The organism is Treponema berlinense, assembly GCF_900167025.1.
Lineage (GTDB): Bacteria > Spirochaetota > Spirochaetia > Treponematales > Treponemataceae > Treponema_D > Treponema_D berlinense.
The window spans coordinates 230,686-346,028 of record NZ_FUXC01000001.1 but is presented as its reverse complement, the minus strand read 5'-3'; the positions used below and the strand labels follow the sequence as shown (position 1 = coordinate 346,028).

Genomic DNA, 115,343 nt, shown 5'->3' with positions numbered 1-115,343 from the left:
AGAAACTTCAATTCAAAATACTCAAAACAAAGAAGAAAACTGCGAAAAATCAGAAATTGACGAGCTTTTAAAAAATGCTACCGAAATATTGAATTCTCAAGAATCTGAAAATGTTCAGCAAAAGTCTGAAAATATTCAGCCAGATGAAAACTCTTCCGGCAATGAAACATCTCAGCCAGAAAACGAAGAAAATAACAAGCCTTCTGATTTTTCCGATATTGTAAAATCTGGCGAAGAAATAAAATCCATAACCTGCACTTTTATGTTTGAAAATCCAGTTTCTGGAAAACTTATAACCGGTTATGCCTGCAATTTTGACGGAAAAACCTTTGAATTCAATGCCGATATTCCGGATTTTGTAAAAAATCTTTACAGCGGAATTGAAATTGAAAACTGTTCGTTAAAAACAAAAGAAAACACAAAAAATGTTCATACAATCGTAAAGCAGAATGAAGAAAATATGATTCTGGAGTTGTGCTGAATAAGATGACGCAAAAATCAAAAACTGCAAAATTTTTTTGTGAAAACTGCGGTGCCGAAGTTTCAAGAAACGCAAAAGTTTGCCGGCACTGCGGAAGATTTTTTTCAAGCGTACGCTGCCCTCAATGCGGAAAAACCGGAACTCCCGAAGAATTTTCAAAGGGCTGTCCGGCCTGCGGCTATACTGTTGAAAGTTCAGCAAAAAACGAAAAGCGCCTTCTAAAAAAAGAAAAAAAAGCTCCTTTTTTAAAAAGAAAAGCCTTAAAAAATCAGATAAACAGGTTCAACAATCAGACAAAAAACGAAAAAAATCCTCAAAATGACGAAAATCTTCCTGTCTGGATTTTTATTTTTATTTTTTTTATATTTTTGCTGATAATTTATTTTTTCTTAAAATTCTTTTAAGTTTTACATTTTTGGAGGCCAGCTATGAAAACTTTTAAAATTGTTCCTCAAATCGTCGAGTACGAATCTTCAAGTGATTTTTGCAATGAATTTAAAATCGGAAGCGGCGATCTTGTTTTTTTGAGCAAATCTTCGGAAAAATACTTTGCAGGAAAACTCGGAAAAGCACATGTTATTTACAGAGGCGATTATGGCAGCGGTGAACCGACCGATGTCATGGTTGAAAAAATTTACGAAGACATAAAAAATATTGACTATAAACGCGTTATTGCAATTGGCGGCGGAACTATTCTTGATGTGGCAAAACTGCTGTCATTAAAAACTTTCCATCCGGTGATTGACCTTTATGACAAAAAAATTCCGGCGGTCCGAGAAAAAGAACTTGTAATCGTTCCGACAACTTGCGGAACAGGAAGCGAAGTTACAAACATTTCAATACTTGAACTTACCGTCAGAAACACAAAATTCGGACTTGCAGTTGACGAGCTCTATCCAGACTATGCCGTTTTGATTCCTGAACTTTTAACAGATCTTCCGTATAAATTCTTTGCAACAAGTTCAATCGATGCGCTTGTCCACGCAATGGAAAGCTATCTTTCACCAAAATCCACTTCTCTTTCAAGAAAATTCAGTTTGATGGCAATCGATCTGATTTTGGGCGGTTATGTAAAAATGGCTGAAAAAGGCCAAGATGAATATAAAAATCTACTCCCAGACTTTTTGACAGGCTCAAATTACGCAGGAATCGCATTTGGAAACGCCGGAACAGGATATGTCCATGCAATGAGCTATTCATTCGGAGCAACTTACCACGTTCCTCACGGAGAAGCAAATTACGTTCTTTTTATGGCAGTTTTTAAAACTTACCAGAAAAAAAATCCGAAAGGCTTTATCTCTTCGCTAAACAAAAAACTGTCAGAAATTCTAAAATGCGGCGAAAATGAGGTTTATGAAGAACTCGATAAACTTTTAAATAAAGTTCTTCCGCTCAAAAAAATGAGCGAATACGGTGTAAAAAACAACGAGCTCGACATCTTTACAAAAAATACAGTGGAATCTCAAACCCGGCTGACACAAAACGGTTATATTCAGTTTTCTGCCGAACAGGTAAAAGAAATTTACGAAAGTGTATTTTAAACAAAACTGCAAGAAGAAATTTTCAAGTTTTTACAGTTCATAAAAAATGTTTTTTAAACTTTTTGGATCTGTAAATTCAAACCTGAAAGCTTCAAACTGCATTTTTTCGTCAGGTTTTGCATTCGGATTGTAAAGCTTATCCCCGCAAATAGGATAGCCGGAATATGCAAGATGAGCGCGAACCTGATGTCTATAGCCTTCCGTTATCCGGCAGACAGCGATATTTTTTTTGATTTTTATATCCGTTGAATAAATTTTATTTCCGCATTTTTTTCTATCCGCAGCCGAAGAATTTTCAAAAACAGGTTTTACCATCCACCCTTTCGGACCAAACGGACGAAAAGCCGATACTACGGTAAATTCCTTTTCAAAATTGCAGCTTTGGCTTTCGTTTTTATTCAATTCAACCTGCGCACGATAATATTTTATAAACCTGCCATTTTTTTGCTCTTTGCACAAAAAATCATAACTTTCCTGAGTTGAGGCAATCAGAAGAAGTCCTGAAGTTTCGGTGTCAATTCTGTGCAAAAGACCATATTCAATTGATTTTTTTCCAGCAACATGTTTTATTTCTGGAAAAAATTCCATGGCCTTTGAAAGAGCGCTTTCATCGCCTTCAAAAAGAGGGGCGCTCGCAAGTCCTGACGGTTTATAAATCACCGCAAAAGGATGCTCTATGTCCGGAGCTTGAATTATCTTTATTTCTGCCATTGTCCGTAGCCTTTTTTTGCCTCAAAAACCAAAAGCTTTTGGTTTTTAACAGTCGTTTCAGTTTTCAGCCTGGCGTTTATTTGTTCAGGTGGCATAGATTTTTTGAATGACTCATGAAGTTTTTTTAAGACTTTTTTAAATCTTACAGGAACTTTCGCCGTAAAAACAGATTTTTCATTTTTTCCAGGAAGCATAATTTTTAGCTTGTAAGCATGCAGCATGAGAGTTGCGTTCTCAAAAACCGTGCTTTTTGTTTTAGAATAAATCCTGTCTCCAAGAATCGGACATCCTATAAATTTTAAGTGAACACGAATCTGGTGAGTTCTTCCTGTGTAAATTTTTACTTTCATAAGGCTGTAAGGACCGTAACAGGCAATACATTTGAATTTTGTAACTGCGATTTTTCCGTTTCCTTCCAAATCACAAGCCTTAAAGCGTTTTCTGTCGTGAGGATCGCGTGTAAGCTTTGTTCTTATAAGTCCTTCTTTTACCGGAGGATGCCCCTGACATATACATATATAGATTTTTGAAAGTGATTTGTGATTTTTAAACTGATTTCCTAAAAATTCTTCTGTATCGCGGTTTTTTGCCGTTATAATGATGCCAGAAGTGTCTTTATCGAGGCGATGCACAATTCCCGGCCTGCGCCCTTCAAATATTGCGGAATTTTGATTCTTCTGCTGAGGAACCGCTTCCCGCCCCCAATGATATAAAAGCGCATTTACAAGAGTTCCGTCCCAGTTTCCGGCAGCAGGATGAGTTACAATTCCTTGAGCCTTATTTACGACAGTCACATTCTCATCTTCATAAATTATGTCCAATGGAATATTTTGCGGCTCTATGTCGTCAGGAATCGAGTCTTCCCACTGAAAATAAATTTTATCTCCAGCCTTTATTTTTGAATTGAGTTTTGCTTTTTTTTCATTTACGAGAAGTTCGATTATGCCGCTTTTTAGTTTTGAGCGGTTCATTGCATTTGGAAGAGAAGAAAGATATTTATCAAGGCGTTCTGTTCCCGTAAATTCAGCAGGAACTGTCTCGTTAAAAAATGGCATTTTCAAGTCCTCCGATTAAATATTCTTTTTTAGGTTCTCTTTCCCGTTCAAAATTAAACTCTTCTTCAAAATTTTCAGGTTCAGAATTTTGAATTTCCAACATCTGCTCACTAAAAGGAATTACGCGGATTGTTTTTTCAATTTTGTTCTGCCTTGATTTTTTTACGTTCCTCATAATCAGATTTATTGCAAGGTCTGTAAGTCCAAGGCCAACGCTTGCCGCCGCCGAAATCGCAAAAATCTGTTTTTGTTCAGTTTGAGTGTATCTTGTTGTCGATTTATTGAGAGGATTATGAAAAGTTCCATGGACTGCAAGACCGTATCCAACCGTTGTCCAAAGCGTTACAAAAGGAAGCGAACCGAATGTAATTATTTCAGTGCGTCTTAAATCTTTAGCCCACTGCGGAAGAGTCTGCTCCGAAGTTTTTTCGGCAAAAGCAAAATTTGAAGAAAAAATCAATACTGCAAGCAAACATAAAAACCTTGATTTCATTTTGAATAATTCCGTTCGCCAAAAATTGCAGTTCCAATGCGAACCATTGTAGAGCCTTCTTCAATTGCAATTTTATAATCTCCGCTCATTCCCATCGAAAGTTCTGAAAAATCAAATTCGCTGAATTTTCCGGCAAATTCCTGCTGTAGTTTTTTTAAGGTTGAAAAAGATTTTCTGACAAGTTCTGTGTCCTGCGAAAAAGGCGCCATCGTCATAAAACCCTTTATTTCGATATGAGGATACATTCCTGCCCTGAAATTTTGCACAGCTTCTTCGAGGTCTGTTTTTGCAGTAAAACCTGATTTTGATTCTTCACCTGTATGAATTTCAAACAAAATTTGAATTTTTTTATTGATTTTTGAACACTGTTTTTCTATTTCGTTCAAAAGTTCAATCCGGTCAACAGATTCAATCATTGAAGAAATTCTTACCGCTTCTTTTACTTTGTTGCGCTGCAAGGAGCCGATTATGTGAAGTTCAGGAGAAAAACCTGCGTTTCTGATTTCATCGAATTTTTGAGCTGCTTCTTGAACCCGGTTTTCTCCAAAAAGATTTTGGCCGGCTTTTATCGCTTCTATAACTTCTTCAGCGGGATGAAATTTGCTTACTGCCACGAGTTTTACGTTTTTTGGAATCGTTTCTAAAATCTTTTTTAAGTTTTCCTGAATTTTTGACATTTTTTTACTTTATTCCATTTTAGTTTTTTCGATTACGGAATTAAGCGCGTCTGACAGTTTTAGCAAATCTTCTACGCTTAAATTTTCAGCACGGATTGAAGGCTCAATTCCTGCAATTTTTAATGCTTCGTCGCAAATTTCTGCTTTTACAAACCTGGAAAGGTTATTCCGCAAAGTTTTTCTTCTGAGCGCAAAAATCTGACGGACCATTTTTCTAAAAAGCTCCGGATTTTCGCACTTAGGAAAATCCTCTTTTTTTGTCATCAAAACGGCGCGGCTTGCGACATTCGGTACAGGCCAGAAATTTCCGCCAGCCAAATCCATAACCGGTTTTACGTCGTAAGCCCACTGGCACAAAACGCTAAAAGAAGAATAGTCTTCCGTTCCGGGCTTTGCATTCATTCTCTGGCCTACTTCCTTTTGAATCGTAAAAACAGCCTTATCAAACCTAAAGCCTTTGGTTATTGTGTCGGCAATAATTGTCGCCGCAACATTGTAAGGAAGGTTTCCAAAAAACCGTTTCGGAATATCATTTTCTTTTGCAAATTTAGGCCAGGTTTTTAAAACATCGCCTTCCACAAGAGAAAAATTGCCTGAATTTGCATATTCTTCAAAAAACTGTGTCAGTAACCTTGCAAAACCGTGATCAATTTCAAAAACAGTAAGATTAACACCGCGTTCCAAAAGTCCGCTTGTCATGCTTCCAAGACCAGGACCTACTTCCCAGACTTTCATTCCAGGCTTTACGTCAAGAACATCGATAAGTTTTTTTCTGGCGTCTGCGTTTACCAAAAAATTCTGTCCGAATTTTTTCTGCATCGCCATATTGTTTTCATCCATAAAATTTTTCAAGGCAATTGGTGAATTATAATCAGGATGCTGCATTTTTTTCTCCGCAGTTATGTTAAATTGTGATTATTGGAGCTTTTGCAAAAAACAAGACCAATTTTTTTAAGATTAAATAAATCACATTCATAATAACACTAAAACCGCCACCTAGAAAAGGGATTGCAAGGCTTAGCAGAGTTCCAAAAAGTCCTGCATACAAAAAAATTATTACGAAAGGACTTACAATCACAGAAGAAATTATTCCAACCGGCATGATTTTTCCAAAAAGACTGAGAGTTACAGGAGCGGTAAAAATCTGAGCGCCTGCGCTTTCGCTCAAAGCTGAAGCAAGTTTTGGAAAAAAACGCTTTCCCATAAAAAATTTTATAACCTGCCCTATGCTCATAATTCCTGCCAGAGCGCCGTAAGACAGCATAAAGGCCGGTAATTTTAAATGGACAGGAAAAATCATAAGCTGCAGCAAAAAGCTTGCAGAAAGCACCGTAATTCCCTTAAAACGGCGCATTCTAAGCGCAGAATTAAAAAAAACAATCAAGGAACTGAGCATTGCCCGAAAAAGCGACGGCGAAAGTCCTGCAAACCAGACAAAAAATATAATGGCCGCAAGTTGAAAAAAATCAGCCGTGCTGCGTTTTGTAAGCCGTTTTCCAAAAAAGAACGCAATTCCCCCGAAAAGATTCAAATGCATGCCAGAAAGCGCAAGAATATGCGAAAGTCCAGCATTCTTAAAAGCCTCGCCTGTCAAACTTTCGGTATACTCCCTCGAACCAGACAAAAGAGCAAGCAAAAGGCCTCCAGCTTCGTTCCAGCCGTACATAAGCCGTTTGAACTGCAACCTGCACAAACTCCGTATTTTTTGAAGAAAACCGGAAAAAGACTGCGAAAATCCAAAAGAAACTGCCGATTTTACAACAAAAAATGAGAAATTTCCTTCAGAAAAATCTACATTTAAGAGAAAATTGTTTCCTGTCTCAAATAAAAGCGGATATTTTTTTTCGTTTTTTGAGACATTAAAAGAAGTATAGATTTTACCAGGATAATACTTTTCAACAAGTTCCGAAGGAATTAGTATTTTTACGGTTCCAGAACAAGCAGTCTTGGAAGAATTATCTAAAACAGCCTCCGAAACCTTAAAATCCGCGGCATAGTATTTTTTTTCAGAAGATGATTTTACAGGGCTTGACGCAAGGCTGCCTTTTAGCAGGACAATTTTTTCCGAAGGAAAAAGGCAGTTAAAACATTCCCTGTCTTTTATCGAAACAATATCAAAATAAAACAAAAACGCACAAACAAGAGCCGCCAAAAAAACAGGATTGGCAAGAAAAAAATACAAAAGGGACTTTAGAATTTTTTCGTTTTTTACCACTTAAGTTTTGCCAGAGAGTTTCTGGCTGCTGTTTTTACATCTTCCGGATAATTCAAATAGGTTACATAGAGAAGATTGTCAAAAGCAGTCTTATCTCCGAGCGCTCCTAAAGAATTGATTACGGCCAAAACAACATTTTGGGCAGAAAAATTATTTTTTTCAGTTTCAGAATTTATTTCTGCAAGATAAGCCGAAATTGTCTGAGCCGCGTCTGGCGAAGACAGTTTTGCAATACATTCGATAACCTGAATAAACTGTTCATCGTTTAGGCAGGAGGTTTTATATTCATCTTTTGCAATGGCAAAAAAACGAACCGAAAGTCCGGCTCCACGAGTCCAGTTTGCGTCAGAAATCGCCTTTAATAGCTTCAGCTGAAGTCCGGCAGTAGCCGCAGTCTTTTCCGACTTATCTTCCATATAATGAATTGTCGCTAAAAGTGCATTTTCAGCAATTTCCGCCTTAAAATTTAACGAAATTTCCGAAGAATTATTGATTAAACCAAAAAATTCTCCAATTTCTTCAATGCTGCTAGAAGAAATCAATTTTATTGATTCAGTTATATTTGCGTACGAGAGTCTCAAAAGCGACTTTTGAATTTCAGGCGAAAATTCCGGATATTTTTTTTCTTTCCAAAGCCTGTAGACGATTAAAAAAGACTCTTCATTTCCTGTTTTTCCGACCAGTTCAATGACTTTTTTTGTTACGGCAGAATTTTGAGAATTTGAATCAAGTTCTTCTAAATATCCGTTCATCAGATTTTGAACCTTAAAAAACGATTTTGAATTTGAAACGTTCTCAAATTTATCAAGAACCGCAATTCTTACAGTTTCATCTTCAAAAACTTCAAAAAGCTGTATTAAATTCTCTGTAGCCGACGGGAAATTTTTTCCGAGAATTTTTTCATCTTTTGGCAGCTTAAAAAGCGACGCTACGGCAAGCGCGCTAAAATCCCTGTCTGACCTTGCAATTTCTTTGTTTTCGAGAATAAAATCAATTCCTTTTTTTGCAAGCCTGTCGCCCTCTTCGTCTGAGGCTTCTTTTACTGCCCGGGTCTTATCCTGAATATTTCCCTTGATAAAACTTTTTTCAAAATCGGAAGTTTCCGCGTAAAGATTAAAAATAAATGCCAAAGCTAATATGAATATTGATTTTTTCATTTTAAATTCTTCCTAAGCTTAGTTTACATCAATTTCTGCAAGTTTGTCTAAACTTTCCATACTTTTATCAAAACGAATGTCTGAAATCTGAGATTCAGAATCTTCTGTTTCGTTTTCAGTTTCAGATTTAGTTTCACTTTCAACAGGTTCAAGTTCCGCAACTTCCTGTTCACTTTCGTCTGAGAGGCTCTCATCCTTTGACTGCTCATCTTCGGTTGCTGAAAGAGCATCGAAAATATCTTTTTTGTCCTGTGGCAAAACATTGTAAACGAAACTCAAAACCGCATTCCTCATTCCTGTATCAAGATGAATACATTCAAAATGCAGCCTTGACTGATTTATTTCGCCGTTATATTCGACCGCACGAACAATTCCGTACATCAAGATTAAAACGTCATTTATCATAAACTGAAGCTTAATCTGCGCATTCGCAATTCCTTTTCCACCGACACGGATCATAGCTCCGTCTTCAGAAATATCTTCAAGCACAACCCTGTAACCAGGTTCAGTTTCGACAAGGTTAAAATCCACAACAGGCTGCTTTATAAAATACATTGAAGCATTAAGGTTACATTCGCAGCGAACCGACCTTCTTTTCTGGGCGCGCAAAAGTTCGTTTGTCTGGGAAAGAAAAAGAGCTGTCTGACCGTTAAAAACTCCGGCATTCACAACTTTTGTGTCAAAAACGTAGGAAGCATCGCCTTTCCGCCAAAGATAAACGCTTATTTCGTGATTTATCCATTCTTCGCTAAAAACCGTGGCAATTCCATTCTGAACAGGAAGTTTTACGATTATTTCGTGACTGTTATTTAAAATTTCTGACGAAAAAACACCCTTATGTCCTGGAAAAACAACCCTCAGACGCTGGCCTTTATCAAGATATTTTGTAGATTCAAGTCCGCACTTATTTTCGTGGTCGATGTCGATTTTTGTACGGAATTTGTAAAGTTTTGTAAGAAGATTTTGAATTTTTGGAGAATTTTCGTATCCTTTTCGCCTGGCTTCTGTCAAAAGAGAACTTATCGCGCGGTTTAAAGTCGGAACAGAAACAAAAAGAGCGGCAGGTTCTTCAAGTCCGGTCATCTTTGCAAGTTTCCAAAGAACAATACATTCTGCAAATTTAAAACCACAGTCGTTTCCAGTTGTAAAAAATTTTATTTTGTCCGAAAAAACAACCAAAAGCCTGCAAAAAACAAGGATCAAAATTACTGTAATAATTGATGTAAAAACCACTTCTTTCACACTCTCTTTTTCGATTATAATCTATTTTAAATGAAAAAAATGCTTTTCGCCATAGAATTTATCTTTGTTTTTTTGATTTTTCTTCTTCCGCCATTAAAAGCCAGGCCTCAGCCTCAAGCCGAAATTTCCATGCAAGAAATAAAACTGACCATTTTTTCTCTGACAATGACTTTTACCTGCGCCATGCTTTTTTTCTTTCATCGCGACATTTACCAAAAAAAATACATTCAGAGTTCAAAAATAAACATTTTCGTAAAACATTCAGTAATTTTAATCGGTTTCGGAACATTGGTTCTAAGTTCCTGCATTTTTCAGACAATTTCATTTTTTATGAACAAGGGGCTTTCAGTCCAAAAAAGCCTTGCTGTGCCGAATTCATTTTTTTTATGGCTAAGCTTGTTTTTCGCAACAGTTTTTGCCGCTTTTTGTGAAGAGTTTTTATACAGATTTTATATTCCAGACATCGGAACAGAACTTTCAGACGGAAAATTTCCGCTTTTATGGGAAATTTTTGCAGTTTTAATTTTTGCTTTTTCGCATTTTTATCAGGGCGCGGTCGGAATTTTCAACGCATTTTTTTGCGGCATAATCTTAAGGCTCATCTTTCTAAAAACCAAAAGCCTTTGGTGCCCGTTCGGCGTTCACGTTTTTTACAATTTTTTGGTAATTTTTGTAGAATTTTTAATTCAAAAATAGAAAAAACGTGCTATTTTTGAGCAAAATTGAATTATTTTAATATTTTTTGCAGGCGCTCGTAAGTCCAGCTGCTGACTTCAAAAACAGCATTGTCTTTTACAACCTGCGGCTCAACTGTCTGGCTGTAAAAATATTCAAAACCTTCCTGAGCCTTGCGCTTATAAAAATCAACTCTCTGCAAAGAATCATACTGTCCAAACAAGGTTATAGATTTTTCAAAAACCGCATTTTCCGGAAAAGCATTCGCTCCGTAAATTTTTCCATGGCGCAGGCTTAAAAGTGTATGCAAATCCGCTGAAGAAAGTTTCAGGTTTGACGGATTTTTTATTGCAAAAAAGATTTCAGGAATCGACCAAAAATTTACATCGGTTTTCAAGTAGGCTGAAAAATCATCTTCCGTTTCGTAGCAAATTTTTCCTTTTTCCGCCGCAACTGTTATTCTCGATGAAAGCGAATCCGAAGCTCCAAAGTACAGTTTTGAAAGAATTTTCCCATTCGAGCCGACAACCGTAACAATTTGTGCACTACCTTCGGTTAAACCGAGTCCTATTCTTCCATCTAAGCTGTCTGAAATTTTATACATATTACGAATTTTTGAAAGATTTTTTATAAAATTTGAAACAGTTTTTTTATCGGCAAAAGTTTTTATTCCTCTGTTTTCGCAGCTCCACCACTTTCCTTCACTTTTTAAAACAAGAATTTCCTGAGGCGATTGAACTATGATTTTTTCTATATTTTCGCTGTAAGATGGATTTACAAGAGCGGATTTTATTGAATTTACTGAATTCTTTTTTCCGGCAGAAAATGAAAAGCAAAAAAGAAAAAACGAAAAAACGGTCGTAAAACTTAAAAAAAGATTTATTTTTCTATTTTTCATTTTTTTCTCCATAGATGGAATTTATTTTTTTGCGGAAAATAAAAAAGCAAAGGGCAAAAATGAGGATTGCTGACGGAAGGACAGCAAAACAAACAATAAGGACAAGATTTTGCTGTTTTATAAAAGCATTTTCGTCAGAAATTTTATAAAGAGAATTATTTGAAACGTTTTTTTGTATCAAAAGTCCAAGTTTCTCTTCTCCACGGAGTTTTAACAGAATACTTGCAGCGTAATCGTAATTTCTAAAATCTCCCTGCTCAGAATTGCTTATAAAACCGGTCATTAAAGAATTTAAAAAGAACTGGTCAGAAATCAGGGCAACGTTAAGATTTTTCCCCTTATCCTGCAAAATTGCCGCAAGAGTCAAACTTTCGCTTTTTTCGCCTTGAGCCGCCGCGGACTTTGGCACGACAAAAGGATCCAAAATAAAAAGAGAAGATGAATTTTCTGACGGTTTTTGCTTCCAGGCAAGCGGGCTTGAAACAAGAAGAGGCTCCGTTTTTCCATAACAGATGATTGGACTTGCCCAGGTTATTGTCGCGCCCTCAAAAGCTTCTTTTTGCGGCAAAACACTTATCCACAGAGGATAATTCATAGTCTTGTAAACAGTGTCGGAACCTTCTGTAGAAGTCATTGTAAGAGGAAAGTTTGAAATATCCTCTGCCAAAGAAAAATCAAAAGCAAATCCCCAGCCGTTCAAAACTTTTAAGAGAGGGTTTTGCTTTTTAGAAACCTTCCATTCATCTTTTATATCTACGCTGTAAGGCGAAGTCATTATCAAAGCAGGAACTCCGTTTTCCACAGCGGTTTTTATGGACTGCGACTGTTCCTCATTCAATTTATCCGAACCCAAAACAAGAATTTGAGTATTTTTAATGTCTTGAACCTGAATTTTTTGAAGGGTTTCTGAAATTTCGTCTGTTTTTATAGTCTGCGTCAAAAATCCTCTTGCATTCAGCCAAGGCTGAACATAAGAATAATCTTCTTCGGAGAAGCCGTTTCCAGTAATAATAAAAACCTTGCGCTCTTTTCCACTTACGAGCAACTGAACTCTTTGAGCCAAATCGTATTCAAGGGTTTTAGTAGAAATTGAAAAAGGAATTATTGAAGAACTGTCCAGATACTGCAAAACTATTGCCGAATAAACAGTCGTGTATTCAACTTTTGTAGAATTTTCGCTTTTCATCTGCCGTCCCTGAATTCCAAGCCTCTCAAGCTTTTCAGGTTCTGCCTTTTTTATTGAAAAAAATACATTTTTTGAAGACGAAGCAAAAGCGTTCAAATATTCGGCCACTTCCTGCGATTGAGGATAAAAATTTTTTAATTCTTTCGACTGATAATATGTAATTCTCAAAGGATTTTGCAATTGGCTGCAAAGTTTTCTGCTTGTCTGCGAAACTGAAAACTGCCTGCTTTTTGTAAAATCAAGGCGGAAATATATTCTTTCAAATGAAATTCCAAAAAAAATCAAAGAACAAAAAAACAGGCTTGCCGTAACCCGGCTGATTTTTCTTTCGGTGCGTTTATTCTCGCAAAAAACCGCAAGAAACAAAAACAAGACAGAAGCAAAAAAGTAAAATGCAAGGTCGCGCGAATCTAAAATTCCTTTTGAAGCCGAATCAAAATGCCAGGCAAAACTCATTTTCTGCAAAAAAACAGAAAGTCCGTCGCCAGTCTTCAAGTATAAAGGAATCAAATGAACAAAATTAAAACAAAACAGAACTGTTATGCTCAATAAAAGGCTTAAAATATTCTGTGAAATCTTTATTGCGGAAAATAAAAAAAGGACAAAACAAATTGCCATAAAAGTGTAAAACACAAGCGCAAGATAACCGGTAAAAATCTGGCCGGCATCAATTCGTCCAAAAAAATTAACACTTACAGGAATAAAAACCAAAAGCAAAAGAGGAATCAGGCAAACAGAAAAAACGGAAACCGCAAGCGTAAAAAAACGGCAAAAACCACCGACAGGAAGTGAATCATCCTCGATAAATCTTTTTATTCTAAAGCACAAAAGCGGAACAATTAAAATAAAGACAGATGAAATTGAATTAAAAAACGCGGAAATCGAAATATTTGAATTTGAGACCAAAAAAAAACGGTTTACAAAATAAAACATAAAAGACGTGTACAAAACCGTCAAAACAGAACTTACATAAAAAAGCGGATTTATAAAAAAAGAGTACAATGAATGTTTGTAAAGTGATTTATTTATCATTTTTATTTAAAAAGAATAATTTTCTTCTCCGTCAGATTTTTTTACAAGATAGAAAAAAGCTTCCTCGAGATTTTTTGTTTTTGTTTCGCCCGTAATAGAATCAATTGTTCCGGCAATCAAAACTTTTCCGTGGTTTAGGATTATAATTTTGTCGCAAAGGCTTTCTGCTTCCTGCATAAGATGAGTCGAAAGAATTATAGTATGATTTTCCGCCAATTTTTTTACGGTCTTTCGCATATTCACTATTTGGGCGGGATCCAAACCGGAAGCAGGCTCATCCAAAATCAAAATCTCAGGATTATAGACAAAGGCCTGCGCAAAGTTTACCCTTTCGCGAAAACCTTTTGAAAGTTCCTTGATTTTTTTTAGAAAAACCTCTTCAAGAGAAAAAAGTTTTTCGGCTTCTAAAACATTTTTTTTATCGGCTGAATGAAGGTCGCAGACTTCACAAAGATATTCCTTTACAGTGTAATCCTCAGGCAACTGAGGAAGTTCTTCCACAAAACCTGTAATATTTCTGACCTTTGCAGGCTCCTCGCAGGATTCGATTTTTCCATATTTTTGCGAATCTATAAAAATATGTCCATTTGTCGGAAAATGCCTTCCAGAAATCGCCTTTAAAATCGTTGTTTTACCAGCGCCGTTCGGACCTAAAATTCCTGTAATAAGATTTTTTTCAAAACTGCACGAAATATTATCCGCGGCAAGAAAACCATTATATTTTTTTGTAAAATTTTTTAATTCAACCATAATAAATAATAACACTCAAAAAATAAACAAAAAAAATTTACAGTCAGTTACATTTTTTTTACAAAATTTTATTCTTCATAAGGAAGATCAAAATGCATTCTGTCGCGAGTAAGTTCTGCATTCGGATAGACTTCCTGCGCCTGTTCAAGCAAAACCGGAAGCTCCTTGTCGCTATAACGCGGACTGTAATGAATCATTGCCATTCTTTTTGACGAAGAATCGCGTGCAATAGTTGCGGCCTGCCGTGATGTCATGTGCTTTTTTTCTTTTGCCTGATCGGCACAATCATCGGCAAACATTCCTTCGCAGATTAAAAGGTCGCTTCCCTGGACTTCTTTTGCAATCGACGGAAGATAAAGCGTATCTGTCACAAAGCTGAATTTTCTTCCATGACGTTTGCTTCCCATCACATCTTCTGGCCTTACAATTTTTCCGTCAGAAAGCGTAATTTCTTCTCCGCGCTGCAAACGCCCAAAAAGAGGACCTACAGGAACTCCGAGTTCACAGGCTTTTTCAACATTAAATTCGCCTGGACGGTCAAGTTCTTCCAGAGTATAGCCCACGCATGTTTTTGTGTGCTGCAAAGGAAAACAACGGATATAAAAATCTTTTCCTTCGTGCACAACGCATGGAGCTGTAATTTCTTTTACGATAATCGGATAATTTATGTACATATCCAAAACTTTGCGGCTTGTTTCGACATATTCTGCAATTTTCGGCGGTCCATAAATATAAAGAGGTTCTGTCCTGTCAACCTGAGAATTCAGCATTAAAATTCCTGGGAGACCGGTAACGTGATCGGCATGGGTGTGCGAAATAAAAATCGCATCGATTTTTTTCCATTTTAAGTTCAGTCTTTTTAAAGAAACTTGAGTTCCTTCTCCGCAGTCGAACAAAAATAAATCACCGTCGCGGCGCAAAAGAACAGAAGTTAAATGGCGGTAAGGAAGAGGCATCATTCCGCCACAACCTAAGACAAAAGCTTCAAGATTCATTATCTTCCCCTGATTTTTTTCATAATTTTTTTGTGATAAAATGCACGCAAATTTTCCGCCAGACAGTAAAGCCCATAAATTTTTGACAGCGGAATGTCTACGCTTCCAGGCCTGTGGACTTCTCGTCCGCCAAACCCCGTCTTAAATAGATAAAGTCCGTGCATAGGATGATTTTCGCTTCCCGTCGGAGGAATTCCGTAAAAATCATATATTTTTGAGCCGTAATTTTTTGCATCACAAATTGCAGTCCACTGTACAAGGTAATTCGGCATTAAATTGCGTTTATTGTTTGACGAGCATCCATAAAGATAAACCGCCTCGTTATCTTGAAAAAGAGTTATTATTGCGGCCAAATCTTCACCTTCATGGCTTGCTATATAAAGGGTGATTTTCGTTCTATTTTCTGAGCCGGATTTTGAAGATTTTGCACCACGTTCAAGCAAATCCCGATAGTAAGAAAGAGGATGGAGTCCAATTCCGTCACGAGAAGCAGTCTCTTTGTAAAGCGAATAGAATGAATTTAAATCCTTCTCAAAATACGCAGAATCCGCATCAACCGCGCGAACTTCAACTTCGTGTTTTGAAGCGTAGCGTATGTTGTAACGCCATTTGCTTTTCATATTTTTTAAAAGTTCATCTTCAGAAAGAGACAAATCCAAAAAAGTGCTGTCAGGAGGCTGAATATCAGTCTTGCTTTTTTTTAAGTTTACGCCGGCAATTTTTGAAAGTTCATCAAGCCTTAAAAGATACTCATCCCTAATTTCAACCGAAGGCATATCAAGAGGAACATCAAACCTTATAAAAAGAGGTTTTTCGGAAAGATTATCTCTTATTTTTTCAGAAAGAACTCCAAGCGACTTTACATAGCCAACTTCACTTTCTGCCTGAACTTCAAATCCAGGAACACAGTTTTTCATCTTAAATTCTGGAGCCATAGGAACATAGCATATAGAAAATTTAAGCGGACCTTTTTTAAAAATTCTAAAAAGAACGTTGATTTTATCAATTTTTACAGATTTCCAGCCATGCGCACTTTTAAAATCGCACCAGAAATCGGACTGTTGAAAACGAATAGACATAATAACCTGTTCATTTTAGCAAAAAAATGAAAATTTGGAAACAGGAAGACGAAAAAAGATGTTTTACAAATTTTTCTGGATTAGCGCGAATTTTTTCTTCTGCTTACTCCGATTCCATCGCCAAGTTTAAAAAATTCTGTTTCAAATTCCTCGTTATTTTTTAAGAAATCAATGTATTTCCGGATTTTTTTTACGAGTTTTATAGTGCTGTAGTTATGCGTCAGGCTCAAGTCTTCAACCATTCCGTGGAAAGAAAGATTGTCGCTTATAATTACGCCATTTTCTGACAAAAGCGGTGAATATCTGTTAAAAAAATTTATGTACTGCGCTTTTGCGGCATCAATAAAAATCAAGTCGAATTTTCCCTGAATCTGGGCAGTAAGGGCATCTCCAAAAATCAAAGTGATTCTTTGTTTTAAGCCTTCGGCCTCGACATTTTTTACGGCCTGAGCGTATCTTTTTTCGTCGATTTCTATCGTCGTAACGTGAATATTATCCCGAATTTTTGCAAAACGAATTGAAGAAGTTCCGATTGCCGTTCCAATTTCGAGAATATTTTTTATTTCGTGATTTTTAATGTAGTCCGCAATAAAATCGCTTCCAGCATTCTGAAGAACCGGCACCTCGTTTTTCATTGCATATTTTTCCATTTCGGAAACGCCGTCGTCTTTTGACAGCACATCAATAAATTTTTCAACTTCGCTTGCAACCGAAAAGCAAAAGTCTGGATTTTCTGCAAGCAAAAGCTCTTTATTTCCAAGTCCGCCACGGCAGGCAATAGTTTTACAGCCAAAAGCCTTTCCAGCCAGAATGTCCTGCGCACTGTCGCCGAACATGACCGCATTTTTTTCTGTAAAGCAAGTTCCAAACCTTGAATTGATTTTGCGAAGAGTATACAAAAGCCCGTCAGGCTCTGGCTTTTTAGGAATTTGCCTTCCGTTTTCGTCCAGAGTATCAGGTCCTGTTATAAGGTCAAAATATTCAAAAACTTCAAGTTTTTTTAAGATAACTTCCGCGATTTTTTCAGGCTTATTTGTAAGCAAACAGACTTTTTTGCCCTTTTCCTTTAGAATCCTAAGAAGTTCTTTTATTCCGGCATAAAGACATGTTTTTTCAACCGCATGGCTGTAATAATATTCAAGATAAAAAGCAAGAATTTTTGAAAAACTTTCTTTTCCATAGGAAGACTCCGCGTTGAATTTTCCTTTTGTCGAAAAATCAAGCGCCCGGAGCAAAAGTTTTTCCGTTCCGTCGCCAACAAATTCAACGACCTTATAAAGAGGAATCTGCCAATAACCAAACTTTTTTAAGGAAACATTCACCGCAGAAGCAATATCTTCCGCAGAATTTATAATTACGCCATCGCAGTCAAAAATATATAATTCTATCGCCATATTCTTTCAAATACTTTTTCAAAAAAAATAAAGAGCCGTTACTTCCTCAAGCAGCGCACTTTATTTTACGCAACTAAGTTTTCCCGGCTCTTAAATATTTTTTTTAATTTTAGCCAATTTCTGAATTAACAGCGTTTACGGTCTTGATTTCTTTTCCGAGCGCAAGAAGTTTTTTTCCAGCGATTTCTACAGAACCGTTTACAGCATTGATTGCAACACTGAAAAACTCGTCGCCTGTAATTTCGGCTTTTTTTGCCGCATTCTCGTCAGCACCCTCAAGAACGACCTTTGTTCCAGGCTCAGCCCAGGAAACGTCCAAAACTTCCACGCAGTCTTTTCCGTCTTTGTCCTTGTAGTCTCCTGCCAAAAGCATTCCATAGCTTTCAACACCGCGCATTTTTCTCGGAGCAAGGTTTGCCGCAATTACGACATTTTTTCCAAGCAAATCGCTCTCTTTAAGGTACATTCTAAGTCCAGACTGGATTGTGCGCGGAGTTCCGCTGCCGTCGTCCAATGTTTCAATGTAAAGTTTTTCACCTTCAGGATTCGGCTTTACATCGATGATTTTTGCCACGCGAAGCTCAATATTTTTGTTGAAAAATTCAATCTGCTCTTCAGCAGAGAGAGCCGGTTTAGGCTCTTCTTTCTTTGCCTTTTTCTTGTTCTCTTTTTTTGCGGCAGGTTTTTCGTCCTGTTTTCCTGCAAATTTCGCGCGGAAAGCATCAACGCTCTTGTTGTCGAGAGGCGTAAAGTAAACAGAAGTTTCAGAAATCGAATCAAGTCCTTCAAGTTTACCCAAATCTTCCCATTTTAATGCAGTTTCGTCACCAGGCTCTGCAAATGTCGAAGAATAAATTTTTTTTCCGAGATAGCCTGCAACAATCTGAGTATAAGTTGGAAGATACGGCTCAAGAAGAATCATAAGGTCTTTGATTACGTATGCAAGGTTATAAAGAATGTTGTCCGAAACAGCCTTGTCTGTCTTGATTGTCTTCCAAGGTTCAGCAGCCTGAAAAGCCTTGTTTGCAATATCAGAAATCTCCATAATCGTGTGGAGAGCATCCTTTATTTCTGCCCATTCAAGGAGTTCTGTCGCTTTCTTTTCCTTTTCTTCAATCTGAGCCCACAAAGCCTCGTCTTTTTTTCCTTCCGGAATTTTTCCACCGTAGTTTTTATTGATGAACAAAAGCGTTCTGTTTACAAGATTTCCAAGGTTTCCAATCAGTTCCTTGTTGTATTTTTCCTGAAAGTCTTTCCATGTAAACTGATAGTCCTGATTTTCCGGGCGGTTGTAGTAAATATAGAATCTCCATCCGTCGCTCGGAATTCCAGATTCTTTTGCATCTGAACCAAAAACACCAGTTCCCTTAGATTTTGAGAACTTTCCGCTTTCATAATTCAAAAATTCGGTTGAGGACATGTGATAAAGCTTTGTGTAATCTTTTCCAGTTCCAATCTCCGAACAAGGGAAAACAACAGTATGGAACGGAATATTGTCCTTTCCAATAAACTGGAAAAGTTCGATATTCGCATCCTTTTCGCTAAATTTTTCTTCAGCCTCTGACGGCAGCCACCATTTTTTCCAGTCAAAAGATTTTTTCCCGGACGACTTCAACTCATCCTCAAGCTGTTTTGTAATCGACATATAGCCGATAGGAGCGTTAAACCAAACATAAAAAACCTTGTTTTCGTAGCCGGCCTTTGGAACAGGAATTCCCCATTTTAAGTCGCGTGTAATCGCCCTTTCGTTCAAACCGTCGCGAATCCAGGCTTTTGTCATCTGAATGGCATTTGCAGCCCATTTTCCTTTTTCGCTGGTCTCTTTCATCCATTCTTCAAGTTTCGGCGCAATCGAAGGAAGGTCAATGTAAAGATGTTTTGTTTCGCGCACTTCTGGAGTTGAACCGCAAGTGTGGCAGCGTGGAGCAATTAGCTGTGTCGGATCAAGCAGAGTTCCGCAAGTGTCGCACTGATCTCCGCGTGCATCGTCAGCACCGCATTTTGGACAAGTTCCGTCAACATAGCGGTCAGCAAGGAACATATTGCATTTTGGACAAAAAAGCTGCTGGCTTGTATGCTCTTTTATAAAGCCGTTTTTATCCAAATCATTAAAAATCGACTGGGTTATTTCGGTACATTCCTCGTTAGAAGTGCGGCCGAATTTGTCAAAGGCAATGTTGAACCAGTTGTAAATATCCTTGTGGATCTCGTAATAATAGTCGCAAAGCTCGCGTGGAGTTTTTTTGTCCTGCAGGGCTTTTGTTTCAGTTGCAGTTCCGTATTCGTCAGTTCCGCAAACATACATCGTTTCGTAACCGCGTGAACGGCAAAAACGTGCAAAAACGTCAGCAGAAAGCATCTGGATAAGGTTTCCGAGATGAGGAATATTGTTTACATAAGGCAAAGCCGAAGTGATAAGTCTTTTTGTTGTTTTAATATTTTTCATAGATAAAAAGTATAGTAAATTTTTACAGATTATACAAATGGGAATTTTTTAAGATTCGGGTGGCTTTTTGCACAGCAAAAACCGGGTGTTCCGAGGTTCCGCGTCCTCGCGCTCCATTGCCTGCTGCAAGAAGCAGCAGGCAACGCCAAAGGCGCCTCTACACCCCCTGCCACATTTTCTGGCTAGTAAATTTTTCTTATTAAATCCAAAAACGCCGGAGTTTTTACAAGACCAAGTTCTTCCGCAGTAAGTTTTTCCGTCCTTGAATATGGATTTCCGCTTTCATCCGCAGAAGGATTTACACCCGAAGTTACAGACTGGGAATTTCCTTTTTTTTCAGGAAATTTTTTTACCAAAACTTCATCGCCAATATTCACCCGGTCATAAAAACTTTTTTGAGTTAAAACTCCCTGAGAAATTTCTTCATCGCTTTTTTCTATTTCAATCTGCCCAAGAGCAAATTTATCATCAAAACTTACTCCCGGTTTTGAATCGCAGGTACGGATATTTCCTTTTTTTACTACGTCCAAAACAGTTCCTTTCTCAATTCCTTCGTTTTTTCCCATGTCAATGAGAATTTCATTTCCGCTTCTTGCAAGAATTTTTCCACGCGACGGAAGCAAATTCAAGACATTTCTTCTAAAAGAGCGGATAATCGACGAAAACCTGTCATTTCCGGTCCTAAATAAATTAAATTCGCTTATTTTTATTCCGTTCCTGCCATTGTAAACGGCCGCATCAAGACTTACCTCTCGTTCAGTTTCTTCAAAATTCATCAAAATAAAATAATCCTGAGAATTTTTTCTTGCCTTCAAAAAAGCCTCTCCAAAGTTCGCGACAGGATTTTTTTCAACATTGACCGAAGTTACTGCGATTCCGTTAAAACTTTCACTTGCCATTTCTGCGGCAATTTCCTGGGAATCTGGATGCAAAAGAGCCGCATTTTGTTTTGTATAATAAAGCCCGATATTCCATCTGGTTTTATCAAGATAGAACGGCTCAACATTCCATTTGGCGCTCAGAGAATATTTCATAAGCGAAGAAAGAGCTTCTATGGTGTCGTTTGTTTTTGTGTAAGTATATTTTTCTTCGTCCGAAAGAGTTTTTTCGTCAACTTTTTCATTGTTTTTTATAAACGAAAGCTGCTCCAGATAAAGCTCATTTTGACCGAGCTTGTAAATTTCTGCGGCAAATTCGCTTCTGGCAATTATGTTGTTCGGATCAATTTTTAATGCGCGCTGATATTCGTACCTTGCCTGCTCGCCTTTGAAGAATTTTGCATATTCCCTCGCCTTTAAAATATGAAACTGCGCCCATGCTGAACGCCTTGAATCCTCAAGCGGTAAATTTTTATCAACAAGAAGCTCAAGCGCACTTCGCAGAATTTCATCTTCAGGCTCAATCGCAAGTGCCGTCGACAAAATCTCAAGCGCGGAATCAAAATTTTGCTGGCGGGAAAGCGAAAGTCCTTTCAAATACCAGGCAGTAATTGTATTCCGGTCTTTGTCGATAAGATAATCGCAAATGTCTATAACTTCATCATATTTTTTTTGTTCATAAAGAATCGAAGAAAGAAGTATGTAAGCCTGATAAAAATCAGTCTTCAGCTGAAGAGCGGAACGCGCTTTTTTTTCGGCTTCAGCAAAGTCGCCTTTCCTTGCCTTTAAGTACGCTGCAAAATAATAGACTTCACTTTCCGATGGATGGCTTTTTAGAGCCTGTTGAATATAATTTTCAGAAAGTTCATCTTTTCCAGTTTCCGCGGCAAGCAGCGCAAGCGAAAGAAGGGCTTTTCTGTTCGTTTTTTGACGCTTTAGCGCATCAAGATAAAAATTTCTGGCAGAATCAAAACTTCCGTTGTAAAGCTCAATTTCTGCAAGCCCAAAACGCGATTCAACATTGTTCGGATACTTATTCAAAATTTCCTTAAAAATTTTTTGCGCCTCGTCCAGACGGTGCAACGAGATAAGGCACATTCCCCGCAAATTCAAGACGTCGGTGCGGTCTTTTATAAATTTCTGCGCGCTGTCCAGATAATTAAGACAAAGCTCAAAATCGTTAAGTTCGTAAGTCGCCTTTGCAAGCAAAAACCACGCTTCTCCAAAAGAAGGATTTTTCTGAAGCACAAGCTGAAACTCTTCACTGGCCGAATACCAGTTTTCTTCCGCCTCAAATTCTTGACCGCGCTCATAATGTTTTAAGGCAGAAAGATTTTCAGCCTGCACGAAAAATGCGCAGTGAATAAAAAAAACTAAAATCGGCAAAGTAATTTTTTTCATTTTCTCCCACCCAAAACAAAATTGAACAGTTTTTGACGTTAGTCTTTTTTCGGTTCTTCTGATTCTGCTTTTTTTATAACTTTTATAAGATTTACGCGGTGACCTTCCATATCCTGAACGATGAATTCAAATCCGCCCCAGTTGATTTTTTCGTATTTAACAGGAATTCTTCCAAAAAGATCGAGGACAAAACCGCCGAGAGTATCAAAATCTTCCGTCGGAAAATTTGATTTTATATTTTCGTTCAAATCCTCGAGATTGACCCTTGCATCGCAAAGCCAGATTTGATTTCCGATTGCAAGAATATCTTCCCTTTCGTTGTCAAATTCGTCCTGAATGTCGCCGACGATTTCCTCGATAATGTCTTCCATGCAGACAACACCGCTCACACCGCCGTATTCGTCAACGGCAATTGCAATATGAATATGGCGTCTCTTAAACTCGCGCAAAAGTCCGTCGATTTTTTTTGATTCTGGAACAAAATATGCTTTTCTAAGCAGTTTTTCAAGGTCAATTTCCTGATTTTTAGAAATTACGGCAAGCAAATCCTTTACATAGAGAATTCCTAGCACATTGTCGATTGATTCCGAATAAACAGGAAAACGCGAATGTCCGCTTTCTGCAATTTTTGCAAGAAGCTCTTCCTGAGGAGTATCAATCGAAAGAAAGTCGACATCAATCCGGGGAATCATAACTTCCTTTACAGACGTTTCTGACAAATCCTCGATTCCTTTGATCATATCTTTTTTTTCTTCGATTAAACTTAAATTGTCCTGACTTTCGGACGGTTCATTGCCGTTTTTTCCGGAAAAATTTGAATTTGAACCGTCGTCTTTTTTCTTTCCTAAACCAAAAATACTCATAAAATCCCTTTTTATTTTTTAGCGCGTCCTGAAATTTTTAACTTTTAAGACGCGCTGTAAATGCTTAAATAAGCTCGACATCAGAAAAAGCTTTTAACACTTCTTCCTGTTTTTTCAGCATCGGACTTTTTATTTCAAGGCCCTCGCCTACATGCTCTTCTCCGTGATCCATTCCATTTAAATGCAAGGTTCCGTGAATCAAAAGCCTTTTTAATTCTTCATTCTGTGTAACCTTAAAATATTCTGCATTTTTTGGCAATGTATCAAGCGAAATTATAATGTCGCCCGCACTAAACCACTTGCTTCCGTCTTCGTCAGTATATTCTTCACCATTTTCAAAGGAAAGAATGTCGGTTGGAGCATCGATTTCGCGGTAATTTTTATTCAATTCCTGAATAAATTCATCGTTGCAAAATAAAATTGAAAGTTCCTGACCGTCAAAGCCAAGTCTTTTTAAAACTTCCTGTTCATATTCTCCAATTTTTCCAAACCAGGCAGGCTCGCTAAGTCCGTCCTGCATAGAGACAAGAACCCTATTCATTTTTTTCACCCTCAGAATTATTTTTTTCAGAAACCGTTTTTTCGGAAGCAGAAGAATCAGTTGAATCCTGATTTTGATACTTTATGCGACCGTGATAATATGCCGCAAGAATCGAAACGAAAGTGTTTTTTATTTTTGTCATTTCGCCATAAGTAAGAGCGCAGTCGTCCAGCTGTTTTGCAGCTATTTTTGCTTCAATTAACTGCTGAATGAATTTTTCAAGACGCTGGGCTGTCGGTTTTTCCAAAGACTTGCAGGCCGCTTCAACAACATCGGCAAGCATGACTACAGCGCTTTCTTTTGTGGAAGGAAGTCTTCCGTCATAACGGAAATCCGCCTCGTTTGCGTTCGGATTCTTTTCTTTTGCCTTGTTGAAAAAATACGAAATTACAGAATTTCCATGGTGTTCTGCAATAATATTTACAATCTGGGCAGGAAGATGCATTTGATGAGCCTTTTCAACGCTCTGGCGCAAATGGCTTTTTATAATCGAAACCGAAAGCGACGGGTTTAAGTCCGTATGTTTGTTTTCTGAATCAATGTTATTTTCCGTAAAATATTCGGGATGTTCCATTTTTCCAATGTCGTGGTAAAGGGCCGCAACTCTCGCCAAAAGCGAATTTGCTCCGATTTCCTTGCAGGCGCTTTCCGCAAGCTGGCTTACCATTATGCTATGCTGATAAGTTCCGCTGGCTGTAAGCAAAAGTTTTCTCAAAACCGGAGAATTCTGATCGCTCAAATCCATGAGCCTGAAAACCGAAGCCGTATTCATCACAACTTCAAGCGGTGTAAGAAGACCAAGCGCAAGTATACCAGAAATAAAACCGTTAAATGCAACTCCTGCAAGCGGGAATACGCAGTCAGAAAAATTATCATTAAAGATAACTTTTAAAACGCATATATAAATTACGTTCAGAAGCGCCACACCAATCGAAGAAAAAATCATGTCAATTCTGTTTTCGATCGTACGGAGAATTTTTACGATTGTAAAAGAAGAGGCAAGTGTATACAAAAATGGAATCAATTCAAAATTGCAGGCACAGAGCACTCCAAAAGAAATCAATATCGAAAAATAAAGTCCAAAAATCTGTCCAAAAAGAATCGTAATCAAAGCAACGCACAATCCAGAAGGAATAATTACAGGAAGATTGTAAATTCCCTGAAAAAGCGGAGCCTTGTCGCCAAAACAGGCAACTCCAAAAACAACTACAAAAAGCAAGGATGCAAGAATAATTTCTTTAAGCTCAACCTTGCGTCCAAGGCAGACAGGAGAAAAAAGCAAAAATGCCATTGCAGAAACCAGCATAAGGAACAGAATATTGTCCGCAAAAACCCTGTAATCGATGTAGGACGGAGATGCCGCCATCTTTCGCAGTTTTAAATAATCCTCTTCCGCAATTGGAAAACCTTTTCTTATTACTTTTTCGCCTTCTTCGACCGCAATCGGAAACTGCTCATCGGCCGCAAGATTAGTTGTAGCAATGATTGTCTTGTCGGCAACCATTCCCGGTTCATACTCATCAATCGAAAAAGAAGCAATAGTCTGCCGCGTGCTTGCGTCAAAATAAACAATTACGGCAGAAGCCAAAAATGTAATTGAAAAAACAAGCAGAATCGCCCAATTTTTCTTTACATATTCGAGTGCAGAATGAAATAAATCATAAAAAAAAGAATTTTTTCCGTTATTCGCTTTTGTCATTTTCATAAGCCTGTACAATTTTTTTAACAAGCGGTGAACGAACGACATCTTCGCCGTCAAGTTCAACCATGCTTATCTCTTCTATATTTTTTAGAATTTCAAGAGCCTGGACCAGACCAGATGAAATTCTTTTCGGAAGATCTATTTGGGTAACATCTCCCGTTATAAACACTTTTGAATTCTCTCCGGTTCGGGTAAGGAACATTTTCATCTGTTCACACGTCGTATTCTGCGCTTCGTCAAGAATTACGGCCGCATTGTTCAAGGTACGTCCGCGCATATAAGCCAAAGGCGCAACTTCAATTATACCATTCTCCTGAAATTTTTTCACCATTTCTGAAGGAATACAGGCGCTCATAGAATCATAAAGAGGCCTTAAATAAGGATTTATCTTGTCCTGCATATCGCCCGGCAAAAAACCAAGACTTTCTCCAGCCTCGACAATCGGACGCACAAGGATAATTGAACTTATTTTATGGCTTAAAAGAAGACGCAGGCTTTCTGCAACGGCAAGAAAAGTTTTTCCGCTTCCTGCAGGACCTGTTGCAAAAACCATGTCATTTTTTCGGAACGACTGGATGAGTTTTGCCTGATTTTTTGTTTTTGGATAAATTTTTCTCGTGCTTCCGGGAATTGAAATTGAAAATTTCTGGGCATCAAAATTTTCAACTCCAGTATTCAGCACCGATTCAATCAGTTCGGAACCAGAAATACTGTTTTCAAGTCCATTTTCAGAAATTTCATCGCTAAGACGGTCGATTATGAACTTGAACTTCTGCTGAATTTCGGCGGAAGACTCAGCAATTGAAAGTTCGTTTCCTTTTGTAAAAATGCTGACTCCAAGATGCTGTTCGATGAGCTTTAAATTGCTGTCATTCGTTCCACAAACCTGAGAAAGAACCTCCGGGTCTGAAAGAACTATAGTAAATTCGTTTTCCAATTTGTTTATTCTATCACCTTTCTTTTAAAAAATCATTAAAAACTTGAATTTATTTTAAACTCCATTCTCCATATTCATCAAGAATTTCGGTTTTCATTCCTGACATTGGCCGCCAGCTTACGCTCAAAGAAAAATACGGACTAAAGTCGTAATGCGCCTGCTGACTAGAAGTTGCAGAAATATAGCGCGGTGAAATTTTAAACGAACAGTTCAAATCCCAATCGTCAAGGTCGTGAGTTATCGACATAACCAGAGATTTTAGCTTAAAGGCGGAATTCTTCCGTTTTTCGTCGCTATCAAGCCTGAACGAATCCATTAAATCATTCAAAACGTTTCTTTCGCCGTTATTTCCGTAATAATAGGCATAATCTGAATCTGAACAGAAATATCTGTAAATTACGTTGTTGCGGCTTTCAGAGCTGAATGAAAAATCAAGAAACTCATTTATCTTGAAAGTAATCTTCGGTATAAAAACAAAATAACTGCTTGTCGGACGCACAAAATCATAGACAAAACTTGTAGAAAGTGACGGTGTCCACGAAATTTTGTCGGTCCAGTGCTTGAAAGTTTTTGAAGGACTTGTATACGCAAAACTCAACGAATAAGGCTGGAATTTTTTGTCTGAAGTTGACTTCCATCCTTTTCGGCTTGTTATGTCTCCGTTTGAATCATATTCAACATCAAACTCATAGACATTTGAATAGCTCATTGTATATGCAAGCTGCGCGCCATAACCGCTCAACGAAAATTTAAATGAATCGTGCTCCTCTTCTTCCAAATCGTAAACATAAGACTGAGAAAGACTTAGTTTGCTGTTAAAAAATTTAAATGAAAGCGACTGCGAAATGTCGTTTTTTACCCAGGTGTCGTCAGTCGAACTTTTTTGCTTGATTCCTGTTCCGACAGAAAAAGTCGTATACGGAAAATTAAGCGAAAAAACGCCTGTGTAAGAATCAACCTGAGGCGGAAGAGTTGTCGTGAGCGAAAGCTGCTGTCCAAAATCCCCTTCTTTTGCAGCAAGGACAAGATTCAGATTATGCGTCGTTACACATTCTTCGTCGGTCAAATCCATCGTAAGATATTCCCATTCAGGATTGTTTACGTCGTCGCTTATGTATTTTGTCTGAATCATTTTTACGGTTGTGTTCCATGTCAGGGCCGTATTTGAAAAATAATCCGTGTAATAGAAAGGCTTAAAAGTAAGCGCGTTCGTATCCGTCAAATCGAGTTTTCTTGCATTGTAGTCGGCTTTTTTAATCGAAGCGATTGAAGATTCAGAATATCCTCCGTCCGAAGTGTCGTCGTTCAGATAAGGGTGCTTTTGAAAAACCGGATTGAACGTAAAAGTGTCCGCAAGCGAAAGAAAGCTGTCTTTATAACCGAGATTGCTCGTCAAAGTAGCCGGAGCTTTTGCCTGAATATAAGTTGCCTGAACAGTCTGCCAATCAAAATCCTCAGGAGTCTTTAAATTTGAAGATGAATATGAAATTTGCGAAGTAAAATCCGGCGAAATACTGTAGGCGAGTTTATAGGTAATTCCATTTAAGCTGCGCACAGAGGCGTTCGATGTGGCAATCGACGGAAGCACGGATTCATCAAAAAGAATATTTTCTTCAGGAACCTCATTTTCTTCAGAATCGGAACCTTCTTCTTTTTTGTCTTTATCAGAACTTTCATCATCTTTTTTGTCATCAAATTCAAGAGGCGGCAATAAAGAAAGCGAAACCGACTGTTTTTTTGAAGACGCCGAAGCCTTCGGATACTGAAAAATCGTTCCAGAAATTCTTGCACCGATTTTAAAAGGCGTAATCTGGCTCGGATAGTAGAAATAGCGTTCCGGAGTATAACTTGCCCATGCCGAATCATCATTGTATTCATCCCGGTCAGTCAAGGCAGCCGATTGGGAAGAAAAAACTATCGAAGAAGAAAAACTCGAAATTGAAAGAGTAGAAACAAAAGGCTTTATGAATTCCGGCAACTTAAAAGTATAGGAGCCGTTTAAATTCCAGGTAAAAGAAGAAACAGTAGTAACGCTGTCTTCTTCCGAATCGTCAGTTGCAACACCAGACATAAGAAAGTCAATCCAGTCCATTGTTTCCGCACGATTGTTAAAGTCGTAGTCAAAATACGGATCCGAATAAAGCGGCATTGCAAGAGTAAGGTTGAACGGAGAAGAAACCGAAAGCTTTAGGTTAAACTGATAACGGAACGGCAAGGTATAGCCCATAAAATTTGAAGAATCCAGGACCTTGTCTCCAAGCTTGTTGTACGGAAGATAAACCGAATTGTTTTTAAAAATGGTATTGCTAAAACCAAGTTCTGTATTGAATTGAAGATCCGAAAGTATCTTTGAAGGTTTTAATACAACGTCAGCGCCGACCATTGCGCCCAAATTTGCATAATAGTCCGCCATAATTTTTACGTGATTTGTGGTATCGCCTTTAAAATCCGCATCAAGATTATGAAGCACAATTCCTTCGCGCACCTGCTCTTTCATTGAGTCGGTTTTCATAAAACTGAAAGGATTTATTTTTTCATCATCGTCAGAATCCGAACTGTCATTTGTAGATTTTGCGTCCGCAGGTTTTCGGCCATAAAGATAAGTCGTCGTATTTATAAAATAACCTTCGCGGAATTTATAGCCCATCGCAGGATTAAAAATCAACTCGTCTTTCGGATAGTAAAACGCAGGAAGATAAATCAAAGGCACACGGCCAACATAAAGAAGCGCGCTAAAAAAGGCGAATTCTCCGCCAGGCAAAAGCCAAATTCTCCGCGCGCGGATTTTCCAGTGAGGATTTTCGTCGTCGCAAAAAGTGAGCTCACCGCCTTTAAAAGCGATTGTTCCTCCAGAATCCCTGCCGAAAATTTCACTTGCAACAATCAAAGTAGAGCCGGAAGGAAGATTTATGGCATCTGACGAAGTTTGAACCGCACGGCCGTTGTCAAAAATTCCTTCAAAAGTCGAAGTATTAAAAAGAAGGCTGTTTGCAGTGATTTTTTCTCCGCCGGCAGAAGACGAGCCGCTCTGTTCAAGACCGACGTTTCCTTCTGCATAAAGCATTTCCGAAGAACGGTTGTAATTTATTCTGTCAGCGGAAATTGTCGTCTTGTCATTTCCGCGGGAAACAGAAATTACGACATTTCCAGAAAGAATAATGCAGTCTCCCCCGGAAAGCTGATCTTTTTTGTACTCAGATTTTTCGGCAGATTCAATATTTATGACAGAAACCTGCTCTTCAGCCGAAGATTCTTTACAAAAAGCAAAGGACACAAGAGAAAAAATTAAAAATATTAAAAGCGTTTTTTTTCTCATTGCAAAACCGTCAGTTTTTGTGGGCCGCATTTAACGTTTCTTCGAGATATTTTCCTGTCCAGCTGCCAGTTTTTTTCCAGTTTGCAACAATGTGTTCAGGAGTTCCATAGTCAACAATCTGACCGCCGCCAATTCCCCCCTCAGGACCAAGATCAATAATCCAGTCCGCCTGGGCAATTACATCGAGGTTGTGTTCAATCATAACGACAGAATTTCCCTTGTCCACAAGTTTTTGAATAACTTCCATCAAAACCTTTACATCTGCAAAATGAAGTCCTGTTGTAGGCTCGTCAAGAATGTAGAGCGTTTTTCCTGTCGAAGGACGGGCAAGTTCCGTTGCAAGCTTTACACGCTGAGCTTCTCCGCCAGAAAGAGTAAGAGCGCTCTGTCCAAGCTGAATGTAACCAAGTCCGACATTTTTAAGAGTTTCAAGTTTTCTTGAAATATGCGGAATCGCAGCAAAAAAATCAGCAGCTTCTTCAATCGTCATATTCAAAACATCAGAGATATTTTTTCCGTGGTAGCGGACATCCAAAGTCTCGCTGTTAAAACGCTGACCGTGGCACACATCGCACTGAATAAAAACATCCGGCAAAAAGTTCATTTCGATAGTAAGAGTTCCGGCGCCCTGACATTTTTCGCACCGTCCGCCTTTTACGTTAAAACTGAACCGGCCTGGAGTATAGCCCTTGGCCTTTGAATCAGGAAGGCTGCTAAAAAGTTCGCGGATCGCATCAAAAACTCCGACATAGGTTACAGGATTTGAACGCGGAGTTCTTCCGATCGGGCTTTGGTCGATATTTATGACCTTATCGATATTTTCAATTCCAAGAATTTCATCATGAAGCCCCGGCTTAAAACTTGTCCTCATCAATTTATTTGAAACAACAGGATAAAAAATGTCGCTCAAAAGCGTAGATTTTCCAGAACCGCTAACTCCTGTAATGCAGGTAAAGGTTCCAAGAGGAATGTCGACCGAAATATTTTTAAGATTGTGTTCGCGCGCACCTTTTATCGAAATAAAACTTCCGTTTCCTTCCCGCCGCTTTTCCGGCAACTGCATATAAAGTTTTCCGCTCAAATAACGTCCGGTAACGCTTTGCTCAACCTGCATCACCTGCTGAGGAGTTCCGCTTGCGATTACTTTTCCGCCATGAACTCCAGCTCCAGGACCTATATCAACAATCCAGTCGGCGGTACGCAAAGTCTGTTCATCGTGTTCAACAACAATCACCGTATTTTTTAAATCCCTAAGGTAATTAAGAGTATCAATAAGCCTCTGGTTGTCGCGCTGATGAAGTCCAATGCTCGGTTCGTCCAAAATATACATAACACCTGTAAGACCAGAGCCAATCTGAGTTGCAAGACGGATTCTCTGGGCTTCTCCGCCAGACAAAGTTCCTGCAGAACGGTCAAGTGTAAGATATTCAAGTCCGACGTTTTTCAAGAAATTTAAACGGGCATTTATTTCCTTTAAAAGCTGAACCGCAATTTTTTTCTCCGTTTCAGAAAGTTCAAGCATCTTAAAAAACTCAATGCTTTCCGCAACGCTCAGACTGCAAAGTTCAATTATATTCTTTCCGCCGACAGTAACGCCAAGCGCTTCTTTTCTAAGACGCATTCCATGGCAGGATGAACACTCGGAAACAGACATATAGTTTTCTTCAATCCGCACACGCTGGGATTCACCCCAGGCTTCATTGTGCCGCCTTTTCATTTCCGAAAGGATTCCTATCCATGGACGGTTGTATTCTGAAAATCCTTCTCCGCTCTGTTTTTTGTAAATCCAGCGGATATTTTTAGTCAAATCGCCATTCCACAGGCTGTCAAACTGTTCGCGGGTCAGATCTTTTATCGGAGTATCAAGACTCCAGCCGTTTTCCTTTGCAATCGCCTGAAACATCGACTGATTCCATTCGCTCGACGGATTAAAAAACGGAAACGCCCCCTGGTTAAAGCTTAGTGAAGTATCCGGAAGTATTTTTTTTGAATCCCATTCCATTTTTTCACCAAGTCCCGTACATTCAGGACAGGCTCCAAAAGGATTGTTGAACGAAAAAAGTCTAGGCTGCAATTCCGGAATAGAAATACCGCAGTCCGGACAGGCATTTTTTTGAGAAAAAAACACTTCCTCTTCGTGCCAGCCTTTTTCGCTATTGTCATCTACGCGCCTTAAGACAACAAGAACTCCGTCAGAACTTTTCAGGGCAGTTTCAACAGATTCTGCAAGACGCTTTCTCGATTCATCTTTCAATGCGATTCTGTCAACGACAATTTCAATCGTATGCTTTTTCTGTTTGTCAAGCTTTATAGAATCGTCCAGTTCAACCATAAGCCCGTCGATTCTTGCACGGACAAAACCTGATTTTTTTGCATCATCAATGATTTTTTGATGCTCGCCTTTTTTTCCATGAATTACCGGAGCCAAAAGCGTAATTTTTGTTCCTTCGCCCCAGCCCATTATAGAATCGATAATCTGATCGTCCAACTGTTCCTTAATTTCTCTTCCGCAGACAGGACAATGCGCATGCCCGGTTCTTGCAAACAAAAGACGGTAATAGTCGTAAATTTCAGTAACTGTTCCAACTGTAGAGCGAGGATTATTGTGGGTTGTTTTCTGCTCAATAGAAATTGCAGGCGAAAGACCTTCAATCTGATCGACATCGGGTTTGTCCATGCTTCCCAAAAACTGCCGGGCGTAAGAAGAAAGCGATTCCATGTATCGTCTTTGTCCTTCGGCAAAAAGCGTATCAAAAGCAAGCGACGATTTTCCAGAACCGGAAAGTCCCGAAATTACCACGAGTTTATTTCTCGGAATTTCTACGCTTATATTTTTTAAATTATGAACACGGGCGCCATGAATTACAATTTTTTCGCCCTCAACCCTATTTATGTTTTGCAATTAAGTTATCCTTATTAAATTTCCATATTCATTACGGAACGAACTTCTTCCAGCGTCTTTACGGCAATCTCGCGGGCCTGAACAACACCTTCCTTAAGAACGCTTCTGATATAGTCCATATTATTTTCGAGTTCGGCGCGTTTTGTGCGCAAAGGACGCAATTCTTCGTTCAAGGCTTCTGTCAGCACAGATTTCAGCATGCCGCCGCCACCGTCGCCAATTCTTTCGGCGATAGCCTCAGGCTCCTCACCAGTACAAAGAGAAATTATCTGCAAGAGGTTGGCAACTTCCGGACGGTTTACAGGATCGTAAGAAATATGGCGCTCCTGATCTGTCTTTGCTTTTTTTATGAGTTTTGCAGTTTCATCCTCGCTTGCACAAAGCATAATCGTATTTCCAAGCGATTTTGACATTTTTGCAGAACCATCAAGACCTTTTATCATTGGAGTTTTAGAAAGCAAGGCGTAAGGTTCCGGAAAAATCGGATTCTCCGGGCAAAATTTATTATTAAAACGTCTGGCGATAAGACGCGCAACTTCAAGATGAGGAAGCTGGTCTTTTCCTACAGGAACAACATTTCCCTTGCAAAAAAGAATATCAACCGCCTGATGCACAGGATACGTAAGCATTCCGGCATTCACCGACTTCATTCCGGATTTTTCAATCTCGTCCTTTACCGTCGGATTTCGGTCAAGCTCAGAACTAGAAACAAGAGTCAAAAAAGGAACCATAAGCTGGTTTGCCTCAGGAACGTGGCTGTGCGGATAAATGCAGACATCTTTTCCAGGTTCAATTCCTGCGGCAAGATAATCAATCACAAGCTGCTTTGTATTCTGACTGATTTTGTCAAATGCGTCGTGATCCGTCAAAACCTGATAATCGGCTATCAAAATCATAGTCGGAACGCCAAGCCTAGAAAGACGGACCCGATTTTTAAGCGAACCAAAATAATGTCCTATATGAAGATTTCCGGTCGGACGGTCGCCTGTCAAAACACGGTATTTTTTCGGATTAACGGCAATATCTTTTTCAATCATTTCAGATTTTCTAACCGCTTCGGCAAGAATTTTATCGGCATTATTTTCAAGTTTTTCTTCAGTCTGAGACATTTTATTTTCCCTGTAAAAATCAAAAATTAAAGCAACATAAAAAGTTACAGTAAAATTATATAAAACTTCAGCATTTTCTTCAATTAAGAACAAAAAATCAGGAATGGAGCACACTTTCCTTTCAAACCGGCTCTTACTGCAAGTCCTCCTCGCTTCGCCCGTCCGGTCTTTCCGTGGCGATCCGGGCTAAGTTTTTCGGTCTAACAAAAAAAAATACGCACGGACTTTATCCTAAACGGACTTATTTTCTTTCAAACACTTTTCTTAAACATTTGTTTTAATTAAAATCATTTCTATGACAAAAAACATCGCACCTTCTTCACCTTATCTTACCGATTTTGAAAACTGGCTTGATTCATTCTTGAATTTTGAAAAACTTCCGCAAAAAAACATGTTCTGGCTCGACACAATGGAGTATTTTGCAAAACTCGCAGGCAACCCGGAACTCTCATATCCAACCTTTCACGTCGCAGGCTCAAAAGGAAAAGGCTCAACCTCCGCATTCATAGCTTCAATTCTCGAAGAAGCAGGCTTAAAAACAGGACTCTACAGCTCTCCGCACATTGTAAATTTTCTGGAGAGAATCACCCAAAATCAAAATTTTCTAACTCAAAAAACCTACGAAGACGCAGCAGAAGAGTTAAAACGTCTAATAAATTGCACAGATTCAAAAACATTCTTAAAAAACCGCCCGATCACCTGGTTCGAGCTTGTCACACTCTATTCATTTCTATGCTTCAGAAAAGCAAAGCTCGACGCGGCCGTTTTTGAAGTCGGACTCGGAGGAAGACTCGACGCAACAAACGTAATAAAACCAAAAGTCTGCTGCATAGGACCAATCGAACTTGAGCACACAGAATACCTCGGCGACACCCTGGAAAAAATCGCGGCAGAAAAAGGCGGAATTATAAAAGAAAAAACCCCGGTCTTTATAGCGCCGCAAATCCCATCAGTAAAAGAAGTTTTTAAGTCAATCGCGTCTCAAAAAGACGCAAAAATATTTTTTATCGACGAAATTTGCAAAATTAGTACACAAATTTATACATCATCAGAAAAAATAAAGACAAAAGCTGTCATTTCATCTTCGTTTTTTTCCCGCCCGTTAACCGCGGAACTAAACCTTGCAGGAGAATTTCAGGCTCAAAACGCAGCGCTTGCAGCCCTGGCGGTAAAAACAGCGTTCCCGGAAATTTCAGAAGATATTATCGAAAAAGGCCTTTCAAAAACCTCGCTTCCAGCCCGATTTGAGCTTATAAAAAATCCTCAGAATTTCAGCGAAATTCCTTATCTTGTTCTGGACGGAGCGCACACTCCAAAAAGCATAAAATTAACTTTGGAAACTATAAAAAACGCAAATATAAAAATCGACGCCCTGCTTTTTGCATGCGCACAGGACAAGCACAGCAAGGAAATCGCAGAACTATTTTCGCAGAGCAAAGTTACGGATTCTAAAAATTTTCAAAAAATATTTTTAACGGTTCCGGGCAATGTAAAAAAATCAGACCTGTCAGAAGTCGAAAATTCGTTTGCTTCTGCAGGTCTTGCGTTTTATTCAGATTCGGATTACAAAAAACAAATCGAAAAAGTCCTTGATTTTTGCAATTCAAACAAGAAAACTTTGCTCATAACAGGCTCGTTTTATCTGGTTGCGGAGGTTACAAAAATTCTAGGCACACGCTTTGAAACTCCACAGGTAATCTCGTAGCTGATTGTTCCAGTCATATCGGCAATTTCCTGGGCGCTCTGCAAAGCTCCGCTTTCTTCTGGTCCAAAAATTACGGCTTCGCAATAGCGCTCAACATTGCTGTCTTCACCAAGTTCAATCATACACTGATCCATGCAGATTCTTCCGCAGACAGGATAATTTTTTCCGTCAACCGCGACATATAGCCTTTTATCATCTTCATTAAATCTACGGAAAAGTCCGTCCGCATAACCAATCGGGAGAACTCCAATTTTTGTCTTTTTAGAAGAAGTCCATCTTCTGCCATACGAGACAGACCTGTCTTTTTCAAATTCGCGGATTGCAACAACCTTCGTTACAAGTTCCATAACAGGTTTTAGGAAAGTTTTTTCACCAAGTTTTTCAAAATATTTTTTATCAACCTGCCCCGGATAATAGCCGTATGCAATAATTCCAGGACGGCACATATCAAGGTGCATTTCCGGATGGGTCAGTGTAAGAGCAGAATTTGAACAGTGGCGGATTCCAGGATCAATTCCCTCTTTTTTTACGTTTTCGACCGCCTCCAAAAACAATTTGAACTGTTTTTCCGTATATTCAAAATTTTCAGCCTGGGTGCTGTCTGCGACAGAAAAGTGGGTGCATATTCCGCCCATTTTTAAAACGCCTGTTTCCGCGATTTTTTTAGCAACCATTCCGGCATCTTTTGCAAGACAGCCGATTCTTCCCATTCCGGTATCAACCGCAAGATGAACGCTAAAGCCGTTTTTTTTGTATTTTTTCGCAGCTTCCGCAACAAAGCCGATGTATTCCTCATCAAAAACAAGAGGCGTAAGCTCATTTTTTACAACCTCTTCCATTTCTTCTTTCTGGCACAAACTCAAAACAAGAATTCCAACCTTTATTCCTGCAAGCCTAAGTTCAATGCCTTCATCCACAGTTGCAACGGCAAGAAAATCAGCTCCGCACTCAACGGCAGTTTTTGCGCATTCCACAGCGCCATGACCGTAGGCATCTGCCTTTACCGCGACACACATTTTTGAATTTTTATTTATTTTTGAGCGGATGTATTCAAGGTTATATTTTAAATTTTCAAGGTGAATTCTAGCGAAAGTCGGTCTCATTCTTTATGCCCCATTTTTTATTTTGCATTGTTAAAAGTGAATTCTCAGCATCACTGATTAAATGATAGGTTTTTGAAACTTTTTAAGCAATATTTTGAACTGATAAAACTTCTATAAATTTAATTTTTTTACAGCCTGTTTTTTATTGAGAAAAACTTAGTTTTAAGATAAAATTAAAAGGTACGTTATTTTTCTACAAAAGAAATCTAACGGCAAAAAATTATCTGGAGACATCATGAAAAAATCACTTTCTGTAACTTTAAGTATTGCGACATCAGTTGCTTTTTTTATAACATCCTGCGCATCAGCTCCAAAAGACCAGCCTCAGCCCCAAATCGAGCAGACTGAAGAAATCGAGCGCCCAAAAACACCTCAAGTTCCTAGAAAACTCAATGTTGTGAACAGTTCAATTTCAGCACAAAAAGAAGAAACCGAAGAATCAATATATGCAAAAAAAATTGAAGGAATCAGACTTTCAGTTGTTTCAAGTCCAAAAGAAACAACAAAGGGAAAGGCTTTTTCTTCGCCATTTGTTTTTAAGGCGGAAAAGACGGACGGAACTCCAGTAGCCGGCCTTGAACTTTCAATAAGTTTTCCAGAAACAAAAATTAACGGTCAGCCGACATATTCTCTGGCAAACCTTACGACAAATTCTTCAGGAACAGTAATTTTCGTACCTGCAACTCCGGCTTTTTCTTTTAACAGCAAAATAAGCGTTTATCCTTCCGGAGATGTTACAAACGCAGAGATTGCAAAGCTCGCAGAAAAAGTTTCTGTAAGCGCGCCTTACAAAGTTAAGACAAACCTTTACGCAAGCGGCGGAACTGTCGCAATCGTAGACTTCAATGCTTCCGGAAAACCGATTTTAAGCAATTCAGTCTCTTCGTCAAACCTTCTTATGGCGCTTATGCGTTCAGGTTTTGTAAGAATCGGAAACGCTGATTTTTCAAATGCAATTTTGACAGACGACATTCCGACAGTCTATAAAACCGCGTCAAATCTCGTAGGCTCAAATTCTGCATATCTTATTTTTGGAAAAGTAAAATATCTTACGCCAATTGAAAAAAACGCCGACCAAAAATACACGCTCACGCTCGAAGGAAACCTTACCTGTCTTGATATGAAAACTGGCTCGATTTTATGCGAACTACACAGCACAGCAACAGTAACAGAAGACAAAGATTGGAACTGCCTTAATTCCGCAAGAAAACTTTTGGCAGAAAACCTGGCGCACGAAATAATTTACGGACTCTAATTTATAAAAGTGAGGATAAACAGATGATTTACACTGACACAAGAGACAAATCGGTAAAGACAGATTTTAAAACCGCTGTAGTCGGCGGCATGAATGAAAAAACCGGAGGACTTTATATTCCGGTTGAATTTCCAAAACTTGATAAATCATTTTTAAATAAAAATCCGGAGCCAAACCTTCGCGATATTGCTTTTGAAATGGCAAAACCTTACGTTGAAGGAGAAATTCCGGAAAACGATCTCAAAAAACTCATAAACGATGCATATCCTTTCCCGGCAAAGGTTTCAGGTCTCGACCCAAATTCATACGTCCTCGAACTTTTTCACGGTCCAACATGCGCGTTCAAAGACTTCGGAGCCCGTTTTATGGCACGTGTAATGTCATATTTCAACCGCAACGAAGACAAGCCTCTTCACATTCTCGTCGCAACATCCGGAGATACAGGTTCTGCCGTAGGAAGCGCATTCCACAATGTTCCGGGGCTTGACGTTACAATTTTGTATCCAGAAGGAAAAATTTCACCGCTTCAGGAAAAGCAGCTTTCAACTTTTGACGGAAATGTCCGCGCTCTCAGAGTAAAAGGCACTTTCGACGACTGCCAGAAACTTGTAAAGACAGCATTTACAGATAACGAGCTCCGCTCTTCACTCCGCCTCTCATCTGCAAATTCAATAAACATCAGCCGTCTTCTTCCTCAGAGTTTTTATTATATGTACGCTTCTCTCTACGTAAAAAACAGAGCATGGCAGTACAACAGAATTGAAGATCCTTCTATAATTATGGTTGTTCCGAGCGGAAACTTCGGAAACCTGACATCCGGACTTATCGCAAAAAAAATGGGCGCTCCAATCACAGGTTTTGTTGCCGCTACAAATACAAACCGCACAATTCCAGACTGGATTGCAACCGGCGACTACAATGCCCGCCCTTCAGTAGCAACATACGCAAACGCAATGGACGTCGGTGCTCCCAGCAACTACGAACGAATTTCAGCAATGTACACTCTTGACGATGTACGCCATTTATTTGCTTCTTACTGGCTTGATGACAGCGGAATCATCAGCTCAATCAAAGACTGCTATGCAAAAACAGGCTACACGATCGATCCTCACGGAGCTGTCGGCTGGAAAGCATGGAGCGATATTAAAAACGGAGCCATGGCAGAACTTGCACAGGGCAAAAAACATGATTACACAAAACCTGGTCTTACACCAAATCTCCCAGACTGGGCAGATGATGTAATTTCTAAGAAAAATGCAATCGGCGTAGTTTTGGAAACAGCCCACCCTGCAAAATTCGGCTCAATCGTCGAAAAGGCAATCGGCTCAAAACCAATAATTCCAGACAGACTTGAAAAAGTTATGCGCCTTGAAGACAAATCAATTCCAATGGAAAACGACTACAACCAGTTCAAATCATGGTTGCTTGAAAACTTAAGATAAACCAAAAAAGGCTAGCCTGAAAACTTTCATTTCAAGCCAGCCTTTTTTATTACATATTTTCGTAAGTCTGAACATTATCTTCCAAATGTTCAATCGCTATTCCAGCTTCCTCAAGCATTTTAAGACTGTCGGCTTCATCATGGTAGTGTTTTTCACACACAACCCTTTTTATTCCGCAGTTAATTAAAAGCATTGCGCAGGTTCGGCACGGAGTCATTTTACAGTAAACAGTACCACCGTCAATAGAAATTCCACGTTTAGCGGCCTGGCAGATTGCATTCTGCTCCGCATGAACGGTTCTTACACAATGCTGGCTGACAGTTCCATCACTGTGCAGCATTTTTTTTAGAAGGTGGCCCGCTTCATCGCAATGCGGAAGTCCTGCGGGACTTCCAACATATCCGGTAACAAGAATCTGATGGTCCCGTGCAATCACGCAGCCAGAACGTCCTCTGTCGCATGTCGCACGTTTTGCAATAGTTCTTGCAACCTCCATAAAATATTCATCCCAGGTCGGGCGCAAATATTTTTCTTTGTTTGAAGATTCGTTCATACTAAAAAACTAGATAGCTTTTATTGCAAGAGCAAACACAAATACAGCGGCAAGAATCCACGTAACAGGAGAAATTTCCTTTGCTTTTCTACCAGCAACTTTCGAAATTACATAAGCGATCATACCAAAGGCAATACCCTTAGAAATCGAATATCCGAAAGGCATTACAAGAATTGTTATAAAAGCAGGAATTCCGTCAGTTATTTCGCTGAATTTGATAGATGTTACAGACTGCATCATCAAAAATCCGACAAAAATCAAGGCAGGAGCCGTAGCACAAGAAGGAACAAGCGCAAAAAGCGGAGTGAACAACAGGGCCAAAACAAAGAAACCTGCAGTCACAACAGAAGAAAGACCTGTGCGGGCACCAGCAGCAACACCAGCAGAAGATTCAACATAAGAAGTTACAGTTGAAGTTCCAAGACAAGCACCGGCAACAGTACCAACCGCATCGGCAAGAAGAGCATTTTTTACATTAGGAATATCGCCCTTTTCGTCAATAAGCTTGGCCTGCTCAGCAACGCCCATCAAAGTTCCAATAGTATCAAAAATATCTGTAAAAAGGAAAGTAAAGAAAACTCCGAAGAATTTCAGCGTAAGGACATTTGAAAAATCAAATCTAAAAAGGAACGGAGCCTGAGGAACAGAAACAGGCTTAAAGTTTTCAGGAATAGTCGTAACGCCAAAAGGAATTCCAACGACAGTTGTAGCAGCAATACCGATAAGAATTGCGCCAGGAACTTTAAGAATATAAAGAACAATCGTAATTACAAGACCGATAATCGCAACAATTGCAGAAATATGAGACTTGTCAAATGCGTTAAAACCGATAATTGTTCCGTTTGAAGAAGTTACGATTCCAGCGTTGTTAAGACCAATCAAAGCAATAAAAAGACCGATACCAACAGCAACAGCCTTCTTCATAGTCGAAGGAATAGAGTTGATAATCGCCTCACGAACACCAAAGAACGAAAGAACGATAAACAAAACGCCTTCAAGCAAAACAGCTGTAAGAGCAAACCATGGAGAACACCCCATCTGGCCGCAAACAGTATACGTAAAGAACGCGTTAAGTCCCATACCAGAAGCAAGAGCAACAGGCATATTTGCAAAAAAAGCCATAATCAGAGTTGCAATCGCAGCAGAAATCGCAGTCGCTGTAAAAACGCCTCCAAAACTCATTCCTTCGATAGAACCAAGCATTCCAGGATTAACGGCAAGAATGTAGGACATTGCAAGGAAAGTTGTAATACCACCGATAATTTCGCGGCTTACAGTTGAACCTTTCTCCTTGATTTTAAACAAAGTTTCCATAAAAAAAACCTCCATGGAAAAAAAACATAACAAAGATTATATCATAGAATAAAAAACAGAAAAATAAAAAACGCAGGCTTTTTATAAAAAATTTAAAAAAAAAGAACGTCATCAGACTCAAAAAAAACAATTTCCGCCCATGCAGGCATTTTTCCCAAAGACCGGCTGCTACGGGTTCGCTTACGCTCATTGCCGCAAAGCGCGCCAACTAAAGCCCTCCGCATCCGGCGTAAGAAAAACCTTATGCAAAAAAAACTAGTTTAAAATAAAAAAACTCCTGATTTATTTCAGGAGCTTTTAGAGCGGTAGAAGGGAGTCGAACCCTCGTCATCAGCTTGGAAGGCTGAGATAATGAGCCGTTATATGACTACCGCACAACTTATGTATTTATAATACCAAGCATTGAACTTTGTGTCAATACTGTTTTTTAATTTTTTTTAAAATTTTTGAATTTTTTTTAACTTTTTTTAATTTTCTCCCACGCAAGCTTTGCCGCATTTTGCTCCGCAGCCTTTTTGCTTTTTCCGCTGCACGGACCAAATTCTTCGTCTTTTAAACTTACCTTTACCCAAAAAGTCCTGTCATGGTCTGGACCTGTTTTTTTGACAAGCTCGTAAACCGGGCATAACTTTGATTTTTTCTGATAAAATTCCTGCAAAAGTGTTTTGTAATCTTTTTCACCCTTGTTCTGCTGGACTTTTCGAATTTCAGGAACAATAAGATCAAGGACAAGTTCTTCCGCGGCCTCAAAACCGCTGTCAAGATAGTAGGCTCCTATTATCGCTTCAACACAATCTGCAAGAATAGCGTCCTTGTCGCGTCCTCCGCTCATCTCCTCGCCTTTTCCAAGAATAAGCATCTTGTTTATACCTATTCTTCTCGCAATCGGAGCAAGAGTTTTTTCAGAGACAACAACGCTCTTTATTTTAGAAAGATCTCCTTCCGGATTTTCAAACATATCTTCATATAAAAAAGTTGCGGTTGCCATACCCAGGACAGAATCTCCAAGAAATTCAAGTCTTTCATTATTTACGTGCCTGCTTGAAGTGTTTTCGTTGGAAAAAGAACGGTGATGGAAGGCCAGATTTAAAAGTTCCAGATTATTGAATTTTATATCAAGGTTTTTACAAAAATCAGAAAGGGCTTTTTTTCTTTCTTCTGAAATATTTGAATTACGAATTTTTCTTTTAAACACAGCAACCCCCATAAAAAAAATAAACACAGGCTGCTAAGCAAACCTGTGTTCATTCGTTTTATAAAAAACTATAACTGAAAAATTATTTAGATTCTTTTTCAGCTTTGATGAAGTTGTATGCATCACGAACTGTTTCAAATTCGTTTGCTTTTTCATCAGGAATGCTAACGCCAAGTTCCTCTTCAATTGCATAAACCAATTCGTAAGTATCAAGGCTGTCTGCACCGAGATCACCACGGAATGAAGAATCCAAAGTGATTTTGCTTTCATCGATTTCCAGTTTTTCAGCAATAAGCTTCTGGATTTGGTTGAACAATTCGTCCATTTTTAATCTCCTGTGATTAATTAAGTTAAATTTTCAGAAACTGAAAATTTTCCGTATTGTTAATTCATCCAGACTACTTAACTTCTGGTTTAATTACCTGACGTCCACGGTAGAAACCGCATTTTGGACATACATGATGCTGCAAAACAAGGTTGCCACAGTTTGCACATTCAACCATCTGTGGTGCAACAAGATGCATATTAACACCACGGCGTCTGCGTGTTCGTGCTTTCGAAGTTTTCGCTCTAGGTACTGCCATTTATATAACCTCACTATATGTTTTGTTACTTGTATAACAGACTTAATGTTATATCAGTTCCTGTCTGAATGTCAATTGGATTATACCGGTATTTTTTTTCATTTGTCAATATTTTTTATGACAATATTACATTTTTTGTCATTTTAACACTCAAATTCTCTGTTATTTCCGGTATTTTTTTAAAACAGCCTCGCAAACCACAGGAGGAACCATTCCGCTTATATCTCCGCCAAACTGGGCAAGCTCTTTTATCGAACTAGACTTTACGATTACGTATCTCGTCTCTGTCGGCATAAAAAGAGTTTCAATTTCAGGATTTAAATTGTGGTTTACAAGGGAAAGGTCAAATTCGTACGAAAAATCGTTTACATTTCTTATTCCACGGATAAGGACTTTTGCATCGATTTTTCTTGCATATTCAACAACAAGCCTGTCCCATTTATGAACTTCCACATTATGATAAGGCTCTGTCAAAGTTTTTAGCATCAAAACACGCTCATCGGCAGTAAAAAGGCTATTTTTGCCAGGATTTTCAGAAACAAGAACGTCGATTTTTTCAAAAAGTTTGCTTGCCCTTTCGATTACATTTAAATGTCCATAAGTCGGAGGATCAAAGCTCCCCGGAAAAACTGCAATATTCATGCTTTTCTTTTTATCACGTTTGACGCGAACAGACAAGTGATGTATATTCTTCTCTATGAGAACAAAAAAATATTTATCCAAGATAGCAATTTTGGCATTTCCTTTCGTACTGGCAGGCTGCAGTTCAACCTCTGTACAGCCACAACCAGCAAAAGAAGAAAACAAGCCTGCTATTGAAGAAAGAAAAGAACTTCAGGCCGAAAAAGACGAGTATCACAAGTCTGTCGGAAGCCTTACCGTTTCAAAAGACACATTTGAATCAGATAAAGCAGAAATTCTCCGTACTATTGAGAGTTTAAAAACGATTATGTCAGATTTTGACTATCAATCCTGGCTTTTATATGTAGACAACGAGTCAAAAATTTATTGGTCAAAAACTGCGAATTTAAAAAAAGCACAGGGCAAACTGCCTATAAAAGGGCTTCAGCTCAGAACCTTACAGGATTATTTTAAATACGTATTCGTACCTTCGAGAGCCGGACGAAACATCACGACCATACGTTACGAATCTGAAAATTACGTAAAGGCCGTTCAGGTTACAAGCCTAGACTCTTCCGAAACCGAAGAAAAATACACAGTTTACTATTATTTCAATAAAATCGACGGCCACTGGCAGCTGCACCTGCCGGAAATTGACAGCTAACAGGCACTGTCTTTTTTCAAAGAAAGAATAACTTTTATTGATTTTTGTAAATCATTCAACTATAATTTTAAACGTTTTTATAAAAAGTGCCGATTACTAGAATAAGTCCAAGGGGGATCTAATGAAATCTATAAAATATGCAGCAGCTGCAATTCTTACTGCATTCGCTTTTACAGTTAGCGCACAGACAAGCGCAGACAACGAGTCAAACGTTGAAAGCGAATACCTCAGCAGCATCGAAGACGTTGTAATCACAGAACTTGCAACATCAGAAGAAAGAGACAACAAGCTCGTAGCTCTTCAATATCTTGAAAACGCAGTAAACGAAGGACGCACAACTCCTGACATGATGAAAGCTCTTGACGGTCTTGCAGGAGAAGGTATCGCAAGTCAGTCAAGAACAAACGGACGCCTCATGAACAATTTTCCAGACATCCGTGCAAAAGCCTGCGATATTCTTGCCAACGTTAAAACAGAAGAATCAAAAAATACTCTTGTAAAAGTTGCTCTCGCAGACAACGAGCCTATGGTAATAACAGCCGCAATCCGTGCCCTTGGAGACATCGGAATCAACGACAACGACGAAGTTTCAGAAACAATAGCCTGGGCTCAGAAAAAAAATGCGGTTTTAAACCCGACTTCTTCATTGGCCCTCGAAGTTTTGATCGCCTATGAAAAAATCGCAGATTCAGTTCAGAACAAGGGCCCTATGATTCAGGCTGTAGGTCAGATTGCAACAAACTACCGCTACGTAACTCCTGTCCGCACCCGTGCCCACGAACTGCTAAAGACTTTGCAGGGCGCGTCTTCGTCATCAGACAAGAAAAACAACAACGCAAAATAACCAAGCACAAAAAAAAGAGAGGCCGTCAAAGAAATTTGAAAAGCCTCTCTTTTTTTTATTCAATTTTACCAATTTTTTGAGGAATACGTGATTTGAACACGCAACCTTCGGCTCCGGAGGCCGACGCTCTATCCAGTTGAGCTAATCCCTCAGTCTTTTTTTGAAATACAAGAACAAAAGATATTGATTTCATTCAAAATTGTCAACAGAATAACTTGCACAACCCATTTATAAACCGGGAGGTATACTATGCAGCCTATAATTTTAGCATCTTCTTCACCAAGACGACAGGAAATTTTAAAACTTATGAACATTCCTTATCAGGTCATAATTCCAAACTGCAAGGAAGAATATCCTGATGATATTGAAATTGAAAAAGTTCCCGAATTTCTCGCCACAAGAAAAATTGACGCAGTCATAAGGGCTGCTCCGGCAGGAATTGAATATCCATGGATTTTAGGAGCGGACACCGTAATTGTAAAAAACAAAAAAATCCTAGGAAAACCGGAAAATCAAGAGCAGGCCTTTGAATACTTAAAAAGCCTTCAAGGCTCCACACACAAAGTTATTACAGGAATTGCGCTTTTTAACAGCGAGCTGCACTACATGAGCAACCGCACCTCAATCACAAAAGTAACTTTTTCAAAGATGACCGATGAAGAAATAAAATGGTATATAAGCACAGGAGAATGGCACGGAGCGGCCGGAGGCTACAGAATCCAAGGGCTTGCAAGCTGTTTTATCTCTAAAATTGACGGTACAAACAGCGGTGTTATGGGATTGCCTGTTTTTGAACTTTATGATATATTGAAAGAACAGAATTATTCGATTTTTGAGTAATCTGCCGGGACTTGCGAACGGACCGTAGGTATTTATTCGCAGGCTCGTAAATCTTCCGGACGCATTATTATGCGCCTCGAGAAAAAGAGTTCGGTGGAAAAAAAAATTCATCTAAAGCATGAATGATTTTTTCCGGTGAAGGAGACACTTTATGGCAGTTGTAACCATGAAGAGTTTGCTTGAATCAGGTGTACATTTCGGTCACCAGGTTAAGCGTTGGGATCCACGCATGAAGAAATATATCTTCGCACAGCGCAATGGTATCCATATCATCGATTTGCAGAAAACAATCGGTGCAATCAAAGACAGCTACGAAGCTGTTCGCAAAGTTGTAACTTCAGGAAAGTCAGTTCTTTTCGTTGGTACAAAAAAACAGGCACAGCAGGCAGTTCAGAAAGAAGCAGAACGCTGCGGAATGTATTATGTAAACAACCGCTGGCTCGGTGGTATGCTTACAAACTTCTCAACCATCAAAAAATCACTTCAGCGTCTTAAGAAAATCGAAAAGATGGAAGTAGACGGAACTTTTGACAATCTTACTAAAAAAGAAGTAGCAAATCTTCTCAAAGAAAAAGAAAAGCTCTCTAAAAACCTTGGTGGTATTAAGGAAATGAAAGAGCTTCCTGGAATTCTTTTCATCATCGATACACACAAAGAACAGATTGCCGTAGCAGAAGCTCACCGTATGGGTATTCCTATCGTTGCTGTTGTTGATACAAACTGCAACCCAGAAGGAATCGACTACCCTATTCCAGGAAATGACGATGCAATCCGTGCAATTTCCCTCTTCACTTCTATCATTGCAAATGCTGTAGTAGAAGCTAATAACGAAGAAGGTCTTAAAATTATTGAAACTCTTAACGACGATGAAGAAATCGTTACAGACGCTTCAACAAAAAAAGACGATGAAGAAATCGCAGACTACAGCAACTACACTCCTACAGAACCAAAAGAAGAAGATGTTGCTGCTGACGATGACAGCGATGATGAAGATCTCGCTGAAAAATTTGACAAATAACCAGGGGAATACAAATGGCATCATTTACAGCTGCTGATGTAAAAGCTCTCCGCGAAGCAACAGGCGCAGGTATGCTGGACTGCAAAAAAGCTCTCCAGGATGCAAATGGAAGTGTCGCAGAAGCTGAAAAAATCTTGAAAGAAAAAGGTCTTGCTGCTATGGCAAAACGTTCTGACCGTGCAACTGGTGAAGGACGCATTGTAATCAAACAGGAAGGCAATAAAATTGCTATGGTTGAAGTTACTTGTGAAACTGACTTCGTAGCAAACAATGCTGATTTTGGCGCAACTGCTGACAAAGCTGCAGAAATCACTCTTGCGGCAGGAACCGATGAAATCACTGCAGAACACAAAGCAATCATCGACACAATTGCTATCAAATTCCGCGAAAACATGGCTGTACGCCGTTCCGCTTTCGTTGAAGTTGGAGCAAATGCTGTTGCTGGAACTTATGTTCACTCAGACAAAAAAACAGGTGCAATTGTAGTTGTTGAAGGCTCAACATCAGACGAAGTAAAAGCATTCGCAAAAGACTGCTGTCTTCACCTCGCGGCATTTACACCTACTTACATTACAAAAGATGAAGTTCCACAGAGTTACATCGACGAGCAGAAAGAAATTTTTACCGCACAGATGAACGCTGATGAAAAAATGGCTTCAAAACCACAGAATGTAAAAGACGGAATCCTTAACGGAAAAATCAACAAGCTTCTTGCAGAAAACTGTTTTGTTGACCAGCCTTTCGTAAAGGACGACAAAGTTACAGTTGCTAAAAAACTTGAAGAAGTTGGAAAGGCAGCTGGTGCAAAACTTTCATTTGGAAAGATTGTTCTTTTCGTTCTCGGTAAATAATTTTTACTGATTAAAAGCGGTTGGATTTTTCTAACCGCTTTTAGTTTTATCAACTAAAATCTGGATTCGTGCCTGTTTGGCATGCCGCAACTGCGGTTTTATGGGAGAAATCACTATGGCATTTGACGCTAAAGCAAAAATGGAAAAAACGCTTGAAGGAATTAAAAACGAAATGAACACAATCCGCACGGGTCGTGCATCTGCTGCTATGTTTGACAAAGTTCGTGTAGATTATTACGGACAGAAATCACCGCTCAATCAGGTTGCTCAGATTTCAATTCCAGAAGCCCGCACTGTTGTAATTTCTCCATTTGATAAAAGTCTTATTTCTGATATTGAAAAAGCAATTTTGGTTGCAGACCTTGGATTAAATCCTTCAAACGATGGAAAAGTAATCCGTATTTCAATTCCTGCCTTGACTGCCGACCGCAGAAAGGAACTGGTAAAACAGGCAAAATCAATGGCAGAAAACTACAAAACGACAATCCGCAATGTTCGTCGCGACGGAAACGATGATTTGAAAAAACAGCAGAAAGCCGGAGAAATCACAGAAGATCAGCTCAAAAAAGAAACAGACGATCTTCAGAAGCTCACTGACAAATATATTGCTGAAATTCAGACAGTCTGCGATGCAAAAGAAAAGGAAATTCTTGCTTAATTTTGGCAGATTACAATTCTGATGAATATTGAAGAAATAAAAGCCGGCGGACTTCCAGAACATGTTGCTATAATCATGGATGGAAACGGCCGCTGGGCAAAGCAAAGAGGTTTAGCACGCTCTCAAGGCCATAAAGAAGGCTTGAATTCTGCAAAAAGAATAGTAGCTCAGGCTGCCTCTTTGGGAATAAAATACATAACTTTATATACTTTCTCAACAGAAAACTGGAAGAGGACTCAGGAAGAAGTCGGTTATCTTATGACTCTCATAAAAGGTCATCTTCGTGCGGAATTCCAGTTTTATAAGGACAATGGCATTAAAATTGAACACATTGGCGATTTAAGCGGACTTCCAAAAGATGTTCAAAAAGAGATTTTAAACGCAAAAAAAGATACAGAGCATTTTACAGGAACAACCTGTGTTCTAGCCATAAATTATGGCAGCCGAGATGAAATTGTCCGCGGAATAAAAAAACTTGTAGAAAATAACGTAAAAACGGAAGATATTACAGAAAAACTTATTTCAGATTCGCTGGATATAAAAGACTTACCGGACGTTGATTTAATGATTAGAACCGGTGGCGAAGAAAGGCTCAGCAATTTTCTGCTTTGGCAATGTGCTTATGCAGAATTTCTTTTTACAGACACGCTTTGGCCAGATTACACAGAAAATGAATTTATAGAAGATATAATCAAATTTCAAAAACGTAATAGAAGGTTTGGCGCAGTTCCAGATCAAAAGTAAACAGGGGAATTTATGAATCGTAAAGTCGTTTCGAGACTTGGAATTTTTTTTATAGGAGTACCTCTTATAATCATGCTGATTCTGTTGAATCAGATGAACCACCTTGCAATCCATATTGTCGTGACAGCAGTTTCGGTTGTTGCCGCCTGCGAATTTTATCATATTCTTGACCATAATTTTAAATTACAGAACAAGCTGTTTGTAATAATTCTTGCAGGAATTATAAATCTTGCAATGCTTTTGCGCGCAGTTTTTGAATTTGACGTTTCTTATGTTGATTTTGTGTTTGTGCTCGCAATTTTAATAAGTCTTGCAGTCGAAGTTATTTTGAACAAGACTTTTGAAAATTCAAACAGCCATATAATTACATCGATTTCGATTATTACGTATGCCGGATATTTGCTGACTTTTTTAACACGCATGACTTTTCTTAAAAATTCACGCCCGGTTTTAATCATGTTTTTGACAATGGTATTTTTTTGCGACTCTTTGGCATGGTTTTTCGGTGTGCTTTTTGGAAAAAACAACAAAGGTTTTATAAAGGCAAGTCCAAATAAAAGCATTGCAGGCTTCTGTGGAGGCATTTTTGGTTCAATTTTGAGCGGAATTTTGAGCTGGCTCTTGTGGAAAGACATTTTTACAGGTTCTGTCGCAAAATTGATTCTTTTGGGCGCTTTAATTTCAATTACTTCGATTATCGGAGATTTAGTTGAATCCGTTCTTAAACGTTCTGCCGATTGCAAGGATTCAGGTTCAATAATTCCTGGTCGTGGAGGAATTCTCGATTCAATCGACAGCATCGTTTTTTCAGCTCCTGTATTCTACTTTACAATTACGCATATTTACCCTGCCCTTTTGCAATAGAAAGGACTTTTGTCTGCTTTTTCAGATAATTTTGAAGGAAGGAATATGAAAAAAATTCTCGTCTTAGGCTGCACAGGCTCAATCGGCACAAGCACTGTCGATATTTTAAAAAATCATAAGGACCGTTTTGCCTGTTGCGGTCTTACAGCAAACAAAAACAAAGAAAAACTCGAAGAACTTGCAAGTTTTTTTGAATGTCCATATTCGCTGACAAGTGAAGAAGGAACAGAAGGAATAAAAAAACTCATAGAAAAAACAAAACCTGATATTGTAGTAAACGGAATTGCAGGAAGCGCAGGTCTTGCTCCAAGTATTTTGGTTTTAGAAGCAGGGATTGACCTTGCTCTTGCCAACAAAGAATCTGTCGTCATGGCAGGTCCTGTTATTTTTGAAATGGCAAAAAAAAGCGGCAGCAGAATTCTTCCGGTAGACAGCGAACACTCGGCAATTTTTACACTGCTTAATAATTGTGGCGGTTCAAAAAATGTAGGACAGCTTATAATTACTGCAAGCGGAGGACCTTTTAGAACCTGGCCGTCTGAAAAAATTGCAAATGCAACTTTAAAAGACGCGCTAAAACATCCGACCTGGAACATGGGAACAAAAATTACTGTTGATTCTGCGACGTTGGGAAATAAAGGTCTTGAAGTTATTGAAGCAAAGCGGCTTTTTGGATTTGACACAAAGCAAATAGAAGTAGTTGTTCATCCGGAAAGCATAATTCACTCTCTTGTAAGAACAAACGACGGAATTGTGTATGCCCAGCTAAGTGAACCGGACATGAAGCATCCGATTATTCAGGCGCTCGACTGGCCGGAAGTAAAGCATAATTTTATGAAACCTTTTGACCTTACAGACACTGCAACAGGTTCAAGAACCTTGACATTCGAAAAACCGAGAATGGACGATTTTCCTCTTTTAAAACTTGCATTCAAAGCGGCGGAAAAAGACAACTGTCATCCGATTGCTTTTAATGCGGCAAATGAAATTGCAGCCTGGGCGTTTATTGACGAAAAAATACGTTTTGAAAAAATTGCGCAGATTGTCGAAAAAGTTATGGAAAATGAGGATGAATGGAACAGCCCTGTCCGCGACACAAAGGATATTTTTGAAGCAGACAGCCTGGCCCGTTCGATTGCAAAAAAACTGGTATAAAAAATGCTGTTAAAAATAGTTTATGGTCTTATAATTCTTGGAGTTATAGTTTTTCTGCATGAAGGCGGTCATTTTTTGGCTGCAATTTTGTGCGGAGTTAAGGTCGAAGCGTTTTCGATCGGAATGGGTCCTGTACTTTTACACAAAAAAATTAAAAACATAGACTGGAGAATCTCGCTTTTGCCTCTCGGCGGATACTGCTCAATGAAAGGCGAAAATGATTTTTCGGACGAGAATTCTTCTTGTGATTTTGTTGAATACGACAAAAATTCGCTTTACGGAGTTTCGCCGTTAAAACGTGCGGCAATTGCTTTTGCAGGTCCTCTGGCAAATCTTTTTCTGACTTTTTTCTCTTTTTTTATCGTTGCACTTGTAGGTTTTACTTATTGGTCTGCTTCCAACAAAATTACTCTGGCAAATGAAGTTTATCCGGAAATTGTTTCTCCGGCAGCAGAAGCAGGTCTTTGCAGCGGAGATGAAATAATTCAAATTAATTCTGAAAAAATAAACGATTTTTCTGAACTTTATGAGTTTGTTGCAACTCATCCCGATGAGGATTTAAAAGTTAAAGTCTTGAGAAACGGAATTCAAATGGATTTTTTGGTTCATTCACAACTTGACAGACAAACCGGCGCAGGAAAAATCGGTGTAACAAGCGCGCCTGAAACAAGCGAAAAACGCGAAGCAAAACGCTATGGATTTTTTGGAGCGATTGTTCAAGGCGGAAAAGAAACCTGGAAAATTTTCAGGGCATCTTTGACGGGGATTGCAAGTCTTTTTAAAGGTGTAAAAATTACGCAGGCAGTGAGCGGACCTGCCTCAATTACGACAATGCTTGGAGAAACCGTAAAAGAAAGCTTTTCTGCCGGTTTTAGGACAGGCCTTTCTTCAGTTTTGAATTTCGTAGCCTTAATCAGCATTTCGCTTTTTATAATGAACCTTTTGCCAATTCCGGTTTTGGACGGAGGATTGATCTTATTCTCGCTTATCGAAGCAATTTTCCGTATCCGTATTTCACCAAAAGTTCGTTATCGTGTACAATATATTGGGCTTGCCTTTATTGCTTTTTTGTTCGTAATAGCAATTATAGGCGATTTCAATTTTTTTATGAGAGCTGCAAGATAAATCTAAGAGAATTTTGAGGATTTCGATGAAAAACAAAATAATTTTCGTTTCAATTTTATTCACTTTTTTTGCCGGGGCATTGATTTTTGCGCAAAGCCATGTTTCGACACAGGCGCATGATTCTGCGGTTACAGGGCTTGCTGTCCTTGAGAATTCCGAAAGTGAGCAAAACACGGTCTTTAGCGTCGGACAAGACGGTTTTATAATTAAGTGGACAGAAGATTCTCTTGGTGAACACTATCAGGTTACAGACCTTGCAATAAAAATGGTTGCAAGAAGTCCGAACGGAAACGATATTGCAATTTACGAAACGGACGGCGCCGCAACAAATATGGTAAGCGTATGGAATTTTAAAACCCTTACAAGAAAATGCGCATTTACCTTTGGAACACCAATCACCTCTCTTTCATATTCTGCGAAGGGGACTTACGTTTTGTGCGGAACTGCAAGCGCAAAAGGAACTTATTTTTTAAATACGCAGAACAACACAATCACTTCAAAAAAACTAAAGGAAAGCACAGGGCCTGTGAGCATGGTTATAACCAGCAGTTCTGAAAATTCGGCAGTTGCATATTCTCCGACAGGTTCTTTAAGTTATTACAATATACGCAACGGCGAAAAAAAGGCGAAATTTTCTACAGAACCAGGTTTGAGCCAGGTCTGCATGTTCAACAACAATGTTTTTCTTGCAGGATACAAAGACGGAAGCATCTATGTAATTCAGGCAGTAACAGGAAAAACGCTTGCAAAATTTTCAGTTGCCACAAAAGAGCCGGTTATTTTCAGTTCTAACAGCTATGAAGATCTTTATTACATTGTAAATGAAAAAAGACAGTTTAAAATGTATCTGATAAAAAATGACAGAAATAAAGATGTAATTGCTCCACAGCTTATAAGGACATTTACCGGCTTAAAAAACGACGAGTCTCTCGTCTGCGCAGATATTACGGCTTCTGGAACAATATTTGCCGGAACAAACCAGGGAAACCTGTATAAATTCGACAACTCGGTTGCAGAACGCGTGGATGTTCTTCAGTCTATGAGCGACAACATGTACAATCACATATACGATGTTGCCTCTGCCGGAGAAAATTTTTACTTTCTGACGCCTTCATCAATCGTTCTTTCTTCTTACGACAACGGCGCTGTAGACTTAAAGGGAACAAATCCCGGACATACGAATATAATCTCTTACAACGAAGCTGGCGTAATTCTTTGGACGAAGGATTCCAGAAAAACAGTACAGTTTTTTGACTTTACAACTGGAACGGCTTCTGCAATCTTTACTCCGGAAAATAATCTAAAATCCTTAAAACTCTACGGAAATTATCTTTTGTCAATTGAAGGAAGCTCTACTGTAAACCGCTATTCAATAGAATCAAAGACAAAGGAAAACCTTTACAACGGAGCAGGAATTCAAGACGCGCTTCTTTATAACGAAAATGACCTTTACGTGGCAAAGACTTCCGCAACAACTCCGACTGTTCCGCTTTTATACGTAAACACAAAGACTAAAGAAACTGTTCCACTTAATTTGAAAGGAAACGTAGCATACGCGCTTTCTTTTGATCCTTCTGTTGCAAAACCTGAAATTTACGGAATTATAATCGGAACTGACTCGCAGAACAGACCTCTTACGTCTGTTTTTTCTTATAATCCGGAAACAAAATATTCAAAACACTTGCTTGAAGAACATTCAGAAGACCCGAATGCAATCTGTTACCTGTCTTATCCTGTTTTGTACACGAACATGGGAAAATCAAGAATTCGCTCCTATAATTTAATGGCAAAGCGAAATTTTGAATACAAGCGTTCTGCTTCCCTGCCTGTAAAAATCGCAAAAAACAGAACAAGGCTTGTAGTTTTGAACAAAGACGGTTCTGTAAGCTGGTACAATCCTGATATGAATGCGGTTATTGCCGACTGGTATCTGACAATAAACGGCGAATGGTTTGAATTTTAATAAAAAAGCCTCTCTGAATTAACTTCAGAAAGGCGCGAAAAATAGTCTTTTATTGGAAGAAAAACCTAGCCCGGATCGTCGCGGAAAGACCGCAGGAACCGGCATTTTGCCGATTCCGAGGACTTGCAGCAAGAGCCGGACGCGGGAAGGAAATGCGCTTCCCTGCAAAAACTTTTAAAGTTTTATTCCACAACCACGCAAAAGAGCTTCTTTGTAGACTTCCTCATACTGACGGCAGCTGTTTGTCCACGTAAAATCCTGTTCCATTGCGCGTTTTTGCATCTGCCTGATGTGGTCTTTTTTGTTGTAATAAGCGTAAACCGCCCAGCCCACAGTGTCGTAAACTGCCTGCGGTGTAAGATTATCGAACATAAAGCCAGTTCCTTCACCAGTCTGCTCGTTGTAATTCTGGACTGTATCTGCAAGACCGCCCGTACGACGAACAATTGGAAGAGTTCCGTAAAGTTCTGAGTAAAGCTGGTTGAGTCCGCAAGGCTCGTACTGGCTTGGCATAAGGAAAAAGTCTGCGCCTGCTTCGATTAAATGGCTGAGTTTTTCGTTGTAACCAATTTTTGCACGGAAATTTGGAAGTTTTTTCTGAAGTGAATTGATTTCGTCTTCAGCCCAGCGATCCCCGCTTCCCAAAAGAACGACCTGGACGTCTACGGATTTACAAATTCCCCACAGGCATCCGTAATTAGGCGCAATAACTTCTGCAATTCCTTTTTGGCTTACAAGACGACCAATCATGGCGATTACAGGAACATCTTCCCTTTCAGGAAGTCCAAAATACTGCTGCAGGGCTCTTTTACATTCGGCTTTTCCGGACATATCCTTTGAAGAAAAATTCGCAGGAAGAGCAGGATCTTTTTCAGGATTCCAGATTTCTGTATCTACTCCGTTTACAATTCCCTTTACAACATCGCTTCTGACGCGCAACAAGCCGTCAAGCCCAAATCCGCCTTCTGGAGTCTGGATTTCGCGCGCATATGTCGGACTTACCGTCGTTACCATGTCGGCAGAAGAAATTCCGGCCTGCAAAAAGTTAATTGCGCCGTTTCGTTCAAATCCTGCTCCATAGTAAAGGTTCCAGTCGATTCCTAAATCGTTGAATTTGTCTTTTCCGTAAACACCCTGATAGCCCATATTATGAATCGTAAAGACGGAGGCTGTTTTTTTAAATGCTTCCTGTGTACGGCAAACATGCTTTACAAGAACTGGAGCGAGGGCCGCTGACCAGTCGTGGGCATGGACAATATCCGGAAACCAGCCCAACTTGTTGCAAACCTGAAGAGCGCCGTGGCACAAAAGGCTGAATCGATACGGGTTGTCAAAAAAATCAGGCTCGGACTTTGTTCCATAAACTCCATCGCGTCCAAAACAGTTTTCGTGGTCAAGAAAATACACATTTACTTTTTCAAAACCAGGAAGAGTTGTCGTATAGACGGCTGTCCATTCCTGACCTGTTCCAACTGGAACTCCGAGAGGACCTTCGAGTTTTTGAAGTTTTTTTCGGTCTATTTTATAGTAGCGTGGCATTACGATTTTTACATCGTGGCCGAGTTTACTCAAACTGCCTGCAAGAGCCGAGACTGCGTCTGCAAGTCCGCCTGTCTTTGCAAAAGGAACCGCTTCTGCACTTACCATTAAGATTTTCATTTTCACATCTCCCATCTATTTAGCCGCTGCGATAAAGGCTTTTTCTGAATTGACAATAGTTTTTTCGCTTACGCAATATGCAAGACGGAAATAGCCTTTTTTTCCAAAACCGTTTCCCGGAGCACTCAAAATAAAGAATTTTTTTAAATAATCGCAGAACGCGCTATCGTCATCATTCCATCTGGAAGGAACTTTTACAAAAAGATAGAACGCTCCCTGAGGACGGCAATATTCAAATCCAGCCTTGTCCAAAATTGCCATTAAAAGGTCGCGACGACGGGCATACGAAGAATAATCAACTTTTGCATTCCATGATTTTGCAACAACTTTCTGAAAAAACGCCGGTGCATTTACACAGCCTAAGGTGCGCAGGCAGAAAGTGCAGGCAGAAATAAACTCGTCAGAATCTTCGCATTTTGGATTTACAGCAATATATCCTATTCTCTCGCCTGGAATCGAAAGGTCTTTTGCAAAACTTGAAACTACTACAGCATTTTCGTACTTTGGAAATACCGGAGGAACTTTTGCGCCATCATAAACAATCGCACGATAAGGTTCATCGCAGATAAGATAAGGCATTCTTCCGCAAGAATTTCCATGTTTTTTAAGGGCGGCTGCAAGTTCTTCAATATCGCTTTCTGAATAGATTTTTCCGGTCGGATTGTTCGGCGTATTGATTAAAACGGCCGCAGTTTTTAGAGAAAGCATTTTTTCGATTGCCTGAACATCGAGCGAAAAATCGGCTTTTGTAGGAACTTCAACCAGTTTTCCGCCGAAATTTGCAACATAGTGCCTGTATTCCGCAAAAAAAGGAGCAGGAACGATCACTTCGTCGCCAGAACTTAAAATCGACTTAAAAACGCAGTTTAGAGCGCTCGCCGCTCCTACCGTCATTACGATATTTTTTTCTTCGAGTTTAACAGTCTGTTCGCCACTTACCTTTTCTGCCATTGCAAGCCTTGCTTCAGGGTAGCCGGCATTTGGCATATAACCGTGGCAACCGTGGGTTGTGTCTTTTGCAACTTCTAAAATTGCATCAACAACTTCTTTTGGAGGATCCAAATCAGGATTTCCGAGCGAAAAATCAAAAACGTTGTCATCTCCATACTCTTTTTTGAGAAGAATTCCTTCCTCAAACATTTTTCTGATTACAGAGGCGCCTTTTGAATTTATTATTTCTTTTATTTTTGGAGCTATCATAGTAAAGGCATTATAGCATAAAATATGAGAATTTTGTAACTTATTGAGAAAAATGAAGTTTTTTGTTATATTCGCAGATAGAACTACACACCGTAACTGCGATGATTTTATGGGAGCCTTATGAAAAAATCTTTTCTTTTTAGCACAATTTTTGCCTTTATAGCCTTAGTTTCTGTCCAGGCAGAAATTTTCAATTCAAAACTTTCTTCTAACGAAAAGCAAAAACTCGAAAACGGCGAAGTTTTAATCCGGAATATAAAATCAATGAAAGACGTTTGCGTTAAAGAAAACGATTCTTCTTCAAGAATTTTGGCAACAATGAAAAAACTTGATCCAGCCTTTGTTGCAGAAGTAATTCAAATCCGTCCAGTCGAAGGAAACGAAAATTTAATCGAAGAAATAGATTCGACTTTGTGCAACATAGGAGATTACGTAGGAATTCCTTATTTTTCTGACAGGCAGCAAAAATGGTACGAACTGTATTCTTCTGCCGAAATAAAAAAAATAACCGAAGAAAAAAACGACAAACAAATTGACTGTATCCTCGAAATGTCGCTCTTCGGAAAATTCAACTCACAGATAAACGTAACAAAAGACGAAAATTTTTATTTTTACGAACTTAAGAACATGGAAAACCTGATTTACCACGACAAATTTACCGCGGTAAAATCAAAAAAAATGGTTTCATGCATTACGGTTTTCCGCGACGACGATAATTGGGTTCTTTATGCAATCGGCGGAGTTGACGTTCCAAAACTTTGGTTCTTAAAAGACAGAATCGAAACTTCGTTCATGAACAGAATTAAAACTTTCTGTAACTTTATTTTCTCAAAAATCTAATTGAGCTAAACGATGGAAAAAATAACTGTAATTCCAGAAAAAATGGTCTTTGGCGGAAGTTGTCTTGCAAAAGTAAACGGAAAAAACGTATTCATTCCGTATGCAATTCCCGGAGAAAAAATTGAAATTTCGATAAAAAAAAGTTTCCGCGATTACGATATTGCAGAAATTGAAAAAGTTATTGAGCCTTCGGTCCACCGTCAGCTGCCTTTTTGCCCTCTTTACGGAAAATGCGGTGGCTGCAACATGCAGCATATTGATATTGATTTTCAGCGCGAGCTGCGGAAACAAATGCTTGCAGACTGTTTTGAACGCGAGGGAATAAATGTTCCAGAAATCGAAACAATCTCTGGAGAACCGGCAAATTACCGTTCAAGAATCCAGCTTACCGACGGCGGGCTCAACGAAAAGCAGTCAAACAATATTCTTAAGCTCGACTTCTGCCCGATTGCAACCGACGAAATAAATTCTTATCTTAAAAATGTAAGTCAAGAAAAAAGACCTCTTGGACGGGTTCATTTTTTTGGAGACAAAAGAATTGTTTCTTCTGCGCAAAATGAATACGACCATCTTGTAATTGCAGATGAAACAAAAAAGGAGCTCTGGGTTTCAAAACAAGTCGGAAAATCAAAGAAAAAGGCAAAAAACAAAGTAAGGCAGCGTTTTGCAGGCACACTGGCCGACACAAGAAACAACTGCACTGTCTGCATTTTAGGAAAACAAATTGAATTTGATGTGCAGGGATTTTTTCAGTCGAATATGGACGTTCTCGAAAAAACAATAAAGGCTGTAACGTTCAATATGGGCGGAGAGAATGTACTTGACATGTACTGCGGAGCTGGAACTTTTTCGGTTTTTCTTGCGGATATCTTTAAAAAGACAACCTTGGTTGAACACAACAGGGACGCGCTTGTCCACGCAGAAGTTAACATGGCAGGAAAAAAGCACGAAACTTACGGTTTGAGCGGAAGCCGCTGGGTCAAAGAAAACGCGCCGATGATTCTTGAAAAAAACGGACCTTTTGACGCAGTTGTAATCGATCCTCCGCGCTCAGGAATGGAAAAAGAAGTGTGTTCCTGGCTTTGCAAAAACAAGACAGCCCAGATAAGAAGCATTTCCTGCGATCCGGCAACACAGGCACGCGACGCATCTTATTTGATAAGATCCGGCTACAAACTGACAAAACTATATCTTCTCGACTTTTATCCGCAGACTTCCCACATAGAAAGCCTTGCCTATTTTGAGTTTGTTTAATCCGGCTGATAAAATAAATATGAATAAAAAAAAGTTGCCAAAAAAAATAAGCGTTTTTCTTTTTCTGATTATATTTTATTCAGAAAATTTTTTTTCGCAGACCGCGCTTTATCAGACTGATTTGTCAACCTTGTCTCCGTCCTGGCAAACTGTTATTGGAGGTGAAATTGTCGCTCCTCCGGCCGAAACCTCTTACGGATTTGCCGCAGTAACGGACGGCAGAATGATAAGCGCCTTTACCCAAAAAGGCGTAATTCTCTGGCAAAAAAGCATAAAAGGCAAAAGCGAAAGATTTTTTTCTTCATGGAACGATTTTTTAATTGCAGTTACGGATAAATCAGTCTTGAATTTTATAAATCCAGGCGGAACTTTTCTTTGGAGCGTAGACTGCGGTTTTGAAATAACACAGAATCCCTTTGTTGGACGCGACGGAAGAATTTTTGTCCAGGGCAAAAAAAACATTGCCTGTTACGGATTAAAAGGAAGCCAGAAATGGAAACTTGAACTGAAGGAAAATGCTGTTTTTTCGACAAGCGGGCTTCCAGACGGAAGTCTTGTTTTCTTTTTTGAACAGACAGACGACGGAAAGACACACGGTTTTAGGCTCAGTCCGTTTGGAGAGGTTTTGGAAGAAATCACTTTTGCAGGCAAAATCACAGCAAAATCCTCCTGCTCCGACGGAATTTTAATGGCTTTTGAAGACGGCTCCGCAGGACTTTTTGCAGAAAACCAAAACAATTCTGTCTCAAAATGGGTTTTAAAAAGCGAAACCCAAAATTCACCAATAAAAAAAATAATCTGCGGTCAAAAAACTTCCGCGCTTCTTTATAACAAAGGCACAGAACTAAAAATTAAAACCGTAGAAAATTCAACCGGCCGCCTTATTTCTGAATTTTCCGGCGGAATTATGAGCCTTTTTGATACAGTTTTTTTGCGCCCGACAGACAGAGGATTTTTTATAAGCAGCAGTTTTAAGGCGATCGAATTTGACGAAAACGGAAACATTTTTTGGGAAGCAAAACTGCCTTCCAAAGCAACCTGGAATTTCATCACCTATACAAGTTCAAACCAACTTTTTTTGTGCATGAAAAACTGGGTTTTAAATGCTTTTGTCATGTCCCAGAGTGTCGGAAACAAAAAAATCGTAAGCCAGACAAAAAAAACATACACAGCCCCTTCAAAAAATATTCAGAGTTTTGACGGAATAGTTTATTCTCCGGTTCCACTTTCGCGAATTGAAGAAATTCAGTCCGCATTCCAAAAAAAAGATTTTTTTCAAAAAGAAAAAACTATGACTGAAGAGCTCCAGGAACTTTCACAATCCTATCTTTCCGAGCTTTTTGAAAAAAACAGAAATCCGCACGAAGACAAGTCGTTTTATTCAAACAATCCGATTTATACGCAGAAATTTCTAGAGGCGATGAGCTGTAGCGAATCAGACATTTTTGTTTCTGATTTTGCCAATTTTCTTGAACTTGAGGAAGATCCTTTTTTGCTGGACATTTTGGTTCAGACTTCTGCAAATTCCGGTTATGACGAAAGCGGCCAGATTTTAAAAGCGTATGAAATCATCATAGAAAAAAAACTTCAAATAAAAGATGTAAAACTTGCAAAACTTCTGTGCGATTCAACTTATAAAATCGTTGCCTTTATGGGCAGGCCGGCTCTCTACCGCCAGGGAAAACAGATTCTTTCAAATTTTATGACAGACCGTTTTGACAGACAGGTGCGAAGTTATGCAGGCGAAACTTTTACAAAAATTCTCAAACTTGAACTTTAACGCGTGAAAAATCATAATCTTTGTGATAAAATATTCAAAAATCTTTGTCACTTTTTAAGATTTTTTTTATTTTTGGAGGAATTTTATGAAATTATCCAGGGGAATTTTTACAGCCGCTTTGGCTTTTGTATTTTGCGCAAACTCTTTTTCGTTGGAAGTTGATGAAAAGGAACTTGAAACAGTTTCGACACAGCCGGTTGTTTTTGAAAACTACAACGGACCTCATTCTGTCATAAATTCTGCGGCAGAAATTGCAGGAATCGGAACTGACCTTGGAAAAATTATTGCAGACAATCCCGAAACTCCAAAAAATGCAGGCTCTTCGTTGCGCTACCAGATTATTCATGCTGTCAATCCAGAAGAAAAAGGAAAATTTGATGCGGATATTTTTGTAATCGGAAGCTCTTCTTCAATCGACCACATCAAAAATATAAGAAGAATCATCGCGGCATATCTTTCAAAGGCCTATGGATATGCTTCCGACGACGCGCAGACAGTCGCAACATTTGTAACGGTTTACAACGCAGTTTACCGCGGAAACACTGATTATTTTAATTTAAAATACAAAAAAATCGTGACAGACAATCTGACAGCAGAAAAAGCAGGCATTGCCCTCAACTACCGCGACTGGCCGGGAAAAACCCAGATTGTAATTCCTCTCGCAGACGTAAATGGCGGCTTGAGCACAGTTGACACTTCCGTAATTTCGGACAAAAAAGTCGTTCAGTCTATGCAGGAAGACGAAGACAAGGGAGTCGATTCCAGAAAACAGATGGTAAACATCAAGGAACGCGAAGCCGACAAGGCACAGGAAAAAGCTAACGATGCCCAGAAAAAGGCGGTTGAAGAATCTGCAAAATTAAAAGAAGAGCAGAAAAAAGCAGAAACTGCAAAGACTGAAGCCCAGAACGCGCAAAAAGAAGCGGAACAGGCCCAGAAAAAGGCAGAAGAAAATCCGGAAGACAAACAGGCTCAGAAAGAAGCCGAAGAAAAGCGTCAGAAAGCAGATCAAAAACAGGAAGAAGCAGTCCAGCAGGAACAGAAAGTTCAGGAACAGACAGAAAAAGCTCAGGAAGCAAAAAATGAAGCAGCCCAGGCTCAGGCCGCAGCAGACACAAAACGCACAGAAGCACAGACAGAACGCACTTCAATCGCGCAAGACCAGCAGACTATTGTCCGTGAACAGACAAAAAATCAAAATGCGACTGGCGTTTACGGCTTGAAATCAGTTGACGATCTTGGAATTCTTTCAACTCTTGTAAAAGTGAATGCAGAAACAGGAAGCGTAATAAAAGAGTCTCCGGTAACAGTTATCAGAAGCCGGACGATTTTTGAAACACAGGCAGGATACATTGCAATTGCAGGAACTTCTCTCGGAAACGGAGCCGTAAAACTTGTTGTTCTTGACAAGGAAAATATGGAAATCGTAAAAGAAAGCAATGAAACAATCGCCGAAAATTCAGTTCTTGTGAGCGACGGCTCAAATTACTATTGTATAATTCAAGACGGAAAAAACTTTGTAACAGGAAAATTCAACGAAAATGCGGAAAATCTTTTAAAATCGCAGGTAAACGTAAAGCCTGCAACTCCGCTCACAATAACACAGAACGGAATTCTTGCAACATCAAGTTCAAATATTCCAGTTTTGCTTAATACAAAAGATCTTTCACAGATTAAAAATTAGGAAAAAATGAATTTTACTTTTAAGAAAAATTTTATCTTTTTCATTTTATTGACTTTTTCAGTTCTATCTGTTCAGGCAAGCGGAAAAAGAGACAAGCTTTTTGAGACTGTCGAGACAGGAACTGAAAAAGAAATAAAATCTGCGCTCAAAAAAAATCCAGATTACGCAAATATAAAACGCGGAAAAGAAAAAGAAAGCCTTTTGATGAGCGCATTAAAAGAAGACCGCGGCCTTTCTGTCATCAATATTCTGCTAAAATATGGCGCAGATCCAATGCAAAAAGATGCAGAAAAGCGAAATTCGATAATGTATGCGGCAAAATATTCATCTTCTCCAGAAGTTTTAGAAAGGCTTATCAAGGACAATTCGATTTTTAACTTTTCAAGACGAAAAAAAATTCTAAAAACCGACAAAAACGGAAAAAACGCTTTCGACTATGTGCAAGAAAATTCTTCGCCGAACGAAATGATTGAAGTCTTGAGGAAATTTATAAAAGAAAAAACTGAAGAACCAGAAGAAAGTGAACAGATTTTAGAAGAAGAACAAAAAAAACAGGAAGAAGCTCAAATTCCCGAAAATATAAAAACAGAAGAAACTGCCCGGAAAGATGAAAAAGCAGAAATAGAACAAAAGACAGAAAATCCAAAACTGCCGGAAGAAAACGCAGAAAACAAAAAAAACGAAGAAAACGGCAGTGCAGAAAACATAAGCTTGAATCCTATTTTGCAGAACGAAAACGAAGTTAAAGGCGAAAATTTGACTTTTGCGCCGCAGAACGAAGATAAAACAAGTTCTACAGAAAAACGGCAGGAATTTGAAAGAAAAATTGAAATTTCCCCATACGAAAAAACAAACCTTTTCGATTATGCGTTGGAAAATGACAGCAATGAAGTTCCGCAAAAAAGCAGCCCTTCTATTTTAAGAAAGTTTATAGAAAACGCAGACGAAAGGGACAGCGAAGGCCGGACAAAACTTATGAACGCCTCAAAAAAAGGAGATTTGAGTCTTACCGAGGATTTAATTTTTTCAAAAGCGGATGTAAATGCAAAGGACGATGACGGATGGACTGCGCTTATGTTTGCCTCAAGATTTTCTGAAAACGACAAGATTGTAGAAAAACTAATTGAAAATGGAGCCGACATAAAGGCAAAAAATAATTACGGTGTAAGCTCGCTAAAACTTGCATCAAGTTTTTCAAAAAATTCAAAAATCGTTTCTCAACTGCTTTCGGGATATGAGATTTCTGACAGCGAAGTTCGTTCATCTTTTATAAACGCAATAACCGAGGAATCTCCTTCTCAAATACTGGATGCTTTTTTTGAATATGGACTTCCGGTAAATTCTTTTTATGACGGAAAAACTCCTCTTATGTACGCGGCAGAATCATGCAAGGATACAAAAATTATTCAATGGCTCTTGTCGAACGGAGCAAAAATCAACTATAAGACAGATTCTGGGCTTACAGCCTTTGATTTTGCAAAGAAAAATAAAAAATTAAAACGCGACTCCGTTTTCTGGAGTTTGGGAAATTTCTAAAAAAATTATTTAAAACGATTTGGAGCAAACAATGAGAATTACCGGTGGTAAATTAAAAGGAAGAATAATAAAGTGTCCAGACGGAATAATCCGCCCGGCAATGGACAGAATGAGGGAATCTGTTTTTGCCGTTATTGGCGATTTAACAGGAAAAAGCTGGCTAGATTTGTTCAGCGGTTCGGGAACAATTGCAATTGAAGCCGTGAGCCGAGGAGCAACAGAAGTTCAACTTTGCGAAAAAGACAAAATCAAAATTAAGACGGTTTTGGACAACGTTTCTGTAACAGAAAAAGAATGCGGAGTAAAAATCGGCTGCCACTTTATGGCAGTAGAACTTTTTTTAAAGCGCTGCCGCGATAAATTCGACTTTATATTTTTTGATCCGCCTTTTCCATACAAATTCAGAAAAGATTTAATAAAATCAGTAGATAAATATTCACTTTTAAATCCAAACGGAACTGTTTTAATCCACTACCCCGAAGAAGATCCTCTTCCAGAAAAAATCGGAAACCTAGTCCTTACAGACCAGCGCGTTTACGGACGCTCGCTTGTCAATTTTTACAAAAAAGAAGGCACCAATCAAGAAGTTCAGCAATAACAGAAAAATAATTTCCTTGACTTTGATTTTTTTCGTGCTAGAATTTATTTAAGTTAAAATATAAAGGTAAAAAAGTGAATGTCACTTCAAAAAAATGCTTTTCTCACGGCAGTTGAGTCAAATCGACCTCCTGATGGTTTTATAAAAGTTACAGATTCTCCATTAACTTCACTGTCTTCCGAACAGAAAGTCATATTGAACCGCAAGGGCAATGAGCTTTTTAACAATGGTAAAATTCAGGAAGCCGCAAGAATATTTATTACAACCGGCTATTCCGACGGACTTACCAGAGTTGGAGATTTATTGAGCAAAAAAAATCAATCGCTTAAAGCCTTGAAATTTTATATTTTAGCAAAAAACAAAAAAAAATGCGAAGCCATTTACGAAAAAATCGCAAAGGTGATTTCGGTTCTTGAAAAAGAATAAAAAACACAAAACCGCTGAATTTTAAAAATAGAATTGTACTAGGAGAGCGCAAAATGTCCGATGTAAAAAACGAAACTGTAATTGCAAATCAGTCAGAACAAAAAGAAGCAGAAAAAATTGCAGAAATTTCAAAAAAAGGTTATCAGCTTTTAAAAGAAGACAGGATTGAAGACGCAATTGCAGCATTCAAATCAATTTTGCAGATTGAAGATAACAATAATTACGCTCTTGTCGGACTTGGAGATTGTGAAAGAAAACAAAATCACTTTAAAAATGCAGTCAATTTTTATTCAAAATGTCTTTCTGTCCACCCTGGAAACAATTACGCTCTTTTTGGACTTGCTGACTGCTATAAGGCTTTGAACAAGTATCACAAGGCAATTGAAATCTGGGAGCAGTATCTCATACACGATGACAGAAACATTACCGTCCTTACAAGGGTTGCCGACGCCTATAGAAAAATCCGCGACTTTAAAAAATCAAAAGAAATGTATCTTAAAGTTCTGGATATGGAAGACAAAAACGCCTATGCCCTCATTGGAATCGGACATCTCTATTACGATTTTAAGGAATATAAAGACGCGCTTTACTACTGGACAAAAATGCTTGAAATAAATGCAGACGCAGTTGATATTCGCGTCCTTACTTCAATCGGAAACTGCCACAGAAAGCTAAAGACATTCGACAAAGGAATTAAATACTTTGAGCGCGCGCTGGAAATGGATCCGGAAAATTTCTATGTTCTTTTTGGACTTGCCGACTGTTACCGCGGAATGAACCAGCAATACCGCTCAGTTGAATATTGGAACAGAATTCTAAAAAACGATCCTGACAATAAGGTAATCCTTACACGCGCAGGAGATGCTTACAGAAACACAGGCGATTACAAAACGGCGGAAGAATACTATAACCGCGCAATGGAAATCGACTTTGACATTTACGCAGCCCTCGGACTTGCCCTAATCTGCAAAGGTGAAGGAAATTTCGACGAAGCAATTGAAAGGCTGAACAATTTAATCAAAAACGATCCAAAAAATTACCGTCTTTACATAGACCTTGCCGACTGTTATTTAAAAATAAATGACAAAAATAAGGCTGTTGAGGTTTTAAAGACTTTTCAAAAAACAGGAACCAAAAGCACTGCAATTTCGGAAATGTTAGGCAAAATAATTGAAGGAAAGCCTTTAAATTAGTTGAAAAAAGCATTATTTTTCTAGGTAGAATGAACGAAAAAATAGCAGTTTCAGGTCTTTTGCCTGAAGAAATTTCAGAACAGTTAAATATTACTCCGGCTTTCCGCGGAAAACAGATTTTTGAATGGATTGGAAAAGGCGTTGACAGTTTTGACGCAATGACAAATTTAAGCCAGGTGCTTCGCAATTCACTTTCCCAAAAAGCAGTCCTCAGATGCTGCGAGGTTTCTAAAGTTTTAAAAGATCCGGATGGAACCATAAAGCTTCAGATTACTTTGAACGACGGACTTGCGGTCGAAACAGTTTTGCTTACAGATAAAGAAAACCGAAAAACAGCCTGTGTAAGCTGTCAGGTCGGCTGTGCAATGAACTGCGCTTTCTGCCAGACAGGACACCTTGGACTTGCAAGAAGCTTGACAGCCTCAGAAATCGTTGAGCAGTTTTTGTACCTTGAAAAATATGCAGGTCCGCTCGACAACATTGTATTTATGGGAATGGGAGAACCAATGATGAATCTTCCGGCAGTCAGAAAGGCAATTTCCGTCTTGACAGATAAACGGGGCAGAAACCTTTCTGGAAGAAGAATTACGCTCTCGACGTCTGGAGTAATAAAAGGAATTTATGATTTAGCGGACAACGGTCCTTTAATCAGGCTCGCAGTCTCGCTCACAACAGCAGATCCGCTTCTCCGTGAGCAAATAATGCCGATTACAAAGACAAATCCTCTTGAAGAGCTCCGAAAAGCAATAGATTACTATGCAAAAAAAACAGGAAAACGCGTAACTCTCGAAGCCGCCCTTCTTCATGACACGAACACGAGCGCAGAATCGGCAGAAAATATGATAAATTTTGCAAAAGGAATAGATGTAAACATCAACCTTATTCCATGGAATCCTGTCGAAACATTGCCATTTACAGAGCCTTCAAACAATGAATGCCATCGTTTTGTCGAAAAACTTGAAAAAGCAGGACTAAACGTAACACTGCGCACAAGACGCGGACGGGAAATCGGAGGAGCCTGCGGTCAACTTGGAAAAACACTTTCTGATAAAATCGTGGAAGGAAAAAAACTTTCAGGAAGCAAAAAATACGGAAACGGAGAAGATTAAGGAACTATCTATTTGGAGGCTTTTTTGGTTTCCTGATATTTTTTAATATAAAAACAAAAGTTATTTGAATAACTTTCAATTATTGATATAATAATTGAGGGATTTTTTTAAGATACCGCGATTTTTATTAGTCTCGCAGGAGAAGATTTCTTATGCAGAAAAAAATATATGTTGTTGGAATGTTTGATGCTGATACATGTGCAAAAGTAGAAGCGGCAGTAAAAGCTGTTGCAGGTGTAACAAACTGCGTTGCAAATGCAGACAAATCACAAGTTCTTGTTGACTTTGAAGGTTCTGCCGAAGACGCAATAAACAGCGCTATTTCTTCTACAGGTGTTGAAGTACTCAATTAAAATTATTTTTTAAGGAAGTGTCATGCTTAAAGTTACGGTTTTAGACGGTTATGCAGCAAATCCAGGCGATTTGGATTGGAGTATTTTTAAGGATATTGCAGAATTGACGGTTTATGACCGTACTCCACCAGAACTTGTTGTTGAAAGAATCGGAGATTCCGATGCGATTTTTTTAAACAAAGTAAACATCACTAAACAGATAATTGAACAGTGCCCAAAGCTAAAATACATTGGAGTTATGGCAACTGGATATAATGTTGTAGACACAAAAGCTGCAAGAGAAGCCGGAATTACAGTAACAAATATTCCTGCATATTCAACAGATTCTGTCGCACAGCATACATTTGCCTTGATTTTGAATTTTACCAATCAGGTTGAGCAGCATTCACAATCCGTTCAAAACGGAGATTGGATAAAAAGCCCTGATTTTTGTTATTGGAAAAGTCCATTGACAGAACTCAAAGGCAAAACACTGGGAATTTTTGGCTTCGGCTCGATTGGACAAAAAGTCGCAGAAATTGCGCATGCCTTTGGAATGAATGTAATCATTCACGTTCATTCACCAAATTCTTTTAAGGGAAACGAAAAAACTGTTTCTTTAGATGGACTTTTTGAACAGAGCGACTTTATCACCCTTCACGCGCCAATGACTGCCGAAACATCTCAGCTGATTAACAAAAATACTATTTCCAAAATGAAAAAAACTGCCGTCATAATAAATACAGCCCGCGGCGGCCTTGTAAACGAAGGTGATTTAAGACAGGCCCTCGACGAAGGTCAGATTGCCGGTTATGCGGCAGATGTAATCGGAACAGAACCAATGAAAAACGACTGCCCTCTCTACAAGGCAAAAAATTGCGTTTTGACTCCGCACATTGCCTGGGCACCGCTGGAAGCAAGACAGCGCCTTTTTAAGATTGCCCTTGAAAATTTAAAGGCATTTGCTGCCGGAAAAAGCATAAACGTTGTTAATTAGAATTCTTGTATTGTATTTTCCTTGCAAAAACGGTAAATTATTTAAAAATACTAAAGAATTTTAGAGGTACTAAAGATGGGAAAGACAATTGCTCAGAAAATTTTTGAATCGCATTTGGTAGATACTCCGTTTGAAGGAACTTATGTTTTAAAACTTGACCGTGTATTCTGTCACGAAATTACAACTCCAATCGCAATAAATGATTTGGTAGAACGCGGCAAAGACAAGGTTTTTGACCCTACAAAAATCAAGGCCGTAATCGACCACGTAACTCCTGCAAAAGACAGCAAAACTGCAACCCAGGGAAAAATATTAAGAGATTGGGCCCGCCGTAACAATGTAAAGGACTTTTTTGACATTGGCGCCAACGGTGTTTGCCACGCAATTTTCCCGGAAAAAGGCTTCGTTCGTCCAGGTTTTACAGTAATCATGGGCGACAGCCACACTTGTACACACGGAGCATTCGGTGCTTTTGCAGCCGGAGTTGGAACTACAGACCTTGAAGTTGGAATTTTGAAGGGCGTATGCTCATTCAAAGAGCCAAAAACAATAAAATTCGTACTTAACGGAAAACTCAAGGAAGGTGTTTACGCAAAAGACGTAATTCTTCATTTGATCGGAAAAATCGGCGTAAACGGCGCAACAAACTGCGTAGTTGAATTTACAGGTCCAATCGTAGACAACATGGGAATGGAAGAGCGCATGACTCTCTGCAATATGGCTGTAGAAGCCGGCGGTACAAGCGGAATCTGCTTCCCTGATGAAAAAACAGTTGAATACCTTTGGGAATTCATCAAAGACGAATATAAAACTAAAGAAGACGCCATTGCCGATTATGCAAAATGGCGCGATGACGAAGATGCAGTTTACGAAAAAGTAATAACAGAAGACCTTTCTAACCTTGAGCCAGTATGTACAATCAACTACAAACCGGATCAGATTAAAAATATTTCTGAAATGAAAGGCACACGTGTTGATCAGGTATACATTGGCTCCTGCACAAACGGACGTATCTCCGACCTTCGCATTGCAGCAGGAGTATTAAAAGGTCACCATCTTGCAGACGGAGTACGCGGAATCGTTTCTCCTGCAACTCCAAAAATCTACAAAATGGCTGTAGCAGAAGGCTTGATTGACATCTTCCTTGAAGCAGGATTCTGTGTAACAAATCCTACCTGCGGAGCCTGTCTTGGCATGTCGAACGGAGTACTTGCTGAAGGTGAAGTTTGCGCTTCTACAACAAACCGCAACTTTAACGGACGCATGGGAAAAGGCGGAATGGTTCACCTTATGAGCCCGGCTTCTGCCGCTGCAACAGCAATCGCAGGAACAATCACAAATTCAGAAAATTACAAAGGATAAAATAAAAGGCAGAGGATAATTTTCATTCTCTGCCTAAATGGGAGAAAATTATGAAAGCATTCGGTGGACCGGTACTTTTTTTGGATCGTTCAGACATTAACACTGACGAAATCATTCCTGCAAAATATTTGACTGAAATTTCAAAACAGGCTTTAAAACCATACTGTCTTGAAGACCTTAAACTCGATGGATTCGATGCAAAACGCGATGTTCCAGGAAAAAAAGTAATAATTACCCGCGAAAACTTTGGTTGCGGTTCAAGCCGTGAACACGCGCCATGGGCTCTCGAAGTAAACGGAATCTATGCAGTAATTGCTCCGAATTTTGCAAGAATTTTCAGACAGAATATGTACAACTGCGGTCTTCTTGCTTTGGAAATGCCAAAACGCGAAATTGACGACATGTTCCGCACATTTGCTGATAAGGAATGCGAATGTAAAATCGAACCAAAAGATGACGGCACATGGAAAGTAAAACTTATCGCCGGCTCTCTTTCAAAAAGTTATCCTTTTAAGCTTGAAGGTTTTGAAAAGGCTCTGATTGAAAATGAAGGCTGGATTGGCTACGCTGAATCAAAATACTAGTTTTACATTTTTATAAAAAAAGGCTGTCTTGGAAAACTTTTCTAAGACAGCCTTTTTTTCTTTTAATGATGTTTTATTGTTTACAGCTATTCTATTTTTCGATAAAACCGCGTTTTTCCAGCTCATTTAGAATTAAATCCACAATCTGCTCTGGAGAATAATTTGCAGTGTCTATTATCAAGTCGGCAAAGTCGTATTTATTGTTGTCAATTTCGTAGAGTTTTTTATAACGCCGGCTGTCTTCGCTGTCGCGCATTGCCGTAAAACGCGCAATTTCTGCAAGATCGCCGCCTTCACGGTTAAAAACGCGCCCTGCCCTGGTTTCATCGCTTGCATAAAGATAAACTTTTAAATCTGCAATTTTTAGCATCCAGATTGCAAGACGGCTTCCAAGAACGCAGCTTTCTTTTTCTGCAAGTTCAACCTGATGAGTGTCCACATATTTGTCATAAGAATCATCATTCTTTGCATTTTCAATTACCTGGGCAAGAGTAAGACCTTTTTCCGCGGCAAGCTGTCGGAAAGTATAATTGATTAGTTTAATTCCAAGTTTTTGGCTTAAAAGAGTAGAAACCGTTGTATTTCCGCAGCCAGATTTTCCGCTGATTGCAACGCGAAGTTCTTTTTTTAATTTCATTTTTTTCTCCAGTTTTAGTTTTGGTAGCTTTTCAGGCAAAGCAAAAATTATTCTACATTTTTACTCTGTTCACGGATATTTTCAAGGGCATCTTTTGCATTTATGACCATCTCGCCTACTTCCGTAAACTGATTTTTTGAGCCGATTGTGTTTATTTCGCGGTTTGCCTCCTGACAGATAAAGTCAATGCGTTTTCCAGGAATTGGATTTTGCAAGAATTCGTTGCGCATTGCAGAAAGATGGCTGTGAAGACGAATGATTTCCTCGTTGATCGTGTATTTTATCATCATTGAGGCAACTTCTGTCATAATACGGTTTTGGTCTGCGCTGTCTCCCAAAAGCTCGTTAAAGCGGGTTGTAATCTGTTCCCTAAATTTCTGTTCCATTTTTGGCTGCCATTCCTTAAAGAAAGAAGCGCACTTGTCGAGAATATCAAGTTTTTTTAGAAGATCTACTTTGAGATTTTCTCCCTCGCGTTCACGGTCAGACACAAACTGTTCAAAAACCTCGTTAAAAACAGGCTCGATTTTTGACCAATAAACTTCGGCATCATATTCATGAGTGATATTTAAAACTCCGTCCTGAGACACAATCAGAGAAAGAGGAATTGAAGAAGCCGGATAGCCAAGAGCCTCGCTTACTTTTGCGATTGCATCGCGATACATTAAAGCCGCGGCAGGGTCAGGATTTACCTTTGCAGTAGAATTCATGTCTTTTACGCGGATTGTAAGGTCGATTTTTCCACGCACGATTTTAGAAGAAACGATTTTGCGGATTTTTGATTCAAGGGGATTTAAGAACGAAGGAATATTCACATTCAAATCCAAAAAACGGTTGTTCACGGATTTTATTTCGACGCTGATTTGAGTATTCTCGACTATGGTTTCCTTAAATCCATATCCTGTCATGCTGTTCATAAATTTTTATCTCCATTTTATTGTTAAATTTTCACTGTAAAATTGCATTGGACTAAAAAATTGTCAGTTTTTTGTTTCAAGCATTCTTAGAACTTTTGTTCCAACCTGCCAGTTGTTTCCGGCGCCCATTGTCACAAAAATATATCCGTCAGGATAATCGCTTCCAGAAGGCTCGGAAAGCATTTTAAATGCAGTTTTTGCGGCCTCATCAAATTCGCCGCAGTAAGTTACGTCCTTATGATATTTTTTTGCGTGTTCAGAAAGGATTTCGCCGCTGACCTTTGCGCAGGAAGCGTTTTCGCGGGCACTCGCATAAATTTTATTGATGATAACCTTGTCGGCACTTTCAAAACTGGAAGCAAATTCTTCAAGCAAAGCCGCCGTTCTTGTGTATGTGTGGCTCATAAAGTCAACGATAATCTTGTGTCCCTTATAAAAATTGCGGAAACCTTCGAGCGTCGTCTTGATTGCTGTCGGGTGATGTCCGTAATCGTCAATAAAGATAACTTCCTGCCCAAGAGGAGTTTTTGCACGTCCTACTATTTCGCTTCGTCTTCTTCCGCCGGTAAAACTTAAAAGGCCTTCTTTGATTTTTTCTTTGCAGGAAGACAAATCTTTTCCGTAAGTTTTTAAAAGCTCGCAGTTTAAGGCAACGGCGGCGGCAGAATTGCGGACATTATGCTTTCCGGGAACGCAGATTGCACATTCCCCGAGACACGCAACTTCAAAATATTGCTTTCCGCCTTCGACCCGGCCGAATTTTAAGCGATAGTCGCCATCCGCATTCTCGCCGTAAGGAATCATTTTTATGTCAGGACGTTTTTCAAAAGCGATTTTAGCAGTCTCCAAAGCGCCGCTGTCATCGGCGCAAAAAATCAGCTGTCCGCCCTGAGGCAAAAGACAGATATAATCGACAAAAGCGCGCTGAATGTCTTTAAAGGTCGGATAATAATCCTGATGATCGCTTTCGACAGAGGTAAGAATAATTTTCTGCGGAAAAAAAGACATAAAGTGTCTTTGATATTCGCAGGTTTCAGCAATAAAAAAAGATTTTTTTAAGGGAGAGACTTCTGCAGAAACCGGACTTGTATAAGTGCAGCCTCCAAAAGACGAAATTATGCTTCCTGCAAGGACTGCGCCAGGAAAATCAAGTTTCTTAAAAATAGAGCCGCAAAGGCCTGTCGTTGTAGTTTTTCCGTGAACTCCACAGACTCCGCACGAATAAGCATTCTTAGAAAACGCTCCAAGAGCCTGAGTATAAAGCAAAACAGGAATTCCTCGTTTTACGGCTTCTGCAAGGTCAGGATTGGTATCCGGATTATATGCAGAAGAGTAAATTACAAGCTGAACGCTGTCCGTAATATTTTGGGAACTAAAAGGCAGAGCCTTAATCTTTAGCTTGTCAAGAATTTCGTCAGTGTAAAAACGTTCAGAAACATCGCTTCCGGTAATTACAGCTCCGTGGGCATGTAAAATTTCAACAAGAGCAACAACACCAGTTCCTTTTATTCCGACACAATGAATATGAAAACCTTTCAAATTGGAAGGCAAAACAGAATCACACATTTTATTAAAAATTCCAAAAAAATAAAATTAGCGGCAAAAGCAAAATGCCCAAGCCGACATAATATTTTACTTCTTTTGACGAATTGCTTCAATTCACTGTATAAAAATGTATAAAACAGGTCTTACTTTTCCGTGCCTTTTGCTATTTCAACAGCGCTTGTCAAAAAACCCGCAAGGCTCTGAATATCAGACGGAATTATGATTTTTGAGGCTTTTCCGTCGGCGGCCTTTTCAAATGCCTCAAGAGAGCGAAGACGGATTGTGGCGTCATCAATATTCGCCTCACGCAACATTCTTAAGCCCTGGGCCTTTGCCTGCTGAACTTCAAGAATCGCCTCTGCCTCGCCTTTTGCCTTTTGAATCGCCGCTTCTTTTTCTGCCTCCGCCTGAAGAATCATGGACTGTTTTTTTCCTTCGGCAATGAGAATATCGGACTGCTTTTTTCCCTCGGCAATCAAAATCTGCTCGCGTCTTTCACGTTCCGCCCTCATTTGCTTTTCCATGGCTTCGCGGATTGCCTGTGGCGGCTCAATGTTTTTTACTTCGACGCGGTTTACCTTTATGCCCCAAGGGTCTGTGGCTTCGTCAAGAATTGTGCGCATTTTTGTGTTTATTACGTCACGGCTTGTGAGTGTCTCGTCAAGTTCCAGTTCACCAATTATATTGCGCAATGTTGTTGCAGTAAGGTTTTCGAGAGCGTTCATTGGATTTTTGACACCATAAGTATAAAGCTTTGGATCTGTTATCTGGCAATAAACAACGGTATCAATCTGCATTGTAACATTATCTTTTGTAATTACAGGCTGAGGAGGAAAATCACGCACATCTTCCTTTAAGGAAGCACGTTTTGCAATACGGTCAATGAGAGGAATTTTAAAATGAAGACCAACCTGCCACGTTTTTGAATACGCACCAAGACGCTCAATTACAAAAGCCTGCGACTGCGAAACAATTCTAATGTTCGCGATGATAAGAATTACGATTACGGCACAGATTCCAGCGATTACAAATATCATTTTTGACTCCCATAAAAAGTCAAGATTAAAATTTCAGTTTTAATCTTGACTTTTTAAGTTGTTTCGCAACAAAGTGAGAAACAACAGATTATAAGAAAGTTTGCAACGCAAACTTGTTAAAGATAAAAACAGACGTCATTTTGGCTGTTTTTATCTTACACTCCCTGCTAAATTTTTTGCACGATTAAAGTATTGCCTTCAATTGAAACAACTTTACATTCACTTGCTTCCAAAACCTCAGAACCATCCGCGGTTTTTGCAGACCAGATTACTCCGTTAGCAACCTTTACTTCTCCTTTCTGGAATTTTAAAATCGGCTTTACAACAAGTACAGTCTGTCCTTCAAGAGCGTTGACATTGGTTTCAATTTTTTTACCAAGAAATTTCTTTACAACGAACGAACGCGTAAAAATTACAAGAACAAGCGTAATCCCAGTAAAAATAAGAACCTGCCACTGCAATGCAAGACCTGTGCGCGAAATAAAAATCATAGGAAAAGCCGCTAACGCAGCCCAGATTGTCGTAAGCGCAAGGGTTCCTGCTTCGATTAAAATGAGAATTAGCATAATGCCAAGCCAGATCCATGAAGAATAATCCGCAAAAAATTCACTCATAAAAAAATTATATCACGTTTTTTGTTGTCCTGCTTAATTTTTATGGCAGGCGGCATTTATTTTTTTATAATCTTTTTTTCCAGTTTCCGGTTCTGTATTCCGCGAACGAAATTACAAAGTTCATGAACCAGCCCATCGGAACGGAATACCAGACCCATTCAATTCCGAACCGCGGAGCGCATACGACCGAGACAACCACGCGGATTGAAAGATTGATTAAATTTGCAAGCGTAAATACTTTCATGTCGCCCGCTCCGCGCAAAAGTCCGTCGCAGGCCATTTTAAATCCTATCCAGCAGTAAAAAAATCCTTCAAAGCGCAGCGCGGCCTGTCCTGTGCGCAGAGCAGTCTCGCTTCCGCCGTCCCCGGTAAAAAGAGAAATCAGCAGACGGTAAAAAAATTCAATGCACAGGCAGAGCGTTACCGCAAAAAACGCGACCATAAGATTCGCCGCACGGTAGCCTTTTACAACGCGCTCCGGTTTTCCTGCCCCTATATTTTGCGCCGTGTAAGACGACATTGAATTGTTCAACGCCGCCATAGGAACAATCGCAATCGACGCAATGCGGCTGAACGCAGAATATCCGGCAAGCGCTTCCGAGCCGAAACTGTTCACAACGGACTGAACCAGCATCATCCCGATAGAAACGGTGGACTGCTGTGATATAGAAGGAATCGCGATTTTCGCCATTGATGAAAGCTCGCGTCCGTCAAAAAATCTGAATTTCCTGTAACTTCCGCGGCTCAGCTTGCCGTCACAAAAACTTGCGCCGCCAGACATTAAGACTGCGCCATCGGAAGTTTCTTCGGCCGCCGAAACTCCATCTTCTGAATCCTTGAATTTCCCAAGCGTGCGCATAAAAACCGCGAACGACAGAACGCACGAAAGCCCCTGGGCAATCAGCGTGGCCCATGCCGCTCCTGCAACTCCGGTCTTAAATACCGCTACAAACAGAAAGTCCAGCACGACATTCAGAACTGAAGAAAAAATCAGAAATAAAAGCGGAATCCGCGAATTTCCAATCGCATTGAACATCGAGGAAATCACGTTGTACATGAACAAAAACGGCAGGCCCAGAAAATAAATCCGCAGATAGACAAGAGCCATGTCCAGCGCGTCTGAAGGAGTCCTTAAAAGCACAAGAAGCGGACGGTTTATTACAATTCCCACCGCGCCAAGAAAAACGCTGATACCCAGAAACGTCAAAAACGCAGTGCTGACCGCAGTCTTCATCGCAGAAAAATTGCGCGCGCCAAAATACTTGCTCACAATCACCGAAGAGCCGACACCGCCGCCAATCGCCACGCAGATAAAAACAACCGTAAGCGAATAAGACGCGCCGACCGCAGCCAGTGCCTGCTCGCCCACAAACCGCCCCACGACCGCCGAATCGACCATCGTGTAAAGCTGCTGGAACAAATTGCCAATTATAATCGGAAGTGAAAAAACAAAAAGCGCATAAAACGCCGGCTTTGAAGTAAGATAATCGCTTTTCATATTAAAACAAAAAAATCCTCCGGAATGAACGAGCCTTGATGCAAGTGTCCATTTTGCTCCTCATTTTAATTCTGCTTTTGAAAAGATATTTAATAATTTCAAATATACATTTAATATTTTTGTTTCACCTAGTTTAATTTTAAATATTTTATAAACAATTTTTGATAATTTGGATGCCCATTTACATAAGAAATAAAATCCGTTTTTGTTAATGAATAATTATTATTTTTAATATGCGGTAACAGATTTTGTGAAAAATTTTTTATAAAACTCTGATATTTTTGCTCTAATTCTAAAACAAATTGTGAAACATCTTTTCCAAATAAAAAACTTGTTGATTTTAATAATGTAGATTGAATAGTAAGAATTTCATCCAAAGTCTTAACTGAACTTAAAAAATCTTTAGGTATTGTCTCTTCATATGAATTTGCCTTATTAAACATGCTAAACCAAATTTGAAGGTTACAATATGATAATTTTATTTCATCTGGATTTTGTTTATCTGGTAATGTTTTAAGTTTTTCAATTGCATTTGAGAAGTTTATAATTTTTTCAATAATACAATATATCTCAAATCTCTTTTCGAAAACTGCAATTTTATTTTGTTTTTCCATAATCTTATATGGGACAAAAATTGCTGCAAAAACTGATATAGAGGCAAGCACTAAAGAAACAATATCTGAAATTGATATAGGTTGAGATAATATATCAATAATTTGATTTAATAATTCAGGAACAGTTTTTTCCAAATTTCTATTCTCCTAATTTCTTTGAAATAATGTAGTCTGTCATTTGCTTCAAGAATTTTTGTTTTACTTTGGAATTATTAAGGAATCCTTTTTTTAAACCAGTTTTTATTGCCCACACTGTATAAGGGTGATTCCCAGGTTCAGACATATCATTGTTGTATTTTTCAGTCCAAAAGTAATCTCTTGACAATAACCAAGCCCTATACAAGTGATAAAAAATCTTTCTATCTATTTTCTTTTTGTATAACATATAACAAGCAGTTTCTAATTCACGTTCCAGTTTCCATTTTGCTTTTTGAGAAGATTCTTTATCGGTTTGATGCTGCAATTCCTCATTAGAAGATTCTAATCTGTCATACATTGTAATTAATAAATCAAATCTTTTTTGACTCTGATCTCTAATAACAACATAAATAGATACAATAAGAGAAATTATAGCAATTGAAAGTGAAACTATTTCTGAAACACTCAATTTTATTCTCCAAGTTTTTCGCATAATGGCAGCATTTTTTCGATTGCGACTACAATGCGTTTTTGTTCGGCAAGAGGCGGAAGAGGGATAACACCTTTATACAATTTATCATCATTTATTGCCGGATATGCAACACCTTTCGAATTTTCTGTATCATTTGCGTAATTATCAAATGATGGTGAAAGTAAATAATAAAATAAATATTGATTATTTATTTGAGGATAGCAAGCTAAAACTGCAAATCCAGTACTTGCGATAGGCTCTTTTTCAAAGTCCTTATCAATAATGCACATGTTATGTAAGTACGGCCTTACGGTCGCATAAATAATATCACCCCTTTTCACAATTTTTCTTGCCCTTGAAGGAGCCTGCTCTGGTGAAACAAAGTTTTCTTTATCATTTAACTTTTGATGCAGATTATCTATTGAACCAATATCAATATAACTGAATTCTTTATCAGGTGTTTTTTGACCGTTGTTATAAACAATTTTCCCCAATCTGCACCAGCACCAATTTTCCGGTATATCAAAAGGAATCTCATCTTCTTTAATGTCACACGGATTCGAGCCAGCTAACGCTGTCTCTTTTTTGGATTTCTTCTTTCCAGATTTTGCGTTAGCAAAATCCAATCCGTGTGACAATTTTTTCTTCCGTATTTCTTTCAGCAAGTCCCGTGCGTTTCCCTCAGCGGCAATTTGGGGCACAAGTTTTCCCTGGACGGCTTCCTGCAGGATTGCTTTTTTTGTGAGTGTGCCGATTTTTTCATTAATAGCTTTGAGTTGTGTTTCTTTTTTGCCGTATTCTTCTATGAGCGGCATGAATTTTTCGATTGCGGCGACAATGCGTTTTTGTTCGGCGAGTGGAGGTAATGGAATTGGAAAATTTCGCATTGCTGCTAATGAAACATTTTTTATTGTTGTTCCGGTAGCTTCTTCATTTGCATAATCTAAAAAGTATTTAGTTTTAATCAACCAATAAATATAAATTTTCATTTCATTTTTGATAAGATTAAAATAACAAGCACTCTTACCTAATATGATTTTTTCACTTTCATAAAAAGCAATATTTCCAAGAGTTCCATTTATTGATACAAAAACAGTATTATTGTTTAGTTCTTTCTTGTATTTTTCATATTCAGATTGATTGACTTTTTTTGTATCAGGTTTTATTTCAATTTTCCCATTATTCAAATTATTTCCATTTACAAAATAATAATTTCCTGAAATATCATAATTAGGAGTACCATGTATTCCATCCCCTAAAATAGAAACAATTTCACCCAATCTACACCAGCACCAGTTCTCTGGAATCTCAAAAGGAATCTCATCTTCTGTAATTTCTGGCAATTCTTTTTTTGTCACACTGATTTGTGATTTACTACGTAAATCACTTTTTTTAGTTTTTTTATCCTTTCCATCGCAAATTCCGTAGGAATTTGCAAATCCGTGTGACAATTTTTCTTTCCGTATTTCTTCCAGCAAATCCCGTGCGTTGCCTTCACTTGCAATCTGAGGAACTAATTTCCCCTGCACTGCTTCCTGTAAAAGTGCGTTTTTTAAATCTTTGGCAGTCATAATGCCACCTTAAAATTCAATGAAGAGTTTACATAATCCATTTTTGAAGCAAGGTCAGCAACTTCTTTTTCAATCCAGCCGATACTTTCTAACAATTCAGCGTGTAGAATCGTAAGATTTTTAAAATGGTTTATACGCTCACAGTGAGAAATTCTATTTCGAAGAATTCTGAAGCTTTCAAATCTTTTTTGCATATTTTTGGCAGTACGCATAAATTTTGGGCAATTTGGAAAAGCGTATCTCAACACATATCCTTGAAAAGGATACTGTGAAAACTTCTTGGAAACAAAGGATGTCCAAAAACCAAGACTTAATTCTGCAACAATTCTGTCATGCGTAACAATATGCCGGTGTAATTCTATGGTTTGCTTTGCATTAAAGATTTTCAGTTTGCTTTTTGAGTCTAAAGGGAGAATATCCATCCATTCTTGACCATTAGAATAGTCTGTAAGAGCTTTATCTATTGCATTACGCAGACTGACTTCAAAAAAATGCAGCAAAGGGTAAAAAGAGCGGCATATTTCAATATTGTTCAAATAATTGCTTATCGTCATCTCATTTGTGTTGCCAGCATACGCTTGCAAACGAATTTGTGTAAGTGTATTTTCTATGCTGTCAAATTGCTGTTGGTTCATATAGCTTCTATTTTACTTGATTTTTTGGGAAAAATACAGTACATTACTCACGTAAGCCGCGGGATTCCTTCTCCCTGCCTTGAGCAGGTGGTTCATCGTATGATGACGCAGGGACCGCGGACTGTTTTTTTTATTACATCTAGTACAGTTCCCCTTCTTTTAACTTATAGCATCTGTTCTTATTCCCGCCCATTGCTTCAAGGTAGCCGAATTCGGTCAGCTGGCGCAGGTAACGCTTGGCTGTTGTAGGTGCAAAATCAAAATGCCGCACAAGTTCCTCTGTAGTGATTTGGGATTTATCGCTCATAAAATGTAAAATATCGACCAGTTTCTCGGCTAAAGTTGGCTTTACAGACCACTTATCGACCATTTCCAGTTTCAAAAGCGATTTATCGACCATTTTCTCATTATTTTCGCTCATGGAAGCCTTAAACTGTTCAATTTCTTTTTGCAGATGTTTTGCATGAAGGTTCAACATAAAATCAATAAAAATACTATCATCATCTTTTTCCCGTGAGTCTATGAGAGCCTGAATATATTCCGCCGCCATATCTGCCAGATTTTGTAATGATTCCTTTTCCCTTTAATGTATCATTCCATTCTTTTATAGAAAATGTAAATGCATTAGTTCCAGCTTCACTTTTAAACGTATCGAATTCGCTACGTTTAAAATCCGGATTGTGAAGGCTTTCCCATAAACCTAAAAATTCGACTATATCCCGACCTCGAAGCCATGTGTGAATAGTTATACGGGGATCTGCGCTTCTATATCGTGCTATATCTGTAAGTGAAATAAATTCATTTTCAAAATCAGTTGTATAGATACCGATTTCAATTCCTTTTGCATGAATTGTTTCTTTTATTATTTTTGCCATTATAACTCCCCCTTCTGTGCTTTCTGATGAAGCTCTGTAATCTGTGCAAGAAGATTGTCTATATCAGCATTAAGCTTTGAGCGCTTTTCTTCATAATTCTGTATTGTTTCTGCAACGCTTAAGATTTCTTCTTCTTCGTGAGGATAGCCGCATACATCAAAGTTGTAGTTTGAATCAATAAGTTCCTGAGCTGTAAAACACTTTGCTTTTGGATTTCCTTCTTGGTCCGTAATTTCTTTACGGTCATTCCACCAGGCAATACAGTCATCAAAGTGCTTTAATTCCATCGGCTTTGTTTTGCTAAAGTGTTTGCGATCGCTTGGAATGTCTACACGGTAGAACCATGTCTTTCCTGTTGGTTCTTCGTTATTAAAGAAAAGAATGTTTGTTGTAATACTTGTATACGGGCTGAATACACTTCCTGGTAAACGCACAATTGTGTGAAGATTAAAATCTGTAAGAAGCTTTTTCTTAAGATTATTCTTTGCATTATCGTTTCCAAATAAGAATCCGTCTGGAACAATTACTGCTGCACGACCTTCTTTCTTAAGGCGGTACATAATAACCGCCATAAATAAATCTGCAGTTTCGCTTGAACGTAAGTCTGCCGGGAAGTTCTGTTTTATATCGTCCTTTTCACTTCCGCCGTATGGTGGATTCATAAGAATTACATCAAAAGCATCTTTCTGGGTATAGTCCAAAAGTTTATAAATAAGTGAGTTTCCATGGTATACCTTTGGACTATCCAATCCATGCAAAAGCATGTTTGTAACACAAAGCATGTAAGGGAACTGTTTTTTCTCTACTGCATAAATTGAATTATAGATTTTTTCTGAGTCTTTGTTTGAAATGCTACCTTTAGCATCTTTTACTTCTTCAAGTTCTTTTATCCAGCTGGAAAGGAATCCACCAGTACCGCAAGCAAAATCTGCCATTGTTTCGCCTATCTGCGGCTTAATCATTTTTGCCATAAATTGAGTTACAGCACGTGGTGTATAGAATTCACCGGCACTACCTGCGCTCTGGAGTTCTTTAAGAATTGTTTCGTAGATTTCACCAAAAGCATGAGTTTCTTCGTAGCTTCCAAAATCAAGTTCATCAATGATGTTTGCAATTTGGCGGAGCAGTACACCGTCTTTCATGTAGTTGTTTGCATCTTCAAAAGTTGTGCGTACAATACTCTGGCGGATTGGTGTGTCAGGTGAGATTTCAAGATTTTTTAGAGTTGGGAAAAGCTTATTGTTTACAAAGTTCAAGAGTTTGTCACCAGTAAGACCATCACCTTGATTTTCTGTATGTGCCCAGTTACGCCAGCGAAGTTCTTCTGGGATTATCGATTCATATTTTTCATCTTCAAATTCCCAGTCTTCTTCTTTTGCGTCATATACTTTTAAGAAGAGCATCCAGGCTATCTGTTCAATTCTCTGTGCATCACCGTTAATACCGGCATCGTTACGCATTACATCACGAATACGTTTTACAAAACTACTTAAGTTGCTCATATACTACCTGCTTTCATTTAATAAGAATTTTTGAAATATGAATAAATCATTATTTTCAATTCTCATTATATTTTTATCTTTGCATAATTTATCAATGTTGTATTTTATTCTTTCAAATGAAGTATTATTAAATACTTTTAATAATTCGCTGCCATTAATACTTCGTTCTGAATTATTATTAAAATAATTAATTAAATCTTTACGATTATTTTGAGTAATTTTTTTACTTATTGGTATTAATACTTTTTTATTAAAGTCTTCATCTATTAATCTATGTTCTTGTCTCGTAACATAAATAAGATTTTCAAGTCTATTATCAAGTGCATTATTATTAATATGATGAATTTCGTAATGTTCTCTATTATCTATTGGATCGAAAGCTCTTTTTACTAATTCATAAACAGGAACATTTCCATATTCTTCAAAATAAATCATTGCAACATGCATAAAAGATCCTGTCGCATATTGTTTAAGTATTTTACCTTTATATCTAACAGCACCAAATTTATTAACTTCAATTATTAAATTTGGTGCTAATTCTAATTTTTCATATGAATTGTCATTAGAATTTGTTTTAATTGGCTTGTAATGAGGATATTGAGTCTCGGGTTTATTATTAAACAATTCTTTTTTTAATAATTCGATCTCTTTTTTACTTAAAGAATGATATTGTTTCCACCCTGTCATAATCTACGCAACCTTATATAATTCATATTCAAGTTCACGGATTGCATCTCTGTATTTATCGTTTCCACCAAACAAAGCAGCAATGCGAGCTGGCTTGCCATATTTAATAAATGGATTCTGTTTTAAAATCTCTGTTGATTCAATATCATAAATGCCTAGTTCAGCATATTTATCCAAAAGTGCATTTATTACTTCACGAGCAGCTTCTCCGTACTTTCCAAAGATGTCACGTTTTTTTACATTCTCTGCACGTTCTCTTCTTGTAAGAGGCTTTTGATTAAATGCAATATGACAGATAAAATCAAAGTCATCTACATCAGTCATGTTCTGGTCTTTCTTAATCAGTTCAAGATCAATGCCTTTTTCTTTAAGCATGTTTCGAATGATTTCTTTTTTCTGTTCACCGTTCCAGGTTTGGATAAAGTTCTCCAAAGTCTGGTAAGTTCCAAGAATACTTTCTTTTGTGTAATCTTCAATAGATTCCTGCTTCAAAAGTTTTCCGTCTGTATCATAAATTGAAACTAAACGCTGAAGGACATTTACTCTAACTCCACCTTTTCCAATAATTGGTTTTGGATTAGGTACAGGAGGATCAACAATAACCGGGCCATCACCACCGTCATCTGTATCATCAGATGGGGCTTTTGGTTCAGGAGGGGTTTTAGGTTCTGGATTTGGATTATAATCTTCATCTTGTTCAATTTCACCATCCCAGTCTGGGTCAGCAAACAAACGGCTTACTCTGCGGAAGTCCATAATTGTAAAATGTGTTTTTCCATCATCGTAGCGAAGTCGAGTTCCGCGACCAATAATCTGCTTAAACTCAGTCATTGAATTAATCAATTCATCAATGACAATCAGCTTAACCATTTTACAGTCACTGCCGGTAGAAAGCAGTTTTGAAGTCGTTGCAATTACAGGATAAGGCTGAGAAACAGAAATAAAATAATCAAGTTTATCTTTTCCATATTTGTCACTTCCGGTAATGCGGACTACATATTGTTCCTTTACATTTCCCTGATTATCTTTCTGAACCATGTCTGTATTCAAATTATTTAATGCAACACGCATTCTATCTGCGGCATCTTCTGTAGGACAGAATACAATCGTTTTAGACATACGGTCTGTTTCTTTCAGGTACTTTGTAATTTCAGCTGCAACTTCATCAATTCTGTCTTGAACAATGATGTTGTAATCATAGTCAGAAAGATTATATTCACGGTCTTCAATTTCATTTCCGTTAATATCCTTCTGACCTTTCTTTGGTCTCCAGCCGTCATCAATATTTGTATGAACATTAATTACTTTAAACGGAGCAAGGAATCCATCTTCAATTCCCTGTTTTAAACTGTATGAATAAACAGGCTCTCCAAAGTAATCTATATTCGAAACATACTTTGTTTCCTTTGGGGTTGCAGTCATACCGATTTGTGTTGCACCATTAAAATATTCAAGAATCTTACGCCAGCGGGAATCAGCCTTTGCAGAACCGCGGTGACACTCATCTACAATAATCAAATCAAAGAAATCAGGAGTAAAGAATTCTTTATACTTTGAAAGTTCGTTTTCAATCTCTTCTTCTGTTTCTTCCTCTTCGTCATTATGATGTTTTGCAGAATCCAACTGCTGGTACAAAGCAAAGTAAACCTGATATGCTGAGATTTTAGATTTGTCTTCTTTCTGAAAATTGATTTTGTGAATTACTTTTTCAAGAGGTTTAAAGTCCTGCTGAATAGACTGGTCCACAAGATTATTTCTGTCTGCAAGATAAAGAACTTTTTTCTTTGTTCCAGATTCAATCAAACGCCAGACTAATTGGAATGCAGTATAAGTTTTTCCAGTTCCTGTTGCCATTGCAATAAGAATGCGGGTCTGTTGTTTTGCAATTGCTTCAAGAGTTCTGTTTACGGCATTTCGTTGATAATAACGAGGTGGATAACAATCTGCTCCAGAATAAAAAGGTGTGTTCATAAGGTTTTCTTCAAAACAAAGAGGAACATCATATACTTTTGTATTACCGTCAATGGAATACAGCATTCTGTTTTCAACTTCTACAATTTTTTCAGCATCTACATTTTTCCATCTGTTATAAAGTTCTTCTGCTGTAGGAAATTCTGAAAGTGGGATTTCTTTTTCTAAGCCTGTTGTAAAATCGTGTTCAAAAAAAGTTGAGCCATTTGAAGTGTAAACGAAAGGAACATCAAGCAAAACTCCGTAACTGATAGCCTGCTGTAAGCCAAAGGAAGATGCGTGGTTATTGTCTTTTGCTTCTACTATTGCAAGCGGTGTTCCCTTGTTGTACCACAGAATGTAGTCACATCGTTTTCCTTTGTCGCGGCTTGGAATGTTTCCTTTGATTTTGACTTTTCCGTCTGTAAAATTGTTGAGAGGAGATGCTGAAATATGAAGATTTTGATTGCGCTTTTTTACAGCCTTCCAGATTTCTGTTTCCATGGAGATTTTTTTTGCATCCCACTTTGCTTCGAGGGCAGTTGTTATGTATTCGTGTTTTATGTCTTCTTCGGACATTTCGTGAATGTCAAAAATATCACTCATTTTTCACTCTCCATCAGCAGCATTCACTTCCATAATATCCCCAATCTCACAGTCCAGGGCTATGCAGATTTTCCTGAGGCTTTCCATGGAAACATCTTCGCCTTTGCCCATTTTGGCTACGATGTTGCTGGTGATTTTTGCCTGGCGGATGAGGTCGCTCTTGTTCATGTCGCGGTCGATTAGGATTTTCCAGAGTTTTTTGTAACTTGCACTCATTGTAGTTTTCCTGTCTTGATTTCGGTCTTTAAATAGTCATACACATAAAGGGGGCTTTGAAAGTAAAGTCCTGTCTTTGGGTCACAGAGTTTCTGGTAGAGTTCTGAGTTGTACACGGCACGCAAGGCCTGTTCCACGGTAAAAGAAAAATCCCTTACGAGATATGTCGCAAGGTCTCGTGTGGTACATTCAATCTGATATTCAACATCATTCATGGCAGAGTCCTTTGTTTACAAGCGTTTGAACCATGATACAAAAACATCAGACATTTCCTCCATGGTCTTTGCAATAAGAAGCTAATGTATCTACCATTTCCGAATATGCAAGGGTGTGGGCTATATTGTAGTGCTGTTCCAAAAGCGTAATGGCATTAAAGCGGTCAAGGTAGTTGAATGCCTGTGTTGTGGAAAGAGAATATTTTTTTGCAAAATCGCTTACGAGAGCAACTGTGTATTCTATTTTGTCTTTTACAGGTACTTCCGCCATTCTGATTCTCCGTCAGTGTAATTTTACCATGATTTTCTTATACCTTCAATAAAATCTCACGATATCGAAAGGTAAATAAAGAACGCGTTAGGGATTGAAGCCACGCCAAAGGCGGCCACCGCAACGAAGTGAGGAGGCTGAAGCGATAGCGGAATGGCGGAAAGCCCGACCGGCTGCCGAAGGCAGCCGGGAACGCCCAACTTTCTAGGCACATTTCAAAAATCTGTCGCTTTTCCTACACAAAGGTGAAATATGCACATTGAGAAAAAAAATTTCCATGCTACACTCCTCTCGAGATTTAGATTCCGAATCAAGTTCGGAATGACAGGAGACACAATATGCAGACAATCAAATTAAACAACGGAATCGAATGCCCTGTAATAGGACTTGGACCTTTATGCTCTCATCCGCAGATGCCCAGAACAGCACCCGCGAGGCTCTTAAGATGGGCTACCGTCTTATCGACACAGCCAACGCTTATGTAAACGAGCGCGCTGTCGGACGGGGAATCAAAGAAAGCGGCGTTGAGCGAAAGGAGATTTTTCTTTCCACAAAGCTCTGGCCGTCGGAATACGAAAATCCGAACGCTGTTGACGAAACTCTTGAGCGTCTTGGAGTAGATTACGTTGACCTGCTCTACATCCATCAACCGGCAGGAAACTGGCTTGCAGGCTACCGTCAGCTTGAAAAGGCACTCCGCGATGGGAAAGCCCGCTCAATCGGCATTTCTAATTTTGAAGGAAAATATATAGAAGAACTTGAGACTAAATGGGAAACTGCCCCTCAGTTCATTCAGGTGGAAGCCCATCCATATTTTACGCAGAAGGATTTACGCGTAACTCTGGACAAGTACGGTATCAAATTGATGAGCTGGTACCGTCGCAAGCCTATGGCTTGCTTACCTAGTTTCCGCTGAGCGTAAACTAGCACAATATATTTCTGCAAGTTTGGCGAAGACAAACTCGGTAAGCAAATTGCAAGGCAATTTGCGACGATTTGTGGTGATTCCTGGAAGTAAGAACGTTGACCACATCAAAGACAATCTTAACATCATGGACTTTAAGCTGACCGCCGATGAAATGGCAAAAATCGCCAGCTTGGATAAGGGTGAGCGTTACTACCACCGCACCGACGAGCAGCTGCTTCAATTTGCCGCATGGAAGCCGGAGTTTGAGAAGACGTAAGAGGTAAAGCGTAAGGAGCCGGCCGGTTAGTCGAAAACGCGACGGGCCAGCTGGCTCAGTCGGGAAGCGTCAGTCCTGTGTTAGATTGAGCTTCCGATGAGCGGGGCCGAGATTTTCGGAATGCGAGGCGCTTTTTTGCGGAAGATTTGGAAGATGGAGTTTTACAACTCTCTCCTAAATGTATGAATATACGATGCCTTATTCTTTTAAAACTTCCCTCAACTCTTCCGCTTTTTTATTATGTGCTCCTTCAATTATGCTTTTATAAAATCTTGCAACATCATCATCAGTCAAAATATGATTTACCTGACTATTAGAAAGAGCAATGTCTATCAGCCAATCGATTTCATCAGGACTCCAGTAATCGACTTTTCGAAGCTCGGCTATAACTGTATGTGTTGTTCTAAAGCTGCCGCTTTCCTCTAGATTGAGCAGTAATGATTTCTTCAATTTTTGCTCCTCAGAAAAATTTGCCTCGTCCAATTCATACTCTTTCTTATTTTTGAAATGAATCTCTTCCAGAAGCTCATTATAATATGTCCTGTCAATGATTGCTTTTACAAGCGCATCCAACTCAGAACCTTCACTGTAATCAGCAGGCGCAAAATATTTTATACGCTTGTCATGCATCATCTTATAGACCTTTTCCTTTTTCTGTGTTGCAGGATTGTATACGCCTATTGAATGGCCTCCATTTGAATTAACTAACTTCATGCACGGAATGTCAGTGTCGCTGTCACCGATATAAATTATATTTCTGAAAGGAACACGCATTGTTTCTGTTGGAAAATAATCGTTAATTCCAGAATCATTTATATCCAAGGTTCCTTTCTCAATTCTGAAAATAAACTGCGTTTTGTTTGTATAATTAACGACTTGAGCAGGCCATTCAGCCACATCCCTGTCATTGTAATAAAATGAGCTTGCGTATATGCGTTCAAAAGAGGAGGCAACTTTAGTTCCCCAATCATTTCTTTTAGTCCTGACGAGATAATATAATGCTCTATAATAACACCTTTGTCTTTTGCATAGTCACGAATCCTTTCAAACCATTCCTCAACACCAGGAAAAAGCTGTATTTTTGAGCCATAATCTCTCAAACTCTTTTTGGTGAATAAGACTTTTCCCTCTGATTCATGCAACATCGTATACATATATGCAAGGTTCTGATCCATCTCATTATGCTCAGCAAGGCCATTTGATTTTTCCCAAAAAGAGTTGACATCATAACCAACAGACTGAATGAATCCCTGAGCCTGCATATCATCAGGCGTAAGTGTTTTATCAAAATCATAACAGATTGCCACAACCGGCTTATTTTCTTTTACTTTGCGTTCATATTGTTTGTTCATAGAATAAAATATCCTTAATAATTCTTTGCATTACAAATCAGAGGACTCCCCAAAAAAGGAAGCCCTCTGAAAAAATTAAGCAGTTACATTAACAACTGTGGAATACACGGTTTTTTCGTAACGCTCAGTTCCCGGTTTTGTGACGAGCTTTATTTCATAACTGCCTGATGCAACAGCAGGAACATAGGCCTCAATGACATTCGTTCCAATTCTGTTGTAGTTTGAAACACGAGTTTCGGAAGAATCTAATGAAACGAGGAAAACACCCTGCACCTCATCTTCCGCAACAAAGGAAACATTCTTGCCTTTGATTCGAAGCATAGCCCCCGCAGAAAAATCAAGATTTTCGCTCTCCATACCGTTTGGAAGAATAGAAGAAATTTCCTTGATTGCAGGAAGCTGAACATATCCGCTCCCTGCAAGTTTGTAAGAAGCGTCTTTTGTCATTTCATCCGCAGCGTCATCCTTGAACTTGAAGACACTTGTTATCCTGTGGTTTCCTTTTCCGGGAACAAAACCGTCATTTAATTTTGCGACAGTTCCGTTTGCCTTGTTATACACATAGCCAAAAGGAAGCTCCACTTTGTAGCCAAGATTTACAAAATGACGGACCCGGTCGTTAAGAACCGAAAGCACGGCTCGGGCATCCGCATCCGTGATAGTTGAATTGTAACTGATGATTTCCCTTACAAGCTGCTCGCTGTCCATAATCTGATCAACGACGCTCCTAAAGCAATATTTGTCTTTACCCTCGCCAGTCTTGAGGGAATTTTGGTAAGCATAAATCTGTACCATAATCTTATCCTTCTTCTGTATTTTGGCAACCTCTAAAAATTACAATTTGAGGTTGCCGCCGAGTTTAAAAGCCCGAAATTGCGGGCTTTTAAACTCGGCATTTTCAGAGTTGCCTCAAAAAACTGAAGTTTTTAGAGGCTTCTTTTTTTTAGCGCAGAAGCCGCATCTTCTAATATTCCGACATTTCGGAAATCCATTGCGCCCTTTTCTATCCTAAGCCCACAGGTAGCCGAAAAGAGCGGATTGACAAAAGAAGAAGGATAAACTATAATTCTAACATTGCATTTCGAGAATTGGTTTATCCAACTTCTTGACCAGAGCCGTTTTAAGTTTTACCAGAACTTAGACGGCTTTATTTTTTTCCAGCACAATCATAGGCTTGCCTCCTTAGCGATTTAAAATCGCATTTATTTCTGAAAGCTGTTCATCCGTAAGACTTTCAGCTTTTCCTGCAAAATTGAGCACGACTTCTTTTGCAAGACGGTTCTCATTGATTTTTTTCATATCAATCTGCACCAGCTTACGGTCTGTATTAAGTTCAGCCTCTTTCAATTCTTTTCGCTGCCCTTCATCAAGACCATATTCTGTACATATTTTATCAGTCAAATCAGGCGGAATATCACGATTCCCGCTCTCTATGGCAGAAAGATAAGAAGAATTAAGCCCAAGTTTTCCTGCCATGTTTTTTAACATCTCGTGTTTGTTAATCCTTAGATGCTTCAAAAGCTCGCCATACTCGCTAATCTGTCTTTCTTCTGCCATAAGAACTCCTTCCCCTCCGCTCTTATCTAACTGAGATAATCTTAACATACCTATATAAAATTATCAACCTGTTAATTTTATATCATGTTTTTATTTTTTTTGTCAAGAAAATTTTTTAGTGAGTTTTCTAATTCTTCCAAACATTCTTATGATGATAATCCAAGAACTCCAAATGCTCGTTTTCTATCCAGCGAAGTTTCATATCACTATTAATACCAAGCCCTCTTAAATCTGCTCCTTTAAAAGAAAAGGCAGATGACACCATAATCAATCCATCATCTGTAAAAGAAATATAACCTTTGTCGAAAAGTGCATCCAGATTTGCTGTAAGCAAAAATCCGTTGTAAACATTTAGTCGCTCGGCGTCACTTGTGCAATCTTTCCAAGACTTTGCATGGCTTGCTCGCAATGCTTCTGTAAGAGTGCAACCTGTAACAGCACAAGCTCCGCCCCAATAATTCATGAGGGCATCCCGATAAATGTCTTGCCCTACTCTTTCTTTTACAAGCCGTTCAGCTTCGGTCTTTTGAATTTCGGTATCTGAAAATTCTGCAAGTTTTTTCTGATATTGTTCTAATGGATTGTCAGGAAGCGAAGCAAAAAGTTCTGCAATTCGTTTTAACAATCTAGAAAAGGAGAACGATTCTTGTAATGTGAATTCAAATTCTCCATTAGAATTAAAATGAATCCCGGAATCAAAATGACTTTTACTAAATGCCTTGCTAAAGCGAATAACAAAAGAACCATCTGAAGTCTTCCGAATGGTACTGGTTTCCTTAAAAAAAGAACTGAATAAGTTGATGCAATCTGACTTGGAATTGCTGTCAATTTCCCAGCCGGCATCCTTTGCGCATTTTTCCAGTATCGTTCTTTCTATAGTTGATATGTCCATAATAATCTCACTTTAACGAATATGTCCTGTTCCTGTTAGCGCCATTGGCAACAATCTTGCCATCTTCAACGAGTTCGGAAAGATAGTCTTTTGTGCGTGATTGCTTCAAGCCGATAAACAAAGCAATATCCTGTGAGCGGGCTTCGGAATGTTTAGAAAGATATTCCAGAATTTTGTCTTTGTAGTTTATCGCCGATTTATCGCCGACATTTTGATTTATCGCCGATTTATCGCCGATTTGTGAGTTTATCGCCGTTTTTTGGGCTTTATCGCCACTTTTATCGCCGTTTTTCTTATACGAAGGACGGTAAAAGTTCACACGAAGCATATCGCCAATTTCAAGGAACTCAGGTCTTTCCACCCCGTATTCATCGCACTCAGCAAAAATGCGCTTAAAGCCGGACCCCCAGCCTTCAAGAACAGCAATCTTTTCAAGAGTGCGGGCAAGCGTTTTATTGCGGATTGACGAACGGCCTTCCAGAGCCTCTTCTAAAGTCAAAGAGCCATAGATGCTTCCCGGTGAAGAAATTTCAACACGGTCATCATAGACCGCTACCTGAACGCTGGAACTCATCTGATAGTTTCGGTGAATTACAGCATTAATAATCAGCTCGCGGATTGCCTTGTGTGGAAGTTCATATTTTTCTTTGTGAACAATGCCATTGATTTCCACCGCCATGCTCAAATAGTTCAGAACAAATTTATAGGATCCGTCTATCTGCTCACAAAGTGGACCTTCATATTCCTTTTTATCAAGAAAATCAACACGCTCTGTACCACGGAATCTGGCACACTGAATGCGGGAAGTATAATCATGCTTTCCCAAAAGAATTGCATAGGCATTAGTCGCTGTATCCTTTTTATTGCCGATTATAAGATTCAGATTCTCCAAATCTTTTCTTGTAATCTTACGTTCTGCACGCTCAGAAAAATCCCTACAAAGATATTTTATATCTTCATCTTCAACCTTTACACTAGGACAGGCAAACTCATCATAATAAACATGGCGACCACGGTTAGAAAGTTCCTCCAAAGCAGTCCAGTCTGCATTGCGGGTTGTCGCTCCAAGACGTATAAATGTGCCGTTTTCTTTTCCAAGGGATTTAATAAAATAAGGAGTTGCGTTTCCAGGGAACACATTGACAATCAAAAGCTGGGCATCGCCTACCATCTCGGCTGTAATGTCGAACATAATCTGCGGCTCGCACATCTGGCCAATTGTATCTGCTATGTTATCCTTTAGTTCAAATAAGTCTACAGATTTTGCAAGACCTACAAACTCACGCTGATTGTTTACGCCAAGAACAAATTTGCCTCCAGCCCCATTTGCAAAGGCAACAATGGTTTTAATCCATTTTTGTGAATCATGAGGAAGCGTTGCTTTGTATTCTAATGTACGGCTTTCACCGTTTTGGATTTCTTCTTGTAGGGTCATTTAATCGTACTCCTATCTTTTATTTATCTCTGGCTTATATTCATCAATCAATTCATTCTTGATTTGCTTATTTTTTTCTTTGTCGTCGCAAGCAATAAACCATAGTTCAATGTTTTTATTGTGATTTTCGTTTAAAAATGCACTTAATCTACAAGCTGTAAGTTGGCCATCTTTATGAAGTTTTCTTGGAATAATATTTCCATAAGTTCCCATCATAACTTTCTTAAGGGAATCATTTGTCATGCCTACATAAACAACACTACCATCTACCGTAAAGACAAAAACACCTTTTTTATCTTCATACTCAGGAGAATCTATTGAAAAACTTGTGAATAAAGAATCAGCATATTGATTCAATTCGATGTCGTTATTTGGTTCTATAACTTTTAGGTCAAAACCATGAAAAAGAAGTTTGATTTTGTGAAGATTGTATGATTGAAGCAGCTTATGCATTATTTGATTCTCCTATAGACAACTCAAATTTTTTATAGTTTTGAATAATAGTTTCAAGTTTTTTTACTAATTCATGATAGGAAGAATCTTTTTCACAAGTAGCTTCAAGACAAGATTTTAAGTCAATAAAGGTTGAACTAAATGAATTACTAGGAAATGATTCAATATAATTTATTATACAGTTTTTTAACTCTTCATCATTAATATCAAAATTTAATCTCTTTAAGGATAGCATAAAAGAAATATACTCATAGGAAGTTTTATCTTTCGAAATATCCAAAGAATTGATAAAGGATGTGATTATTTGTTTACAATTATCATTGCCCATCTGATAAATAATCATAATCAAATGTTCAACAAATCTGTACTTATCACTCGGAGTTATAATTGAATTTATTGTAATTAGTAATTTCTTTAATAAATCTTCATTTCTAAACTTTGTTGAATCCTGAATAGCTATCTTACATACGTTTATTAATTTATATCGTAACAAAGCTTCAATTTCATACACATTGCATTTATCTTCTGCTAATTTGGAAATCAAGCATTCAAAAATTTTTAATGCAGGCTTTCCTTTTACGTTTGTTCCTTCAAATAAATTACATTGATTTATAAAGAATAATTCTACACTTTCAAAAATTGTCATTTGATTTCGTACATAAGTAATAATTTTACAAATCTGATTAATAATTTTATTTGTTTCAGTAATTGAAAGATTTAATAAAGATAAAATAAATAGACAATTATCTATATATTTTTCCAGATTTGATAAAGCAGTATTTTTTCTATTTATATAATTGTTTACACAGTTTTTTAAGACATCATTTATAAGCCAGGCTCGTAAAACATCAGATATCAATAATTGATTATTACCCTCTTTGTATGCTTTGAAAAATTCTTGAATTGTTTTGAAATCAAAGTATTTTATGCTCGCATACAATTCCGTTTTATTTGGATTCCATTTTGTTTTATCTCTCTGATTTATTTGACTTAAATATAAATAATTATAATTTACTTTTTTGTATTCTTCATATTCCTCAAAACAGATTCCATTATTTACTATAAAATCAACTAGATTTTTATGAATAATTTTATGACCAAAAACTTCTTTTTCAGATCTTCCATGTTTTACTAAAATATTAAATTTTTCTTTACATTCTTTGATGGAATTTTGAGATGTATAATTTAATACATATAGTTTATCAAAATTTATTAATGAATATATAGGATAAACTTGTCTTTTGTATTTTAATGGAAGTTTATTATATTCAAAGTCTATATCTATTGTTTTTAATTGACGGAAATAATCCTGCTTATTTTTATCTTTTGTAAACTCGAATTTAAGTTTTCTAACTAAAATATTATAATTAAAATAACTAATAAAAGTGTATATAAAATCATTTTCCTTCTTACTTTTTTGTATTAATTCATTTGTTAGATTGAATGCCTTTTCATATTGCTCAATACTATATAAGGAGAATATTAGATCTAACATTTCTGAATTATTTGAAAACTTTTTTGTTTTATAATCAAAATTGAATCTATTCGAATAATTATCATATAGTTCTGGCCCATTTATATCGAATGTCAAATTAATTTTATTTTTAATCATTCCATCATCACATAGGCCATGAATATCTGCTCTTTTTAAAATATTGATTATATATTCCATCTGTGATTTGTGTTTGTTGAAATCTTGATTATAAATCAATGCATTGCTTAAAAAATCTCTATAACAAATACGAGTTGATTCATCATAATCTAAAGAAGCTATTTTATCATAGAAGCTCAAAGATGATGACAGCCCATCTTCATACATAATGCAACAATTGGTAAGAACATCTTTTATTTGCGAAAATAAAATAACCTTATAATTATTTAGTGGTTCTAATTTATTTACTAAAAAGGCACACGAATCATTTTTATAATTTAATGGATTATATTTATCACAAAGTTTAAAGAATTCAATGAAACTTTGTTTTGACTGATTGTTATTATTACATATTTGAAAGACTTTAATTCCGTATTTACCAAGATAATTTAATTCGGCTGTATCTTTAGGGCTTGTCGTTATCATATAAATGGGTAAACGTTCTTTTGAATTATCTTTTACCCAGGAAACAATTTGTTTAAGGTCCACATCATTAAAAGAATATCCAAGAAGAACTATTACATGCGTTGAGAAGATACTTTTTAAGAAATTTTCAATTAAGGGGAAATTCACTGAGTAATTTAAATAATCAGATTCTGCATAGACAAAATTATCATGCTCAAAATCTCCATGCATTTTTATATACTTTGAATTATTTACAGATTTTACTAATTCATTATCGTTTACAATAATATCATAGATATTTGTTGTCTTCTCAATTGCATCATCAATCAGCTTATCCCAATTTGTTGTAATAATATAATGTGGATTCAGATTAACAAGTTCTTTATGTAAAGTTCCTGCTACATCAGGTGTTTTGGGAAAACTTTGTAATACAGCTTGTTTCAATTTTGCTTTCCCAAACTGTAACTTATACAATTCGGCAATTTTCAAATTATCTAAGTTCTTATTACAATTTAGTTCTTTTATTAATTTTTTTGTAACACCACTCCAACTTTTATATTTTTTATTATTCTCGCTAACAGAAAAACCTGCTCCAACAAAAATAGCAAGATTACCAGATTCTTTTGATTCTTGGATAACAGAGAGATATTTTTTTGTTTTTTGGGTTAATTTTATACTCATTTCTTTACGATTCCCTACTCCATCCTATCCCATGCTTCAAGCACAAGCCGCTGTGTCCTGTACTCCCCATACTTGGCGATTTCGCTTTCTTTGAGGACGCGGAAGGTTTCGCTTGGGTAGTCTTCACCCATTACGGAGTGTGGGTCCAGGATGTACTGGAGCTCGGTGCGGGTAAGACCGTACAGGCGGGCGTAGTATGCGTCCAGCTCGGCACGAAGGACTGCACGGTTTGCATCGTCAAAGATGTATGGAGGAAGAAAACTTTCTGAAAACTCACGGTCAACAAACTTTTCGTCGGTGATTCCTTCGTTTTCTTTGTTGTTCAATTGCAGCATTTTAAGGCGCACTTTGAGAGATGAATCATTCCACAAGGCTCTTGCCCATTCGGTCATGTCTGTAGCAGTGTATGTGAGAGCCATTACACGGGGAACGATAAATGAAAGTGCTGCTTCAGAATATTCTGTTGGTTGAAGAACTGGGAGTTGATTAACAATAAAGAAATTAAAATTAATTCCACCAACTTTAAATCTTGCAACAAAATCAAATGGTAGAGAATTCATATTTGATAATAAACAAGCTTTAAGAGTAGCTTTTACACTTTTTGAGAAAACCATAACAGGAGCACTATTACCAACCCCACTTAATGGTAATGCACTAGCTAAAACAGTGCGAATATCTGTTGCTCGACAAATACCACGGAATCCCATCAAATACTTCGGACACAACTTCTCTGCAACTTCAAACACAGCCGCACCTAATTCTTTGGAATTGAGAGTTGAAAGTTGAGAATTGAGAATTTTCAATTCCTTGTTTTCAATATTCGATTCTCCGCTCTCAAGTTTCTCGGTTTCCGAAAACAAATCGTCCGACATTCCCGCCTTTTCTCGAATCAACTCGCGGAGTTTCTTTTCTGTCTTGCCATTTTCAATTTTCAATTCTCCATTCTCAATTTGAATCAATTCCCTCAGAGCCTGAACAATTTTCAAATCCAGCGTTGTTGTTCTAAGTACGGTTTCTGCATACGGCACATAATATTGCGGTGTTACTGTAAAATTGGTATCTTCTTTTTGCTCCACAGTTACATCTTTTGGCTCACCATTAACAAATGTGTTCCAGCGGTGGTCAAACTGATGCATGAGTTTTGCCTCGTAGAGAGGCAAAACTTTCAAGTTTCCTTCGGAAACTCGCGGGTCGTCCGGAGATATGAACAATCCGCTGTCATTAGACATATCATACATTCGCTGAAAACTTACGCCCCATGGATTTCCATTTTCTTCATCGGTTTCATTGACGAATACGCCGGCCTTTTTGTAAATCTTTTTGGCAAGTTTTGCATCTTCTTCGCTTCGGAAAACTGGGCATGTATGGGTGTTGGGATTTATTAAATCAAAATCTTCTGGAGTCATCGTAAAATGGCGGCGGCTGTCTTCAAGCTCATTCAGATTATGAAGGAAGAAAGCAAAGTCGCTCATTCCGTCTTTTGGCGCAAGAGTTATAAGACTGAATTTAAATCTTGAATCAACAGTCGGGAAAAGCCCCTCGCGATTCTCAAAATCATACAGGCTTTTCAAAAGTCCGCTTGTAGCAATCTTTCCAAAATATGCCTTAGTTCCGTCATCGGTTGCAATTCCAGACGGCACAATAAAGCCAGCTGTTCCAAATGCATCCATCATTGTATAAATAAGCTCTGCAAAAAGAGCATACATGTTTACATCGCCAGTTCCTGTCAGCTTATAGCGACAGTCTGCAAAAGTCTTGTCATTTGCATGAACGAATGTACTTGTACTTTCTGCACTGTGCAGGGCTGTGATAAAACTTTCGTATAATTCACGCTCAAAAGAGAGGTCGCTGTCTTTTAACGCAAGAATCAATTTATCACGAACTGCTTTGTTCTTTGCTTCTGCAATTAAAGGCGCACGACTTGCAAAGAATTCTTTTTCCTGTAATTTGACTCTATCCCAAGGCGGATTTCCCAGAACGCAATCAAAACCAGTTCCTCGCTGGAAAATCTCAGGAAACTCAATTTTCCAATGAAAGAACTTATACAGATTACTCAATCGCACAGCTTCTTCTCTAATGCCCGCTCTCATTGGATTTTCTGCATTTTCTTTTTGAACGTCAAAAATATCTTCACTCAGCGGAACTTTTGCATGGTTTGCTTCTGTTTTTGTTGCAAAGAAAGCGGCTGTGTAAAGATCACAGGCAATTTTGTTTTTAAGATAGTCTTTGTTTTGGAGCAGAGCTTCATACAATTCTCTTTTCTTTTCCTGGTCTTCAATTGTGTCGTTAGCAGTTCCACTGATTCTCCACATAATTGAAGCAAGTTCTCCGCTGGAAGTTGCAAGGTCTTTTGAAAACAAATCACCCTGAAATTTACTCTTTCGGCTTTCTTTATTGGTTTTTACAAGTTTTGAACATTCTTCTTTTTCGTCTCCACTAAGTGCTGTGTATGCGGCATCAGGAATTCCATTGTTCAATACATTAAGGTCGTACACACCAACAAGAGAGTTTCCACACTTTATATGATGGCTTAAAAATTCAAGTGGTTTTCCAGATTCGTAGCCTTCAAGCCAAAGTGCAGTTCTTGTAAGTTCTACAGCCATATCATTTAGGTCTACACCATAGATACAATTTGTAATTACATCACGTAAGGCTTTACGATACAAATCCTGTGACGGAACTGCATCCTCCATTTTTTCCAAACGTTTTTCAACAAGAACTTCTGCAATTCTACGGGCTGCTGCCAACAGAAAGTGTCCTGAACCACAGGCTGGGTCTACCACGCTGAATGAAAGAATTGTTTTTTCATAATCCATTTCTTCATTGCGTTTTTGAGCTACTTGCTCTGCTCGTTCAATTTTTCCCATCAAACCTGGTTCAAGGGCTGATTTTATAAGGCTGTTCACAAGATCCGCATTTGTATAATAAGAGCCGCTGGTCTTTCTTGCGTTTCCTGTTGTGCTTCCTTCTTCGTCAATTCCGTTTTCATCGCCAATTCCAACAAAACTAAATGAACGGCTATCCAAATCAACGCGGGGAACAAGTTCCAAAAGACTTTCGTAAACTGAACCAAACTCTTCGGTTCCCATGTTGCGATAATCTGTAAATGTTAGTTTCGAATCGATATAGCACCATCGAAGGCAGCGGATTGCCTTTAAAAAATGTTCGTTGTCGATATTACATGAATCCAAAAGAGGACACTGATCTGCTCTAAAAAGTCCACCAAGCGGAGACAAATCTAGTTTTTCGTTTCCCTGCTGCAGTGCTTTGAATACAACCTGAACGCCATGCCAGATATCTGTGTATTTATCATTTGCTGGAATACGACGGCTCTTTTCTGCAAGCCGGTGAATGCTGTAGCCTTCGCGATAGATTTTGTGTGCTTTTCTTAACTCTGGTGTGAGCTGTGCTTCATCGGTACTGTGAGCAAAAAGCAAATCACGCTCTTCGATTGTTGAAAGAAAGAGGAATCTGTAAACTTCGCGAAGCAGAGCCTTGTAGAAATCCATTTGTGTATATGTAACACCGTCTGCTCGCTTTCCGTCTTTTAATGCATTTAAGAGTGCGTTGTTTCCTTCTCCTTCTGTCTGCAAGAAACCGGCACCAAGATGAAGAAGCGCATTTGTAACGCCATCGCGCAAACCTTCGCGAACACGAGTTCCGTTTGTAATTCCTTCCTGCCGCCAGGCTTCCCAAACATCTACTCGGCTTGAATGAATCAAGTACCAGAGAGCAACAAAGTCTGGATAGCGGCTATCGCTCAAAATGCTTTCTATGTCAAAGCTCAAATAAGAAGGTCGAACAAGACTGTCTGAATCCCGCAAGAGGCGGAGTTCAAGCCCGTTTGTAGCCATTGCCCAGGTACACTCATTTGAAGCGTTTAAGAAAAGCTGAGCCAGACTGAATGCAGACTTTTTGCGGCTGGTAACACCTTCTACGCTAAAACGGCCGTCCGCTTCATCAAGAGAGAATGTATATGGAGCGATGATTATTGGCACATCTTTTGCAGCATACTGTTTTACAGAATACTTTCGGTCTTTTATAGTCTTTGGGCTTGAAGTAATGAATGAATCATAGTTCAATGCTTTTGTAAAAAAGTCTTCAATAAACTTTTTGGTTGTGTCAAAAGCGGAAGATTCGTTTCTGTTCTTTTTATATTCATTGTAAAATGCCCGGGCTATATTAAAACTGCGGCTTATTTCATCGCTAAAACGCAAGCCAGGCAAAAGCTTGTAATCTTCTGCGCTCTGATGGCTGGATTGCCCCTGCGCCATAAGAGAAAGCATATCGGCAGAGAATAAAGAGCCTACTAAAGAAAGTGTTGTATATTCGTTCTGATTGTTTTTCATTTGTTATTCTCCTGATTTTGAGCGAGCACCAGCCAGTGACCAGATTTCTTAGAACCTTCCCGGCTGATAAAGCCCTTTTCACGCAATGCTTTTACAGCACGATTCACAGTAGGCATGGAAACACCTGTTAATGAAGCAAGTTCCTCGGTTCTAACAAAAGGATTCTTTTCTATCTCAGAAAATATTTGCTTTTCGGATTCCGACAGATTTATTCTATCATTTAATCTATCATCGCCATTGTTTATTCTATCATTATCGTGTAATCTGTCACTTATTCTATCATTTATTCTATCATTATCAGGCAATTCTGATGAAGTTTTAGGGACAACAGGCTCAAACAAGTCTTTCCTTGTTCGCCTGATAGTCGAAGTAAAGCAAAAATCAGTAGCAGAGTATTCCACTTCGTCCAATCCGTGTTCGCGGCAAAGGTCGGCAATTCGCTTGATTCCTGTTCCCCACTTTTCAACAATGCCCATTCTTAAAAATGTATCTGCAATCAGTTCATTTCTTATGCTGGAACTGCCTTGAAGCATTTCTTCCAGAGTCAAACCGCCATAAAGCCCGCCGGGACTTGTGATTTCAAGCCTGTCATCATAAATGCACACCTGAATATAAGAATGTGCAAGATAGTTCCTGTGCATAACGGCATTTACGATAAGTTCACGGATAGCTTCCTCTGGGATTTCTGGAATATCCCTTCTATATAGACCTTCGATTTTTGCACCGATGTTGATATGCTGCAAAACAAAGTTGTAGGCATTTTCTATCTGCTCATAAATAGGGCCTGAATATTCCTTGCGGTCAATAAAATAAACCTTGTCCGTCCCCCTAAAAACCCCGCACTGCACCTGGGCAAAATGAATGTCTCCTGTCTCCAAAAGCCTGAATGCTATGGATGGAAAAAGTTTTCCGTCTTCTTCTTTTAGCAAGCCCCAGCTTGTAAGATTTGCAAGAGTAACGGGGTTTTTCTTATTGTATTTTTCTATTGCATGGCACAAATGCAAGGCAGATTCTTCTGAAACAGCTTCATGCTTTTCAAAAATCTTGTCATAAGACTTTCTCTCTCCCCAAAGCATAAGTTCTTTTACTTTTTCATACTCGGCTTTTCGTGTTGTGGCTGCAACCCGGATATAAACTCCGTCTGAAATTCCCTCTGCCTTTAAGAAATACGGCTGATTCTGTCCCTCAACGATTTCCACAATGACTATAGTTTTGTCTTCAATCGTTTCAAATGTGATTCTGGGAACAACTTGCGGTTCTATGGTTTCGCTAATCATATTTGCAAGAGCGTCCATGAGCCTAAAAACTTTTTCGTTCTCAATACCGATTATCTCATGAGTTTCATCATCAACACCAAAAACAATACGTCCGCCGTGTCTGTTCGAAAATGCTACGACAGTTTTCATTAGCTTTGAGTCTTTAGAGGGTATCTCTCTTTTAAATTCAAGTTTTTCAGTTTCTCCTTTCTTAATCTCTTCTATCGTCATCTTACAAATCTCCGTCTGGCAAAAGCACATACACGCCGATTAAATCACATGGAAGACAGGCTTCTACTTTTACACTCTTCTGGTCAATATTTGTTGCTTTACGAACAGAAGTATGGTCAAGGGCTAGCTGTTCTGAGCGCTCTTTTGCTATTTTCTCAAACACATTTTTATTTGAGTTGTAGTAATCTATGGATTCATTAACAGCCTCAGAAATCTTTTCTGGTGCAAGGTTTCCTGTTGGTTTTCCATCCAGAAGTTTTTCTACATCATCATCTGCAATTACTTTTGGATTGCTTCTGCCTTGTATTCCAAGCGCGACAGATTCTTCTGCCATCAAAATTTTTTTTGAACCTGTTGTCTTTATCTGATAGCGGATTCTTAAAAGATAGATTGTTGTAAGTTCTGTTACTTTATCGCTAAGATAAGTTCCGCAACGGGCTGCAGGACTCTTTGCGTTTGGACTTAAAGCGCCTTCCAATAAGTAAGATGCAAAGTTTGTTACTACAGGATTGCTTCTCTGCAAGAATGTGTATCCCTGTTTTGGCGGATATTCAAAGCTGATTTTATATAGACCTGCTTTGTTTGTCTTAACAATCGGAGCAATTTGCTTTCTAAGTTCTACAGGAAGTGTTGGAACATTCAAGACATAAGCTCCATCATCCTGCCCTTCTAGTCCAATATTCAAGCGTTTAGAAGTTTCTGTAAAGAAGCGCTCTACATCTTTTGCATCACCCAAGGCTTTTTTTGTTTTCTCCCATTCAGGAGCGACATCTTCTGGATGCATTGCGCGCTGAGCAAACACTGTGCGGTTTGCTTTTTCCTTTTCCAAAAGCTTATTCCATTTTGTTTCTACTTCTTTAACCGCAAGACCAAGCTCTTCATCTGAAAAACCGTCAAATAAAGATGGTTCATTATCAGCTCCACTTGTGCGCTCTTTCATCAATGCAGCTTTTACAATTGCAACACGAACGCTTGCATCATCTTCTGGAACTGGAACTAATACCCCAAGATTGTCTTTAATAGTACGGGCTTTACGCAAAATTACGTTAAAGATAAAGCCGTCTACTGGGTTATCGCTACCGTACAGCATTGAACACCAAACTTTTGAACACTGCTGACCAAAGCGGTCTACACGGCCTTCTCGCTGTTCATGACGGGTCGGGTTCCATGCAAGGTCATAATGAATGACAGCATTAAAACCTTCCTGTAAGTTAATACCTTCAGAAAGACAGTCCGTCGCTACAAGAATAGGATTTTCATTTTTAGCAAGCTCGGTAACAATATCCTGTCTCTGGTCAGATGTATATTCACCAGTAACAAAACTAACTGCAGATGTAGAAAACTCTTTCTGCAATTCCTCTGCCACATAATGAGCCGTTGCTATGTATTTACAGAATATTACAGGTCGGTATACGCTGCCTTTCTTTTGCCGTTCTTTATACATTTCTGCAATATGCTTGATAAGGCACAAAAGTTTTGGGTCATCGTCTTTTCCGCTCAAGGCATTTGCTTTTTCTATAAGCTTTTGCAATTCAGATGACTCTTCCAAAACTGGCTCCATAAGCTGTTCATCTTCGTTAAGCTCATCACCAATTCCGTCATAAGTGTCGTTGATGCTCTGTTCAAGCAAATCAAGATTCTGCTCGTTCTGTTCTTCTGTGTTGCCAAGTCGAGTAGTAAGCGCGCTTCTGGCTGCGGCAGGACTTGAAGATATACAGCGTAAGAGAGCAAGGGTTGCATACCACATCATGCGACCTTTATACCCCTTTTCTCTTTCAGAATCCTGAGCAATTTTTACACAATACTTTCGAACATCTTCAAAAAAATCACCCCATTTACCTGTAAGCTTATAAGTTACTTCCGTAACCATTCTTTCTGGGAAAGATGTTTTACCAGGATAATTTACAATATCCTTTCTTCTGCGCTGAACTAAATGTTCTGCCAACTCCTTACGAATATCATCTTTTGCTTCTTCAAGGCTGTTCAATTCTGCAAACTTTGGATTAAGCAAAGAAATCAAATTACCAAATGCGTTTTCATCACCAGAATGCGGAGTTGCCGTTAAAAGAAGCATATTTCGCTTTTTATCATCAGCGAGGCTTTTTAACAAATTGAAACGAAGTTGTCTTCCTCCGCCAACACAACAGGTGTGCGCTTCATCTACAATAATCATTGCATCATCGCCAGCATGGTTTTTGAACCACTGCGAATGTTCATCAGCCTTAATGTAATCAAGAGAGATAACTGATGCAGGATAATGATCAAAGAATGTCTCTGTTGCCGGAACTTCTTTTTCAAGGCTTTTAATGCTTCTTGCTGTAACACTTGCAGCCTCTATATTAAAATGCTCGCGGAGTTCTTCTACCCATTGTTCAACAAGATGAGGCGGACACAATACAATGAACTTTGTAACTTCACCACGTTCCAAAAGTTCCTTCACAATAAGACCTGCTTCTATTGTTTTTCCAATACCAACGTCATCTGCAATCAAAAGGCGAACAGGATTCTGCTTTAATGCCATTAAAAGAGGAACCAATTGATATGAACGAGGCTCTACTGCGACATGACCGAGGCTACGGAATGGTCCTGCCGCATTTGTAAGTTTTAGGCGCAATGCATTTCGCAAAAGTAAAGCCGAACTATAACTACCCGGTTTTGTTGAATCTGGAAGAGGAAATGTTGCACTCTCTAATTCTGTATCTTCAATAGAAGGCATAAGAATCTGAACATCACCGTCAGTTCCTCCAAGAGAACGCAGCTTTACACAACCTTCAATATCACAGCTTTCTAAAACCCATTCTCTACCACGAACTTTTACAAGTGTTCCTGGATTAAACTCTACTTTTGCCATTTATATATCCTTATAAGTCTTCACTGTCTTTTGGTAATTTGTCTTTGTACTGTTGAACTTTTAAAGCCCATTCAGAACCTGTCTTTCCAAAAACTAGATAGCTGAATCCGTGATTACTAAGGTAATCTGCTAATTCAATATTTGGATCTTTATCAAGAATTACCAGCCTTTCTCGTTTCCAGAATGCAAGAACCGTGTATTTTCCCTGCATAATTTCTTTGTTATATGCATCTGGAAGAATACAATCGGTATCTCTTAGATATGAATCTAAAGAGGCCGCTTCATCATCAGTTTGCACTGCTTGAACTGCCTCTGATTCCTTAAGTTTTACCTGAACGTTTGTAAGACTTATGAGGACCTTTAAGGCAAGTTCATTTTTGCGGTCAATCTTCTCATGTAAAGGTTGATTATAGTAAGACAACAAACATCGGTAACAACCTGCAACACAACGAATGTTATGAGGCTTATCTTCCTCTGTATCCTTTAATGCATCCAGTGTTAATGGTTCATCTTCGTTCCAGTCATAATGCATTATATGTAATGCTGCTTTAGCAACTTTTGAAAGAGCATCCTTATCATGTACTAAACGAGTTAGAACACCCGCTCCACCTTCACTTGCTTCGTAGAACAAAAGACTTGAACAATCATTTGCATTTGGCAATTGAATAACACTAAGTTCAGACTGTTCAATCTGGAACTCTTCTTCAATTGCACGCTGTAATGCCGACTCAAGAGTGGCCATGGCTTTCGCGTCAAGTTCTTCATTTCCCCAAGTTGGGATTGGAGTATAAACAAGTACATTTCTTGTATCTTCTACAAAAGGGACAATTCTCTGTGGCTGTACTCTATTTGTGTCTTCCTCTTTTTCTTCTTCATCTTCTTCTCCAGGATCTTTTTCCCAGCGACCAGTAAGAGGATTGATATTAAATCCAAGGACAGCCGGATTTTTTCTTTTTCTCCATCCTTTGTTTAAAACCCAGATAGTAGCATTTTGACCATAATCAAGAGTACCTACTTGTTCATCGCCTTCAAACAATTCGGTACGGGCCACAACAAAGTGTCCATTTTCTTTAGCGAAACGGAAAACTGTTTGAAGCTCATAACCTTTACGAAGACGCTCTTCTTCATTTGCAGAAATACGAGTTGATACCTTTGTTTCTACAGTTTCAATTCGGTAAAGGGAATCTATTCTGTTATCTGTCTTAAGTTCAGCATCACATCGCTCACATCGTTCTACTGTAATATCTGAACTTGTTGTTCCACTAAAATGGGCAAATCCACAAGCTGGACAAACGCAAACACTTCTTGTTGCAAGAACTGAACCAGAAGTTACCTGTCCGTTTGCAGAACTGAGTTTAGCTTTATATACTTGATAAGTTCTTCCTTCGTGGTAAATAATACTTTGCGGACCAAATTCACTTATACCCAAGAAACGAGGTCTGCTTACCATAGAGCCTGTATCTTCGAACCCTGTTTTTCTTGAATGGCTAGACGGAATCCATGCCATAAGTGGAAGACGCGGAAAGTCGTAACCTGGCAAGAATCCCTGGCTCGCAAGGTAGCGGTAAGGATAAAAATCTGAATTAGCGCCTTTTGAACCACCAAGCAAAACCTTAAACTGATTGTTAGCATCTTTCTGTCGATTTAATGCTGCATCACGATCTCGTGGAGAAGTAGCCGGACTTGACAATGCCTGAGAAGCTTCTGCTATTTGTCTCTGAATAGATTTGTATAAAGTTCGCCAGCTGTCAAAAGCCTTGTCAAAACCTTTTGCAACATTTTTTATAACTTCCGCAGCATATTCATCCTTAAGCCATGGAAGTTCTTTTTCATCATCTGGAACTGTATTACGGACGTTTTCCAAAACAGCGCAAGCTTCTTTTATTGCAGCTTCTTTTATATGCTCGTTGTTGATTGCAGTAATTAAATCTGGATTAAGTCTCAACTTATCACCAGAAGCTTTATCTATTGCATATTCGTAGATGCTGTTACCAAGCTCATATTGCATTTCCTGCATCCAAATAGAATGAATATGGCTTGTAATAAGTTCTTTATTTGTAATATCAAGAGTTGGAGCTTTTACAACTCCGTAAACCATGTCTGTTCTCTTTTCAAAGAACCATTGGTCATGCGGACTTAATGAAGAGCTGTATGTAATAACCAAAGCTGGCTGTCCGCTTCGTCCCGCACGGCCACTTCGCTGCGCATAGTTACTTGCAGTTGGTGGGACGTTTCTCATATAAACAGTATTCAGAGAAGAAATATCAACACCAAGTTCCATTGTTGGAGAACAATAAAGAACAGGAAGCCTCTTTAGTTTTGTATTTGGTTTTTCCTGATGCCATTCGGAAATATCTTTTGGAGTATAGCGGAATTGTTTTTCCAGCAGTTTTCTATCTTGAGAATCTACCTGAGCTGTATGCTCATGAGCCCAGTAATCGAAGATATAACTATTGCCATTGAATGTTTCTTTTATAGTGTTATAAACATCTATAAAAAATTTATTTTCTCTGGTTTTGATTACACTATCAGGACCAAGTTTCCAGATAAGATTGTTTGCATGTAAAATCCATCCATGGTCAGTATGGCGAACAATATCTGCAGAACCTGCAACTCTAAGAGCATCTTCTACAAGAATCTGAATAAATTCAAGTGAATTAGCTCCTCGAATTTCCATTTCATATGGAGTTCCTTTCCAAATTTTGGAATTACGAATACTTCGAACAATCAATGATGTTGCTCCCATTGTTACCGCAAAGTCTCTACGACCATCAGCCCTTGAGCGACCGTTAGTTACAACATATTCAGAATGTCTTGGACGTTCTCCTTCATCAAAAGACCATCTTCCAACCAAATCATTAAAACTTGTGCTTCTAACCTTTTCTTGTTCTGAAGTTTCCAGATAAATAGAATCTATACAAAGATTTTTCTTAAAGATTTCAAAAAGTGTTTCATAAAATAAAAGACGCTTTTCTGGAGATAAGCCGACTAAAGTGCTGTTATCAACAAAGTACTTATCATCATTACAAATTTCTTTAAGATTCTTGTATTCAATATGCATTAAACCAAGAATTTCAAGAGTTGGATTATTGTTTTTCCATCCCTTAAACAAATCTTCAATAAGTCTATAACCCAAAATATATCTGGCTTCATTTTTTATAGTTTCAAGCGCGTTATGAGCATCAATATTAGGATTTGTCATAAATTCGCTTAAAACATCTTTGTTTGTCGTATCAAAACCTAAAGATTTAAATACCTGTTCAGCCAAAACATCATATGAAAGCTCACCACCATTTGCTTCGATTGCATGGAGTAATGCTCCTCGCAAAGTAATCTGATAAATAAAATCGTTAAAGTGTCCGGCCTGCAAAGCTGCATCCTGTCTGTTATCTGTAAAGCCGAGCATTTTACGAATATCATTAGTTCCGTTCTTTCCTGAATCAGGATTGTTTTTATAAAGCTGATTCAAAATGGCAAGTGATATCATTGTTGTTGCAGATGAACGACCTTCACCACTAAGACCTGTTAATTTGTTTCGATCATTACCTGCTGTTTTATGCTCCATTCCACAACAAGGACAAAAACGTATTTTACCCGGTATATACCAGAAATGAGTTCCTACGGATGAATTGCCAATATCACCTGTTTCAGTAACAATTTTCTCTTGAGGGATAAAGGCTCTATTCTTTTTCTTAATTGTTGCTTTTCCATCTTTATAGTCATACCAGCTTTCAGGAATATCATCTTCACCTTCGTATTTAAAACCTGGCTTAATTGGAACTAAGAAACCTGCTGTACTGGCTGCATCATCTGGCACTGCTTCGTTAATATTTCTTGGAACCCAAAGACCTCCCTCATTTCTAACCGGAAAATATTCTGTTCCACATTCACGACAAAAATATGCTGTATATAAGCGGACGTGTTCCTTTTCTCTACCAGGTGCAAAAATCTGGGTATTGAGAGTGACTAAACGTTGTCCTTCTGGCTCAAGTGTGCACAAGACATTTCCAGGACCAGAAATAAACTGATGTAGTTTAAATGCAAATGGCTTACGTCCATTTACACTTTTCTGCTCATGAGCCTTTAGCAAGAACTCTGTAAGAGATTTTTTTGAATCTTCAAAAGTAGCTCCTGAGTCAGCAGAAAGTTTTTCAGATGCCTGTTTAAGTATTATCGGTTTAGCTCGTTTTGCAGCTGCATTTGGAACTTTTTCAATACCAAGAGTAAGTTCAACCCAAACTGCAAGAGGATCTTTTAAAAATTCATCAAGGTCTTTGTAATCTGGTGTTGGAGATTTTATTCTGTTCAAAAGCAATGGTTTTACGGAATCAAGATTCAGACTATGATCCGTAGATTGAGAAAGAGTTTCTCCAATGACATTATTTGCAGAAATATCTGTCCCAAAAATTTTTGAAGCAACCTGCGCTACAACAGCATTTTGGTCAGCTGCATCTCCCTGATTACTCATGGTTGCAGAAGTACCAATACAAACAAGATTAGGAGAACGAGTCTTCTGTCTTAAGCGGCGAACAAGTAAAGCAACATCCGCACCCTGGCGGCCTCTATATGTATGAAGTTCATCTAGAACTAAAAACTGTAAACCATCACAGTTCTTCATTACCGTTCTATCTTTAGGAGTTCCGCGAGTAAGAAGCAGCTCCATCATCATAAAGTTTGTAAGAAGAATATCTGGCGGATTGTCTGCAAGATACTGTCTTTGTTCTTCGCTTTCCTGACCAGTATATTGTCCTACTGTAAAAGGTTTAGTGCCATCATCATACCCACGTAAGAACTTTTTGATTTCTTCAAGCTGGCTGTTTGCCAAGGCATTCATCGGATAAATAATAATTGCAGAAGTCTTTCCATAATTATTAGCTCTATTCTTTATAATCTCATTTACAATTGGAATAAAAAAGGAAAGACTTTTTCCTGAACCTGTACCTGTGGTAACTACATAACTTTGCTTCAATGCGGCAAAAGCAATGGCCTGCTGCTGATGGGAATACAAAGTCATAGTTTTGCCATTACTACCATCTTCCTTCTTATCTACCTGAAATATCAGCCGACATTCACTTTCAAGAGTGCCGTCCGCGCATAATTCATCTATAGTTTTCTCAGTCTTATAATTTGGATTTATTTGAATTAAAGGTTCCGGCCAATATCTGCCTTCTTCATATTCAGCATCTACCACAGCCTTAATATCTGGAGCCGAAATATTTGTAAAACTTCTAGAAAAGGATTGATATTCTTTTATAACTTCATCCCGATAATTAAACACGTCTTGCATTTTTATTACTCAGCTCCTTCAACATTGTTCATCACACAAATATCGCCCACATCGCAATTAAGGGCTTTGCAAATTTTTTGTATGCTTTCCATGGATATGAATTCACCTTTACCCAACTTTGCTAATACATTGCTTGAAATATCAGCCATGGTAATCAAATCAGTTTTGTTTTTGATTCCTTTATCTATGAGTTTTTTCCACAGTTTTCGATAATCTACGTCTGCCATTTTTATTTCCCAACAAGTTATTATAGCATAGATTTCTTCAAAATATACAAAAATATCACGAAAGGCAAATATTTTTTGTAAAAATCAGCTTTTTCACCACATTTTTCCGTTTTCTATGCTATAATTAAGTTATATGCAGGAAAGTTTATCTAATGCCGAATACGACGCACCTCAGCAACAGGAATTCGATTTTGAAGGCTATGACTCAGAGCCAAATCCAGAGGATTCCTTTGAAAAAGCCGAAACCATTACATTACAGGCGATAAGCTCTGCCCCTGCCTTTACAGATTTTTTTGAAGATGCAAAATGTCTGACCCGCTTATATGACAACACAAGCGATGATGAGCGCAAAGGATTTTTCTACCTTTTTCGCGCCCACGATGCCGTTACAGGCCGGAACATTGCAGTAAAAACCACAAATCCCGCATTTTGCGAAGAACATCCGCAGCTAAACGACTATCTTAAATGGGAAAGCGCGGTCCTAAGCCGTCTTAAAGGGAAAAACAGAATCCAGCAGATTTGCACGCCACTTAAGTCTATGCAAGTTCCTGTTAACTGCGACGGCAAATCTTTTATGGTTTTAGTTTCATTTTTTTCTTCCATTTATTTGCCAGTGGATGTAAGAAAAAGCTTTTTTGATGAGGCAAATGACAAACTCAAAACCTGCGCAAACCGGCTCCGTCTATTCTGTTCCATAATTTCTGCCGTCCAGAGCCTGCACCGCGAAGGTCTCTGCCACCGTGATTTAAAACCTTCAAACATAATGGGAACTAGGCACGAAGGAAAGTGTACGGCAGTTCTCATAGACCTGGGGCTTTCCCTTGCAAAACCAGAAATAGAAAAAGATTTGAGGCTTTTCTCTCCTAAGGCGGAAGTTCCGGAAATGTATGCAGCTCCAGAAATATACTCAGGCTTTGATAGTGAATGGGACTTGGCTCAATGTGCGGATATTTATTCATTAGGCTGTATGCTTTTTGAACTCTTTGACAAGCGGACATTTTATAACGCTCTTATAGAGTCAAACGGCAACGGCTATTGGGAAACGGCAAACAATATTAGAGTTGGAGAAGAAGAATTTGGCGGAGACCTGAAAAAGCGGCTGGACTTGTACCACGATTTGCTTTCTGATTTTGCCCCAAGCATTATCATCCCCCGAATTTCAGAAGAATCGATTCTGCCCCTTTATATCAGAAAGAGCATACAGGAAATAATCGACAAGCTTTGCGCATTTGACTACAGAAAAAGAACAAAAGAAAGCGAGCTTGACGGCATAAAGACAAAACTCCGCCATATTGCGCATATCCTTGAAGACGAGCACCTTCGCGAACTTTACAAAAAGCGGAAGAAAACCCACAGAACACGGGAGGTTTCACATGCTTGACAATATTGAATACGAACAGCAGAAAGCAAAAGAAGATGTTCTCTGTGGAAAGTCAGAAAAGATTGACATGGACATGCCTTCTCAGGAAATGAGTCTGACCTTTAACTATGCTGAATGTGAAAAGGTTGCCCGGCAAAAAGCAAGTCCTGTGCCAGTAAATTCTGCAAGCCTGATTTCCAGATATCTGACCGTAAATACTTCAAGCATTGCCCTCATAAAACAGAAAAAAGCCATTCAAAGAGAACTTGCCGTGTTTGAAAAAGAAAATGCGGATTTAGCAAAAGACGAACGTTTCAGCGACACTTATTATTTCCGCCTTGCAGGTTTTTACTCCCTCATAAAAAATTATGAAAAAGAAGGTGAATGCCTCTCGCAAATAAAAGACAAAGAAAATGCCGTCTATGCCGCCAAAATTGCGGAAAACGAATTGCGGCAAAATGAAAACACAGAAGAAAACCTTCAGCTGCTTTACAAATTGAATACAGCGGAGAGCGTAAGAAAACTGTCTGGATTTTATCTGTCTAACAAGGAACTAGATAAAGCGGAGGAAGCCCTTAATCACTATAGAAAAGAACACGATGAAATTCCCTATGAAATTGACTTTCAGCAAGCCTTTTTTTTTATGCAGAAAGATGATGCAGATAAAGCAATCCATTTTTTACGGCAGTCATTTTATACGCAAAATACACCGCAGGCAGCCCTTGCACTAAGTATGCTCTATCTTATTCAGGCGACAAAATATAAAAGGCTTGTAGAAAAAGCAAGGCTCTGGTGCAAAATTGCAGTAAATCTTGACATCAGCTTTACCCCTGCCCTCCGTCTTTATGTAAACATGGAACTGGAAAAGCAGCCAGAAAAAGTTGAGTTCATTCTATCCCGCTACCTTAAGCTGAATAATGTCACCGAAAAAGATTTCTATTTTGATGCGGCGATAAATCATGCAAAGTGTGCGTTTGTAAAAGAAAAATACGGAGCCGCGTTAGACCGCCTTGGAAATCTTACGGACAACAAAACAAACCAAGCCGCAGTATGGAACAACATAGCCCTTTGCAATGCAAGTGTCGGAAAACTGGACCGGGCAGAAAGAAACATTGCAAAAGCCCTTGAAAAATTTCAAGAAAAAACACCGAACACTACCCCAACCCCAAAGCAGCTAGAAATCATACTCACAAACTATATGCGCATATTAAATCGCCAGGGAAAATACAATGAAACCCTCTCCCTTTTTGAAAACACAAACGGAGCAAAAGATTTTGAGCTGTCAGAAGAAAATTATCTGAATTACTTTGCTGAATGGAGAAAAGCTCTTCTTGCCACAGGCAATTTTGAGACATACTTCGATTTTCTCTTGCCAATCTTTATGCTTGATTCTGACAATCTGACACTGAAACTTTTTGCCTGCAACGACCTGCTCCGTCTTCTTACTCTAACCGGACAAAATAAAGAGCAGATGAAAGCCTGCCGGGATTTTCTGATGCAAATACACAGGGATTACCCTCATGGAAAACATAATGTGCAAGTTCTGAACAACATTGTTTTTGCAAACCTTGAAATGGAAGATTACATTCCCGAACAGATACTAAAAGATTTTATCTCCACAATCGGACAAAACCCATGCAACACGGCAACATACGGACTGTACCTCTTACGCAGGAAAGGCCAGACAGAACGAGGTCTCTCTTACTATGACAAGGCAATTTCAATGGCCCAGAAAGATTCCGCCTACACTAACATGATAGAAGAATTACGCTTAAAGAAGGATATCGAAAGTGCCCGCTGCCTCATAGAATCAGGCGACCTCAACTCTGCCCGAAGGCTGTTGGACAAGTCATACAAGCATGCCAGCAAAACACTGAAAGGCTACCAGCAGAGCATTGAGCGCCTTTTGGAAGAGTGTTGAAAGGGTAAGGTTATTTTTGGTAACAGCATCAGCCGATTTGTTCTATTCCCATTTCTAGGCACTTTTCAAAACTCTGTCGCATATCCCGCACATCATCATAATCTGACCGCTCACATGAAAGTCACCCACACGCTCACTGCAAAAGTTTATGGAATCAGCGGCAGCTGGACAATGGGTGGAGAAAACACTTACAAAAAACGGGATGGAATCTGGGTAAGAGTCAGGTAGTCTAACTCCAGTTCATTATCTTTATAGCGTTCAACTGTGTTTTTTTGTTATTTTCTCTGAGTCAGTTTTTTTTTATATTTAAATAAAATGGTTTATATGACAGTCAGAAAATACGAAGAAAAAGATCTTACAGCAATGATTCAAATCTGGAACGAAGTTGTAGAAGATGGGATTGCGTTTCCGCAGGAAGAGCTGCTGACTCCAAAAAGCGGCAAGGCTTTTTTTGCAGGACAAACCTTATCTTGTGTTGCTGAAGAAGATGGCAAAATTTATGGACTTTACATCCTTCATCCAAACAATGTTGGACGCTGCGGTCACATCTGTAATGCAAGCTATGCCGTCGCTTCCTATGCCCGCGGAAAACATATTGGTGAACAGCTTGTAAAAGACTGCCTTATCCAGGCAAAAAAATGTGGCTATGGAATTCTTCAGTTCAATGCTGTTGTAGAAAGCAATATTCACGCCCGCCATTTGTATGAGCGACTGGGCTTTGTCCAACTGGGCACAATTCCAAAGGGATTTAGAATGAAGGACGGACATTTTGAAAACATCTGTCCTTATTATCATGAATTGTAATCGACGTCCCGCCCTAAAGTAAAAGCCCCTGATAAATCTCCAGATCCTTATTTCCAAAAACATTAAAGACAACTTTCTTTACGCTGGAATCTGGATTTTCTGCCAGCCACTGTTCGACTGTCTCAACTGCAATCTGAGCGGCAAGGTCAGCAGGAAATCTGAATACTCCAGTTGAAATGCAGCAGAAAGCAACCGATTCAAGCTGATTTTTGCAAAGGTAGGGAGTCGGTCGCGATAGCGATGAAACTCACGAGGTAGGTTTAAGGCGAGTCTCGTTCGAAGCTGTGCTTCGAGCGCGGCATTAAGAATAGAAAAGAATTTTAGCCCCCTTTCTTACATCAAATTCAAAAATCTGATATACTAGCGATACAACAAAGCAGATTCGATTCTTCCTTCACATAAACGAGCAGCGATGAGCGTAAGTCCAGTTTTTGGAAACGCAATCGCTGCTTTTTGTTTTAACTAACAAATATGTGAGGTTTTTATGAAAAATTATGATTTGGGTACAGGAAAAATCGGTCAGCTTGTAAGGCATTTTTCGGTTCCATGTGTTATCAGTATGCTGGTTGCGGCTCTTTACAATATTGTGGACCAGATTTTTATAGGCTGGAGTCCGGCTGGCGCTTTTGGAAACGCTGCTACAAATATTGTTTATCCTTTTACAGTTCTGGCCCTGGGGCTTTCCCTTTTAGTAGGAGACGGAGCCGCTGCAAATTTCA

Annotated in this window: 99 protein-coding genes, 2 tRNA genes and 1 pseudogene (2 of these 102 only partly in view); 37 read left to right on the top strand and 65 right to left on the bottom strand. The window is 38.6% G+C overall.

Annotated elements, in window-relative coordinates:
• The 3 genes in view from B5D47_RS01535 to B5D47_RS01525 are tightly spaced (at most 24 nt apart) and all read left to right on the top strand, a layout consistent with a single transcriptional unit that may run on beyond the window.
• A protein-coding gene (locus tag B5D47_RS01535) for a response regulator (RefSeq protein ID WP_078930056.1) crosses the window boundary here: on the top strand, positions 1-481 show its 3' portion. It extends 455 nt beyond the left edge of the window; the window shows 481 of its 936 coding nt (coding positions 456-936); its start codon lies off the left edge, out of view; it ends in the stop codon at positions 479-481.
• 5 nt (positions 482-486) lie between these two features.
• Positions 487-885: a zinc ribbon domain-containing protein gene (locus B5D47_RS01530; RefSeq protein ID WP_234969867.1), complete on the top strand. Its 399-nt coding sequence runs from the start codon at positions 487-489 to the stop codon at positions 883-885.
• Between the two features lie 24 nt (positions 886-909).
• Positions 910-2,022 (top strand): 4-hydroxybutyrate dehydrogenase, encoded by a 1,113-nt coding sequence (locus B5D47_RS01525; protein ID WP_078930055.1) that lies wholly within the window; start codon positions 910-912, stop codon positions 2,020-2,022.
• Positions 2,023-2,052: 30 nt separating this feature from the next.
• Here B5D47_RS01525 and B5D47_RS01520 read toward each other — a convergent pair whose 3' ends face one another.
• The 8 genes from B5D47_RS01520 to B5D47_RS01485 are packed head-to-tail and all read right to left on the bottom strand — an operon-like array spanning position 2,053 to position 9,572.
• On the bottom strand, positions 2,053-2,733 hold the full coding sequence (locus B5D47_RS01520; RefSeq protein WP_078930054.1) for a pseudouridine synthase family protein: 681 nt from the start codon (positions 2,731-2,733) through the stop codon (positions 2,053-2,055).
• Entirely contained in the window at positions 2,721-3,788 is a 1,068-nt protein-coding gene (locus tag B5D47_RS01515; protein ID WP_078930053.1) for an RluA family pseudouridine synthase, read from the bottom strand. The genes B5D47_RS01520 and B5D47_RS01515 overlap by 13 nt, the downstream gene beginning before the upstream one ends.
• Positions 3,775-4,281 (bottom strand): hypothetical protein, encoded by a 507-nt coding sequence (locus B5D47_RS01510; protein WP_078930052.1) that lies wholly within the window; start codon positions 4,279-4,281, stop codon positions 3,775-3,777. Before B5D47_RS01510 ends, B5D47_RS01515 begins: the two co-directional genes overlap by 14 nt.
• Entirely contained in the window at positions 4,278-4,958 is a 681-nt protein-coding gene (locus B5D47_RS01505) for a YggS family pyridoxal phosphate-dependent enzyme (protein ID WP_078930051.1), read from the bottom strand. The genes B5D47_RS01510 and B5D47_RS01505 overlap by 4 nt, the downstream gene beginning before the upstream one ends.
• 9 nt (positions 4,959-4,967) lie before the next feature.
• Positions 4,968-5,843 (bottom strand): 16S rRNA (adenine(1518)-N(6)/adenine(1519)-N(6))-dimethyltransferase RsmA, encoded by an 876-nt coding sequence (rsmA, locus tag B5D47_RS01500; RefSeq protein ID WP_078930050.1) that lies wholly within the window; start codon positions 5,841-5,843, stop codon positions 4,968-4,970.
• A 19-nt stretch (positions 5,844-5,862) separates the two neighbouring features.
• The gene (locus B5D47_RS01495) at positions 5,863-7,173 is read right to left on the bottom strand and encodes a ComEC/Rec2 family competence protein (protein ID WP_078930049.1); all 1,311 of its coding nucleotides are present in this window, start codon (positions 7,171-7,173) and stop codon (positions 5,863-5,865) included.
• A complete protein-coding gene (locus B5D47_RS01490) occupies positions 7,167-8,330 on the bottom strand; it encodes a hypothetical protein (protein ID WP_078930048.1) in 1,164 nt (387 codons plus the stop codon). Before B5D47_RS01490 ends, B5D47_RS01495 begins: the two co-directional genes overlap by 7 nt.
• A gap of 18 nt (positions 8,331-8,348) precedes the next feature.
• Positions 8,349-9,572: a PilZ domain-containing protein gene (locus B5D47_RS01485; RefSeq protein ID WP_078930047.1), complete on the bottom strand. Its 1,224-nt coding sequence runs from the start codon at positions 9,570-9,572 to the stop codon at positions 8,349-8,351.
• Between the two features lie 30 nt (positions 9,573-9,602).
• On the opposite strand from B5D47_RS01485, the gene B5D47_RS01480 reads away from it, so the two are divergent.
• A complete protein-coding gene (locus B5D47_RS01480) occupies positions 9,603-10,268 on the top strand; it encodes a CPBP family intramembrane glutamic endopeptidase (protein ID WP_078930046.1) in 666 nt (221 codons plus the stop codon).
• Between the two features lie 31 nt (positions 10,269-10,299).
• On the opposite strand, the gene B5D47_RS01475 is transcribed toward B5D47_RS01480, so the two are convergent.
• The 15 genes from B5D47_RS01475 to trpS form a co-directional block, all read right to left on the bottom strand.
• Positions 10,300-11,145, bottom strand: a complete 846-nt coding sequence (locus B5D47_RS01475) for a hypothetical protein (RefSeq protein WP_078930045.1) — start codon at positions 11,143-11,145, stop codon at positions 10,300-10,302.
• Positions 11,135-13,363 (bottom strand): GldG family protein, encoded by a 2,229-nt coding sequence (locus B5D47_RS01470; protein ID WP_078930044.1) that lies wholly within the window; start codon positions 13,361-13,363, stop codon positions 11,135-11,137. Before B5D47_RS01470 ends, B5D47_RS01475 begins: the two co-directional genes overlap by 11 nt.
• A 6-nt stretch (positions 13,364-13,369) precedes the next feature.
• Entirely contained in the window at positions 13,370-14,113 is a 744-nt protein-coding gene (locus tag B5D47_RS01465) for an ABC transporter ATP-binding protein (protein ID WP_078930043.1), read from the bottom strand.
• Positions 14,114-14,181: 68 nt separating this feature from the next.
• On the bottom strand, positions 14,182-15,108 hold the full coding sequence (locus B5D47_RS01460; protein ID WP_078930042.1) for a ribonuclease Z: 927 nt from the start codon (positions 15,106-15,108) through the stop codon (positions 14,182-14,184).
• The gene (locus tag B5D47_RS01455; protein ID WP_078930041.1) at positions 15,108-16,187 is read right to left on the bottom strand and encodes a lipid II:glycine glycyltransferase FemX; all 1,080 of its coding nucleotides are present in this window, start codon (positions 16,185-16,187) and stop codon (positions 15,108-15,110) included. The genes B5D47_RS01460 and B5D47_RS01455 overlap by 1 nt, the downstream gene beginning before the upstream one ends.
• 80 nt (positions 16,188-16,267) lie before the next feature.
• On the bottom strand, positions 16,268-17,581 hold the full coding sequence (locus B5D47_RS01450; protein WP_078930040.1) for an HAD hydrolase-like protein: 1,314 nt from the start codon (positions 17,579-17,581) through the stop codon (positions 16,268-16,270).
• 109 nt (positions 17,582-17,690) lie between these two features.
• A complete protein-coding gene (metG, locus tag B5D47_RS01445) occupies positions 17,691-20,027 on the bottom strand; it encodes a methionine--tRNA ligase (RefSeq protein ID WP_078930039.1) in 2,337 nt (778 codons plus the stop codon).
• Positions 20,028-20,209: 182 nt separating this feature from the next.
• Positions 20,210-22,306, bottom strand: coding sequence for a tetratricopeptide repeat protein (locus B5D47_RS01440; protein WP_078930038.1), 2,097 nt, complete (start codon positions 22,304-22,306; stop codon positions 20,210-20,212).
• A 38-nt stretch (positions 22,307-22,344) separates the two neighbouring features.
• Entirely contained in the window at positions 22,345-23,169 is an 825-nt protein-coding gene (locus B5D47_RS01435; protein WP_078930037.1) for a hemolysin family protein, read from the bottom strand.
• Positions 23,170-23,233: 64 nt separating this feature from the next.
• Positions 23,234-23,710 carry an rRNA maturation RNase YbeY gene (ybeY, locus tag B5D47_RS01430; RefSeq protein ID WP_078930036.1) on the bottom strand — a complete coding sequence of 159 codons (477 nt, stop codon included), beginning with the start codon at positions 23,708-23,710 and terminating at the stop codon, positions 23,234-23,236.
• Entirely contained in the window at positions 23,703-25,415 is a 1,713-nt protein-coding gene (locus tag B5D47_RS01425; RefSeq protein WP_078930142.1) for an HDIG domain-containing metalloprotein, read from the bottom strand. The genes ybeY and B5D47_RS01425 overlap by 8 nt, the downstream gene beginning before the upstream one ends.
• The gene (locus B5D47_RS01420) at positions 25,393-26,349 is read right to left on the bottom strand and encodes a PhoH family protein (protein ID WP_078930035.1); all 957 of its coding nucleotides are present in this window, start codon (positions 26,347-26,349) and stop codon (positions 25,393-25,395) included. Before B5D47_RS01420 ends, B5D47_RS01425 begins: the two co-directional genes overlap by 23 nt.
• Positions 26,350-26,398: 49 nt before the next feature.
• Positions 26,399-29,695, bottom strand: coding sequence for an LPS-assembly protein LptD (locus tag B5D47_RS01415; protein ID WP_078930034.1), 3,297 nt, complete (start codon positions 29,693-29,695; stop codon positions 26,399-26,401).
• Positions 29,676-32,558: an excinuclease ABC subunit UvrA gene (gene uvrA, locus B5D47_RS01410; RefSeq protein WP_407701147.1), complete on the bottom strand. Its 2,883-nt coding sequence runs from the start codon at positions 32,556-32,558 to the stop codon at positions 29,676-29,678. The genes B5D47_RS01415 and uvrA overlap by 20 nt, the downstream gene beginning before the upstream one ends.
• Positions 32,559-32,581: 23 nt before the next feature.
• Positions 32,582-33,604: a tryptophan--tRNA ligase gene (gene trpS / locus B5D47_RS01405; protein ID WP_439145137.1), complete on the bottom strand. Its 1,023-nt coding sequence runs from the start codon at positions 33,602-33,604 to the stop codon at positions 32,582-32,584.
• Between the two features lie 367 nt (positions 33,605-33,971).
• On the opposite strand from trpS, the gene B5D47_RS01400 reads away from it, so the two are divergent.
• The gene (locus B5D47_RS01400) at positions 33,972-35,381 is read left to right on the top strand and encodes a bifunctional folylpolyglutamate synthase/dihydrofolate synthase (protein WP_078930032.1); all 1,410 of its coding nucleotides are present in this window, start codon (positions 33,972-33,974) and stop codon (positions 35,379-35,381) included.
• Here the strand turns inward: B5D47_RS01400 and alr are convergent.
• On the bottom strand, positions 35,315-36,484 hold the full coding sequence (alr, locus tag B5D47_RS01395; RefSeq protein WP_078930031.1) for an alanine racemase: 1,170 nt from the start codon (positions 36,482-36,484) through the stop codon (positions 35,315-35,317). The genes B5D47_RS01400 and alr overlap by 67 nt on opposite strands.
• A gap of 235 nt (positions 36,485-36,719) precedes the next feature.
• On the opposite strand from alr, the gene B5D47_RS01390 reads away from it, so the two are divergent.
• Together B5D47_RS01390 and thrC are read left to right on the top strand one after the other, a co-directional pair.
• The gene (locus tag B5D47_RS01390) at positions 36,720-37,739 is read left to right on the top strand and encodes a hypothetical protein (RefSeq protein ID WP_078930030.1); all 1,020 of its coding nucleotides are present in this window, start codon (positions 36,720-36,722) and stop codon (positions 37,737-37,739) included.
• 23 nt (positions 37,740-37,762) lie between these two features.
• On the top strand, positions 37,763-39,181 hold the full coding sequence (gene thrC, locus B5D47_RS01385; protein ID WP_078930029.1) for a threonine synthase: 1,419 nt from the start codon (positions 37,763-37,765) through the stop codon (positions 39,179-39,181).
• A 49-nt stretch (positions 39,182-39,230) separates the two neighbouring features.
• Here the strand turns inward: thrC and B5D47_RS01380 are convergent, their stop codons facing one another.
• The 7 genes from B5D47_RS01380 to coaD form a co-directional block, all read right to left on the bottom strand.
• On the bottom strand, positions 39,231-39,734 hold the full coding sequence (locus B5D47_RS01380; protein WP_078930028.1) for a deoxycytidylate deaminase: 504 nt from the start codon (positions 39,732-39,734) through the stop codon (positions 39,231-39,233).
• A gap of 9 nt (positions 39,735-39,743) precedes the next feature.
• Positions 39,744-41,048 (bottom strand): NCS2 family permease, encoded by a 1,305-nt coding sequence (locus B5D47_RS01375; RefSeq protein WP_078930027.1) that lies wholly within the window; start codon positions 41,046-41,048, stop codon positions 39,744-39,746.
• Positions 41,049-41,349: 301 nt separating this feature from the next.
• A tRNA-Gly gene (locus B5D47_RS11385) sits at positions 41,350-41,422 on the bottom strand.
• A gap of 83 nt (positions 41,423-41,505) precedes the next feature.
• A complete protein-coding gene (gene rnc / locus B5D47_RS01365; protein ID WP_407701146.1) occupies positions 41,506-42,243 on the bottom strand; it encodes a ribonuclease III in 738 nt (245 codons plus the stop codon).
• Positions 42,244-42,325: 82 nt separating this feature from the next.
• Positions 42,326-42,568: an acyl carrier protein gene (acpP, locus tag B5D47_RS01360; RefSeq protein WP_078930024.1), complete on the bottom strand. Its 243-nt coding sequence runs from the start codon at positions 42,566-42,568 to the stop codon at positions 42,326-42,328.
• Between the two features lie 73 nt (positions 42,569-42,641).
• Positions 42,642-42,827 carry a 50S ribosomal protein L32 gene (gene rpmF / locus B5D47_RS01355; RefSeq protein ID WP_078930023.1) on the bottom strand — a complete coding sequence of 62 codons (186 nt, stop codon included), beginning with the start codon at positions 42,825-42,827 and terminating at the stop codon, positions 42,642-42,644.
• A gap of 162 nt (positions 42,828-42,989) precedes the next feature.
• A complete protein-coding gene (coaD, locus tag B5D47_RS01350) occupies positions 42,990-43,469 on the bottom strand; it encodes a pantetheine-phosphate adenylyltransferase (protein ID WP_078930022.1) in 480 nt (159 codons plus the stop codon).
• A gap of 55 nt (positions 43,470-43,524) precedes the next feature.
• Between coaD and B5D47_RS01345 the strand changes: the two genes are divergently transcribed.
• Together B5D47_RS01345 and B5D47_RS01340 are read left to right on the top strand one after the other, a co-directional pair.
• On the top strand, positions 43,525-44,112 hold the full coding sequence (locus B5D47_RS01345; RefSeq protein ID WP_078930021.1) for a hypothetical protein: 588 nt from the start codon (positions 43,525-43,527) through the stop codon (positions 44,110-44,112).
• A gap of 121 nt (positions 44,113-44,233) precedes the next feature.
• Positions 44,234-44,956 (top strand): HEAT repeat domain-containing protein, encoded by a 723-nt coding sequence (locus B5D47_RS01340; protein WP_078930020.1) that lies wholly within the window; start codon positions 44,234-44,236, stop codon positions 44,954-44,956.
• A gap of 77 nt (positions 44,957-45,033) precedes the next feature.
• On the opposite strand, the gene B5D47_RS01335 is transcribed toward B5D47_RS01340, so the two are convergent.
• A tRNA-Arg gene (locus B5D47_RS01335) sits at positions 45,034-45,107 on the bottom strand.
• Between the two features lie 98 nt (positions 45,108-45,205).
• On the opposite strand from B5D47_RS01335, the gene B5D47_RS01330 reads away from it, so the two are divergent.
• From B5D47_RS01330 to B5D47_RS01290, 9 genes are all read left to right on the top strand, one after another.
• Positions 45,206-45,796 carry a Maf family protein gene (locus B5D47_RS01330; RefSeq protein WP_078930019.1) on the top strand — a complete coding sequence of 197 codons (591 nt, stop codon included), beginning with the start codon at positions 45,206-45,208 and terminating at the stop codon, positions 45,794-45,796.
• A 151-nt stretch (positions 45,797-45,947) separates the two neighbouring features.
• A complete protein-coding gene (gene rpsB / locus B5D47_RS01325; protein WP_078930018.1) occupies positions 45,948-46,814 on the top strand; it encodes a 30S ribosomal protein S2 in 867 nt (288 codons plus the stop codon).
• A 14-nt stretch (positions 46,815-46,828) separates the two neighbouring features.
• Positions 46,829-47,665 (top strand): translation elongation factor Ts, encoded by an 837-nt coding sequence (gene tsf / locus B5D47_RS01320; protein WP_078930017.1) that lies wholly within the window; start codon positions 46,829-46,831, stop codon positions 47,663-47,665.
• 115 nt (positions 47,666-47,780) lie between these two features.
• Entirely contained in the window at positions 47,781-48,323 is a 543-nt protein-coding gene (frr, locus tag B5D47_RS01315; protein WP_078930016.1) for a ribosome recycling factor, read from the top strand.
• 21 nt (positions 48,324-48,344) lie between these two features.
• Positions 48,345-49,067, top strand: coding sequence for a polyprenyl diphosphate synthase (uppS, locus tag B5D47_RS01310; RefSeq protein WP_078930015.1), 723 nt, complete (start codon positions 48,345-48,347; stop codon positions 49,065-49,067).
• 12 nt (positions 49,068-49,079) lie between these two features.
• A complete protein-coding gene (locus tag B5D47_RS01305) occupies positions 49,080-49,931 on the top strand; it encodes a phosphatidate cytidylyltransferase (protein WP_078930014.1) in 852 nt (283 codons plus the stop codon).
• Between the two features lie 45 nt (positions 49,932-49,976).
• Positions 49,977-51,086 carry a 1-deoxy-D-xylulose-5-phosphate reductoisomerase gene (gene dxr, locus B5D47_RS01300; RefSeq protein WP_078930013.1) on the top strand — a complete coding sequence of 370 codons (1,110 nt, stop codon included), beginning with the start codon at positions 49,977-49,979 and terminating at the stop codon, positions 51,084-51,086.
• Positions 51,087-51,089: 3 nt separating this feature from the next.
• A complete protein-coding gene (gene rseP, locus B5D47_RS01295) occupies positions 51,090-52,211 on the top strand; it encodes an RIP metalloprotease RseP (RefSeq protein ID WP_078930012.1) in 1,122 nt (373 codons plus the stop codon).
• Between the two features lie 25 nt (positions 52,212-52,236).
• Positions 52,237-54,174 (top strand): WD40 repeat domain-containing protein, encoded by a 1,938-nt coding sequence (locus B5D47_RS01290; RefSeq protein ID WP_078930011.1) that lies wholly within the window; start codon positions 52,237-52,239, stop codon positions 54,172-54,174.
• Between the two features lie 174 nt (positions 54,175-54,348).
• On the opposite strand, the gene glgA is transcribed toward B5D47_RS01290, so the two are convergent.
• Both glgA and B5D47_RS01280 read right to left on the bottom strand, forming a co-directional pair.
• Positions 54,349-55,833: a glycogen synthase GlgA gene (gene glgA / locus B5D47_RS01285; protein WP_078930010.1), complete on the bottom strand. Its 1,485-nt coding sequence runs from the start codon at positions 55,831-55,833 to the stop codon at positions 54,349-54,351.
• Between the two features lie 15 nt (positions 55,834-55,848).
• Positions 55,849-57,033: a pyridoxal phosphate-dependent aminotransferase gene (locus B5D47_RS01280; RefSeq protein WP_078930009.1), complete on the bottom strand. Its 1,185-nt coding sequence runs from the start codon at positions 57,031-57,033 to the stop codon at positions 55,849-55,851.
• Positions 57,034-57,153: 120 nt separating this feature from the next.
• On the opposite strand from B5D47_RS01280, the gene B5D47_RS01275 reads away from it, so the two are divergent.
• From B5D47_RS01275 to B5D47_RS01215, 13 genes are all read left to right on the top strand, one after another.
• Positions 57,154-57,873 (top strand): DUF6675 family protein, encoded by a 720-nt coding sequence (locus B5D47_RS01275; protein ID WP_078930008.1) that lies wholly within the window; start codon positions 57,154-57,156, stop codon positions 57,871-57,873.
• A 12-nt stretch (positions 57,874-57,885) separates the two neighbouring features.
• On the top strand, positions 57,886-59,127 hold the full coding sequence (rlmD, locus tag B5D47_RS01270; protein WP_078930007.1) for a 23S rRNA (uracil(1939)-C(5))-methyltransferase RlmD: 1,242 nt from the start codon (positions 57,886-57,888) through the stop codon (positions 59,125-59,127).
• 19 nt (positions 59,128-59,146) lie between these two features.
• Positions 59,147-60,907, top strand: a complete 1,761-nt coding sequence (locus B5D47_RS01265) for a hypothetical protein (protein WP_143592568.1) — start codon at positions 59,147-59,149, stop codon at positions 60,905-60,907.
• An 85-nt stretch (positions 60,908-60,992) separates the two neighbouring features.
• Complete coding sequence (locus B5D47_RS01260) at positions 60,993-62,591, top strand: P83/100 family protein (protein WP_078930005.1); 1,599 nt, start codon at positions 60,993-60,995, stop codon at positions 62,589-62,591.
• 6 nt (positions 62,592-62,597) lie between these two features.
• Positions 62,598-64,127, top strand: coding sequence for an ankyrin repeat domain-containing protein (locus tag B5D47_RS01255; RefSeq protein ID WP_078930004.1), 1,530 nt, complete (start codon positions 62,598-62,600; stop codon positions 64,125-64,127).
• Positions 64,128-64,158: 31 nt separating this feature from the next.
• Positions 64,159-64,725 (top strand): 16S rRNA (guanine(966)-N(2))-methyltransferase RsmD, encoded by a 567-nt coding sequence (rsmD, locus tag B5D47_RS01250; RefSeq protein WP_078930003.1) that lies wholly within the window; start codon positions 64,159-64,161, stop codon positions 64,723-64,725.
• 78 nt (positions 64,726-64,803) lie between these two features.
• The gene (locus B5D47_RS01245; protein ID WP_078930002.1) at positions 64,804-65,151 is read left to right on the top strand and encodes a hypothetical protein; all 348 of its coding nucleotides are present in this window, start codon (positions 64,804-64,806) and stop codon (positions 65,149-65,151) included.
• Positions 65,152-65,204: 53 nt separating this feature from the next.
• Complete coding sequence (locus B5D47_RS01240) at positions 65,205-66,344, top strand: tetratricopeptide repeat protein (RefSeq protein WP_078930001.1); 1,140 nt, start codon at positions 65,205-65,207, stop codon at positions 66,342-66,344.
• Between the two features lie 29 nt (positions 66,345-66,373).
• Entirely contained in the window at positions 66,374-67,453 is a 1,080-nt protein-coding gene (gene rlmN / locus B5D47_RS01235) for a dual-specificity RNA methyltransferase RlmN (RefSeq protein ID WP_078930000.1), read from the top strand.
• Positions 67,454-67,605: 152 nt separating this feature from the next.
• Entirely contained in the window at positions 67,606-67,806 is a 201-nt protein-coding gene (locus tag B5D47_RS01230; RefSeq protein WP_078929999.1) for a cation transporter, read from the top strand.
• A gap of 22 nt (positions 67,807-67,828) precedes the next feature.
• Positions 67,829-68,782, top strand: coding sequence for a D-2-hydroxyacid dehydrogenase (locus tag B5D47_RS01225; RefSeq protein ID WP_078929998.1), 954 nt, complete (start codon positions 67,829-67,831; stop codon positions 68,780-68,782).
• A 75-nt stretch (positions 68,783-68,857) separates the two neighbouring features.
• Positions 68,858-70,144 carry a 3-isopropylmalate dehydratase large subunit gene (locus B5D47_RS01220; RefSeq protein WP_078929996.1) on the top strand — a complete coding sequence of 429 codons (1,287 nt, stop codon included), beginning with the start codon at positions 68,858-68,860 and terminating at the stop codon, positions 70,142-70,144.
• Between the two features lie 50 nt (positions 70,145-70,194).
• Positions 70,195-70,728 carry a 3-isopropylmalate dehydratase small subunit gene (locus tag B5D47_RS01215; RefSeq protein ID WP_078929994.1) on the top strand — a complete coding sequence of 178 codons (534 nt, stop codon included), beginning with the start codon at positions 70,195-70,197 and terminating at the stop codon, positions 70,726-70,728.
• Positions 70,729-70,819: 91 nt separating this feature from the next.
• Here the strand turns inward: B5D47_RS01215 and cmk are convergent, their stop codons facing one another.
• The 17 genes from cmk to B5D47_RS01125 all read right to left on the bottom strand — a co-directional run bounded on the left by cmk (position 70,820) and on the right by B5D47_RS01125 (position 86,728).
• Positions 70,820-71,365 carry a (d)CMP kinase gene (cmk, locus tag B5D47_RS01210; protein ID WP_078929992.1) on the bottom strand — a complete coding sequence of 182 codons (546 nt, stop codon included), beginning with the start codon at positions 71,363-71,365 and terminating at the stop codon, positions 70,820-70,822.
• Between the two features lie 47 nt (positions 71,366-71,412).
• Positions 71,413-72,282 carry a YicC/YloC family endoribonuclease gene (locus tag B5D47_RS01205; RefSeq protein WP_078929991.1) on the bottom strand — a complete coding sequence of 290 codons (870 nt, stop codon included), beginning with the start codon at positions 72,280-72,282 and terminating at the stop codon, positions 71,413-71,415.
• 63 nt (positions 72,283-72,345) lie between these two features.
• On the bottom strand, positions 72,346-73,848 hold the full coding sequence (gene murC, locus B5D47_RS01200; RefSeq protein WP_078929989.1) for a UDP-N-acetylmuramate--L-alanine ligase: 1,503 nt from the start codon (positions 73,846-73,848) through the stop codon (positions 72,346-72,348).
• Positions 73,849-73,970: 122 nt separating this feature from the next.
• Positions 73,971-74,864: an SPFH domain-containing protein gene (locus B5D47_RS01195; RefSeq protein WP_143592567.1), complete on the bottom strand. Its 894-nt coding sequence runs from the start codon at positions 74,862-74,864 to the stop codon at positions 73,971-73,973.
• A 167-nt stretch (positions 74,865-75,031) separates the two neighbouring features.
• Positions 75,032-75,478: an NfeD family protein gene (locus B5D47_RS01190; protein WP_078929988.1), complete on the bottom strand. Its 447-nt coding sequence runs from the start codon at positions 75,476-75,478 to the stop codon at positions 75,032-75,034.
• A 64-nt stretch (positions 75,479-75,542) separates the two neighbouring features.
• Positions 75,543-76,976: an MATE family efflux transporter gene (locus tag B5D47_RS01185; protein ID WP_078929986.1), complete on the bottom strand. Its 1,434-nt coding sequence runs from the start codon at positions 76,974-76,976 to the stop codon at positions 75,543-75,545.
• A 128-nt stretch (positions 76,977-77,104) separates the two neighbouring features.
• Entirely contained in the window at positions 77,105-77,725 is a 621-nt protein-coding gene (locus B5D47_RS01180) for a hypothetical protein (RefSeq protein ID WP_078929985.1), read from the bottom strand.
• Positions 77,726-77,729: 4 nt separating this feature from the next.
• Complete coding sequence (locus B5D47_RS01175) at positions 77,730-78,197, bottom strand: hypothetical protein (RefSeq protein ID WP_078929983.1); 468 nt, start codon at positions 78,195-78,197, stop codon at positions 77,730-77,732.
• 2 nt (positions 78,198-78,199) lie between these two features.
• Positions 78,200-79,771, bottom strand: a complete 1,572-nt coding sequence (locus tag B5D47_RS01170; protein WP_078929981.1) for a restriction endonuclease subunit S — start codon at positions 79,769-79,771, stop codon at positions 78,200-78,202.
• Positions 79,768-80,406 (bottom strand): hypothetical protein, encoded by a 639-nt coding sequence (locus B5D47_RS01165; RefSeq protein WP_078929980.1) that lies wholly within the window; start codon positions 80,404-80,406, stop codon positions 79,768-79,770. The genes B5D47_RS01170 and B5D47_RS01165 overlap by 4 nt, the downstream gene beginning before the upstream one ends.
• A 139-nt stretch (positions 80,407-80,545) precedes the next feature.
• A complete protein-coding gene (locus tag B5D47_RS01160) occupies positions 80,546-80,956 on the bottom strand; it encodes a helix-turn-helix domain-containing protein (RefSeq protein WP_234969866.1) in 411 nt (136 codons plus the stop codon).
• On the bottom strand, positions 80,907-81,281 hold the full coding sequence (locus B5D47_RS01155; protein ID WP_078929978.1) for a KilA-N domain-containing protein: 375 nt from the start codon (positions 81,279-81,281) through the stop codon (positions 80,907-80,909). Before B5D47_RS01155 ends, B5D47_RS01160 begins: the two co-directional genes overlap by 50 nt.
• The gene (locus B5D47_RS01150) at positions 81,281-82,783 is read right to left on the bottom strand and encodes a type I restriction-modification system subunit M (RefSeq protein ID WP_078929977.1); all 1,503 of its coding nucleotides are present in this window, start codon (positions 82,781-82,783) and stop codon (positions 81,281-81,283) included. Before B5D47_RS01150 ends, B5D47_RS01155 begins: the two co-directional genes overlap by 1 nt.
• A 3-nt stretch (positions 82,784-82,786) precedes the next feature.
• Positions 82,787-83,470: an HNH endonuclease gene (locus tag B5D47_RS01145; protein ID WP_078929976.1), complete on the bottom strand. Its 684-nt coding sequence runs from the start codon at positions 83,468-83,470 to the stop codon at positions 82,787-82,789.
• A gap of 3 nt (positions 83,471-83,473) precedes the next feature.
• Complete coding sequence (gene hsdR, locus B5D47_RS01140) at positions 83,474-86,026, bottom strand: EcoAI/FtnUII family type I restriction enzme subunit R (RefSeq protein WP_078929975.1); 2,553 nt, start codon at positions 86,024-86,026, stop codon at positions 83,474-83,476.
• A 3-nt stretch (positions 86,027-86,029) separates the two neighbouring features.
• Positions 86,030-86,242, bottom strand: coding sequence for a helix-turn-helix domain-containing protein (locus B5D47_RS01135; RefSeq protein ID WP_078929974.1), 213 nt, complete (start codon positions 86,240-86,242; stop codon positions 86,030-86,032).
• A 261-nt stretch (positions 86,243-86,503) separates the two neighbouring features.
• Complete coding sequence (locus B5D47_RS01125) at positions 86,504-86,728, bottom strand: DUF3791 domain-containing protein (protein WP_078929972.1); 225 nt, start codon at positions 86,726-86,728, stop codon at positions 86,504-86,506.
• Positions 86,729-87,125: 397 nt separating this feature from the next.
• Here B5D47_RS01125 and B5D47_RS11495 point away from each other — a divergent pair, with 397 nt between their 5' ends.
• Positions 87,126-87,644 carry an aldo/keto reductase gene (locus B5D47_RS11495; protein WP_200806535.1) on the top strand — a complete coding sequence of 173 codons (519 nt, stop codon included), beginning with the start codon at positions 87,126-87,128 and terminating at the stop codon, positions 87,642-87,644.
• 19 nt (positions 87,645-87,663) lie between these two features.
• Positions 87,664-87,912 carry an aldo/keto reductase gene (locus B5D47_RS11490; protein WP_234969873.1) on the top strand — a complete coding sequence of 83 codons (249 nt, stop codon included), beginning with the start codon at positions 87,664-87,666 and terminating at the stop codon, positions 87,910-87,912.
• Between the two features lie 198 nt (positions 87,913-88,110).
• Here B5D47_RS11490 and B5D47_RS11605 read toward each other — a convergent pair whose 3' ends face one another.
• The 13 genes from B5D47_RS11605 to B5D47_RS01060 all read right to left on the bottom strand — a co-directional run bounded on the left by B5D47_RS11605 (position 88,111) and on the right by B5D47_RS01060 (position 110,539).
• Complete coding sequence (locus tag B5D47_RS11605; RefSeq protein WP_234969865.1) at positions 88,111-88,809, bottom strand: HAD family hydrolase; 699 nt, start codon at positions 88,807-88,809, stop codon at positions 88,111-88,113.
• Positions 88,725-89,264 carry an HAD family hydrolase gene (locus B5D47_RS11600; RefSeq protein WP_234969864.1) on the bottom strand — a complete coding sequence of 180 codons (540 nt, stop codon included), beginning with the start codon at positions 89,262-89,264 and terminating at the stop codon, positions 88,725-88,727. Before B5D47_RS11600 ends, B5D47_RS11605 begins: the two co-directional genes overlap by 85 nt.
• Before the next feature lie 75 nt (positions 89,265-89,339).
• Positions 89,340-90,059, bottom strand: coding sequence for an HU family DNA-binding protein (locus B5D47_RS01110; RefSeq protein ID WP_078929971.1), 720 nt, complete (start codon positions 90,057-90,059; stop codon positions 89,340-89,342).
• A 387-nt stretch (positions 90,060-90,446) separates the two neighbouring features.
• Complete coding sequence (locus B5D47_RS01105; protein WP_159443460.1) at positions 90,447-90,821, bottom strand: helix-turn-helix domain-containing protein; 375 nt, start codon at positions 90,819-90,821, stop codon at positions 90,447-90,449.
• Positions 90,822-90,948: 127 nt separating this feature from the next.
• Positions 90,949-91,713 carry an HNH endonuclease gene (locus B5D47_RS01100; protein ID WP_078929967.1) on the bottom strand — a complete coding sequence of 255 codons (765 nt, stop codon included), beginning with the start codon at positions 91,711-91,713 and terminating at the stop codon, positions 90,949-90,951.
• Positions 91,714-91,720: 7 nt separating this feature from the next.
• Entirely contained in the window at positions 91,721-93,148 is a 1,428-nt protein-coding gene (locus tag B5D47_RS01095) for an ATP-binding protein (RefSeq protein WP_078929966.1), read from the bottom strand.
• A gap of 12 nt (positions 93,149-93,160) precedes the next feature.
• Positions 93,161-93,601, bottom strand: coding sequence for a GIY-YIG nuclease family protein (locus tag B5D47_RS01090; RefSeq protein ID WP_078929964.1), 441 nt, complete (start codon positions 93,599-93,601; stop codon positions 93,161-93,163).
• The gene (locus tag B5D47_RS01085; RefSeq protein WP_078929962.1) at positions 93,594-96,338 is read right to left on the bottom strand and encodes an SIR2 family protein; all 2,745 of its coding nucleotides are present in this window, start codon (positions 96,336-96,338) and stop codon (positions 93,594-93,596) included. The genes B5D47_RS01090 and B5D47_RS01085 overlap by 8 nt, the downstream gene beginning before the upstream one ends.
• 14 nt (positions 96,339-96,352) lie before the next feature.
• Positions 96,353-100,687 (bottom strand): Eco57I restriction-modification methylase domain-containing protein, encoded by a 4,335-nt coding sequence (locus B5D47_RS01080; protein WP_078929960.1) that lies wholly within the window; start codon positions 100,685-100,687, stop codon positions 96,353-96,355.
• Entirely contained in the window at positions 100,684-102,174 is a 1,491-nt protein-coding gene (locus B5D47_RS01075) for an RNA-binding domain-containing protein (RefSeq protein WP_159443459.1), read from the bottom strand. Before B5D47_RS01075 ends, B5D47_RS01080 begins: the two co-directional genes overlap by 4 nt.
• Before the next feature lies 1 nt (position 102,175).
• Positions 102,176-105,025 (bottom strand): SNF2-related protein, encoded by a 2,850-nt coding sequence (locus tag B5D47_RS01070; RefSeq protein ID WP_078929956.1) that lies wholly within the window; start codon positions 105,023-105,025, stop codon positions 102,176-102,178.
• A 10-nt stretch (positions 105,026-105,035) separates the two neighbouring features.
• Complete coding sequence (locus B5D47_RS01065) at positions 105,036-110,312, bottom strand: DEAD/DEAH box helicase (RefSeq protein WP_078929954.1); 5,277 nt, start codon at positions 110,310-110,312, stop codon at positions 105,036-105,038.
• A gap of 5 nt (positions 110,313-110,317) precedes the next feature.
• Positions 110,318-110,539 carry a helix-turn-helix domain-containing protein gene (locus B5D47_RS01060; protein WP_078929953.1) on the bottom strand — a complete coding sequence of 74 codons (222 nt, stop codon included), beginning with the start codon at positions 110,537-110,539 and terminating at the stop codon, positions 110,318-110,320.
• A 133-nt stretch (positions 110,540-110,672) separates the two neighbouring features.
• Between B5D47_RS01060 and B5D47_RS01055 the strand changes: the two genes are divergently transcribed.
• The 3 genes from B5D47_RS01055 to B5D47_RS01045 all read left to right on the top strand — a co-directional run bounded on the left by B5D47_RS01055 (position 110,673) and on the right by B5D47_RS01045 (position 114,624).
• On the top strand, positions 110,673-111,920 hold the full coding sequence (locus tag B5D47_RS01055) for a protein kinase family protein (RefSeq protein ID WP_078929952.1): 1,248 nt from the start codon (positions 110,673-110,675) through the stop codon (positions 111,918-111,920).
• Complete coding sequence (locus tag B5D47_RS01050; protein WP_078929950.1) at positions 111,913-113,820, top strand: tetratricopeptide repeat protein; 1,908 nt, start codon at positions 111,913-111,915, stop codon at positions 113,818-113,820. Before B5D47_RS01055 ends, B5D47_RS01050 begins: the two co-directional genes overlap by 8 nt.
• A gap of 324 nt (positions 113,821-114,144) precedes the next feature.
• Positions 114,145-114,624: a GNAT family N-acetyltransferase gene (locus B5D47_RS01045; protein WP_078930139.1), complete on the top strand. Its 480-nt coding sequence runs from the start codon at positions 114,145-114,147 to the stop codon at positions 114,622-114,624.
• Between the two features lie 13 nt (positions 114,625-114,637).
• On the opposite strand, the pseudogene B5D47_RS01040 reads toward B5D47_RS01045, so the two are convergent.
• Positions 114,638-114,835 (bottom strand): annotated as a pseudogene (locus tag B5D47_RS01040) (macro domain-containing protein); the annotation flags it as partial.
• 273 nt (positions 114,836-115,108) lie between these two features.
• Here B5D47_RS01040 and B5D47_RS01035 point away from each other — a divergent pair.
• Positions 115,109-115,343 carry the 5' portion of an MATE family efflux transporter gene (locus tag B5D47_RS01035; protein WP_078929949.1) on the top strand. It continues 1,184 nt past the right edge of the window, so the window shows 235 of its 1,419 coding nt (coding positions 1-235); its start codon is at positions 115,109-115,111; the stop codon falls past the right edge of the window.

What these genes read in the sequence shown, in the direction of transcription:
- B5D47_RS01530 (WP_234969867.1), top strand. Translation starts at nt 487, where the DNA reads ATGACGCAAAAATCAAAAACTGCAAAATTTTTTTGTGAAAACTGCGGT.
- B5D47_RS01525 (WP_078930055.1), top strand. Translation starts at nt 910, where the DNA reads ATGAAAACTTTTAAAATTGTTCCTCAAATCGTCGAGTACGAATCTTCA.
- B5D47_RS01520 (WP_078930054.1), bottom strand. Translation starts at nt 2,733, where the DNA reads ATGGCAGAAATAAAGATAATTCAAGCTCCGGACATAGAGCATCCTTTT.
- B5D47_RS01515 (WP_078930053.1), bottom strand. Translation starts at nt 3,788, where the DNA reads ATGCCATTTTTTAACGAGACAGTTCCTGCTGAATTTACGGGAACAGAA.
- B5D47_RS01510 (WP_078930052.1), bottom strand. Translation starts at nt 4,281, where the DNA reads ATGAAATCAAGGTTTTTATGTTTGCTTGCAGTATTGATTTTTTCTTCA.
- B5D47_RS01505 (WP_078930051.1), bottom strand. Translation starts at nt 4,958, where the DNA reads ATGTCAAAAATTCAGGAAAACTTAAAAAAGATTTTAGAAACGATTCCA.
- rsmA (WP_078930050.1), bottom strand. Translation starts at nt 5,843, where the DNA reads ATGCAGCATCCTGATTATAATTCACCAATTGCCTTGAAAAATTTTATG.
- B5D47_RS01490 (WP_078930048.1), bottom strand. Translation starts at nt 8,330, where the DNA reads ATGAAAAAATCAATATTCATATTAGCTTTGGCATTTATTTTTAATCTT.
- B5D47_RS01480 (WP_078930046.1), top strand. Translation starts at nt 9,603, where the DNA reads ATGAAAAAAATGCTTTTCGCCATAGAATTTATCTTTGTTTTTTTGATT.
- B5D47_RS01475 (WP_078930045.1), bottom strand. Translation starts at nt 11,145, where the DNA reads ATGAAAAATAGAAAAATAAATCTTTTTTTAAGTTTTACGACCGTTTTT.
- B5D47_RS01470 (WP_078930044.1), bottom strand. Translation starts at nt 13,363, where the DNA reads ATGATAAATAAATCACTTTACAAACATTCATTGTACTCTTTTTTTATA.
- B5D47_RS01465 (WP_078930043.1), bottom strand. Translation starts at nt 14,113, where the DNA reads ATGGTTGAATTAAAAAATTTTACAAAAAAATATAATGGTTTTCTTGCC.
- B5D47_RS01460 (WP_078930042.1), bottom strand. Translation starts at nt 15,108, where the DNA reads ATGAATCTTGAAGCTTTTGTCTTAGGTTGTGGCGGAATGATGCCTCTT.
- B5D47_RS01455 (WP_078930041.1), bottom strand. Translation starts at nt 16,187, where the DNA reads ATGTCTATTCGTTTTCAACAGTCCGATTTCTGGTGCGATTTTAAAAGT.
- B5D47_RS01450 (WP_078930040.1), bottom strand. Translation starts at nt 17,581, where the DNA reads ATGGCGATAGAATTATATATTTTTGACTGCGATGGCGTAATTATAAAT.
- metG (WP_078930039.1), bottom strand. Translation starts at nt 20,027, where the DNA reads ATGAAAAATATTAAAACAACAAAAAGACTTATCACTTCGGCTTTGCCT.
- B5D47_RS01440 (WP_078930038.1), bottom strand. Translation starts at nt 22,306, where the DNA reads ATGAAAAAAATTACTTTGCCGATTTTAGTTTTTTTTATTCACTGCGCA.
- B5D47_RS01435 (WP_078930037.1), bottom strand. Translation starts at nt 23,169, where the DNA reads ATGAGTATTTTTGGTTTAGGAAAGAAAAAAGACGACGGTTCAAATTCA.
- ybeY (WP_078930036.1), bottom strand. Translation starts at nt 23,710, where the DNA reads ATGAATAGGGTTCTTGTCTCTATGCAGGACGGACTTAGCGAGCCTGCC.
- B5D47_RS01425 (WP_078930142.1), bottom strand. Translation starts at nt 25,415, where the DNA reads ATGAAAATGACAAAAGCGAATAACGGAAAAAATTCTTTTTTTTATGAT.
- B5D47_RS01415 (WP_078930034.1), bottom strand. Translation starts at nt 29,695, where the DNA reads ATGCGGCCCACAAAAACTGACGGTTTTGCAATGAGAAAAAAAACGCTT.
- trpS (WP_439145137.1), bottom strand. Translation starts at nt 33,604, where the DNA reads ATGATTGAAAAAGATATTGCCGTTAATCCGAAAAAATACCGTGTTTTG.
- B5D47_RS01400 (WP_078930032.1), top strand. Translation starts at nt 33,972, where the DNA reads ATGACAAAAAACATCGCACCTTCTTCACCTTATCTTACCGATTTTGAA.
- alr (WP_078930031.1), bottom strand. Translation starts at nt 36,484, where the DNA reads ATGAGACCGACTTTCGCTAGAATTCACCTTGAAAATTTAAAATATAAC.
- B5D47_RS01390 (WP_078930030.1), top strand. Translation starts at nt 36,720, where the DNA reads ATGAAAAAATCACTTTCTGTAACTTTAAGTATTGCGACATCAGTTGCT.
- thrC (WP_078930029.1), top strand. Translation starts at nt 37,763, where the DNA reads ATGATTTACACTGACACAAGAGACAAATCGGTAAAGACAGATTTTAAA.
- B5D47_RS01380 (WP_078930028.1), bottom strand. Translation starts at nt 39,734, where the DNA reads ATGAACGAATCTTCAAACAAAGAAAAATATTTGCGCCCGACCTGGGAT.
- B5D47_RS01375 (WP_078930027.1), bottom strand. Translation starts at nt 41,048, where the DNA reads ATGGAAACTTTGTTTAAAATCAAGGAGAAAGGTTCAACTGTAAGCCGC.
- acpP (WP_078930024.1), bottom strand. Translation starts at nt 42,568, where the DNA reads ATGGACGAATTGTTCAACCAAATCCAGAAGCTTATTGCTGAAAAACTG.
- rpmF (WP_078930023.1), bottom strand. Translation starts at nt 42,827, where the DNA reads ATGGCAGTACCTAGAGCGAAAACTTCGAAAGCACGAACACGCAGACGC.
- coaD (WP_078930022.1), bottom strand. Translation starts at nt 43,469, where the DNA reads ATGAATATTGCAGTTTTTCCGGGGAGCTTTGATCCTCCGACTTATGGA.
- B5D47_RS01345 (WP_078930021.1), top strand. Translation starts at nt 43,525, where the DNA reads ATGAGAACAAAAAAATATTTATCCAAGATAGCAATTTTGGCATTTCCT.
- B5D47_RS01340 (WP_078930020.1), top strand. Translation starts at nt 44,234, where the DNA reads ATGAAATCTATAAAATATGCAGCAGCTGCAATTCTTACTGCATTCGCT.
- B5D47_RS01330 (WP_078930019.1), top strand. Translation starts at nt 45,206, where the DNA reads ATGCAGCCTATAATTTTAGCATCTTCTTCACCAAGACGACAGGAAATT.
- rpsB (WP_078930018.1), top strand. Translation starts at nt 45,948, where the DNA reads ATGGCAGTTGTAACCATGAAGAGTTTGCTTGAATCAGGTGTACATTTC.
- tsf (WP_078930017.1), top strand. Translation starts at nt 46,829, where the DNA reads ATGGCATCATTTACAGCTGCTGATGTAAAAGCTCTCCGCGAAGCAACA.
- frr (WP_078930016.1), top strand. Translation starts at nt 47,781, where the DNA reads ATGGCATTTGACGCTAAAGCAAAAATGGAAAAAACGCTTGAAGGAATT.
- uppS (WP_078930015.1), top strand. Translation starts at nt 48,345, where the DNA reads ATGAATATTGAAGAAATAAAAGCCGGCGGACTTCCAGAACATGTTGCT.
- B5D47_RS01305 (WP_078930014.1), top strand. Translation starts at nt 49,080, where the DNA reads ATGAATCGTAAAGTCGTTTCGAGACTTGGAATTTTTTTTATAGGAGTA.
- dxr (WP_078930013.1), top strand. Translation starts at nt 49,977, where the DNA reads ATGAAAAAAATTCTCGTCTTAGGCTGCACAGGCTCAATCGGCACAAGC.
- rseP (WP_078930012.1), top strand. Translation starts at nt 51,090, where the DNA reads ATGCTGTTAAAAATAGTTTATGGTCTTATAATTCTTGGAGTTATAGTT.
- B5D47_RS01290 (WP_078930011.1), top strand. Translation starts at nt 52,237, where the DNA reads ATGAAAAACAAAATAATTTTCGTTTCAATTTTATTCACTTTTTTTGCC.
- glgA (WP_078930010.1), bottom strand. Translation starts at nt 55,833, where the DNA reads ATGAAAATCTTAATGGTAAGTGCAGAAGCGGTTCCTTTTGCAAAGACA.
- B5D47_RS01280 (WP_078930009.1), bottom strand. Translation starts at nt 57,033, where the DNA reads ATGATAGCTCCAAAAATAAAAGAAATAATAAATTCAAAAGGCGCCTCT.
- B5D47_RS01275 (WP_078930008.1), top strand. Translation starts at nt 57,154, where the DNA reads ATGAAAAAATCTTTTCTTTTTAGCACAATTTTTGCCTTTATAGCCTTA.
- rlmD (WP_078930007.1), top strand. Translation starts at nt 57,886, where the DNA reads ATGGAAAAAATAACTGTAATTCCAGAAAAAATGGTCTTTGGCGGAAGT.
- B5D47_RS01265 (WP_143592568.1), top strand. Translation starts at nt 59,147, where the DNA reads ATGAATAAAAAAAAGTTGCCAAAAAAAATAAGCGTTTTTCTTTTTCTG.
- B5D47_RS01260 (WP_078930005.1), top strand. Translation starts at nt 60,993, where the DNA reads ATGAAATTATCCAGGGGAATTTTTACAGCCGCTTTGGCTTTTGTATTT.
- B5D47_RS01255 (WP_078930004.1), top strand. Translation starts at nt 62,598, where the DNA reads ATGAATTTTACTTTTAAGAAAAATTTTATCTTTTTCATTTTATTGACT.
- rsmD (WP_078930003.1), top strand. Translation starts at nt 64,159, where the DNA reads ATGAGAATTACCGGTGGTAAATTAAAAGGAAGAATAATAAAGTGTCCA.
- B5D47_RS01245 (WP_078930002.1), top strand. Translation starts at nt 64,804, where the DNA reads ATGTCACTTCAAAAAAATGCTTTTCTCACGGCAGTTGAGTCAAATCGA.
- B5D47_RS01240 (WP_078930001.1), top strand. Translation starts at nt 65,205, where the DNA reads ATGTCCGATGTAAAAAACGAAACTGTAATTGCAAATCAGTCAGAACAA.
- rlmN (WP_078930000.1), top strand. Translation starts at nt 66,374, where the DNA reads ATGAACGAAAAAATAGCAGTTTCAGGTCTTTTGCCTGAAGAAATTTCA.
- B5D47_RS01230 (WP_078929999.1), top strand. Translation starts at nt 67,606, where the DNA reads ATGCAGAAAAAAATATATGTTGTTGGAATGTTTGATGCTGATACATGT.
- B5D47_RS01225 (WP_078929998.1), top strand. Translation starts at nt 67,829, where the DNA reads ATGCTTAAAGTTACGGTTTTAGACGGTTATGCAGCAAATCCAGGCGAT.
- B5D47_RS01220 (WP_078929996.1), top strand. Translation starts at nt 68,858, where the DNA reads ATGGGAAAGACAATTGCTCAGAAAATTTTTGAATCGCATTTGGTAGAT.
- B5D47_RS01215 (WP_078929994.1), top strand. Translation starts at nt 70,195, where the DNA reads ATGAAAGCATTCGGTGGACCGGTACTTTTTTTGGATCGTTCAGACATT.
- cmk (WP_078929992.1), bottom strand. Translation starts at nt 71,365, where the DNA reads ATGAAATTAAAAAAAGAACTTCGCGTTGCAATCAGCGGAAAATCTGGC.
- B5D47_RS01205 (WP_078929991.1), bottom strand. Translation starts at nt 72,282, where the DNA reads ATGAACAGCATGACAGGATATGGATTTAAGGAAACCATAGTCGAGAAT.
- murC (WP_078929989.1), bottom strand. Translation starts at nt 73,848, where the DNA reads ATGTGTGATTCTGTTTTGCCTTCCAATTTGAAAGGTTTTCATATTCAT.
- B5D47_RS01195 (WP_143592567.1), bottom strand. Translation starts at nt 74,864, where the DNA reads ATGATATTTGTAATCGCTGGAATCTGTGCCGTAATCGTAATTCTTATC.
- B5D47_RS01190 (WP_078929988.1), bottom strand. Translation starts at nt 75,478, where the DNA reads ATGAGTGAATTTTTTGCGGATTATTCTTCATGGATCTGGCTTGGCATT.
- B5D47_RS01185 (WP_078929986.1), bottom strand. Translation starts at nt 76,976, where the DNA reads ATGAAAAGCGATTATCTTACTTCAAAGCCGGCGTTTTATGCGCTTTTT.
- B5D47_RS01170 (WP_078929981.1), bottom strand. Translation starts at nt 79,771, where the DNA reads ATGACTGCCAAAGATTTAAAAAACGCACTTTTACAGGAAGCAGTGCAG.
- B5D47_RS01165 (WP_078929980.1), bottom strand. Translation starts at nt 80,406, where the DNA reads ATGAACCAACAGCAATTTGACAGCATAGAAAATACACTTACACAAATT.
- B5D47_RS01160 (WP_234969866.1), bottom strand. Translation starts at nt 80,956, where the DNA reads ATGGCGGCGGAATATATTCAGGCTCTCATAGACTCACGGGAAAAAGAT.
- B5D47_RS01155 (WP_078929978.1), bottom strand. Translation starts at nt 81,281, where the DNA reads ATGGCAAAAATAATAAAAGAAACAATTCATGCAAAAGGAATTGAAATC.
- B5D47_RS01150 (WP_078929977.1), bottom strand. Translation starts at nt 82,783, where the DNA reads ATGAGCAACTTAAGTAGTTTTGTAAAACGTATTCGTGATGTAATGCGT.
- B5D47_RS01145 (WP_078929976.1), bottom strand. Translation starts at nt 83,470, where the DNA reads ATGACAGGGTGGAAACAATATCATTCTTTAAGTAAAAAAGAGATCGAA.
- hsdR (WP_078929975.1), bottom strand. Translation starts at nt 86,026, where the DNA reads ATGAGTGATATTTTTGACATTCACGAAATGTCCGAAGAAGACATAAAA.
- B5D47_RS01135 (WP_078929974.1), bottom strand. Translation starts at nt 86,242, where the DNA reads ATGAGTGCAAGTTACAAAAAACTCTGGAAAATCCTAATCGACCGCGAC.
- B5D47_RS01125 (WP_078929972.1), bottom strand. Translation starts at nt 86,728, where the DNA reads ATGGCGGAAGTACCTGTAAAAGACAAAATAGAATACACAGTTGCTCTC.
- B5D47_RS11495 (WP_200806535.1), top strand. Translation starts at nt 87,126, where the DNA reads ATGCTCTCATCCGCAGATGCCCAGAACAGCACCCGCGAGGCTCTTAAG.
- B5D47_RS11600 (WP_234969864.1), bottom strand. Translation starts at nt 89,264, where the DNA reads ATGAACAAACAATATGAACGCAAAGTAAAAGAAAATAAGCCGGTTGTG.
- B5D47_RS01110 (WP_078929971.1), bottom strand. Translation starts at nt 90,059, where the DNA reads ATGGTACAGATTTATGCTTACCAAAATTCCCTCAAGACTGGCGAGGGT.
- B5D47_RS01105 (WP_159443460.1), bottom strand. Translation starts at nt 90,821, where the DNA reads ATGGCAGAAGAAAGACAGATTAGCGAGTATGGCGAGCTTTTGAAGCAT.
- B5D47_RS01100 (WP_078929967.1), bottom strand. Translation starts at nt 91,713, where the DNA reads ATGGACATATCAACTATAGAAAGAACGATACTGGAAAAATGCGCAAAG.
- B5D47_RS01095 (WP_078929966.1), bottom strand. Translation starts at nt 93,148, where the DNA reads ATGACCCTACAAGAAGAAATCCAAAACGGTGAAAGCCGTACATTAGAA.
- B5D47_RS01090 (WP_078929964.1), bottom strand. Translation starts at nt 93,601, where the DNA reads ATGCATAAGCTGCTTCAATCATACAATCTTCACAAAATCAAACTTCTT.
- B5D47_RS01085 (WP_078929962.1), bottom strand. Translation starts at nt 96,338, where the DNA reads ATGAGTATAAAATTAACCCAAAAAACAAAAAAATATCTCTCTGTTATC.
- B5D47_RS01080 (WP_078929960.1), bottom strand. Translation starts at nt 100,687, where the DNA reads ATGAAAAACAATCAGAACGAATATACAACACTTTCTTTAGTAGGCTCT.
- B5D47_RS01075 (WP_159443459.1), bottom strand. Translation starts at nt 102,174, where the DNA reads ATGACGATAGAAGAGATTAAGAAAGGAGAAACTGAAAAACTTGAATTT.
- B5D47_RS01070 (WP_078929956.1), bottom strand. Translation starts at nt 105,025, where the DNA reads ATGGCAAAAGTAGAGTTTAATCCAGGAACACTTGTAAAAGTTCGTGGT.
- B5D47_RS01065 (WP_078929954.1), bottom strand. Translation starts at nt 110,312, where the DNA reads ATGCAAGACGTGTTTAATTATCGGGATGAAGTTATAAAAGAATATCAA.
- B5D47_RS01060 (WP_078929953.1), bottom strand. Translation starts at nt 110,539, where the DNA reads ATGGCAGACGTAGATTATCGAAAACTGTGGAAAAAACTCATAGATAAA.
- B5D47_RS01055 (WP_078929952.1), top strand. Translation starts at nt 110,673, where the DNA reads ATGCAGGAAAGTTTATCTAATGCCGAATACGACGCACCTCAGCAACAG.
- B5D47_RS01050 (WP_078929950.1), top strand. Translation starts at nt 111,913, where the DNA reads ATGCTTGACAATATTGAATACGAACAGCAGAAAGCAAAAGAAGATGTT.
- B5D47_RS01045 (WP_078930139.1), top strand. Translation starts at nt 114,145, where the DNA reads ATGACAGTCAGAAAATACGAAGAAAAAGATCTTACAGCAATGATTCAA.